The sequence below is a fragment of the Achromobacter sp. genome (assembly GCF_050285565.1).
Classification (GTDB): Bacteria; Pseudomonadota; Gammaproteobacteria; order Burkholderiales; family Burkholderiaceae_B; genus Achromobacter.
Genome location: NZ_JBLZXG010000013.1, coordinates 55,513 through 155,570 on the forward strand (window position 1 = coordinate 55,513; position 100,058 = coordinate 155,570).

Genomic DNA, 100,058 nt, shown 5'->3' on the forward strand with positions numbered 1-100,058 from the left:
TGAGCGCCCTGGCAATCGCCGCTTACAGGCGGGGCGCGCTGGCGCCGGGGGTCTATCATCTGACCGCTTCCGGGGAGACCAGTTGGTGCCGGCTGGCCAGGCATGTCGTGGTCCGGGCCCGCCGCAATGGCGCGGCATTGATAGCCGATGAGAAAGATATCGAGGCCATCGCCACGGAGGAATACCCGCTGCCCGCAATCCGGCCGCGAAACTCGCGGATGGATTGCCGCGCCCTGTCCCAGGCGCTGGGACTGCAGCTGCCTCATTGGACGATCCACGTCGATCGCGTCGTGGATCAACTCACCAGACAGGAAAATTGATCATGAAGCGCAAGGGCATCATTCTGGCCGGCGGTTCCGGCACCCGGTTGCATCCCGCGACATTGGCGCTGAGCAAGCAGTTGCTGCCGGTGTATGACAAGCCGATGATCTACTATCCGCTGACCACGCTGATGCTGGCCGGCATCCGCGAAATCCTGGTCATCTCGACCCCTCAGGACATTCCCAGGTTCCAGCAATTGCTGGGGACCGGAGAGCGCTGGGGGCTGGATCTCCAGTACGCGGTGCAACCCTCCCCGGATGGCCTGGCGCAGGCGTTCCTGATCGGGGAGTCGTTCATCGGCGACGATCTCTGCGCATTGGTGCTGGGCGACAACATCTTTTACGGCCATGACTTTCCGCAGCTGCTGGGCAGCGCGATGGGGCGTGACGAAGGGGCCAGCGTGTTCGCCTATCATGTGCTGGACCCGGAGCGCTACGGGGTGGCCGAGTTCAACCAGGCAGGCAAGGTGCTTTCCATCGAGGAAAAGCCGGCACGGCCCAAATCGAACTACGCCGTCACCGGCCTGTATTTCTACGACCGTCAGGTCGTGGAGCTGGCCAAGCGCATCCGCCCGTCGGCGCGTGGAGAACTCGAGATCACGGATCTGAACCGTCTGTATCTCGAACAGAATCAGCTCAATGTCGAGATCATGGGGCGCGGTTACGCATGGCTGGATACCGGCACCCATGATTCGCTGCTTGAAGCGGGGCAATTCATCGCCACACTGGAGAATCGCCAGGGTTTGAAGGTGGCCTGTCCGGAAGAGGTCGCCTATCGCAAGAAGTGGATCGACGGGGCGCAACTTGAGGCGCTGGCGCAGCCGCTGGCCAAGAATGGCTATGGCCAGTATCTTCTGCGCATCCTGAAGGAATCGGTGTTCTGATGAAAGCGACTCCGCTTGCCATTCCCGACGTGCTGCTGATCGAACCCAAGGTGTTTGGCGACGCGCGCGGCTATTTCTACGAGAGTTTCAACCAGGCCGCCTTCGACGCGGCAGTGGGCCGCAAGGTTGCTTTCGTGCAGGACAATCATTCACGTTCGGCACGCCATGTGTTGCGTGGCCTGCACTATCAGATCCAGCAGACGCAAGGCAAGCTTGTGCGGGTGATCGAAGGCGAGGTCTTCGATGTCGCCGTGGATCTGCGTCAATCATCGCCCACTTTCGGCAAGTGGGTCGGCGCGATCCTGTCGGCTGAAAACCGTCATCAGCTATGGGTGCCGGAAGGCTTTGCGCACGGCTTTGTCGTGCTGTCGGATTACGCCAGTTTTCTGTACAAGACCACGGACTATTACGCGCCCGAGCACGAACGCTGCATCAAGTGGGACGACCCCTCCATTGGTATCGAGTGGCCGTTCGAGGGCGAGCCTATGCTGTCCTCCAAGGATAGGGCCGGAGGCAGTTTGAAAGACGCGGATCTGTTCGATTAACGGTCCTGATCCGGCTTCCCGGCGCCCGCGGCGACGACCATGGCGATGATGGGCAGGTAGGCGAGCGCCGCGAATGCCCATTGCCAGTCACGCCACAAGACAGTGGCGTACGCCAGGGGAGCAAGCCAGAGCACATTCAGGACGAGCGCGGCACGGACGACATGGTAGTGCCCACGCTTGCGTGTACCCGTCCCGCGCCAACGGCGCGACAACCGTTGGTATGCATGGCTGCGATGTGCCTGCGTCCACTTTTCCCCGGCCCGCATCCGTTGTAATAGGGTAATGGTCGCATCCGAAATGAATAGCGCACCCAGCACAAGCCAGGTGGCATAGACGGTCCAGCCGGCGGCGATCGACATCAAAGCCAGCGTGAAAATCACGAAGGCCAGGAACGTGCTTCCCACATCTCCCATGAATATGCGTGCCGGTGGCCAATTGAAGGGCAGGAAGGCGAATACCGCAAAGAGCATTGCGACGCCCCACAGCCACGCGGGTTGAGTGCTGGCTGCCGGGTCCTGGCCGAAGGCCAGCAACGTGCCGGTCGCCAGCATGAACAGGGCCTGACTGCCGGCCAATCCATCGATGCCGTCCATGAAATTGAACAGATTTACCCACCAAATGCCGGCGAGCAGCAATGGGCCCGCCAACCAAGAGCTGGGAAGGACCATCCCGCCGGGAAGGGCAAGGCCAGGGATGACAGGCAGGGCGATCAGCAAAAGCGCACACACGCCAATCTGCACCATGAAACGCAGACGGGTCGGCAGGGGTTTGATATCGTCCCTGAAACCAATTGCAGCCAGGATTGCAGCCGCAATGACGATCAGCAGCCACGACACCGTTGGCACCGCATCGAAAGCCAGCAGCAACCCCGAAACCAGGCCGCCTAGAACCAGGCCGAGACCGCCGCCGCCAGGCGTTGGCACATCGTGCGACGAGCGATGATTGGGTTCCTGCACCAATCCCAGGCTGGTGGCGAATCTGATCGCCACGGCGGTCCCTAGCAGGGACAGGAAAAACGTGGCAGCAACGAGAACTGAGCCTGGCATCATGCTGGAATATCGTCGGTGGACAAGTGGAACTGCCGGGGTGAGAAGCCAAGGTCCCGGCTCGCGGGAGCGTGGTCGAATACCATGTCGAGATTCATGCGCTGTGCCATGGCGGGGGACCACTTCCGGAATCGCGGAAGGACTCTGCAGCAAGTCACGATGATCGTAATCGCAAAAAGCGGTACCCGGATAAACCGGGGTGACCGACCTAGCGCGACGAATATACGCGATACCATTTCGCGATAGGGAAGGGTTTCCCCGCCCGACAGGTTGTAGGCCTGATTGGCGGCAGCCGGGGCCTTCAACGCAGCAACGCTTGCCTGTGCGACGTCCTCCGCGTGGATCGGCTGCCGCAGCCCGGTCGCCTTGCCCAGCAAGGGAAAGAATCCCAGCCTCTTGATGACGCGAATGATCTCGGTGACATTCCTGTCCTGACCATAACCATATATAAGCGTGGGTCGCAGGATAACCCATTCCACCCCGTTGCTTTCTGCCCATGCTTGCAGGGCGGCTTCGGCGTCGTTCAGACGGCGAACCACTTCGCGTTCCGATGGATCGCCGGAATCGAGTTTGGTGTAGCGGCTGGTCGACGACAGAGCGACGATACGCCGGACCCCCCGTCGTTCGAGCAAAGGGAAGTAGTCGGGCAGTACCCAGATGGGAGCGACACACAGCCATTGCTCGATGGGAACGTCATGCTCCGCGGGCTTCGCGTTGGCGAGCTCCCAATGCACGCTCTCAGCGGAATCGGCCTGTGGCCGTCGCGAGAAGGCGATGACGCGGCGTTCCACGCCGAGCAACAGGGAAATGGCCGCCCTTCCGACGAGGCTGGTGGCGCCCAGCACGCCTACGCTGCCGCTAGCCATCGGCGCGACCGGAGCGGCGCAGCAGACGTCGCGCCGTATAGTAGGTGGCGACCAGGGAGAATCGCAGCCATACGCCGGCAGTCACCAGCCACATGAGCGCGCCGGGGTACTGGTGGCGAAAAAACTTGCGATAGAACCGCATCATGCCTCGATGCTTGTGCCATTCGACAAACACCGGACGTGAACGGCTGCTGACGCCTTTGTGATGGATCATTCGGGCGTCGGGAATGAACAGGATGCGCCACCGCTCGCGCCAGAAACGAACGCACCAGTCCAAGTCTTCGCAGTGCATGAAATAGGCTTCGTCGAGCAGTCCGACCTGTTGCATTGCCGGCCGACGCAGCAGCATGCAGGCGCCAGAAATGGCCTCGACCTCGACGGGATGGTCCGGTAGCGGCGTTTCATGCAGATGGAAGTCGGTGAAGAGCTTGGGCCACCGCGATGACAATCGCGCCAGTCCGAACGCTCTTACGAAAGACCGCCACGGTGTAGGTACCGCTCGGCGGCCTCCTGCCTGCTCAGTGCCATCGGGGTTCAAAAGCAATCCACCCACCATTCCCGCTGTCGGTTCCTGTTCCATCACTTCCATCATGCGATCGACAGCGCCCGGATCCAGTTCGCAGTCCGGATTCAGAAACAGCAGATAGTCTCCGACAGCTGCGTTGGCGCCACGGTTGCAGCCTTTGGCGAAGCCCAGGTTGGCATGGTTGCGCAAGACCTTGAGCTTGGGATCGGCGCCACAGGCTGTTTCCAAGGCTTCGGTGCTGCCATCCTTGGAGTCATTGTCGACCACCAGCACTTCCATCGCATCATGCAAGGCCGCGCGCACGGCCGGAATCAAGCCGGGGCCGGCGTTGTAGTTGACGATGATGACTGAGAGACTGTGGGTCATTTCCAGATTGCCTTCATGATGCGCTTGATTCCGGGGACCGGACGCTTGTCGAGGATGCGGAGGATGTCTCCAAGGCTCGCAGCCCTGCTCTTTTGTATGGATTTGCGCTTCTTCATCATTAACGGGATACCGAGCAGCGCATCACGCTTGGCGCGCAGGACCACACCCAGTCGGCCCAATAACGCATACCGCAAAATGCCCACGAGATTCAGCACGAAGTGAAAGGGGATCAACAACCAGAACAACACGCCCGGCATGTTCTTCACAAATGCCCAGATGATGTTGCGCTGGCCGTGATAGATGTAGAAGTCGCTGCGTATTCCGGTGACGGCAGAGCCGACATGGTGCACGCGCGCCATGGGAATGATCAAACATCGATGCCCCTTGAGCTGCAGGCGAAAGCCCAGGTCAACGTCTTCCAGGTAGCAGAAGAAATCCTCGTCCAGGCCTGCGATGCTCTCGATCGCTTGTTTGCGATACAGCGCGGCGGCGGCGCAGGGAGAGAAAGTCTGGAAAGGTTCGCTGGCCAGGGGATCATCGGCCTCGCCGATTCCCTGGCGCCAGGCATAGCCGCTGATGTGGTATGCGTCGCCCAAACCGTCCAGCAACGCCGGATTTTCGCTCTGCAGCAGCTTTGATCCGAACACCGCATATTCCGGGTGTCGATGGGCCGCCTGCATCAGCGTGGCAAACCAGTCTGGCTCTGCCAGCGTATCCGGGTTCAGCATGATCACCCAGGGGACATCACCCGCCAGTTCGATACCCCGGTTATTGCCCGCCGCGAAGCCAAGGTTGCCGGGCGCCTTCCAGTAATGCAGTCGTTCATAGGCATTAAGGCGCTCGAGCTGCGCGTCCGTGGCGTCACCGTTGTCGACGATGATGGTCTTGAATGTGCGCAGGGTCTGCGACTGCAACGCATCCAGACAGCGGTAGATGTGATCCCAGCAGTTGAAGGCGACGACGATGATCGCGCATTCAACGGTATTGTCCGGTGCGGGGGTCGGGCGGGGGGGGGGGAGTTCCATCGCGAACGCTCAGGATGTCAGGGAAACGACGCGCGTCGCGACATCGCGGGCGCGTGCCGCGATGAGCTCATCAAACAATTGCGCCTGGCGTTGCGCTGCGCGGCCGTCCAACAGCACCACCTCCGAAGATGTGCGCTGTTGAGCGGCCCGTAGCGATTCGTAGTGCGCATCAGATTCAATCAAACCGCGCAGCGTCTCCACATATTCGTTGCGGGTCTTCAGTTCCATGACCCCCGCCAGGCCCTTGTAGTCGTCATAGTCGTAGCGGTAAACATCGTAGTTGACCACTGGCACCGCCGACGTGATGGCCAGGCGGATGGTCGCGGAGGCGACGGCCACATACAGGTCCGCCAGTGGAACCAGGTCTTCGATCGGGGCGTTGATGATATGCGCGCCCAGATCGCTCAAGAAGCGCACACTGGCTGGTGCAATCCGGGGGTGCAGGTTGATGAGCAACGTGCATCGACCTTGCGTGCCGTTGGTAATAGCCTGCACCATGAAGCGCACCATGTCGGTGTATTCATCGAACTCGCAGCCGGGCCGTTGGCCAGCACCGAACTGGTCGGGAGGCAGTCCGAGCAGGATGATGCGGCCACGCAGCTCGATACCATGAGAGGCCGCCAGCGAGGCACGTAACGTGTCACGCTGGTTCAGGATCCGGTATAGCTTGTCATCCGAAATTGCGCCGGTCAGTCTTATTTTTTGCGAAGGTATGCCCGCCTTTAGATAATAGTCGCGCATGAAAGGGCTTTCCGCGGCGATGGCATCGCCGTGGCCGCTATTGATCAACCACGGGTTGGCGGGAGCCATGTTGAGGTATTCGGCGCCCAGAATATAAAGCGGAGGCAGGATAAGCCGGCGCCCCTTGTGCGTGATGACCCACTCGGGAAAAGCCCGAGCCAGGCTGCGCCGGATCCAGCCATGCACCTGATATGACGGGATGTCGTAGAACGCTTCCGCCCATTCCAGCGTATTGACGATGGTGAATGGCACAACGCAAGTGGCGGCTCCCGCCTCGTGCGCTGCGTGCACAGCCAGGTGGTGGTTATAGAACAGATTTTCCTCCGGCATCACCACCAACTCCGCGCCTGTGTTGCGTATCAGGGCGAGAAGGCCTTCATGGAACTGCTTTTGTTGCGCCAGGCCATTCAGAATGCCGTTGTTCAGAAATTGTCGAACCCGCATATGCGCACCCGATCGGGCAGTGCTGCGGGCAGTATCGACAGTGTTCCACTGGTAGGAAAAGAGCTTCAGATATTGCCGGGCAATACGGCCGTGCGAGCGTGCCGTCTCAGGCAGCGTCATGCCCTCCAACCCGCGGGCAACGATCTTGATCAGGATACCGATCAGGGCAATGGTCATCAATATCGATCGGACGAGATCGATCAGGCGCAACACGACGGTGCGCGCCAGAGACCACAACCAGGGCATGCGCCGTTTGAGTGGTTTGCAGAAACGGATAATTCGCTGCAATAGCCCGGCCGGCAATTGCTCGGTCATGGATCCCTGATGCTGCGCCTCGATGGTTGAAAGGTGTGCCGGACCGTCGAGAAAGCGGTCTCCATTCCAGATATAGCTGTCATTTTCCCGATTCTGGCAGTTCAGATGATTTTGGTCGAATACGGCCGAGGGATGAAATACCAATTTCGGTTCATATCTTCCCGTAGCCCGCAACGCGTCGGCGGCATCGAGCATGACCCGAAGATGCGTAGGGATGGTGACGATGAATAAGGCTACGTGCCGCTTATCAGTCATATTTCAGCTCTTCTCTAATTGGCCGGGTTCGACATCCAGGAGGCCAGCGCATCGGTCCCCGCGTCGGTCAAATGGCAAACGTCTGAAAAGAGTGCGTCCTTGCCTTCGAGCTTATCGAAATGGAGATTGGCGTCGCGAAAACCCAGGCCATGCTCCAGGCAGGCCTGTTGCATGAGCGTTGCCGCCTGGCGGTGAGTTGCAGCGTTGGTGTACAGCGCAAGCTGCGGTATGCGCAGCAGGTCTGCTTCGAAGCACTCGCGCTCGATCGCGTTCAGGGGTTTGGTGGTCCAACCGATAATAGGTTGAAGGATGACGTCCACGGGAATGCCCCTGCCTTTTGCCAGATCGCCCCAGTTGGTCAGGGTATTGGCCATTACGCGCAGCATCTTGGGCAGCGCGGCCGCGAAATCGGTCGCCGTAGCCGGCTTGGTGAACGCGGGGGTGGGCTCAGTTGCCGCCCGCTTCTCGAATTGGCGCTGCAGCCAGGGCCATTTCATGTAGCGTTCTTCGGCCCAGGTCAGGAACCTGCGCTTGGCCTGATGGGGGAGGTCACCGGCGGCGTCGATGCGGGCATAGTGCTGCTTGAAATAGACCTGGCTCGAATGCATGCCTCCCACGGCGTCGGACCATTGGTCTTCGGGCTGGGTGGCGATGGTGATATCGCAAATGCCGGTGACCAGAATGATGCGCTCCACAGGTGGTAGCAAATGTCGATGACTCAGATACAGCGCCTGTTCCTGTTGCATTGTGGCGCCGCGCACACTCAAATTGATGCAAGGAATGCCTGGGCGACTGAAATAATGCCCCAGCGTCTTGCGATCCGAGGTCAGGCCAACACCGAAAGAAGTGCTGTTGCCGAGTAGCAGCGTACATGCCGGATAGCGCTCGCGCGCACTAGCCAGGTCGATTTCCATCCCTTCGCTGTCGTACTGCACCCGAAAACCGAACGCGTCAATATTCAACGCGTTGGAGCGATAGCCCGGCTGCGCGATTGACATGACGTTCGGCCAGAACAGATTCGGCTGTGCCGAATAGTCCTTTTGCCAGGGGAAGTGAACGTAGCGGGGGTGGATGCTCATTGCGGGCCGTCACCGGTTCTTTCGATATTCCATTGCAGGCGCGGACGGATGGGATAGTCCGGCCATTCCCGTTCCCAGTCGCCACGCGTTTCGCGCGATCGACGATCATCGTTCACGCCGAAGGAAACGGCATCTGCCACCGCGATGTAATTGGGCGTGGTGGGGTTGGTGCAGATGATGACTTCCACGCGGAAAGTACCTTCGCCCAGGAAATGGCGTGGGATAGTGCAGGTTTCCCGATAGCGTCCAACGGGGCGCGGGCCCTCGCTGTCCATGCCCACCTGGTTGTCCATGGAGACAAACAGTCTCTGCCCAGTCAGCGTGAAGACATAAATATGCGCGTTCAGCCGGTGTTCCTGCCGCAGAACATCGAATTCGATGCTCACATGAATATCTTCCGATACGTCGAAATCCTCGGCCGGCCGGTCTTCTGCATCGGCAACCCAGACACGATGGATTCGCACGCCGCCATCCAGCATGGCTGGCGCAGATTCCACCGGCCATGTGATTTCGGACCTGCGGCCGCCTTCCAGAACGTAGTCCGAAATCGCCTTTTCCACGGCGCGCAATCCGTGCTGGTCCGGTGCCGGCGCGCCTTGGTCGGAGGATGGGTCCGCCACGACGATGCGGCCATGCGACATTTCCAGCGCCTTATTGCACAGCGATGAAATGGCGTTCATATCGTGGCTGACGAACAGCAAGGTTCTGCCGTGACCGGAGACCTCCAGCATCTTGTCTAGGCACTTTTTCTGGAACCCCGCATCACCCACGGCCAGCACTTCATCGACGATCAGAATCTCGGATTCCAGGTGCGCGGCAACAGAAAACGCCAAGCGCATGTACATGCCTGACGAGTAGCGCTTGATGGGCGTGTCGATTTGTCTGCCCAGCTCGGAGAAATCAACGATGTCGTTAAAAACCTGCCGAATACCGCGAGACGTCATGCCGTTGATCTTGGCATTGAGGATGATGTTCTCGCGGCCGGAGAGATCCGGGTGAAACCCAGTGCCCACTTCGAGCAGACTGACCAGGCGTCCGCGGAAGCGGAACTGGCCGGAGGTGGGGGTGGTGATACGCGACAGGATCTTCAGCAGTGTGCTCTTGCCCGAGCCGTTCTTGCCGACGATGCCGACGCGGTCGCCTTCCTCGATCTGGAAGGAGACATCCTTGAGCGCCCAAAAATGGCCCGGAGGGCAGTCCATCATCTGCTCCGGGGACAAAACGAGATGGCCGGGCGCCTTGGCCGGCTGCGCGTCGCGGTGTTGCTCGACCTCCGGTTTACCACGACCGGTCAACGACTGAGCCAGCGCACTGACGCGGCGCTCGATCGTCTGGTAAAGCGTGTCGACAGCGGGCTTGACGGCGGTGCCAAGTTTGTACCGCTTGGACACGGATTCTGCCTGGATGCTCCAACTCATAGCACGTCCACCATGTTCTTTTCCTTGCGGATGAAAACGACCGCGCCAACGGCAAGCACGCCCAATGAGATGGAGAGCGCCACGAGTACTGCCATCCAGTCGGTGGGGTGTCCGTTAAGCGCAGAACGGTACGTGTTGATCACGACGGCGAACGGATTCATCGTATATATCCATTGAGCCCAATGTGGCGCGACGGATACCGGGTACATGATGGGGTTGGCAAAGTAATAGAGCTGAATGAAGAGCGGAATGATGTGCTTGACGTCACGATAGCGAGCATTGAACGGCGCGAGCATCAAGCCCAATCCTACCGCCCATGACGTCTGGATCAAGAGCAGCAGCGGCATGACCATGAGGAACTTGATCGACCAAAGCCCGAAGTGGAGTGCAAACAACGATGCCACCACGTAGCCGACCAGAAAGTCCACGGTGCCGTTGACAGCATAGGACGCGCCGATGATCAGGCGCGGAAAGTAGATCTTACTGATCAGGGAGGCGTGCGCTTCCAATGAAGATATATTCTGGTTCAGAACAGCGATGAATGAATACCAGGGGACAATCGCCACCAGGTAGAACATCAGGTATGGCAAATCGTCCGACGGGATCTTCACCATGAGGCCAAAGACGAACGTCATGACGCCGACAGTGATCAATGGCGTCAGGACGACCCAGAGGGGGCCAAATACCGTCTGGAAATACTTGACTTTCAGGTCACGCGCGGAGAACGCCCATATCAAGCCCCGGTAGTGCCACAGTTCAGTCAGAACGTGCCATACCGAGTAAGACTTCTCGGCGCTTATTGTCGTTATTCTGGACATGGCAAACTCTCCGAATGCATGTTTAGCTTGGATGCGGCCATTAGTTGACCCAGGTAAAGCTCGTTGCTGTCCCGTATCCAATCGCGGGTCTTGGGTGGGAAATGTGAGTCGATGAGTTCATCCGTCATTACATGCTCGACATGTCGCGCGCCCAAGTACGTCATCGAGACTGAAACATAGGAAAAGGACAGAATGCGTAATTGCGCAGTCGCGTCCACCAGTGTTTCCACCGGCACTTCATCCATTTCCTCATCCACAATTCCGACGTGATAGCGGGCCCCCAGGCTTTGCGCGATCAGGACGACCTTTTCACGGCGAGAGGCGGGGTGGGGTTTCAAGATTAGTGTGCTGCCGGCGGGTACGTGGCGTTGCGCCGCGTCTACGTATAGCGCCACTTCGTTTTCGACCGCGCATAGCTTGGATTCCGCATAAGATCCCAGGATCATCAGACAGGTCTGTTCTTGCCCCGCGCAGGTCGGCAGTCGTCCCAACTTGTGGTTGCGCAGCCCGCTGGAGAGCGCTTGGAGCAGGTCTAGGACCAAGCGACGTTGGACCGGCAGCATGCTCTTGTTCCGCAGAAAATTCTGCCCTGGATCGCAGGGCAGAATGAGAGACGCATGGGTGGCTTCCAACTGGCGGGTTCGGCCAGGGCGAAGCCACCTTCGGCGCAATCTTGCTGCGATGTTGCGGGCATATCCCACGGGTTCTTTCAGCAACACCCGTAGATCGTTCAGAGGATACGTCACGGATTCGAAATAGGAATTCTCATACACGACACCCAAGGCGTCGCCATAGCAGACGCGCGTCGCCCGCGGGAAGGCCTGCATCGCCGACTGGGCAAGAAAGTCCGCGCTGATGTCATGCGCGTAGTGCATATCCGAAATTCCCGGCGACGCGAGCAATCCTCGCAGGTACGCCGCTTTGCGCATGACAGTCAGATGTTGCGACAGGTGGTTGCGGATCTCCTTGTCGGACGGCGCCAAGAGCTTCACCCACGGGAACTGGTCCAGCAATGCCGAGAAAGTCTTCAACCGGCGTTCGCGGATCTCCCGTGGCGTCCCGGGGGGCATCCAGATCAAGGCAATGGCCGGATTGTCTTCGGCCATTGCCTGAGCACGTCGGAGGCTGATCAACGAAGCCAGCGCCGGCAGCAACTGCTGAGGATAGTAAAGGCAGAGCAGCGAGATCGCGGAATCCGTATGTGATTCGACGTTCCGCAAGATCAGCCCCTGTCTCCCCGAATGCGCTGGTACCAATCCAGCATTTCGACTTGGTCCTGAATCGTAGGCAAACGGCCGGCCTCCCGGTTCAGGAAGGCGCGAGTCTGGTCATAGAGTCCGGGTTTATAGTCCTTGTCCAGTGTGTCGTCGATTTCGACCGGCTCGATCGCGACGCTGCCGATTTTTTGAATCTGCAGTTTCTCGACCGGACGGAAAATCAGGCGGTGCTTGTTGGTCAGCACTTCCAGGCCCCAACGGCCGGGGGCTGCCCAGTTGGCTTGATAAGAAAACAGGGCGCCATTCTCGCTGCGTCCCGCACCAGCGAAGACGGCCGCCAAAGGATGCCAAGCGAGTGCTCCGCTGGAGAATGCGGACAATTCTTGCGGCTTGCCACCGAGATAGAACGCCAGATCGATCAGGTGGGTGGAATTGGACAGGAACCACTCTTCCTTCACGCCTTCTTCCTTTGGAATATCGGCGATCACATGACCCCATTCGGTGAATTCGAAGTTGAAGGATGTGACCCCACCGTCTTCGGCAATAATGCGTTGGGCCTGTACGACCGAGGCGTAAAAGCGACGGTTGTAGCCCACCAGCACGTTCGCACCGGCTTTCTGGGCGGCGTTCGCGACGGCGCGGATCTCATCGGCATCGTGACCACCAGGCTTTTCGACCAGGATTTCCTTGAAACCGTGTTCGATCAGCTGCAGCGTGACGACGCCAAGCCATTTTTCACCGACCGTGACAATGGCGCGATCGGGATGATTGTCCTTGTGCTCGCGCAGCCAGGATTCGATGCCGCCCGTGCTGGCGGGCAGGCCGGTCTCGGTCGTGAATTTCTCGGCCGAAGCGGCGCCGCGCCCCACCGTTACCGGCGTGACTTTCAGTGCCTTGAGGGCCTTGGCGTATTCGACTGCCATCGGGCCGGAGCCGATCAGCAGTACGGTGTTGGTCTGGGTCATAGTCTGGATCCTTGTGAGACGCGTCGCGTCACGTGAACGGATACTGGTTCCTTTCGTCGGCGTGCGTGCGGACAAGCACGGCCAAGGGATCCAGTAGCGACAGATGCGTTTCCATGGAAGATGCGTACGGCGTGAGGCCGCACTGGTTCGTGGCGAGCAGGCGGTTGACGACTTCAGTGGTCAACTGACTCTGGAACGGGATCTGGGCTTCCTGTTCTTCCCAAGCCCACGACGTGGCATGGCTCGAGTACCAGAGCTTGCGCTCGGACTCGCGCACGATGAAACGGTGCTTTTGATTGAAGATCTCGACGATCACGGGCGCATCGCCATCGGGATAGCAGGTGACTTCGCACTGGCTGCCATTGGCGAAAGTGGCGCGCAACGTGCCGTTGAGTTCGAGGAAACCCGCGCGTTTGCTCGGAATAGGCGCATTGTCCAGGGCCGACGTGTCCAGTTTGAATGCGTTCTGCCCGGTCAGGTGGACGGCATGGTCGATGTAATGGATGGCATTGGTGACCAGCCCAAACTGGCTGCCGGTCACGCGATACGACAGGCTTGATCCGCCCACGATCGAACGGATGTGTTCGTAGACCGGCATCATGCGCATGGGGCAGTTCACCCACGTGTTGATGTTGCCGGCCTTGAGCAATTCGGCTGCCGCGGTGTACTCATCCTTGCGATTGAAGAGCAGCTTTTCCAACACCAGATTCTTGACTGGTGAAGCGTCCACCAGACGTTGCAGGGCGGCGAAACGCACGTTCGAGCTGGTTGCCACGATAGCCACGTCGGTATCGCCAGTTTTTTCGAACTCCGAGCTGAAGGAGATCTGATGTGGCGTATCAGACGCCACGGCGTTGTAGCGCTCTTCTGCCACGCGCAGGGAGTCGGCGGAGGGGTCGATGACAGTGATATCAAGCGGCGTTGCAACCGCTTTCAGCGCCTGCAAATGGCGGCTGCCCAGTTGGCCTGCACCTACGATCTTGACTCTGCGCATCTTAGAACTCCAAAAAACCACTGATGATCTTCAGACCGGTCGCGCCACTCTTTTCCGGGTGGAATTGGCAGCCGAAGACATTACCCTTACGGACCGCCGCGGAGATGCGGCAATCGCCATACTGTGCGTCGGCCAGGCGCGACGACTCTTCCGTTGGCACGGCGGTAAACGAATGCACGAAGTAGCAATACGGATCGGCGCCCAGATGCTTGAGAATCGAATCCTCCCAATGTGCCTCGGGATTAGGCCGATTGAGTTTGCTCCAACCGATATGGGGCACTTTCATGTCTCGCCCGGCGTCATCGTGCGGGGTGATCGGAGCGATGGTGCCGCTGATGATGTCCAGGCCTTGGTGGGAGCCGAATTCCTTACTTTCCGTAAACAGCATTTGCATTCCCAGGCAAATGCCGAGCAACGGCCTGCCGGAGGCCGAGTAGTCCTTGATCGGGGCGATCAGGTCTCGGGATTGCAGGCCCTGCATGCCGTTGGAAAACGCGCCGACGCCAGGCAGGACCAGGCGTTCGGCGGCCATGATTTCTTCGGCATTGCCGGATACGATGACCTTGGCGCCGCATTTCTCGAAAGCGCGTGTGACGCTGAATATGTTGCCGATGCCGTAGTCAACGACAGTAACGGTTTTCGACATGATTATTGCCCTTCTTCCAGGTGGCGAACCGAGACGCCACGATCCTGCAGTTGCTGACGGATATCGGGCAACTCCATCCGACGGTAATGCAGGATGTCGGCCATTGCCACGGCGTCAGCCTGCCCCTTCTCGCATACGTCGAGCGCGTGATCGACGTTGCCCATGCCACCGCTGGCGATGACAGGAATCGGGCAAACAGCGGTCACGGCCTTGACCAATTCGACGTCGAACCCCTTGCGCGTGCCTTCCTGGTCGACCGAGGTCAGCAGGATCTCACCCGCGCCCAGTTCGACGGCGCGTTGCACCCACTGCACCACATCACGACCGGTGCGTTCCCGGCCGTTGTCGGTGAACACTTCCCAGTGCCCCGGAGAGACGCGCTTGGCCTCAACGGAGAGCACCATGCATTGGGAGCCGAAGGTGCGGGAGACTTCGGTGATCAATTCGGGTCGATTCACCGCCGCCGTATTGATGGCAACCTTGTCCGCGCCCGCGCGCAGCAACTCGCGGACATCGTCCACCGAACGCACGCCTCCACCCACCGTGAGCGGAATGAAGACGTCCTGCGCAGTGCGGCTCACGATGTCACGCAAGCTATTGCGGCCGTAGAGGCTGGCGACGATATCGATGTAGATCAACTCGTCGGCGCCTTGTTCGTAGTACCGACGAGCGAACTCCTGCGGATCGCCGACGACCCGCAGTCCTTCGAGGTGAATTCCCTTGATGAGGTTAGGACCCTTGATGTCCAACCTCGGAATGAGACGAACGCCAGCCATGCCTTAGACCCCGTCTTCCCAGATGTGGTGACGCAGCTTCCATTCACCGTTCTCGAACTTCCACAGGTGCGGCGAGCGGAAGGTGTTGGCCAGATGCATGAAGTACTCGTAGTCCATGATCGGCTGTTCGAACATCTTGGAGGCCTGCGGGAACTCGTTGGCCGGGATGCTGAGGTAGCGATAGATCTCGTCGGCAAAGCGCTCCGGATACTCGCCGTCGAACCGCTTGGCCAGCGCGATGCCTTCTTCGCGCGTGATGTCGCCAGAACGGATTTCCTGTGCGGCGTCATAGGTGGCGCGGCCGATGCCGAACTTGATGAACGTCGTGTAGTAGTGGAAATCATCGATGCGGTCATCGATGCTGTTGTACTTGCTGTACGTGCCGGGAGTGCGCTCGGGCGAGGCTTGGAAGCCGCCATGTTCGACCGAATAGTAATAGCAGCTTTGCGGGTGCCACTTGAGGTAGTAGCCCAAGTAGTGCACCTCGACCTTTTCCTTCTCGATCTGGGCGGGATCGGCGGGCAGGTACGGTTGCAGCTCGTGAGCGTCGACGCCGAATTCCGTCTGCAGGTCGGAGACAGAGGTGCCGCCCAGGTAGATCTTGGACTTGTCGTCAGCGGTGAAGTACGACCAGTCGCGCTTGGCGGTCTGCGTGTCGGCGATGGGGTTGCCGTATTCGGCTTCGTTTTCGCCGTAGAACACCAGCGGGATCTTGTGCAACAGCGCCATCTTGGGCGCCAACGCTTTCTGGCCGAACATGAACGGTTGGAACGGGTGGAACAGGTTTTCCACCGCCAGGCGCGTGATGAGACGGTGCACGCGGCCATTCGGCGTACACAGGAAATTGTCGAAGCCGGCATGCAGCCAGCTCTGGAAGTTTTTCCAACCCCATTCGGTGTAGATGTGCGGAGCCCAGGTCACGGTAAGCGGATGCATACCGTACTTGGTCTTGAGCATGTGCGCAGCGTAGAAGCTGTCTTTGCCACCGGATCCGGGGACGATGCAGTCATACGAACCATCCTTGCTGCGATGGCGATCGCACAGTTCGCGCAATTCGCGCTCGCGTTCCGCCCAGTCGATTTTGCCGTGCTTCTGCTCTGCCAGGCGGCAAGCGTCGCAAATGCCATAGCCATCGAAGTGAATGGTCTTTTTCTTGCTGTCTTTAGTGTGCCCGTATTCAACGGCCGAATTGGGACGTTGATTGGAAATCACGCACTTCTGGCAGAAGGCGACTTCCTCGGGAAGGCCGTAAAGGGTTCCGTGAGGGGGCGACTCCTTCTTGAACGGTTCAATGTCAAATTCGCGACGGCGCGGGTAGCGAAACATGTTAGGAATCTCCCAGTAAAGTCTGCAATTGAACAAAGTCTGCTTCGGTGTCGATATCCAGCGACCGACCGAGCGGCATTTCGTATGAAACGGTTTCCGCGGACAGGAATTTTCTCTCCCGCTTCAACCATTCAATATTGGCAACGTAGACTGCGCCGTTGAGTGAATAAACTCGGGGCAGATCCTGTCGCCGTGTGGCACTGCAATCGGGCAGCAACGGCTGCAGCCGTTCACCATCCCGATTGACGTACATCCAATAGGGGCTCTCCTGCGCTTCGCACACTGACACACATGCGGGTGCTCCCGCGCTGACGCAGTTTCTGATCGCCTGATCTATGTCTGATGATGTCCTGAGTGGGGACGTGGGCTGCAGCACCACGACCCAATCAAATCCCTGGCAGCGTTGTACCGCGTCCAGGATGGCGTCGATGGTGGTGGCCGTGTCCGTCGCCAATTCGGCGTCGCGGATGAACGGCACGTCGCAGCCGTACTGTTTCGCGGCCGCGATGATAGCCGAGTCGTCCGAAGAAAGGATAACCCGATCCAGCAAGGTCGACTGGCGCGCGGCTTCGATGGTCCAGGCGATCAGAGGCTTGCCGCCCGCTGGCCGGATGTTCTTGCCCGGAACACCTTTGGAGCCACCACGCGCCGGGATGACGGCCAGGATGCGCTGGTTGTTAATCACTGCCATTGCCCCATTCGCGCTGGGCGCGCTCGAATTCTTCAAGGCGTCCGATATCCAACCAGTACTCCCGGACAGGATATGCCGAGGTCGTGTTGCCGCTGGCAAGGATCCTTTCGAACAATGTCGGCATATCGAAATATGTATTGCTTGGAATGTGCTCGAACACTTCGGGCGAAAGCGCGTAAATGCCTGCGTTCACAAAATAGCGCTGTACTGGTTTTTCCTCGATGGACGAGATGTGGATGCCGTCGGTACGCACCACGCCGTAGGGAATCTGGAAGTCATACTCGCGCACGGCCATTGTCGCCAGCGAAGAATGCTCGTTATGGAACTTCAGCATGTTGTCGAAACGAACACGCGTCAGCAGATCACCATTCATGACGAGAATCGGCGCATTCGGTCGATTTGGCAGCAAAGACAACGCGCCCGCCGTACCCAACCGCTTGTCTTCGTGCAGGTATTCGATCTGCACGCCCCATTTGCTGCCATCGCCGAAATATTCGCGGATCGATTCCGCCAGGTAATTGACCGACAGGAAGAACTTACGGAAGCCCTGTTCCGCAAAACTCTCCAGGATGCTCTCCAGGATCGGTTTACCGCCCACGGGCAGCATTGGCTTGGGGCAGGTTTCGGTCAGGGGCCGTAACCGGCTGCCGAGGCCACCGGCCATCAGGACGACCCAATTCGGGTGTTCCAGCACGCCGGTCAGGGCGTCCAGTGTTGCAAGGTCGACGACGCGGCCTTGTTCATCCACCAGCGGTACGTGATGAAGCACCTTCCGGCGCATCAGCGCCAGCAACTCCGAGCTCGTGGCGGAATGGGGCGCGGTGGTCGGATTGGGATTCATGACCTCTTGGGTCGGCGTTGCGAGATCACAGCCGCGCAGGACGGCCCGGCGGATGTCTCCATCGCTCAGAATGCCATTTAGGCGGCCTTGGGCATCCAGCACCAGGGCCAGTTGCAGACCGGTGCTGTCTATGAGGGCTATCGCGTCCCGCAGCGAAGTTTCCAGCGCAACCGCCACTTTTTTCCAGTCTTTCATGTTCAATCCATTCTTTTATAGATAGCGGGATTGCCTTTGGCCAAACCGCCTGCCGGGACATCTCGTGTAACCACGGCGCCCGCGCCGACGATCGCGCCTTCTCCGATTTGCACGCCGGGCAGCAGTGTGGCGCCGGCGCCAATGAAGCAACGCGCCTGCAGATGGACGTTGCCGCAAAGCGTTGCGCCCGGGCCCACGAACACGTGCGGGCCGACTTGACAGTCATGGTCAATGCTCGCGCGGGTATTGATCACCGAGTTCACGCCGATCGTTGTCCGATTCTGCACGACCGCGCCCGCCATGATCTGGCTGCCTTCGTGCAGCGCCACTTCGCGGCCGATGACGGCGCTGGGGTGCCGGATCGAGGCGAATGCAAAGTGGCGAGCCTTCCAGGTGTCAAAAATACGGATGCGCAAGTTGCTGCCGGGTATGCAGCCGAGCCCGTTGGCGAGTAGCACCTGGCCCGATCCCGTGCCCTCCAGCCAGCTGTCATCCCCCAGCACTTCGACGCCAAAGAGCTGGCTGCCTGGGGAGTGCCCGGCATCAAGAATGCCGGCAACGGAGGCGTGCGATGTCAGCAGCGTGTCCAACACGACGCGTCCATGGCCGCCTGCCGCCAGCAGGATCACTGGCACGTTATTCATCCAGCAGTTCGTCCGTCACGTAGTCGCGGCTGGCCGGCTTGCCGTTGATCCGCCAGAATTCATATGGCGACATACCCGAACCCGGGCGTTTGCACGTAACCGCCAAAGGCGCCCCCTTGCTGACTGGTTCTGCTGCGACCAGGCTCTTGCGAGCAATGGCGCGGTTTTTCCATTCGGTGGCGGTCGGGCGTTTGACGCCATTACCCAGGGCGCCTTCGATGTCGCGAATCGCCTGCATCATCGCTTTCAGTTCCATGGGCTCGAGCGACGCCTTGTGATCGGGGCCGGGGAGATTGCGGTCCAGCGTGAAGTGCTTTTCGATGACCTGAGCACCACGGGCGACCGCGGCGATCGGAATGTGAATGCCAGGCGTATGGTCCGAATAGCCGGTGCGCAGGCGGAATGCCGCGGCCAGGGTATCCATGGCGCGCAGATTGACTTCCGAAAAGGGGGCGGGATATTCGGTGGTGCAGTGCAGAACGGATACGCGCTCGCGCAGCGCGGCTTGGCCTGCATCCGATGCGAAGGCCTGCGAAAAACCGTCCAGTTCCGGCACGGCATTCGTGGGTTGGGTAAAACCGAATGCCAGGACGCCGAGCGCGAGTTCGACGTCGGTCAATGTACACATGCCCGTGGATATGATCACGTGCCGCGCCGCACGCGCTATTTCCAGCAGAAAGGGGGCGTTGGTAATGTCGCCTGACGATACCTTGATGGTCGAGATGCCGAAGCGCTCGGTCAATAGCAGCAGGCTCGACGAATCGAAAGGCGTGGAAAGAAACTCGATGCCTTTGGATCGGGCATAGGCGAGCAGTACATCGTGGTCTTTTTCCGACAGTTCCAGGCGCTTGATCATCTCGTACTGGCTTTCCTGCGCGTCGGTCGTGCGCTTCTGATAATCCGCTTTGGGCGCATGCTTGGCGACGAGCTTGGCTGCGCTGAAGGTCTGGAATTTGACCGCATCCACGCCGGCATCGGCGGCGGCGTCGATCAGGCGCTTGGCCATATCGAGCGAGCCGTTGTGATTCACACCGGCTTCGGCAATGACGTAAGTTGACATATCAATACTCGTGCGCGATGTCGAAGAAAGCTTTCTGGACAGAAAGTGTGGCCGAGCGGAGGATCGAAACGATGGCGGCTGCCGCGTCGCCCTGTCCGTAAAGAGAATGCGTGGCAGGCAGGCGCGAGACGAATTCGGCGGAAAGAGCCCGTTCGATAGCGTCGATGATGCTCGCTTGGTCGTCCGTTGCATCAATCACCGAGGACGCCTTGAGGCGGCCGTTTTGACGGTTACCGATATTTACCGTGGCCCGCTTCATTGCGGGCGCTTCGGTAAGTCCGCTGGAGGAGTTGCCGATCACCACATCGGCTTCTCGCATCAGGCTCAGATAGCGCAATTGCCCCAGCGAAACGAAAGCTTTCGCGCGTGAGCGATTACGGGCGACGAATTGATCAATGCAGTCGATCAGCACACGGCCACCGGTGTCGGCATTGGGGTAGGTAAACACGATGGTGGCCTGAGGAAAAGCCGCGAGCGCACCCAGCAATTGCATCATGGCGTCGCGTGGAGACCGACTTTCGAGCGTGACTGGGTGGTAGGTCACCACGAAGAGCGGCTTGCCCAACTCCATGTCGAGCGACGTCGCCAATTCGTCCCGGTTCATCCATTTTGCCGTGGCAAGGATATCCAGGCCGGGGGCTCCGACGTTGAAGACACGATCCGGCGCCTCGCCTAGCTGCACCACGCGTCGACGATAGGGCTCGGCCGCGACGAAGTGCCACTGGGCCATCTTGGTGATGGCGTGGCGGATGCCCTCGTCGAACGCGCCCTCAGACGTTTCTCCGCCGTGGATGTGAGCAATGGGGATGCATGCAAGCATGGCTGCCTGCGCGGCCGCCAGGATCTCGAAGCGATCTCCCAGGACGACGACGATATCCGGCGCGAGGCGATCGAATGCGTCGGCAAAACCTATCACGCCCAGTCCCAGGGATTTGGTGACTGCCACCGGGCTGTCAGCCGACAGCAACATTTCCACCTTGGCATCGATACGGAATCCGTCCTCTTCGATGCCGCGATAGGTCATACCGAATTCCGGCGAAAGATGCATGCCGGTAGCAACGATCTGCAATGTCAGCGCGGGATCGGCCGCGATGGCGCCCAGCAGGCTGCGCATCAGGCCGTATTCCGCCCGTGATCCGGTTACCGCGCAAATTTTGCGTGATGCAGTCATGCGAGGGATCCTGCCAGCTTTGCGCTGCTGGGAATATTGATCAGGCTTGCCTCGAGCGACTCGGCGATGGAAAGGTCGGCGCGCGGGCTGTGTGCGTACATCGGCAGGCGATGCAGCAGCATCCAGACCGGACGGCACTGGTAGCCGCGTTCGTTGGTGGCATCCAGCAGGGTGTTGCGCGCTTCCATGTCCGCCTTGTTGAGGCGGATGGCGTTGAGCCAGTAATTGCTTTTCCCTTCGCCCGACTCCCAGACTAGGCGGAGATCGGTCGCGCCTTCGAATGCGCGTTGGTAGGTCTCCGCCAGGCGGCGCTTGCGGCTCAAGAAATCTGGCAGGCTCTCCAGTTGTGCACAGCCTAGCGCCGCGTTGATGTTCGGCAGTCGATAGTTGTACGCGACTTCGTCATGGTAGAACTCCCAGCGGTGCGGGCGCTTGGCGGTCGTGGTCAGGTATTTCGCGCGTCGAGCCAGCTCGGGGTCGTCCGTCAGGATGGCACCACCGCCGCCGGTGGTGACGACCTTGTTGCCGTTGAAGCTGAGGATGCCCAGCCTGCCGAATGTACCGGTATGGCGCCCCTTGAAATAGCTGCCCAGCGATTCCGCGGCATCTTCCACGATGGGGACGCCGTATTGTTCGGATACCGCCAGCAGCGCTTCCATGTCGATCGGCAGGCCGAAAACGTGCATCGGCACGATCGCGGCAATGCGGCGGCCTGTTTCACGATTGCGCAAGCCTTCCGACGTCTTTTCAGCGATCTTGGCGAAATGGGCGGCCAGTGCTCCTGGGTCCAGTCCCAGGTTGATGTCGTTGCTGTCGACGAAGTGCGTGATCGCGCCACAGTGTGCGACGGCATTGGCGGTGCCGACAAAGGACAGTGTGGGAACGATCACCTCGTCACCAGGGCGAACGCCGGCGAGTTGCAGCGCGATATGCAGCGCCGCAGTGCCGTTGACGACAGCGACGGCGTGACGCGAACCGGTGAATTCGGCCAATCGGCGCTCGAATTCATCCACGTACTTGCCGACCGACGAAACCCAGCCCGTATCGATGCATTCTTTGACGTAGGCCCACTCATTACCGCGGAATTCAGGTTCATGCAGGGCCGTGAGCGGTTCGGGCTTGCCAAGGACCTGGTTCAGGCCGTGTAGCAGCTGATCTTGCAAGGACTGATATGGTGTGGACATGTCTACGACTCAGATGTTGTAGCGATCGGCTTTGTAAGCAGCGAGATTGGCGGGATCTTTGAACCATTGCGCCGTTTCTTCCAGTCCGCGCTTGAAACCGTCGCGACCCGCGTAAGTCGGTTCCCAGTTGAACAGCGCCTTGGCCTTGGCGTTGGCGGCCCAGAGGCGTTCCACCTCGGAATTCTCAGGACGCAGGCGCGCTTCGTCGGTGATGATCTGGATTTCCTCGCCCATTACCTCGGATATCAGCTTCGCCGTGTCGCCGATAGAAATCTCGAAGTTGCTGCCGAAGTTGACGACTTCGCCCTGGCCGCCATTGCCTTCCAGGGCGGCAATGAAGCCGGAAACGGTGTCCTTGACGAAGTTGAAATCGCGAGTCGGCGACACCGCGCCCAGTTTGATCTGGCGCTGGCCGTTGGCGATCTGGGTGATGATGGTCGGGATGACGGCGCGGGCCGACTGGCGCGGGCCATAGGTATTGAAAGGCCGGGCGATCACGACCGGCAAATCGAACGAGGCGTAGAACGAGTAGGCCAATTGGTCCGCCCCGATCTTGGAGGCGGAGTAGGGCGATTGGCCCTGCAATGGATGCTCTTCGGTAATGGGAACGAAACGTGCCGTGCCGTAGACTTCGCTGGTCGAGGTGTGAATGACGCGTTTCACACCCAATTCGCGTGCCGCCTGCAGCACGTTCAGCGTACCCTTCACGTTGGTGTCGACGTAAGTGTCCGGCGAATGGTAGGAAAACGGAATGGCAATCAGGGCTGCCAGATGCAGTACGGCGTCACAGCCTTGCATCGCCGCCTTGACGCCGTGCGGATCGCGGATGTCACCCGAAAAGACATCAAGCTTCTCGCGGATATGTCGCGGGCTTTGGTCCAGCCAACCCCAGGAGTTGAACGAGTTATACAGCGCGAAAGCACGGACATCGTATCCCCGAGCGATCAGGGTTTCAGTAAGGTGAGAGCCGATAAAACCGTCTGCGCCCGTGACGAGTACTTTCAAGATAACTCCCTGATGTCTTTATTTGAAATAGAAATAATTAACGGGTATCCGCAAGTTAAAACCAACCGGAACCCGCGCGATGATTCTCGATCCGCTTATCGTTAAGGATTCTCATTAATGCGATGCGGCTGGCCCGAGATATCAATAGCTATAGACTATTGAAAAGGAACTGCCATAGCGTAAAGTTTCGTAAGCTTTGCCGGCATACGAAATCTTTACCAGTTTTCACGGCGCTAGTTTAGCGGCTTTGGCCTCGGGCGGGCAGGGAGGAAGGTGCTGAGCTCTGTAGCCAGTTGAGTCAAAAGTTCGCTCGCGCAGCCTTTTTGGCAATAACTGGATGCTGTCGACAACTTTTAGTGTTGCGCGGGGGAATATTCCCTGACTATTTGGCGCAACAGCCGCAGGACGGCGATCTGGTCGCAAGCCGCCAGCGCGATATCGAGGGCGGCTAGTTGCGTCATGAGCTCGGCATGGGGCAGGCAACACTCGGTCGCCTGCATGATTCGGGGATGTGGCGTTTCCGTGACGTTGTCGCCAATTAGCAACTCTTCGTAGAGCTTTTCCCCGGGGCGCAGGCCCGTTACCCGGATTTCGATGTCGCCGTCGGGCTGGTCGGCGCTCTTCACGGTGAGGCCATAGAGCCGGACCATCCGTTCCGCCAATTCCTGGATGCGAACCGGGGCGCCCATGTCCAGCACCATGACGGTGCCGGAACCGCCCATGGCGCCCGCTTGCAGCACCAATTGCGCGGCTTCGGGAATGGTCATGAAGTAGCGGGTAATGTCGGGGTGGGTCAGGGTGATGGGGCCGCCCGCCAGGATCTGCTTGCGGAACAGTGGCACCACGCTGCCCGAGCTGCCCAATACGTTGCCGAAGCGGACCATTGAAAAGCGGGTGGCGCTCTGGATCTGCGCCTGGGCCTGCAGGACTAGTTCGGCCATGCGTTTGGAAGCGCCCATGACGTTGGTCGGCCGCACCGCCTTGTCGGTGGAAATCAGCACGAAATCCCTGACCCCGGCTTGGATGGCAGCCTGGGTAAGCATGAGCGTACCGAAGGTGTTAGTGCGCAGGCCTTCGACAATATTGTTTTCGACGAGGGGAACGTGCTTATATGCGGCGGCATGATAAATGGTTTCCACCGCGTGCCGTCGCATTAAATCGAGACAGTATTCCTTATCACGCACTGAACCCAGCGTCGCGACGATTTCGCATTCGTCGCTTTTGACCAGGCGCGAAATATCCTGCTCAATGTTATACAACGCCGCTTCGGAAACTTCGAAAAGAATCAGTTTGCGCGGTTGCAGGGCGACAATCTGGCGGCACAGTTCCGAACCGATGGAGCCGCCGGCTCCCGTGACCATGACGATGCGGTCCGAAACACAACGCCCCAGCAACTGCGCGATCGGCGCTACCGGGTCGCGACCCAGCAGGTCCTCCACCTGGACGTCACGCAGGCGCACGCCGTTGGACGGCTCAATCAGTTCCTTCATGCTGGGTACCAGGCGGATGCGCAGGTGATACGGTTCGGCCATCTCCACGATCGAGCGGATGCGAGGCCGCGAGGCCGAGGGCATGGCGATCAACAGTTGGCGCACGTTATGTTTGGTGATGAGACGGCCCAATTGCGAGGGGGCGTGCACGCGCAGACCCGCCACCACCAGGCGGTGCTTCTTGGGGTTGTCGTCCAGCATCGCGACCGGGTAGTAATGCGGGCCGGCGCGCAGCGTTATCGCCAATTGCGATCCTGCCCCGCCGGCGCCGTAGATCAGAACTGGCTCGCGTTCCGCGCTGACACGTGCGTCATTGGGAAAAAGCGCTCGCCGGGCCAGGTAACGCGTGGCCAGCAGGCCCGCCAGGGCCAACGAGGCATAAATGACGAGGACGCCGCGCGACAGACCGGTAGAGATATGCAGGAAGGTATTGGCCGCAGTGACCACCATCACCGACACGAGAACCCCGCCGACGATCGACAGGATCACGCGCTCGCTCATGTAGCGCAGGATGTAGTAATAGACGCCGAGGGCGCCCATCGCCATGACGCCGCCACCACAGGCGACGACAGATAGCAGCAGATATTGGGGCGTGAGGAAGAACAGTTCGAAACGCAGCCACAACGCCAGGTGGAACGCGGCCAGCAAGATGGCGGCGTCCACCGCCACGGACAGCAGCTGTTTCGCTGGCCGTGGCAGATTCACGAAAAGCCGCCTGAACGCGTAGGGAAGCACCATGGTATGCAATGAGTGACGGGAAGGGGTCTCGGCCTGGTTCCTGGCGGTTACGCCCGGCTATTGAAGTGATCGGGAACCTGGGGCAGGGTGGCGAGCACCACGCCCAGGAGGAACCAGAAGGGCTGGAAATATACCAGTGAACTCGGGGCGATGCCGGCCGTGCAAGTGACGATCAGTGCCAGGCGGCCGTGACCATCGGCGCGCCATAGCAACCAGCCGACAAAGGCGGCCCATGGCAGGCCGAAGAAAAAGAACATTTCCAGCCAGAAGAAATGCGGAGATGCCCAGGCGCGGTTGTCGAGCGGCCAGGTGACGTTCAACTGGCCTACCCCCAGGCCGGCGAGCCACTGCCACCAGTGCATGTGCCATGCGGTTTCGTACATTTCGTACAGGATTTTGCTGCGAATGGCGGAGGATACGTCGCCGCCATGCGCCACGACATCCGTGACGGCCGGGGGCGCCGCGGGGGCTTGGGTCAGTGCGGGCAGGGGAGGGGCGACGCCAGCCGCGGGCGGCGCGGGCTGGAGCGTTGGCGCAGGCGCTGCGGGTGCCGCAGGGGCGGCGGGCGTGACGGGCGAACCCGCGGGTGCCACCGAGGTGGCGGGGGTGACCAGGGGCGGGGCTGGCGTGGCGGGCACCGGCGGCGGCCAGGATGCGGATCCGGCCCCCGGCGGCGGGCGCACGCATTGCGCGGCGATCATGCCCAGGGGGACGGCGTCCTCGGACACGCTGGCGCATTGATGGATGGGTTGTTCCTGCACCAGCGAGGGCAGCGCCCCGATAAAGAAAGTGCCGCCGTGCAGCGTCATGCCAACGGCACTTGCAAGCATCCAGGTGAGCGCGAAGCGCAGCCGGGGCACGCCCGTTTTCAACCCGATCAGCAGGTAGCCCACCCCGAGGATTCCCAGGGCCAGCACGTCGGCACGCCGGTTAAGGCCCAGGGAATAGATCCAGGCGGCGGCGAACAGAAGCCATGGCAGGCGGCGCCGGCTCAATAGGCAGATCACGCAGGCAAATACCAGCGCCGTCGCCATGTCGTTGATGTTGTACCAGACGCCACCGGTGAGCGGCAGGCTGTCACGGAACAAGGTTGCGTTGGTCCAGGTGTCGAAAATCGGAAAAGCGGCGGTAACGAACCAAAATGCCGCGAGCGGCAGGAACCAACGGTCGAAAGCGATGCCGCGCCGTACCATCGTCTCCCCCAACACCATATAGAGCGCGCCGATGGCGCAGAAGAGAGCGTAGTGGACGTAACGGCCCGAATCGATCATCCAGAGGGATGAGGCCAGGATCAGACCGCCACCCACGGCGATGACAATGCGCGAGCGGGTGTGCGCCAATGTGCGACGCCACGCGGGCGCGAGCGCGAACAGCATCACGATCAGCCCGACGCCCCAATGGAACGGCCGCAGGGGAGAGACCAGGTAGATGGACGAGCCGGCAAAGCCCAGCACGAATGCCGCGGTTGCGATGGCGGTCGAATACCGGAATGGGCGCATGCTGTCAGGGTCAGGCAAAAGCATTGCTGATTCCGAGGAAAAGCACCGGGGCGATGAGTCCGACCGCGATCAGGCGACCCGCCAACATGGCCTGGATGGCCTGGTAGACGTCCGCTGTGGCATGGTCATCGACGATGCGCGCGACGCGCGGCTCCAGGATGAAAGTCAGCAGCACCGTAGCCGCGCCATTGATGATGCCGGACAGTTGCGAAATGGTGCTGCGATAGTCGTGGAACACCAGGGCGAAGAAGTACGACAGCAGTACCCCTAGGCTGTAACACAGGAATACCGCCGCGGCGAGCACAACGATCTTGCGCAGTTTCAGGTGGGTCGGGACATCCAGCTGCGCGCGTATCTCGGCTGCGCTCAAGACTGGCTGGCCGGCGCGTCGCAGCACGAAATTGGCCAGCAGGCGAATCCACACATGGCGCATGGCGCGGGCGGCCAGCGAAAGCAAGGCGGCGCAAATCAGCGCACCCAGGCCCATCTTGATATAGAGCGCGATCGGTACCTGACGATCCACCATGAAGCCGAGCAGGGGCATCAGGGCGAGATAGAAAAAGCGGGTGACTGTGGTGGTGGCATTCTGGATGGCGTAGCCCGTGACGGGCTTGCCGGCCACGCGGCCCGCCACGCGCGCATAGTAGCTGAGGTATTCCAGCAGATGGATGCTGGCGTAGCTGGCGATGACCAGGTAGGGAAGGAAAGTCATGGCGTGCCTGCTTGGATATCGCGGTATTGCCGCAACGTGTTTTGATAGGCGCCGAGCATGCTGTCGAGACTGGCCTGCCAAGAATAGTGCATCTGTACATGCGCGCGGCCGGCGGCCCCAAGCTGCCCGCAGAGCGTCGGATCCAGCACCAGTTGGCGCAGGCGCTCCGCGGCGGCGCCGGCATCCAGCCGCGGCACGATGAATCCGGTCATGCCGTCGACCACGATTTCGGCGGGGCCATCGGCGTCCGAGACCACCACGGGGATGCCGCAGGAGCAGGCTTCAAGAATTGCCACGCCAAAGCTGTCCATCCGGCTTAACGCCACGTAGACGTCCAGCTCTCGTAGCGCGCCGGGCACTTCGCTGTGGGCGATATGGCCAAGGAACTGGGTGCGGTCGGCAATGCCGAGGCGGGTGGCCATGGCCTGCAAGGCTTGTGCCTGGGACCCGGAGCCGTAGATCTTGAGCATCAGCCGGCTGGCGGTCGCCGGGGCCTGCGCCGCCAGCGTGACGACGAGCTGGGCGAACGCCTGCAACAGAATATCGATGCCATAGGTGGTCTCCAGGGCCTTCACGGTGCCAATGACGATTGGACGGTCATCGGTGGGCGTGGCTTGCGGCGCCGGCGAGAAACGCTCGGTATCGATTCCGAAAGGCGTGATATGCACCGGCCGGCCGGTGAACTGACTTACCTGGCGGGCCATGGCCTGGCCGGTGACGGCGACCGCGGTGGCTTGCTCCAGGTTGCCGCGCAGGATACGGCGATGCAAGCCACTCTTGTACGGAAATGCGTAGATATCGCTGCCCCAGGCGGAAAGCAGCGACGGAGTGAAGCCGGCGAGACGCGCGAGCGTGCCGTAGCCGGTGGCATAGTGGGTGTTCAGGAGGTCGGGGCCGATGGCGCGCAGGGCCCGGCGCAACGCCGGGGCCGCTAGGAGGTAGCCTTGCGGAGAGCCCCAAGGCAGTCGGTGCAAGGACACACGCGGGTCGTAGGCCCCATCATCGTGGGTCAGCGATAGCACATGCGTGTCCACCCCCCGATCCGCCAAGCCATTGGCCCATCTGATCATGTGGATGCTGTGCGCGGGGCCCAGGAGCGCGATTTTCATGAATTGTGTTCTCGCGATGTCGGCTCAACGCAGGATCGCTGCGACGGTCATGAACAGGATTTCAAGATCACCCGTGAAGCTGCGGGTGCGGACATATTCTTGCTGCAACTTGAGTTTCTCCGGCAGGATGACTTCCTGGTAGGTCCGCTCGGGGTCTGGCGCTTGGGCGAGAATCTCGCTTTCGTTGCGAAAGCGGATCGAGGCCAGGTCGGTGATGCCCGGCCTGACCGACAGGATCTCCTCGCGCATTGCGGCCGGATACATGGCCACGTAGCGCGGCACTTCCGGCCGGGGGCCGACGAGACTCATATTGCCGCTGAGCACATCGATCAATTGCACCAGCTCATCGAGTTTCCATTGGCGGATCAGCTTGCCGACGCGGGTGATGCGGGCGTCGTCGCCGACGGTGATCTGGCGGTCGGCTGCCGACTGCTGTATCCGCATGCTGCGCAGCTTGTGGATTCGGAACGGCACGCCGCGACGTCCGATGCGTTCCTGCCGGAAAAAGACGGGGCCGGGACTGTCCAGCTTGATGGCGATGGCGATCAGGACCAGGAATGGCAGCAGCGCCAGCAGGCCCAACGCCGAGCAGCAGATGTCGAAAAGACGCTTGAGCATCCAGCGTCCTATGACAATAGGGCTTTCACCGATTCAATGACTCGCGCGACGTCGTCATCGGCCATCTTCGAGTAGATCGGCAGGCTGACCATGCAGTTGAACGCCGCTTGCGATTGTGGATACATCTCGGGCGTCAAGCCGTAGCGGTCGCGCCAGTAGGGTTGCAGATGCAGCGGCACGTAGTGGACGCTACAGCCGATGCCCTTCTCGGCCATGCTGGCGATGAAGCGGTCGCGATGAGCCGGGTCCTGGTTGTGCAGGCGCACGACATACAGGTGCCATGCATGCAGATCGGTGGCGGCGTGCGGCATGTCGACATTGCCGGGACGTGGAGGCAGTGTCAGCGGCAGGTCGGCGAACGCCGTGTTGTATGCCTCGGCGATCTTCGTTCGCCGCGCCTGCATTTCGTGCAGCCTGCGAAGCTGCACCCGTCCCATGGCCGCCGCGGTGTCAGGCAGGTTGTACTTGAAGCCCGGAGCGACGATTTCGTAGTACCAACTGGGTTTGTTGGAGGTGTAGCGATCAAAGGCATCACGATCGATGCCGTGCAGTCGCATGACGCGGCAGCGCTTGGCGAGCGCGGGGTCGCGCGTGATCACCATGCCGCCTTCGCCGGTCGCTAGTGTCTTGGTGGCGTAGAAGCTGTAGACGGTCAGGTCGCTGCCCAATGTGCCAATCTTGGCGCCTTGCCAAGTCGTGGGCAGGGCGTGCGCGGCATCCTCTACCACTCGCAGATTATGCTCTTTCGCGATCGCCAGGATGCTGTCCATGTCGCAGGACAGGCCACCGTAGTGCACGGGGATGATGGCCCGGGTGCGCGGCGTGATTGCGCGTTCGATGGCGGCCGGCGAAATGCAGAGCGTTTCGGGATCGATGTCGACCAGGACCGGTTCGGCTCCCAGGTAGCGCGCGACCTCGGCCGTGGCGGTGAAGGTATGCGACGGCGTGATGACTTCATGCCCTTCGCCTACGCCGATGGCTTCCAGCGCCAGGTGCAGACCCGCAGTGGCGGAATTCACGGCCACTGCCTCGACATTGCCACCCAGGTAGCGGGCGAACTCGAGCTCGAATTCCCGCGCATTGGGGCCGGTGGTCAGCCAACCCGATTGCATGGCCTTGGTGACGGCTTCGATTTCCTCGTCCCCGATGTCGGGCAAGGCGAATGGGATAAATGAATTCATGGCTGGCCGGACACAATGCTGCGATGTAATGCTGGAGCGTTTTCGCACACGCAAGCCAGCTTATTGATTTTTGAAGAGCCACGTAGCTGCCGCAGGGACAGTGGTACACGGTCAAGAAATTTTCTCATGTTCATCTCCGCCCAAAAAGCGGATATTACGTGGAACAAGCTTTCAGTATTCTGGCCACATGTTTTCATGGCCTTTTATAACGAGTGTAAAAAACGAGCGGCGAGTGCGGGATAGGCATGGTGGGTTTGCACGAATTGGCGGCCCCTTTTCCCCAATTCATGCCGTGCCGCCGCCGTCATGGCGGTCAGTGTGCCCAACGCACCGGCGATGCCATCCACATCCTCTGCCGCGATGCTGATGCCGCAGCCTGCGTCTCGGACGATATCGTACGGGGAACTGGTGGAGTGAATGACGGGCAGCCCGGCCATCATGTAATCGAATAACTTGTTGGGGCTCATCCCGTGGGCGTAGAGAGGACTGTCGCGCCAGCCAATGTAGGCCATGTCTCCCAGCGCCAGAAGGTTGGGTACTGCGGTTTTGGGGATGGGATCCAGGAACAAGACATTGGCGAGATGCAGCCTTTCTGCTTTATATTGCAGTCTAGCCTTTTCAACGCCGCTGCCAACTAAGATAAGTCCGGTTTTTTGGGCGGCAGGACGGTTCGCGGCTTCGATCAGCGGATCCAATGCGTTGGAGACCGCGTGCCCTCCGGCGTAGATGCAAAGAGTTGCAAATTTTTCTCGGAATTGCTCAATCTGGAGGCGGATTTCTTCCGGCACGGGAGTCGGCGTCGCGCCGGGATCGATGCCATTGGGGATGTAAACAAATTTATCTCCCTTCAAGCCGTGCGCACGCATGTGCGCTTCGGTGCCCGGCAGCAATGAAACCGCCTTGTCGGCATGGGCATAGGCGTAGTTTTCGGCGCGCTGCATCGAGAAAATCATCGGATGCCATTTCGAGAACCCCCCGAGCAATTGAGGTGTCAGGGGCCAGACATCATGCAGTTCGTATACCAGTTTGGCCCCACTTCGGCGCGCGATGTGGCGGGCGGGCCAGATGTCGTAAGGGTAGGTGGACGAGGCGATAACGACATCCGGACGCTTGGCCGCCAGGGCCGTGGCGTAGCGGTAGAGCAGGCCGGTGAACTGGAACATGTTCAGCAGGCGAGCGGCGCCATTGCCTTGGTAGGGACGCGTACGCAACCAGAGATAGTCGACGCCGTCGAGAGTCTCCGCCAGTAAGGGGCCGTCGAATTGCGGCGCATGCTGCCTGATGTGCGACACGCTGCTCGCCACGATAGTGACTTGGTGCCCTTGGGCGACCCATTCTCGGGCCAGGTAATAAGGGCGGAACTCCATGCCGTGTCGTGGCGACCCGGCATAGTGGTTGATCAGAATGATGTTCATGGCGTGGCGGCGGGCGCTCTCGCGGGCTTTCGCGTCAAGGCCGCAGGGAACCCGTGCATCATGGTGTCAACGGGCGGCGGCGATGACGGTCCGCGCGATCTGCTCCTGCGTCGCATCGTCCAGGTCGGGGTGCATGGGCAGGCTGAGCACCTGCGCTGCCAGCATGTCCGAGACAGGCGTGGCGCCATTGGCATAACCGCTGTAGGCGGGCTGCGCATGGATCGGGCGGGGATAATGGATAGCGGTAGGGATGTCCGCGGCTTTCAGGGCGGCCATCATGGCTGGCCGATCCGGCACCATAATGGTGAACTGCGCCCAGACGCTGTCGCGGTCGGGGCGTACGGTGACGGTGCGCACATTGGCGGCGTCTGCCAGCAGCGCCTGATAGCGTGTCCCGAGGCGGATCCGCTGTTCAACCTCCCAGTCAAAGCGTCCCAGTTTCGCGAGCACCACCGCGCATTGCAGCGTGTCCATTCGGCCGCCCACGCCGACGCGGCTGTGATAGTAGCGGGCCGATTGTCCGTGGACGCGGATTTCCCGACAGGCCTGGGCCAGTTCGTCGTCGTTGGTGAAAATGGCGCCGCCGTCGCCATAGCAGCCCAGGGGCTTGCTGGGGAAGAAGCTGGTGCAGCCTATCGTGGACAGGTTGCAGCTCTTGGTGCCCTTGTAGGTGGCGCCGAAGCTCTGCGCCGCGTCCTCGATGACGGCTATGCCGTGACGCGCAGCGATGGCGTTGACCTCGTCCATATCGCCACACTGGCCATACAGCGATACAGGGATGATCGCTTTGGTGCGCGGAGTGATCCGGGCTTCGATTTCGGCGGCATTGATGTTGCAGGTGTCGGGCTCGACATCCACGAAAACCGGCGTGGCGCCCAGTAGCACGATGACCTCGGCAGTGGCGACAAAGGTGAACGAGGTGGTGATGACCTCGTCGCCCGCGCCGATGCCCAGCGCCATCAGGGACATCAGCAAGGCTTCCGTGCCGGACGCGACGGTGATGCAGTGTTTGGCGCCCGTGTAGGTTTGCAAGGCGGCTTCAAGTTCCTTGACCTCGGGCCCCATGATGTACTGGCCGTGATCCAGCACCTGCTGGATGCGGGCGTTGATGGGGTCGCGCAGGACCTGGTATTGCTTCTTGAGATCAATGAATTGCATGAGGCTCACGCTAGTTCGCAAACGCCGTTCTTCAATACATACTGCTCACCGGTCGCCGCGCAGAACGCCTGGCCGTCCCCCGTGAGCGGCAGGTCCAGTTGTTCGCCGTGGCGGCTCATCCAACCGATCTGACGGGCCGGGACACCCACCACCAGGGCGAAGTCCGGCACAGATTTGTTCACTACGGCTCCCGCGCCCACGAACGCGTGACGGCCGACCGTGACGCCACACACAATGGTGCAGTTGGCGCCCAATGTCGCGCCCTGGCGGATGAGCGTGTCGCGGTATTCGTTCTTGCGCTCGATCGCGGCCCGGGGGTTGTAGACGTTGGTGAATACCATGCTGGGACCGCAGAACACGTCGTCTTCCAGGGTGACGTTGTCGTAGACCGAGACGTTGTTCTGGATCTTGACCCGGTCGCCGATGCGGACGCGATTGCCGACATAGACGTTCTGTCCGAGTGAGCACCCCGCGCCGATCACGGCGCCCGGGCTGACATGGACCCAATGCCAGATGCGCGTTCCGGCCCCGATGGTGGCGCCTGCGTCGACAATGGCGGTGGCGTGGATAGTCATATGATTCAATCCAAAGGCAGGGGAACGCGGATGCCGTCGCGCGCCGAGCGGTAGATGGCGGTCAGGAGTGCCAGTGATTGCAAGCCTTCGCGGCCATCCGTCTCGGGTTCGCACTCGCCCCGCAAGGTTTTGATGACATTGTCGTAATAGAGCGGGTGGCCGAAGCCATACACCGAGGTGGTTTCGTAGTTTGCTTCGCGGATCTTGGCGTCATCAGGTTGTTCGTCGGCGAATTTCCATTCGTCGATTCGATTGACCGCCACGCCGCCGACACGCACTGTGCCTTTTTCACCCAGGATGGTGATGGAGCCTTCCAGGTTCTGCGGATAGGTCAGCATCGTGACATTGATAGAGCCCATGGCTCCGTGGCGCCAGCGTATCGCTGCGACGCCGGTATCCTCGGCCTCGATGCGCCGGGCCAGAGTGGCGGTATAGGCGTAGACGCTTTCCACCGGGCCGATCAGCCAGTCCAGCAGGTCGACGTAATGGCTGGCCTGGTTCATGAAGGCGCCACCGTCCCATTCCCACTTGCCGCGCCAGCGCGCCGCGTCGTAATAATCCTGTGGCCGCGTCCAGAAGACGTTGACCGTCACCATGAAAATGCGGCCGAAGCGACCACTGTCGATCGCCTTCTTGACTAACTGGAGGGTCGCATTGCGGCGGTTCTGCTTGACTATGAAAAGTCGCACACCGGCTTCGTCACACGCTTTCACCATGCGCTTGCCGTCTTCCCAGCGGGTTGCCATGGGTTTTTCGCTCACCACGTGGCGTCCGGCCTGGGCGGCTTCCACCGCCTGCCATGGGTGCAGGCCGGAGGGCGTGGCCAACACCACTGCGTCGGCATTGCCTTGCTGCAGTAGTTCCGTCAGCGAGGTAAAGCCCCGGGCGCCGGTCGTCTCGACTGCGTTGCGCAGCGATTCCGGATTCGTGTCGCAGACTTCAGTCAGTTCCGCACGGTCTGCGTGCTGGGCCAGCGCAGCAATATGATTCTTCGAAATGCGTCCGCAGCCGACCAGGGCAAAACGGATCTTTCGATCAGTAATCGGAGGAAGATTCATTGTGGTGAGTTTGTTGTAAATTGCCGGGATTCTTCGAATACACATCCCGGCACAGTCGGGAATGATACCGTGAACGTCCCCGGCTTCCGCCGGGTTCCGGTGGGAAACCTCTAGCCTTAGACTTGATGCCAACTCGCATTCTCATTGTCCGCACGTCGTCACTAGGCGATCTGGTGCACATGTTGCCCGCCATTTCCGACATCGCCCGCCATGTGCCGGACGCCGAAATCGACTGGATCGCCGAAGAGGCGTTCGCCGAGATTCCGGCATGGCATCCCGCGGTCAATGAGGTCATCAAGGTGGCGCACCGGCGTTGGCGCAAGGCCTGGTGGTCGGCCCAGGTGCGAGCCGAGCGCAAGGCGTTGCGCGAGCGTTTGCGGTCGAAGCAATATGACATCGTGCTGGACATGCAGGCGCTGCTGAAGTCGGCCTGGCTGGTGCGTCAGGCGCAGGGTGTGCGCCACGGGCTGGATTGGCGATCAGCCCGCGAACCCCTGGCTTCGCTTTTCTACAACGTGCGCCACCGTGTCGAATTCTGGCAGCCCGCCGTGATCCGTCAACGCAAACTGGCCTCGCTGACCTTTGGTTACCAATACGGCGGCCAGCCCGACTTCGGCCTGCAGGCGTTTTCTCGCCAGGTGACGCAGGGGGGCGCCGCCGATCCCGTGCACGAGGTATCCGCCGAGGGCCTGGACGTCACCGAACTGCCCCGCCTGCACCACCTGGATACCCACCGCGGTTATGCCGTGATCATGCCCTCGGCCAGCCGCGATGACAAACTCTGGCCCGAGGACGACTGGCGCGCGGTGTTCCGGCGCCTGCGCGACGCCGGCTGTGCGCTCAAGTTGCTGGCGGGCAATGAGCAGGAGGCCGAACGCGCCCGGTTGCTTGTCGCCGGCATGGAGGACGTCGAGGTGATGCCGCGCATGGATCTGACCTCGGTCGCGCGGCTGCTGGCCGGGGCGCGCCTGATGGTCGGTCTGGACAGCGGTCTGACCCATCTTTCGGCGGCGCTGGGACGCCCGACCATCGGCATCTACCGCGCTTCCACGCCGGTGCGCACGCCGCTGGTCGGCTCGAACTACACCGCCAGCCTGGGCGACCGCGGCGCCTCGCCGTCGCGCGAGGCCGTCATGGCTTCCGTGGAGCAGGCGCTGGCCGCGCACTGATGAACCGCGCCGTCTATACCCTCGGGTTGCGGGCGCTGGCGCCCCTGGTCTGGTTGTGGATGGCCCGCCGCGCCAAGCGCGCGGGCGGCGAATGGGGCATTTTTTCTCCGGAACGGTTCGGTCGTGCGGCGCCAGCGCGAGGCACGCCGGGCCGGATCGTGTCGGATCGGGACGCACCGCAAGCGTGGGACGCCGCTCCGGTCTGGGTCCACGCCGTCAGCCTGGGCGAGACGCGGGCCGCGCAGCCGTTGTTGCAGGCGCTGCTCGATCGCGGCCTGCCGGTGCTGCTGACGCACATTACCGCCACCGGCCGCGCCGAAGGGGCGCGCCTGTTCGCCGACGCCATCGCCCGCGGCCAATTGCGCCAGGCCTGGCTACCTTACGACTTTCCTGGCGCGACGCGCCGGTTCCTGGCCGCCGCCAAACCGCGCTGCGGCATCCTCATAGAACGCGAGATCTGGCCCAATCTGCTGGCGGCGGCGCGGCGCGCGCATGTGCCGATGGCGCTGGTGAGCGCCCGCTTTTCGGAGTCGTCGCTGCGGCAGGCGGGCCGCTTGGGCGCGGTCATGCGCGAGGCGTTGGCCGGGCTGGATCTGGTATTGGCCCAGACCGCCGCCGATGCCGAGCGCTTGGCCCGGGCCGGCGTGCCGCGTTCGAGCGTGTCGGGCAACTTGAAGTTCGATCTGTCGCTGCCCCAGGATCGGGTGCGGGAAGGACAGGCCTGGCGCACGCGTCTGGGCCGTCCGGTGGTCGCCCTGGCCAGCACCCGGGAAGGCGAGGACGGGCCCTTCATCGATGCGCTCAAGCGCCTCGCGGGCACGCCCGGCGGGCCTTTGTTCCTGCTGATTCCGCGCCATCCGCAACGTTTCGAGGAAGCCGCCGCGCTGCTGGAACAGGCCGGCCTGGCCTATGTGCGGCGGTCGACGGGGCAGGCGCCCGAGGCGCGCACGACGGTATTGCTGGGCGACACGCTGGGTGAGATGGCTTTCTATTACGCGGCGGCCGATGTGGCCGTGGTGGCCGGCAGTTTCGCGCCGCTGGGCGGGCAGAACCTGATCGAAGCCTGCGCCGCTGGCGTGCCGGTGATCGTCGGGCCGCACACGTTCAATTTCCAGCAGGCCGCCAACGATGCCATCGAAGCCGGCGCGGCGCAGCGCCAGGCGGATCCGGCGCAAGCCGTGGCGGCCGCGCTGGCGCTGTTGGCCGACCCGGGCGCGCGGCAGGCGGCCAGCGATGCGGCGCGAGCCTGGTTTGCCAGCCACGCGGGCGCCACCGCGCGAACCATGGAGGCGTTGGCGCCCTGGTTGCGCTGAGGCCCGCAGTACCTCAATCCCTCAGACGGGCTGGCGCGGTACCAGTGTCACGGCGCCCGGATTCAGTTCCTGGCTGAAGCGGCGCGTATCGCGTCCTTCGTCTTCCGGGCGCACGCCGAGCCAGCCCTGGCCGAGCGCGTAGACGCCCAGGTTGGCCAGCAGGATCAGGATGAAGAGCACTCGCATGACGCGGCCTTGGCGGAGTCAGGCGCCCGGTTCGGGGTTGGCGCGCGCCATGGCGGCCAGTCCGTCCAGGACGGGGTGGTTCAGGTAGACCGGCACCGGCGCGGCGCCGAACGCGCCGCCAGCGTCGGCCAGCAGGCGCTCGATTTCCTGGTGCACTTGCGGCCAGCCGCCGCCGGCGGCGAAGATCTGCGGCGTCTGGCCGTAGCGCTGGCGGCCGGCGAGCCACTGGCGCACCACCGCGCCGGCCTGGGCCGCGGCGATGCCGGAGGCGATGGCCTCATGGGTGTCGGTGGGGTAGGCCACGACCTGGCCGTCGGCGATCGGCAGGTTGGCCGTGCCGTGGGCCAGCGCGTTGCGCATCATCGCCGGTCCCGGCAGGATCAGGCCGCCGGCGAAGACGTTGTCCGGCCCGACCGTATCGATGGTGGTGGCGGTGCCGAAGCTGGCCAGCAGGAAGGGCGGATGGGCGCCGGGCAGGCGCGACAGCACGCCCAGCAGCGAAGCCCAGCGATCCGCGCCCAGTTGCGAAGGCGTCTTGTAGCGATTGGCCAGCCCGAGGGTGGTGGCCTGCGAGGTCGCCCAGGTCACCGCGCAGCCATGTCGTTGCAGGATCGCGGCGATGGCCGCGCCGCGCTCGGCGCCGGCCACGTTCACGCCCAGCGCGCGCGATGGCCGCTGCGGCAGGGCGCCGAGCCAGCGGTTCAGGGCCTCCAGGTCCAGGCCGTCGAAGGCGACCGCGGCGGGTTCGCGCGGCATTTCCGGGCTGGAGGGATCGAGCCAGCCCACTTTGAGGCGGCTGTTGCCGGAGTCGATGAGGATGATCATGCTTGGCGTCGAATCGAGATTTCACCGACCGAGATCGGCGTGGCGCCCTGGGGCGTTTGCACCAGCAGGCGGCCCTGGCCGTCGACGCCGCAGGCGGTACCGCTGAGGATCACGTCGCCCTTGTCGAGCACGTTGATGGCGCGGCCGGCCAGCGCATCGACCCGGTCGAAGCGCTGCCCGAACGCGTCGAAGCCGTCGCGTTCGAGGGTGCGCACGGCCTCGTGCCAGGCGGTCGCCGCGGCGCAGACCAGGTCGGCGGCGGTGGCAGCGGGGCCGGATGCATGACGTGTGACGCAGGTCCAGTCGGCGACTTGGCGGCCCAGTGCTTGCGACAGCGCGTCGGCGTCGACCAGGTTCACGCCCATGCCGATGACGACGGTGTAGCCGGTTTCGCGGCCGCCCGGATTGCGGGTGGTCTCGACCAGCACACCGGCCAGCTTGGCATCGTGCCATTGGACGTCATTGGGCCATTTCATGCAGAGGCCGTCGGCGCCGGGGCCGGCCACGGCGCGCAGCGCCTCGCAGGCGGCCAGGCCGGCCAGTGGTGACAGCGCCGGCAATTGCGCGGCGGGCAGGTGCACGTCGAAGGCGCACGAGAACATCAGCGCCGCGCCGACCCGGTTCTGCCAGGGGCGGCCGGCACGGCCGCGGCCGGTTTCCTGCAGGTGCGTGCCCAGCAGCCAGGGTTTGCCGGCGCCGGCGCCCGCGCGGGCGCGCGCCAGCAGGTCGGCGTTGGTCGAGCCGGTGCTGGCGGTCCAGGCGATGTCTTGGAAGGCGGGCAGGCGCGAACCCAGCATCCGGGCCAGTTCGTCTGGCGCGGGCAGGTCGATGGGGCGGACGTGAGCGGACATGGCGGCGATTGTAGGGCACGCGCGGGCCGCGTTCGCGGCCCGACGTTCGCAGCGTATATGATTGTGGATACATTTTGCATCGGTATCCGCTACATGCCGCATTCAGTTCCGTCCGCTTCCCGTGCCGCCGCGCCCTTCCGCCAGGAAGGGGGCGTCTGCCATGTCGGTGGCGACTGGAGCGTGCTGGCGCTGGCCGAACCGGGCGAGGTCGAGCGCCGCCGCGCGGCGATGGCCAAGGCCGCCGTTGCCGGTGCGCGTTGGGATCTGCAGGGCATCAGCCGGCTCGACACCATCGGCGCGCTGCTGATCTGGCAGGCCTGGGGCGAAAAGCTGCCCGAGCGGGTGCGCTGGTCCGCCGGCCAGCAGGACGTATTCACCACTCTGGCCACCAACAAGGGCGGCAAGCCGGCCCCGCCACGACCCGAACCGTCCTGGGGCTGGCTGCGCGCCCTCGGGGGCGGCGTGCTGCAGGCGGCCGAGAACGGCCGCGCCTTGCTGATCATGCTGGGGCAGTTGGTGCTGGATCTGTGCGGCATGCTGCGCCGGCCATCGCGCGGGCCGTGGCGCGAGATCTCGGCCCAGGTCTACCGTACGGGGGCGCAGGCGCTGGGCATCACGGCCCTGGTGGGCTTCCTGATCGGCGTGGTGCTGTCGTACCTGTCCGCGCAGCAGTTGCAGATGATTGGCGCGGATCGCTTCATCGTGCGGTTGCTGGGGGTGTCGATCGTGCGCGAGCTGGGGCCGGTGCTGGCGGCCATCCTGGTGGCTGGCCGTTCGGGCTCGGCCATCACGGCGCAGATCGGCGTCATGCGCGTCACGCAGGAGCTGGATGCGATGCTGGTGATGGGCATTTCGCATGGCCAGCGGCTGATCCTGCCGCGCGTGGTGGCGCTGGCCGTCACCATGCCGTTGCTGGTGCTGTGGACTGACGCCATGGCGATCCTGGGCGGGATGCTGGCCGCGCAGATGCAATTGGGGGTGTCGGCGCAATGGTTCCTGCAGTCGCTGCCGGACGCCATTTCCCTGACCAACTACTGGATCGGCATTCTGAAGGGCGTCACCTTCGGCATCCTGATTGCGCTGATCGCCTGCCATTTCGGCCTGCGCATTCAGCCCAACACGGAAAGCCTGGGACGCGGCACCACGACGTCCGTGGTGACCTCGATCACTGGCGTGATCCTGCTGGACGCGCTGTACGCAGTCATTTTCAGCTCGGTGGGCATCTGATGACCGGCGCCGAGCAGCACCGCCTGTTTGCCGAGGACCACGTCACGGTCGCGCCTGTGATCAGCGTGCGCGGCCTGCGCACGGCCTTCGGTGACCACGTGGTGCACGACAACCTGGATCTGACCGTCTTTCCGGGCGAGATCCTGGTGCTGGTCGGCGGTTCGGGCTCGGGCAAGACGGTGCTGCTGCGGCAGATCATCGGACTGAATCAGCCGGCGGCCGGCACCATCCAGGTGCTGGGCAACACCTTGTCGGCGCTGACGCCGAGCGAGCGCCGGCGCCTGTCCTATCGCTGGGGCATGCTGTTCCAGGCGGGAGCGCTGTTCTCGGCGCTGTCGGTTTACGACAACGTCGCGCTGCCGCTGCGCGAGCTGCGCACCGTGCCGGAAGATCTGGTGCGCGACGTGGTGATGTGCCGCCTGGCGATGGTCGGCCTGTCGGCGCAGGACGCGGACAAGCGACCGTCGGATCTTTCCGGCGGCATGATCAAGCGCGTGGCGCTGGCGCGCGCGTTGTCGCTGGACCCGGAACTGGTGTTCCTGGACGAGCCGACGGCGGGCCTGGATCCGCTGCGCTCGGACGAATTCGTCGACCTGGTGCGCAGCCTGCACCGGCAGTTGGGTTTCACCGTCGTGATGGTGACGCACGATCTGGACACGCTGCTCGCGTTGGCCACCCGTGTCGCCGTGCTGGCGGACAAGCGGGTGATTGTGTGCGACACGGTGCCGGAAGTGCTGAAGGTCGATCATCCGTTCATTCATACATTCTTCCTGGGTGAGCGCGGCCTGCGCGCGCTCGGGGACATGGCGCCGAAGGGAACGCATCATGGAAAACCGTAGTCACGCGCTCATGGCCGGCATCTTCACGCTGGTCCTGCTGGCCGCCGCTGCGCTGGTGGCCGTCTGGATCGGCCGCGACCGGACCAAACTGCAAACCTATGAAATCGTCTCGGCCACCGCCGTCAGCGGGCTCAACCCGCAGTCGACCGTGCGCTACCAGGGCGTGCCGGTGGGCAAGGTGCAGTCGCTGGCGCTGAACCCCGACAAGCCGGGCCAGGTGCGCATCCGCATCGGCGTGGCGCCGACCACGCCGATCACCGAATCGACGTGGGCCGAACTGGGCGTGCAGGGCGTGACGGGCATGGCCAATGTCGAACTGCGCGACGATGGCAGTTCGTTCAAGCGGTTGGTGTCCACCGAGGCCAATCCGGCGGCGATTCCGCTGCGCCCGGGTTTCCTGGATCGCATCGAGCAGCGCGGCGGGCGGCTCATCTCCAACGTTGAAGACGCCACCGAGCAGTTGCGGCGCCTGCTGAGCGAGCAGAACGTGCAGGCCCTGACCGCCAGCCTGCAGAATGCCACCGACATCACCCAGTCGCTGAAAGACGCCAGCCGCGACCTGGCGCCGACGCTGGCCAAGCTGGGGCCGCTGGTCGATTCGCTGGGCAGCACCTCGCGCCAGGCCGACCGCGCCGCGCGCGAGGTTGCCGATCTGGCGCAGCAGGCGCGGCAGTCGCTGGCCCGCCTGAACGCGCCCGACGGCGCGCTGGCCGCCGCCACACGCAGCCTGAACGACATCGCTTTTGCCGCGTCGCGCCTGGATGGCGAGACGCTGCCGGCCGTCACCAGCATGGCGGCCAGCGTTAGCGAGGCGGCGCGCGGCGCCGCCTTCACGCTGCGGCGCGTGGACAACACGCCGCAATCGTTATTGTTCGGGCCGCCGCCGGCCGTTCCCGGCCCCGGCGAGGCCGGTTTCGCCGGATTTGGGAGACAGCAGAAATGAAGATGCGTAGCGCGATCCTGGTTCTGACCCTGGCGCTGGCCGGCTGCGGCGTGGGCCGCGTGGGGGCGCCGCCCGCCGTGTTCGACCTGGGGTTGGACGCCCGGCCGGCGCCGCAGTTGCCGGCGCGCGAGCCGATGGCGTTGGTGTTTTCGGCGGTGCCGGCGTTGTCCAGTACCGGCGTCATCTGGCGGGTGGGCGACAGCGCCGCGCCGCAGTCCTATGCCACCTACCGCTGGGCCTCGCCGCCGGCGGATCTGGTGCGCCAGCGCCTGTTCGAGCGTCTGTCGCGCCAGGGGCCGGTGCTGGCCGAACGCGCCAGCGGCCAGACGCCGCAGTTGCAGGTGTACCTGTCGCAGTTCGAGCAGGTGTTCACCCCCGATGGATCGGCCAGCGAGGGCCGGGTGCTGCTGCAGGCGGTTCTGCTCAACGGCCGCAGCGTGGTGGGCCAGGTGCGCATTGCGACGCAGGCGCCGGCGCCCACGCAGGACGCCGCCGGCGGCGTGGCCGCGTTGCGCCAGGCCACCGACGATGCCGCCGACCAACTGGCGCAATGGCTGGCCGCCCAGCCGAAGGCCGCGGCCCGGCCTGGCGGTTAACATCCCCCCTTTTTTCAAGCCGCACGAGTCTCCTATGCCCGCAAGCACTGAAACCCACGCCTTTACCGGCGCCGCCGGCCGCATCGATTGCGCGGTGGATTGGCCTGACGGCACACCGCGGGGCTGGGCCCTGGTACTGCACCCCCATCCGTTGCAGGGTGGCGCGCGCGAGAACAAGGTGGTGACCACGGTGTCGCGCGCCTGTGTCCAGCACGGCCTGGTGGCGGTGCGCCCCAATTTCCGCGGCGTCGGGCTGTCCGAAGGCAAGTTCGACAAATCCGTGGGCGAGACCCAGGACATGCTGGCGGTGGTCGCGCAGATGCGCGAGCGCCATCCCGAGCTGGCGGCCGCGCCGTGGGTGCTGGCCGGCTTTTCCTTCGGTACCGCGGTCGCCGCGCAGACCTATGCCGCGCTGGCCGACCAGGGGGATACGGCGTTGCCCAGCGCGCTGATGCTGATGGGGCCCGCCGTCAACCGCTTCCAGTCGCACGAGGTCCAGGTGCCGGGCGACACGCTGATGGTGCATGGCGAAGAGGATGAGGTGGTGCCGCTGTCCGAGGCCATGGACTGGGCGCGGCCGCGCTCGATCCCGGTGGTGGTGATCCCCGGCGCCTCGCATTTTTTCCACGGCAAGCTGCTGGTGCTGCGCCAGCTGGTGCAGGCGCACCTGAAGGTCAAGCTCGACTGAATGGGGCGCGCCGCAAGGCGCCGAGTTGCATCAGGTTGCATGTTTTAAATGCGCGAGGAACCCATCCCGGGCCGGACGGGTCTCATCGACTGCCTATAATTGTCAGCCACTTGCCCCGCGCCGGCGGGCGTCTTTCCTGGACCCACGTTGCCGATGAAGAATTTGTCTCACTCCACCTCTTTCCCCGTTGTCTTTGCCCGTCGCGCCCTGGCCGGCGCGGTGCTGTCGGCGATGCTCGCGACCTCGCTGCCGGCCTGGGCCCAGCAGGCGCCGGCGGCCGCGGGCGCCACGGCCCCCGCGCCGACGGCGACGGGCGTGGTGCCGGTGGGGGACGTGTCGGCGGTGCCCGCGCCGACCATCGCGGCCAAGGCCTGGATCGTGCTGGACGTGAACAGCGGCCAGACCCTGGCGGCGTCCAACCCGGACATGAAGGTCGAGCCCGCGTCGCTCACCAAGATCATGACGGCTTACGTCGTGTTCAACGCGCTCGAGGAAAAGCGCCTGACGCTGGAGCAGACCGTGCCTGTGTCCGAGCACGCCTGGCGCACCGGCGGGTCGCGTATGTTCATCGAGCCGCGCAAGCCGGTCACTGTCGACGAGCTGAACCAGGGCATGATCGTGCAGTCGGGCAACGACGCCTCGGTGGCGCTGGCCGAAGCGGTCGGCGGCAGCGAAGCCGCCTTCGCCACGCTCATGAACCAGGAAGCCGAGCGCCTGGGCATGCGCAACACCCATTTCATGAACGCCACCGGGCTGCCCGATCCGCAGCACATGACGTCCACGCGCGACCTGGCCACGCTGTCGGCGCACCTGATCACCGACCACCCCCAGTTCTTCCACTACTACAAGCAGAAGAGCTTCACCTACAACAAGATCACCCAGCCCAACCGCAACCGCCTGCTGTGGGCCGATCCCTCGGTCGACGGCATGAAGACCGGTCACACCGATTCGGCCGGCTACTGCCTGGTGTCGACCGCGGTGCGCGGCGACCGCCGCATCCTGGTGGTGGTGGTGGGTACCGACAGCGAAGCCACCCGTGCCGAGGAAAGCCTGAAGCTGCTGAACTGGAGCTTCCAGAACTTCGACACGGTCAAGCTGTTCGACAAGAGCCAGCCCGGCATCGACGCCCGCGTCTGGGAAGGCACCGCCGAGAACGTCAAGCTCGGCCCGCCCAACCCGGTCTCGATCGCGGTGCCGCGTGGCAAGGCCGGCGATCTCAAGCCCGTGGCACAGCGCACCGATCCGCTGATCGCGCCGCTGGCCAAGGGCCAGCAGGTCGGCACGTTGCAGTTCACGCTGGACGGCAAGGTGTTGCGCACCGAGCCGCTGGTGGTGCAGGACGCCGTGGAACGCGCCGGCTTCTTCGGCCGCATGGTCGACACCGTCAAGCGCTGGTTCCAGTAAGCGGGCGCGCCACGGGCGCGGCCGCGGGTGTAAGCTAGCAGCGGGCGTTTCGTGCGCGAAACGCCCGTTTTGCATTCTTCCAGGGGCGGGCCGCACGGCCCGTCCCTATTCCATTTCACATTCAGGAGTGCCTCATGATTCCGGGCGTGCCGGGCGAAAGCCAGGTGTATCTCAACGGTGAGTTCCTGCGCGTGGACGAGGCCAAGGTCTCCGTCCTGGATCGCGGCTTCATTTTCGGCGATGGCATCTACGAAGTCGTCCCCGTCTACCAAGGCAATGCCTTTCGCATGGCCGAACACCTCGACCGCCTCGACCGCAGCCTGGCCGCCCTGCGTATCGCGCAACCGTTCGACCGCGGCGGCTGGATCAACCTGATCCAGCAATTGCTGGATCGCACCAACCTGGACACCTGCATCGTCTATCTCCAGGTGACTCGCGGCGTGGCCAAGCGCGATCATGCGTTCCCCTCGCCGGCCGTGGCGCCTACGGTATTCGGCATGGTTTCGGCCTGGGCGCCGCCTGCGGCCGCTGCCCGCGCCCAGGGCCTGTCGGCGATCAGCATTCCCGATGAGCGTTGGCTGCACTGCGAGATCAAGTCGGTCTCGCTGCTGGGCAATGTGCTGGCCCGGCAGCAGGCGGTGGACGCCCACGTCGACGAGGTGCTGCAATTTCGCGATGGCTTTCTCACCGAAGGGTCGTCCACCAACATCTGGGTGGTCGCCGGCGGCAAGCTGCTGGCGCCGCCCAAGAACAACCTGATCCTGGAGGGCATCCGCTACGGCTTGATGGGCGAGCTGGCGGCCGAGGCCGGTATCCCGTTCGAGGCGCGGCGCCTGAGCCAGGATGAGGTGGTCCAGGCCGATGAATTGATGCTGTCCTCGGCGACCAAGGAAGTGCTGCCGATCGTCTCGCTGGACGGCCGGCCGGTCGGCTCGGGCAAGCCCGGCCCCGTTTATGAGCAATTGCGCGCGGGTTATGATGCCCGCATCGCCGCGCTCTAGGCCCCGCGGGGCGGCCCGGGTGGCCGCCCGCGCCGCGCGCCCTGGCGGCGGGCCTTGCCTGCACGATGCCTGCCCCCATATAGACGTATTGACGCCCCAGGCCATCCATCATGCATATTCCGCCCGAAGAATCCCTCATCGAGTACCCCAGTGACTTTCCCATCAAGGTCATGGGCAAGCATCATCCCGAGTTCGCTCAGACGCTGACCGAAGTCGTGCTGCGCTTCGATCCGGGCTTCGATGCCGCCACGGTCGAGATGCGGCCCAGCAAGGGCGGCAACTACCTCGGCCTGACCTTCACCGTGCGCGCCACGTCGCGCGAGCAACTCGACGAGCTCTACCGCGCCTTGCACGGCCACCCCATGGTGTCGATCGTCCTCTAAGGCCAGCGGTTGTGATCAAGTGGCTCGCCCGGCCCGCGGACTACCTTTCCGTATGGCGGGACATGCAGGCCTACACCGACCAGCGCTCGGCCGGGACGCCCGATGAAATCTGGCTGTGCGAGCATGCGCCCGTCTACACCCTGGGGCAGGCGGGCCTGCCCGAGCACGTGCTGAACCCCGGCGCCATTCCCCTCGTCCAGTGTGACCGTGGCGGTCAGGTCACCTACCATGGCCCCGGGCAGGTGATGGCCTATGCGCTGTTCGACCTGCGTCGCGTCGACATGTACGTGAAGGAATACGTGGCGTTGCTGGAAACCGCGGTGATCGACACGCTCGACGCGATGGGCGTGGCCGGCGCCTGCCGCAAGCCGGGCGCGCCGGGTGTCTACGTGCCCGACCCCGATGGCGGCCATGAGTTGGCCAAGATCGCCGCGCTGGGCATCAAGATCCGCAATGGCCGCGCCTATCATGGCGTGTCGCTGAACGTGGCGATGGATCTGACGCCGTTCCTGGGCATCAACCCTTGTGGCTACGCCGGCCTGCGCACGGTCGACATGGCATCCTGTAGCGTGCGGCGCGACCCCACCGAGGTGGGCGACGCGCTGGCCCGCAACCTGGCCCGCTTGTGGCGCCAGGCAAGGACGCCCATATGAAGACAACTTACACCCCGGCCGAGGTGGCCGCGACCACGCCCGAACAACTGGCCGGCCTGCGTGCCGGCCCCGCACCGCAGTATGCCGCCTGGATCCGCACGGCGGCCGGGATGGGCATGGTCGAGGCGCAGACCATCTTCGGCCAGATGCTGCTCGATGGCGTCGGCGTGCCGCGCGACCCGGACGAAGGGCTGGCCTGGTTCAAGCGCGCCGCCAACGCCGATCACCTCATGGCCATCAACATGATCGGCCGCTGTTATGAGAACGGCTGGGGCGTGCCGGCGGACGATACCGTGGCGGCGTACTGGTTCCGGCTGGCCGCCGATCGTGGCTTGGACTGGGGCATGTACAACTACGCCCACATGCTCAAGAGCGGCCGCGGCGGCGTGGCGCGGAACCGCGCGGCGGCGCTGGCCCTGTACCAGCAGGCGGCGCAGGCCGGCCACGTCAAATCCATCGGCGTGGTCGGCCGTTTCTACGAAGCCGGCGACGTGGTGGAGCGGGATCTGGAGCGCGCGTTCGATTGCTACCGGCGTTGCGCGGAGGGCGGCGATTTTCGCGGCATGTTCCACCTGGGCCGCATGCTGTTGCTGCGGGGGCGCAAGCAAGAGGCGGTGCAGTGGCTGGCGCGCGTGCCCGAGACCTCCACCCCCGCCTTTCTGCGCGAAGCCGACGCCATGCTGCGCGAGTGCGGCTTTCCCGCGCTCTACGAAACCGACGCCTAAGTACTCAGGCGCGCTTCGAGCACGACATCGAGCGTCAGACGCGTGCCGGCCGGTTGTTCGCCGTCGAGCCGGTCCAGCAGCAGTTGTCCCGCGCGCCGGCCCAGTTCGGCCGCGTCCACGCCCAGCGTCGTCAGCCCCTGGGCCCACTGCGCCGCGCTGCCGTCCTCGGTGAACCCCAGCACCGCCAGGTCCTGCGGTACGTGCAGGTCGCGGTTGTGGGCCTCCGATACCGTGGCGGCGGCCAGCAGGTCCGAGGTGCAGAACACCGCGTCGAAAATCGTATTGGTGGCCAGCAGGCGCAGGAACGCCATGCGGCCATCGTTCAGTTGCAGGGCCTCGGGTTGCACGATGTCGGCGACCAGGTCGCGCCCCAGCGCGGCCGCGCTGGCGATGAACCCCTCGCGGCGGGCGCGTTCCCAGGGGGTGTCGGCGCTGATGCAGGCCAACCGGGCATGACCTTTTTCGGCGAGGTGGCGGGCCGCCTGGCGGCCCGCCTCGGTATTGTCGAGCGTGACCAGGCTGTCCAGCAGGTTGGCCGGCGCACTCCAGGTTTCGACCACCGGGATTTCCAGCGCGGCCACGGCGGCGCGCAGTTGCGGGTCGTCGAGCGGCCCGATCGCCAGCGCCGCGGCCGGCGCCAACTGGGCCAGCCGCGGCAGCAGGCAGGCATCACGCCACGGGCCGGCGGCCAGGTAGTAGCCGGCGGGCGCCAGTCGTTCGGCGCATGCTTGCACGGCGCGGGCTGCCGGGGCGTAATCGAGCCGGGGGGCGCACAGGACGATGGGGCGGGGCGGAGACAGGGCGGGCATGAGGGCAGGTGGCGTGGATTCGTCAGGCGTGACGATAACCCGAGGCGTCCCGGCGTCGGGCCATCCGGGGCAGATGCGGGCGCAAGGGGTAAAATGTCTTCTTTTGTCTCAGACCGGGGCGTGCGCGTGCCGGTCGTGAAGGTGCCCCATGTCCACGCTTGCCGAGTCGTCTGTGCCCTCGAACGAACCCGCCGCCGCCGCTGCGGCGGAAACGGCGTACGATCCGACGCAGAAACAGAAATCCCAGGCCAAGACGGCGCGCATTCCGATCAAGATCATTCCCGCCGAGCGGCTGAAGAAGCCGGAGTGGATCCGCGTCAAGGCGGCCCAGCCGGGTTCGCGCTTCTACGACATCAAGCGTATCCTGCGCGAGCACAACCTGCACACGGTGTGCGAGGAAGCGTCCTGCCCGAACATCGGCGAGTGCTTCGGCAAGGGCACCGCCACGTTCATGATCATGGGCGACAAGTGCACCCGCCGCTGTCCGTTCTGTGACGTGGGCCATGGCCGCCCCGACCCCCTCGATGCCAAAGAACCGGAAAACCTCGCGCGCACCATCGCCGCGATGAAGCTGTCGTACGTGGTGATCACCTCGGTCGACCGGGATGACCTGCGCGACGGCGGCGCCGGCCACTTCGTCGACTGCATCACCCACATCCGCGAGCTGTCGCCCACCACCCGCATCGAGGTGCTGGTGCCTGACTTCCGCGGCCGCCTGGATCGCGCGCTGACCATCCTGAACGCCGGTCCCCCGGACGTGATGAATCACAACCTGGAAACCGTGCCGCGCCTGTACAAGCAGGCCCGCCCGGGTTCGGACTACATGCACTCGCTCAAGCTGCTGGCCGAGTTCAAGAAGCTGCATCCGAACGTGCCGACCAAGTCGGGCCTGATGCTCGGCCTGGGCGAGACCGACGAGGAAATCCTGCAGGTGATGCGCGACATGCGCGAGCACAATGTCGACATGCTCACTATCGGCCAGTACCTGCAGCCGTCGGAGCACCACCTGCCGGTGCTGCGCTACGTGCATCCCGACACCTTTGCCATGTTCGAGCGCGAGGCCTATGCGATGGGGTTTTCGCACGCGGCGGTGGGCGCCATGGTGCGTTCGTCGTACCACGCTGATGAACAGGCGCACGCGGCGGGGGTGCCGAACTGAGCGTTGCGCCGTTGGCGCGCGATAAGAATGCCCCGCGAGGGGCATTTTTCATTCCGTGGCCTGGCGCGACACCTGGCTGGTCCAGAACACGTCGGGGCGGCCCGCTTCGCGGTTCAGATAGCGCGCCAGCACGAACATCAGGTCAGACAGCCGGTTCAGGTATTGGCGCACGGGCGCGTTGACGGTCTCGTCGCGTGCCAGCGCCACCACCGCGCGTTCGGCGCGGCGGCAGACGGTGCGCGCCAGGTGGGCGTGCGCCGCCGCCCGCGAGCCGCCTGGCAGGATGAATTCGCGCAGGGGCGGCAGCACTGCGTTGTAGTGCGCCAGCCGCGTATCCAGGTGCGCTACCTGCGCGTCCGCCAGCGCGACGTGGCCGGGAATGCACAACTCGGCGCCCATATCGAACAAATCGTGTTGGATCGTCAGCAGATCGTCCGCGACGTCGGCGGGCAGCGGCTCGGTCAATAGCAGGCCAATCACGCTGTTCAACTCGTCCACGTCGCCCAGCGCCGCGATGCGGGCTGCGTCCTTGGGCACGCGCGACCCGTCCCCCAGCCCGGTGCTGCCGTCGTCTCCGGTGCGGGTGGCGATGACTGAAAGGCGATTGGCCATGAGATGTCCTTTGCAAACAACCGTCAGAATTGTTGCGTTATTACGGGGAAACTATTGCACGAGGGCGGTATCCTAGCATTGTGGAAAACGCGCGCGGGCCTGCTGGCCGGCGCGGCGCTTTCGTCGCAATCGGAGGATAAAGCATGGCTTTCAACCGCAAGTACGCAATGCCCATGGCCGTCGCCACCGCGATGGCCGTCGTGTCGCTGGCGACGCCACAGGCGTTCGCGCAGCAGGCCGAGGCCAGTGGCGAGGTGCGGCGTGTGGATCCGGGCGCGGGCAAGGTCACTATCAAGCACGACGCCATCAAGGCGCTGGATCTGCCCGCCATGACCCTGGTGTATGACGCCGATCCGGCCTTGCTGGCCAAGATCAAGGCCGGCGACAAGGTGCGCTTCACCGCCGAGCGCAAGGATGGCAAGTACGTGGTGACGGCGATCACCAACTGATCGGCGGCGGTGCCGCCGGGCCGTGTGCGCGGGATGCCGGCCTCGACGAAAAAGGCCCGCCGCAAGCGCTTGCGGCGGGCCTTTGCGCTGCTGCCGCCCGCCAAGGGCGGCACCGGGTTCACAGCACGTAGCGAGCCAGGTCCTGGCTGCTGGCGGCTTCGGCCAGTTGCGCGTTGACGTAGGCGGCGTCGATCTTGACCGTCTTGTTGCTGGAGGCCGTGGCGTCGAACGACAGCTCATCCAGCAGCTTTTCCATCACGGTGTAGAGGCGGCGGGCGCCGATGTTCTCGGTGGTCTCGTTGACCTCGTAGGCCAGTTCGGCCAGGCGGCGCACGCCTTCGTCGGTGAATTCGAGCTGCACGTCCTCGGTGGCCATCAGCGCCGTGTACTGCTTGGTCAGCGAGGCGTCGGTGTCGCCCAGGATGCGCACGAAGTCCTCGGCGGTCAGCGATTCGAGTTCGACGCGGATCGGGAAACGGCCTTGCAGCTCGGGGATGAGGTCGGACGGACGGGCCAGGTGGAACGCGCCCGAGGCGATGAACAGGATGTGGTCGGTGCGGACCATGCCGTAGCGCGTGTTGACGGTGGTGCCTTCGACCAGCGGCAGCAGGTCGCGCTGCACGCCCTGGCGCGAGACGTCGGCGCCGCCGCTTTCCTGACGCGCCGCGATCTTGTCGATTTCGTCCAGGAACACGATGCCGTTCTGCTCGACGTTGGTGATGGCGGCGGCGCGCAGGTCTTCCTCGTTGATGCGCTTGGCGGCTTCCTCATCGACGATCAGCTTGAAGGCGTCGCGCACCTTCATTTTCTTGGATTTCTTCTTGTCGCGCGCCAGGCCGGCGAACATGCCGCGCAACTGCTCGGCCATTTCCTCCATGCCGGGCGGCGTCATGACGTCCATTTGCGGCACGGCCTGGGCCACTTCGATCTCGATTTCGAGATCATCGATCTTGCCTTCGCGCAGGCGCTTGCGGAAGGTCTGGCGGGCGCTGTTGTCCTCGCCGCGCTCGGGTTCGCCGGAGGCGCCGCGTGGCGGCGGCACCAGCGCGTCGAGGATGCGGTCTTCGGCGGCGTCCTCGGCCTGGGTGCGCACGCGGCGCATTTCCAGTTCGCGGGTCTGTTTGATGGAGTATTCGGTCAGGTCGCGGATGATGGTGTCGACGTCGCGGCCGACGTAGCCCACCTCGGTGAACTTGGTGGCCTCAATCTTGATGAACGGGGCGTTGGCCAGTTTGGCCAGGCGGCGCGCGATCTCGGTCTTGCCCACTCCGGTGGGGCCGATCATGAGGATGTTCTTGGGGTGGATCTCGTGGCGCAGCGGCTCGGCCACCTGCTGGCGGCGCCAGCGGTTGCGCAGGGCCACCGCCACCGCGCGCTTGGCGCGGTTCTGGCCGACGATGTACTTGTCGAGTTCGGAGACGATCTCTCCGGGCGTCATGTTGGAGGCGGACATGAGGGCGGATCCTTGAAGCGGGGGCTGGGGACGGGCGCGGCGCCGTCGGGGCGCCGCGCGGCGGGCGTCAGTCGCCCAGCGTCTCGATGACGTGGTTCTGGTTGGTGTAGATGCAGAGATCGCCGGCGATCTCGAGCGATTGCTTGACGATGGTCTCGGGCGCCAGCTCGGTGTTGCGCAGCAACGCCAGCGCGGCGGACTGGGCGTAGGCCCCGCCCGAGCCGATGGCGGCCAGCCCATGTTCGGGTTCGAGCACGTCGCCGTTGCCGGTCAGCACCAGCGTGTGCTCGGTGTCGGCCACGATCAGCATGGCTTCGAGCCGGCGCAGGACGCGGTCGGTGCGCCAGTCGCGGGTCAGTTCGACCGCCGCGCGCATCAGGTTGCCCTGGTGCTTTTCGAGCTTGGCCTCGAAGCGTTCCTGCAGGGTGAACGCGTCGGCGGTGGCGCCGGCGAAGCCGGCCAGGATTTTGTCGTGGTACAGGCGGCGGATCTTGCGGGCGGTACCCTTGACGACGATGTTGCCCAGGGTGACTTGGCCATCGCCGCCGAGCGCGACGCGGTTGCCGCGGCGCACACACACGATGGTGGTGGCGTGAAATTGTTCCATGCGTTCCTTCCTATGAAAGGACTAGCTGGGGGCAGTGCGAACGAAATCAAGGCTTGCGGGCCAATGAAAAATGACCGGCGCTGGCCGCAGGGCCGGGTGAGGCGCAGCGGCGATGAAAAAAAGGCCATGCTGTTACCAGCATAGCCTTTCAGTGTGGCGCCAGAATAACGGGACGGATCAGTCGCCGTACAGTTTCTGCCGCATTTCACGCCGTTCCTGCGCTTCCAGCGACAGGGTGGCGGTGGGGCGGGCCAGCAGGCGCGGAATGCCGATGGGTTCGCCGGTTTCCTCGCACCAGCCGTATTCGCCGCTGTCGATGCGGGCGATGGACTGTTGCACCTTCTTGAGCAGCTTGCGCTCGCGGTCGCGGGTGCGCAGCTCGAGGGCGTGTTCTTCCTCGATGGTGGCGCGGTCGGCGGGATCGGGCACGAACTGCGTTTCACGCAGATGCTCGGTGGTTTCGCCGGCGTTGGCCAGGATGTCCTGTTCGAGTTGTTTGAGCCGTTCCTTGAAGAACGCCAGCTGGCGCTCGTTCATGTAGTCGGACTCGGGCATGGCCAGCAATTCCTTTTCGCTGGGCAGATCAATCGCCGTATCGCTCGTCGACTTGCTTGATTTTTTGGTTGCTGCCTTGGTAGCCATGAAAACACTCCACTATGAATCGATCCTGGCGCGGGTTGGTCTTCCCGGTCCGTGTTTGCTGCCTACGTTATTCGTACCTCACAGTACTGCCTTCGTCGCGCCGCGTCACGTATCAAAAAAGGGGATTACCCCGCCAGGCACTGCTCCAAGCCCCGGGTGAAAATCTCCTGGGGCAGCTTGCGGCCGATGAAGACCATCTTGGTGGATGGCTTTTCGGCCGCGGTCCACGGTTTGCCGGGCTCCGCGCCCATCATCATGTGCACACCCTGGAACAACATGCGGCGGTTGATGCCCTTCATGTACAGGATGCCCTTGTAACGCAGCAGGTCCGGGCCATAGACCTGCACCACGCCGCCCAGGAATTCCTCGAGCCGCGCGGGATCGAACGGCTTGTTGGAGCGGAACACGAACGCGCCGATCTCGTCGTCGTGCTTGGGGTGGTGATGGTGCGCGTGATTGCAGTGCGCCCCGCATTCGCCGTCGTGGTCATGATCGTGGTCATGGTCGTGACCGTGGTGGTCGTGGCCATGATCGTGGCCGTGAGCATGGCTGTGGGCGGCGTCGGGGTGCTCATCGGCCAGGAAGTCCGGGTCGATGTCCAGAATGGAATTCAGGTTGAAGCCACTGATGTCGATGATCGACTTCAGGTCGGCGTCGCCGAAGTTGACCGGGGTGATGGGCGCGCGCGGGTTCATCCGCAGCAGGCGGGTGCGCAGCGCTTCGTAGTCGACGTCGTTGACCAGGTCTTTCTTGGAGATCAGGATGCGGTCCGCGAAGCCGACCTGCTTCTGGGCTTCGGGTTGCTCGTCCAGCGTCGCCATGCCGTGCTTGGCGTCGACCACCGTGACCACCGCGTCCAGGCGGTAGTACTCGGCGATGTCGTCGTCCATGAAGAACGTCTGGCACACCGGGCCGGGGTTGGCCATGCCGGTGGTTTCCAGGATGACGCGTTCGAAATTCAGGGTGCCGGCCTCGCGCTTGGCGCGCAGGTCGGACAGGGTGCGCATCAGGTCGCCGCGCACCGTGCAGCAGACGCAGCCGTTGGACAGCTCGATGATTTCCTCGTCGCTGTCCTGCACCAGCAGGTCGTTGTCGATGCTTTCCGGTCCGAATTCGTTTTCGATGACGGCGACGCGGCGGCCATGGAACTCGGTCAGGATGCGCTTGAGCAGGGTGGTCTTGCCCGCACCGAGAAAGCCGGTGAGGATGGTGACGGGAACCATTTTGTCCAAACTGCGCGGGGTGTTCATGGCGAAGCGGCTTGCGTGAAGTAAAGGCGGTTAAACACGGCGGTCAAATGCAGGATTCTGGCGGCCGGCAGCAGGTGCCGATTGCCTGCCGGACATCGTTCGACCGATGTTACTGCCACAGGCTGCGAGGGCCGCCGATCGCGGCCGGACGCAGGATTACAGCACAGTCGGGGGCGGGGGGCAAACCCCGGGCCAACCCGGGGGCGGTAGCCGCCCAGATCGCGGCTGTACGCCGTCAAGTATCGGGCGATATCACTATTTTGGGGCAAATTTCCGGATTTCAAGAGTCCGGGTGGCGCGACCGGCCTGACGGCCGGTTCCGGGGCGCGCCCGCGGCGCGCGGGCCGGCGGCCTCAGTGGTGGTGAGCGTGCCCGGCGTCGGCGGGCTGCTGCTTCTGGCACTGCGGGCACAGGGCCCGGATTTCGGTTTCGTGCGTGGCCAGGACGTAGCCGGTACGGGCCACGCGCTCGGCCAGCTGGCGGCTCATGGCGGGGTCGGAGATCTCGGCCACCGCGCCGCAGCCGGTACAGACCACCAGCAGGTCGTGGGGCGCGCCGCCGACGTCGTGGCAGGCGCTCCAGGCATTGACGGCATCCAGGCGGTGGATCAGGCCTTCGTCCATGAGGAAGTCGAGGGCGCGGTACACGGTGGGGGGCGCCGCGCCGGGGTGCACTTCGCGCATGGCGTCGAGCAGTTCGTAGGCCTTCAGGCTGCGGCCGTGGCGCAGCAGCAGTTCCAGCACCTTGCGGCGGATGGGAGTCAGGCGGCGGCCGCGCTGTTCGCACAGCGCCTCGGCGACGCTGAGTTGGGCGCCTACGGAGTCACTGCGGGGAGCACGGGGCGGAGCGGGCATGGCGGGCTTCATCTGAATAAGGAACGCGCGCGACGCGCGCGAGATGCCAGGAAGGTAGCAGAAAACACCCAGCTGCGGGCGAACGCCCGCAATTCAAGTTCTTTTAGTTATGATATAACATAATAATGTCTTGCCGTTTTGCGTTGTTCCGCCGTCCCCTTGTTTCCATGTCCCAGCATTCGCTCCAGCCTGCGCGGCATGCCGCCGCGCCCAGCGCGGGCCTTTCCCTGCGTTCCGCGTTTCTCGTGTCCGCCTGGCGCCGCATGGCCTATGCATTGGCCGCGGCCGCCGCGCTGTGGGCCTTGACCGCCTGGGCGCTGGATTGGTGGCCGCGATGAGGCGCGCGCCGGTAGCCGTCGCGCTGCGCAACGCGGCCTTCGGCTGGCACGGGCACGCCGTCCTGCGCGGCGTCTGCGGCCGATTCGAGCCCGGCACGATGACGGCGGTGGTCGGCCCCAATGGCGCTGGCAAGTCGACCCTGATCAAAGGCATCATGGGCGTGCTGCGGCCGCTGTCCGGCACCGTCGCCATCGGTGGCGCCGGCCGCGCCGAACTGGCCTGGCTGCCGCAGGCCGCCGAACTGGATCGCGCCTTTCCCGCCAAGGTGCTGGATCTGGTGGCGATGGGGGCGTGGCGCCGGGTCGGCGCCTGGGGCCGCTATGGCGACGATGAGCTCGACCGCTGCATGCACGCGCTGGAAACCGTAGGTCTGGCGGACATGGCCGGCCGTGGCATCGACACGCTGTCCGGCGGCCAGATGCAGCGCATGCTGTTTGCCCGCATGTTGGTGCAGGACGCACCGGTGCTGGTGCTGGACGAGCCCTTTACCGCCGTCGACAGCGATACCGCCGATGCGCTGATGGCCCTGCTGTGCGACCTGCATGGGCAGGGCCGCTCGGTCATCGCCGTGCTGCACGATCTGGATCTGGTGCGCGCCCGCTTCCCGCGAACCCTGTTGCTGTCCGGCGCGGTGGTGGCCTGGGGCGAGACCGGAACGGTGCTGAGCGATACGCACCTGAGCACTGCCCGTCAATGGCACGCGAGGGCCTTCGCATGACGGCGCTGCATTGGGCGGTGTCGCCCTTTCTGGACTACGGCTTCATGCGGCGCGCGCTGGCCGGCGCCTGCGCCCTGTCGCTGGGCGCCGCGCCGCTCGGCGTGTTCCTGGTATTGCGGCGCATGAGTCTGATGGGCGACGCCATGTCGCATGCCATCCTGCCTGGCGTGGCGGCAGGCTTTCTGCTGTCCGGCCTGTCGCTGGGCGCGATGATGCTGGGCGGCATTGCCACCGGCCTGGCGGTGGCGTTGCTGGCGGGGCTGGTGGCGCGCCTGACCCCGCTGCGTGAAGACGCCAGTTTTGCCGCGTTCTACCTGATCTCGCTGGGCCTGGGCGTGCTGCTGGTATCGCTGCGCGGCTCCAACATGGATCTGCTGCATGTGCTGTTCGGCACGGTGCTGGGGTTGGACGACGACGCGCTGCTGCTGGTGACGGCGACCGCCAGCGTCACGCTGCTGGCGCTGGCCGCGCTCTACCGGCTGCTGGTGGCCGAATGCCTGGATCCTGGCTTCCTGCGCGCCAGCGGCGGCCGCGGCGGCTGGGCGCACATGTGTTTCCTGGTGCTGGTGGTGGTGAACCTGGTCGCCGGATTCCAGGTGCTGGGCACGCTGATGGTGGTCGGCATCATGATGCTGCCGGCCGCCGCCGCCCGCTTCTGGCTGCGCTCCGCGGCCGGCCAGATTCCGCTGGCCGCCGGGATCGGCGTGGTGGCCAGCGTCACGGGCCTGCTGGTGTCGTACCACTTCAACGTGCCGGCCTCGCCCGCCATCATCCTGGCGGCCGGCGTCTGCTATCTGTTTTCCATCTTTGGCGGTCCGCACGGCGGGCTGCTGCGGGCGTCGCGCGCAGCGCGTCGCGTCTGAACCTCAAGGAGATTCGCCATGCGTTCCATTCTGCCGCCGCTTTCGCGCCGCCGCGCCTTGCTGGCCGCCGCCGGCTTGTGGTTATCCGCCACCTTGGGCGCCGCCCATGCCGCCGAGCCGTTGCCGGTCGTGGCCAGCTTCTCGATCCTGGGCGATATCGTGCGCGAAGTCGGGGGCGACGACGTCAAGCTGGCAACCCTGGTCGGCCCGGACGGCGATGCCCACGAATACGAGCCCACGCCCGGCGACGCAAAAAAACTGGCGGCGGCCAAGGTGCTGTTCGTCAACGGGCTCGACTTTGAAGCCTGGCTGCCGCGGTTGGTGCAGGCCTCCGGGTTTTCCGGCGCGACCGTGGTCGCGTCCCAGGGTGTGACGCCGCGCAAGTTCGCCGGCCATGGCGACGGGCACGAGCATGGCGACCACGACCATCATCACGACCACGATCATGACCATGACGAGGGCCATCACCATCACGGCGACGCCGACCCGCACGCCTGGCAGAATCTGGCCAACGGCGTGCGCTACGCGCGCAACGTGGCCGATGGCCTGGCCGCGGCCGACCCGGCCCACGCCGCCGGCTACCGCAAGCGCGCCGATGCCTACATCGCCCGGCTGCAGGCCGCCGACGCCGCCGCGCGCAAGACCTTCGCCGCGATCGCGGCCGAGCGCCGCAAGGTGGTGACTTCGCACGACGCCTTCGGCTATTTCGGCGATGCCTATGGCGTGACCTTCATCGCGGCGATGGGCATCTCGACCGCGGCCGAGCCGTCCGCCGGCGATGTCGCGCGCATCATCGAACAGGTCAAGCGCGACAAGGTGCCGGCCGTGTTCGTCGAGAACATCACCAGCCCGCGCCTGGTGCAGCAGATCGCGCGCGAAACCGGCGCCAAGGTGGGTGGTACGCTGTACTCCGATGCCCTGTCCAAACCCGGACAGCCCGGCGCCACCTACCTGGAAATGTTTGAATGGAACGTACGTCAGCTCGCCGCGGCCTTGCAGCCCTGAGCGCCGTGGCGGGCGCGCTGGCGGCCACCGCCGCCGGCGCGCATCCGCATATGTGGATCGATGCCCGCGCGGTGATCGACCTGGACGAACAGCATCGGATCACCGCCGTGCGGCAGGTCTGGCTGTTCGATGAGATGTTCGGCGCCTACGCCACCCAAGGGCTCAAGAAGGGCAAGGGCGGCACGTTGCCCGAGGACACTCTCAAGGGCATGGCGCGGGATTGGATGACGGCCCTGGGCGAGCCGGTGTCGCACTACTTCACGCGCGTTACCGTGGCGGGCAAGAGCCTGGCGTTCGCTGCGCCGCGCGATGCGCGCGTGACCTGGAATCCGAAAACCAGCCGGCTGGCGCTGAGCTTCACGCTGCCGCTGGCCGAGCCCGTCGCGCCAGACGCCGGGGGCGCCCAGATCGATATCTACGACCCGACATATTTCGTGGCCTATGCCTTCGATGAAAAGGGGGCGGTCGCGCTGGGAGGACCCGGCGCGGCGGCCTGCAAGCAGGCTTACCGCAAGCCCAAGGAACTGGATTGGAACACCATGCAGCAACTGGCCGCGATCCCGGCCGATCCGGATGCGTTGCCCGAGGAACTCTTCGCCATCACCAAGGGGCTGACCCATCGCATCGAGGTGCAATGCCCCTAGCGCGAGGCCGTCGGGCGTGCGCTGCGTGCGCGTGGCTGTTGGCGCTGGTCGCGTTGACCGGCGGCGGTGTGGCGGCGGCGCAGGGCGCGCATCCCTTCGGTGTCCCCGAAAGCGGCGGCGCGGGTCTTGGCGGTCCTGGCTGGCTGGCGGGGTTTTTTGGCCAGGTGTCGGTGTGGCAGACCCATTTCTACCGTCAGCTCACGGCGGCGGTGCGAGCCTGGCAGGCCGATGGCGGTGGCTGGCTGCTGATCGGCCTGTCGTTCGCCTACGGCGTGTTCCACGCGCTGGGCCCCGGCCATGGCAAGGCGGTGATTTCCTCGTATGTGCTGGCCAATCGCCAGACCGCGCGCAACGGCGCCTTGCTGGCGTTGTTGTCGTCGCTGGTGCAGGCCCTGGTGGCGATCGCGATGGTGGCGCTGCTGGCGCTGGTGTTCAACGCCACGGCGACGGCCATGAACCAGGCGACACGGTGGCTGGAACTGGCGTCGTATGCGCTGGTGACGCTGCTGGGCGCGTGGCTGGTGTGGGTCAAGGCCATCCGGCCGTTGTTGCGGCGACGAGCTTCCCGCACGGTGGCCGCGCCCGGCCCGGCCATGCCCGTCGCAACAGCGGTCGCCGGCATGCCGGCATTGAAGGGCGCGGCGGCGCTGCGCGCGATCACGGTGCGGGCCGCGCCGCGCGATCCGCTGGCACCCCTGGCCCATGATCACGCGCACACCCATGGCCAACACCCCCATCCTCATGACCCTGACGATGGCTGCGGTTGCGGTCATGCCCACGTGCCGCCGGCGGCGCAGATGGCCGGGCCGCTGAACTGGCGCCGCGCCTGGTCCGCCATTCTGGCGGTGGGCCTGCGCCCATGCAGCGGCGCGCTGATCGTGCTGGTGTTCGCGCTGTCGCAGGGATTCTTCCTGGCGGGCGTGGCGTCGGCGCTGGCGATGGGTCTGGGCACGGGCCTGACGGTGGCGGCGCTGGCCTGCCTGGCGGTCGCGGCGGGGGGCGCGGCCAACGCGCTGGGCGCGCGTTTGTCGAGCGTGGCGGCGGCGCGTCTGCGCTATGCGGTGGAAGCGCTGGCCGCTTTGGCCGTGCTGGCCTTGGGCGTGCTGCTGTTGGGCGGCATGCTGGCTGGCGGCGGCTGAGCGCCCGGCTCAGGACTTGCGGCCGGCGCGCGGATGCGCCTGGTCGTAGGCGCGCGCCAGGTGCTGGAAGTCGAGCCGGGTATAGATCTGGGTGGTGGAGATGTTGGCGTGGCCCAGCATTTCCTGCACGGCGCGCAGGTCCTGGGCCGATTGCAGCACGTGGCTGGCAAAGCTGTGGCGCAGTACGTGCGGATGCACGTGGGTCGGCAGGCCGGCCGCCTGCGCGATGCGCGCCAGTTGCAGTTGCACCACGCGCGGCGAGATGCGCCGTCCGCGCGCGCCCAGGAACAGCGCGGCGGCATCGTCGGCCGACGCCGCCGGCGGCGCCAGTTGCGGCCGCGCTTCGATCCAGCGCCGCAGCGCCGCCAGCGCGGCCTGGCCGACCGGCACCGAGCGGCGCTTGCCGCCCTTGCCCAGCACGATGACCTCGGCTTCGTCCAGGTTGAGCCAGCCGCGCGATTCATGATCGCCCGAGCGGGTGTAGCGCAGGTCCAGCCCGACCAGCTCCGACAGGCGCAGGCCGCTGGAATAGAACAATTCAAGCATGGCCTGGTCGCGCAGCGCGGCCGGCTCGGTCGCCACCCGGGCCGGTGCGCGGTCCAGCAGCGCCTGGGTCTGCTCCACTGACAGGGCCTTGGGCAGGCCGCGCGGTGCCTTGGGGGCGCGCACGCCGGCCGCCGGATTGCCGGCCAGGCCGGCGGCAGGGGCCCACCATTGATAAAAGCCGCGCCAGGCCGCCAGCGTGCGGGCCAGGCTGCGCGGGCCGCGGCCCTGGGCATGCAGCCGCGCGACGAACTGGCGGATATGGCCGTTGCCGAGCTGGTCGAGGGGCAGCCCGGCGCGTTCGGCCAGCGCCTGCAGGAAGCGCAGTTCGCGCTGGTAGCCGTCCAGCGTGTGGGGGGAATAGCGGCGGTGGCTTTCCAGATGGCGCAGCCAGGCGGCCATCGGGTCGGGCAGGGGAGCGTCCGGCGCCGGGGCCTGCGTGGCGGGGTCCGGGGCTCCCGTGCTCATGGCGCGATCACGCCTTGGGCGCGGCGGGGTTCAGCCGGTGCAGCGCGGCCGAGGCCAGTTGGCCGATCGATTCGAGGAACGCGGTGCCCATCTCGGGCGTGAAGCGCTCGGCGTCGTCGGAACCCAGCACCAGCAGGCCGACGCTGGCGCCATCGGCCTCCAGGCGCAGCGGCACCAGTGCCAGCGACTTGGGCGTGGCGTCCAGCCAGCCGGCGGCCTCGAAGGCCGTGTCGGTACCGCAATACGGCGCCTTCAGGCTGTCGGTGAAGGTGCGCACGTCCTGGCTGACGGGTTCGCCGTAGCCGGCCTCGGGCAGCGCGGGCAGGTTCCACAGGCGCAGCGCCACGTGGTTCAGTTCGAATTGCTCGGCCAGGCCCAGCGCGATCTCGCCGGGCACGCGCTGCGGATCCGGTTCGGACAGCAGGCGGCAGCACCATTTCGAGATGCGGCCGCCGATGGTTTCGTTGGCGTTGGCGTTGCGCACCAGCTCGCTCAGGCGCCATTCGAGTTCACGGGTGCGTTCGCGCAGCGTGAGGATCTGGCGTTCGCCCAGCGAAATGGCGCGCGAGCCGTGCGGGTGCGGCACCTGCAGCGTGGCGAAGACGTCGGCGTGTTCGTCGAAGAAGCCGGGGTGTTCCTGCAGGAAGGTGGCGATGTCCTGGGCGGTGAAAGCGGTATCGGTCATGGGGTTATCGGTTCAGCGCCATGGAAAAGACGAGCTTGTCGATGTCGACCTGGCCCGTGAAGACGGATTCGGCCGGTCCGGTCATGCGCAGTTGCTCGCCATTCCAGGCGATGGTCAGCACGCCGCCGCGCGTCTGCACGCGCACCGGGGAATCGAGCAGGCCGCGGCGGATGCCGGCTGCCACGGCGGCGCAGGCGCCGGTGCCGCAGGCCAGCGTCTCGCCGGCGCCGCGCTCGTGCACGCGCAGGCGGATGTGGTGGCGGTCGACGATCTGCATGAAACCGGCGTTGACGCGGCGGGCGAAGCGCGGGTGGGTTTCGATCAGCGGCCCGATGAGGGCGACTGGCGCGGTGTCGACGTTGTCCACCACCTGCACGGCGTGCGGGTTGGAGATGGCCACGGCCGACAGGGCCACGCTGCGCGGCAGGCCGGCGGGCACGTCGAGTTCCAGTTCCCACAGGGTGTCCTGGCCTTCGGTGCGCGCGGCCAGGCCGGCGGTGTCGAACGGCAGCGCGGCCGGGTCGAAGCGGGTGCTGCCCATGTCGACGGTGACCTGTTCGTCGTCGCCCTCGTTCAGCAGCAGGATGCCGGTGGCGATCTCGGCACGCAACGGGTTGCGGTCGGACAGGCCCTGCTCGTGCACGAAGCGCACGAAGCAGCGCGCGCCGTTGCCGCAGTGTTCGACTTCGCTGCCGTCGGAATTGAAGATGCGGTAGCGGAAGTCGGCGTCGGGCCGGGTGGCGGGTTCGACCAGCAGGATCTGGTCGGCGCCGATGCCGAAGTGACGATCGCCCAGGGCGCGGGCGCGCTCGGGCGTCATCTCGATGGCCTGGCGGACCCCGTCCAGGACGACGAAATCGTTGCCCGCGCCATGCATTTTGGTGAAGTTCCAGTTCATGCGGGGATTATCGCCCATTCTGGCCGGGGAAACCGCTTTCGCGCCGCCCCGGGGCGCAACCCGGATGCGCTGTCAGTAGATCTTGGGCTCGCCTGGCGGGCGCGTCTTGAAGCGGCGGTGCACCCAGTAGTACTGGCTGGGGCAGCGGCGCACCCAGGTTTCGAGTTCGCGGTTCAGGCGCGCGGTGGCCGCTTCCAGCGAGTCGTCGCCGGGGAAGTTCTCCAGCGGCGGCAGCACTTCCGCGTGATAGCGGCCGGTTTGCGGGTTCCAGAAATCCAGGATCGGCAACACCGCCGCGTCCCATTTCTTGGCCAGTTGGGCGGTCGCCAGCAGCGTCGCCGCCGGGATGCCGAAGAACGGCACGAACACCGCGCCCTGGCGGCCGAAGTCCATGTCGGGCAGGTAGTACACCGGCCGGGGCGCGCGCAGGTGGCGGATCAGTTCGCGCACGCCGTCCTTGCGGCTGACCAGGAACACCTCGTTGAAGCGGGCGCGGCCGGCGGCCACCACCGCGTCGATGTGTGGATCGCTTTGCGGCGTGTACATGGTGGCCGCGCTCGGCACTTCCATGGTGAGGCGGGTGGCGGCCGCGTCCAGGCCGATGAAGTGCGGCGCCAGCAGGATCACCGCGCGGCCTTGGGCGGTCAGTTCATTGATGCGTTCGGCGCCGCTCTGCGTGACCATGTCCTTGATGGCCTCGGGCGTGCCGTACCACAGCACGCCACGGTCGACGATGGATTGCGCCAGCGCCCGGAAGTGCTCGCGCACCCAGCGTTCGCGCACGGCTTCGGGCTGATCCGGGAAGCACAGTTCGAGATTGCGGCGCACGATGCGGGTGCGTGACTTGGCCAGGTGCATGGCCAGCCAGCCGAGCGCGGCGCCGATACGCAGACGCGTGGACGGCCGCATGCGGCCGAACCATTTCAGCAGGTTGACCAGCGTGCGCGTTTTCGATTCATTCATGGGCAGAGGGGCGACAGAAGACCAGGGAGGGGGGCAGGGGCGTGGAGCGGCGGTGTCAGCCGGACGCGGCGGCCGTGTCCTCGGCGGGTGCGGGCGGGGCGCCGCGCGGGGTCTTGTAGCGGTTGTAGCTCCAGAGATATTGCTGCGGGCAGCGGCGGATCAGCGTTTCCATCGCGGCGTTGAGCAGCGCGGCCTGGGCCTGGGGATCGGCCGGCAGGGGCTCGGGTACCCGCACATAATGGATGCGCCAGCCGCGGCCCCGCGGCAGGCGTTCGCCGGCCGTCAGGATGATCGGCACGCCGGTCTGGGTGGCCAGCTTGCCGGGCAGGGTCATGGTGTAGGCCATTCGTCCGAAAAATGGCGCCCAGACGCCATCGCCGACGCCCGGCGCCTGATCCGGCAGCATGCCGACCGATTCGCCGCGCCGCAGGGCGCGCACGAATTCCCGTACCCCCTGCATGGTCGCCGGAACGGCGTTGACGGCCGAACTGTTGCGCGCGGTTTCCAGCAGCGGCGCCAGGATGTCCTTGCGCGGCGGGCGGAACATCACCGTCATGGGCATCAGGCGGGCCAGGTAGCGCGCGGTGATCTCGAAACAGCCCAGGTGGGGCGTCAGGAACAGGATGCCGCGGTTTTCGGCGCGGGCGGCTTCCACTACCGCGTTGTCGTCCGAGATGACTCGGGCCAGGCTTTGCTCATTGCGGAACCAGACCCGGGGCATTTCCAGAATCATGGCGCCGGCCTCGCCGGCCGCGCGGCGCGCGAAGGCCGCGTCCGGGTAGCCGGCCTGCGTCGCGTTGGCCCGCAGGCGGCGCCGGTACTTGCCCGGAAACGCATAGGCGATGCGGCCGAGCAGGCGCCCCAGCGCGTGCGCGACGGGCAGGGGCAGAGAGGCAAACAAGCGAAATAGGACGAGCAGCATGCGGGCAAATGAGCGATATCGGGCATGGTAATGCTGGTGCTCGGGGGAAAGACCCCACCCGTGGCGCAAGCATAAGACCCGCATTTTCGCTTAAAATCGACCCGTCGCCGAGTTAACCGACAACTTGCGGGGCGACGGCAAGGTTCCGGCGCGGCTGCGTCGCTTGCCAAATCCGCTAAAGCGTCGCGCCCAGATCAGCGTATTCCATGCAGTCCGGGGTGCAACGCGCCTCGTGAACCTATGTTCCGGCTGTGCCGGACACGAAAGGACGCATCTGTGGCCAACAACGACTTTCTCTTCACTTCCGAATCCGTCTCCGAAGGGCACCCCGACAAGGTCGCCGACCAGATTTCCGACGCGATTCTGGACGCCATCTTCACCCAGGACCCCAACGCCCGCGTAGCGGCTGAAACCCTGTGCAACACGGGTCTGGTCGTGCTGGCCGGTGAAATCACCACCACCGCCAACGTCGACTACATCCAGGTAGCGCGCGACACGATCCGCCGCATCGGTTACGACAATACCGAATACGGCATCGACTACAAGGGCTGCGCGGTGCTGGTCGCCTACGACAAGCAGTCGCCCGACATCGCCCAGGGCGTGGACCGCAGCTCGGAAGACTACCTGAACCAGGGCGCCGGCGATCAGGGCCTGATGTTCGGCTACGCCTGCGACGAAACGCCCGACCTGATGCCGGCCCCGATCTGGTACGCGCACCGCCTGGTGCAGCGCCAGAGCGAGCTGCGCAAGGACGGCCGTCTGCCGTGGCTGCGTCCCGACGCCAAGTCGCAAGTGACCTTCCGCTACATCGACGGCCGCCCGGCGGAAGTCGACACGGTGGTGCTGTCGACCCAGCACGCGCCGGAAGTCACGCAAGCGACCATCCGCGAAGCGGTCATCGAAGACATCATCAAGCCCAGCTTCCCCGAAGGCCTGATCACGCCCAAGACCAAGTTCCTGGTCAACCCGACCGGCCGCTTCGTCATCGGCGGCCCGCAAGGCGATTGCGGCCTGACCGGCCGCAAGATCATCGTCGACACCTACGGCGGCGCATGCCCGCACGGTGGCGGCGCGTTCTCGGGCAAGGATCCGTCCAAGGTTGACCGTTCGGCCGCTTACGCGGCCCGCTACGTGGCCAAGAACATCGTGGCCGCCGGCCTGGCGCGCCAGTGCCAGGTGCAGGTCAGCTACGCCATCGGCGTGGCCGAGCCCATCAACATCACCGTCTACACCGAAGGCACCGGCGTCATCCCCGACGACCAGATCGCCAAGCTGGTGCGCGAGCACTTCGACCTGCGTCCGAAGGGCATCGTCAACATGCTGGACCTGCTGCGCCCGATCTACACCAAGACTGCCGCGTATGGTCACTTCGGCCGTTCCGAGCCGGAGTTCTCCTGGGAAGCCACGGACAAGGTCCAGGAACTGAAGAAGGCGCTGTAAGCCGCCTGCCTTCCCGGCCGACGCCTCTGCATGCAGGGGCGTTTTCTTTTGGGCGGCGGCCGCCGGCGGGTCAGAGACCCCAAGCCGTCAGGTCGGGCGTGCGCGGCACGGGGGCCAGGATACGCTCCAGCGCCGCGGCACAGTCCAGCAAGGCCGCGTCGCCGCCGGCGGGCGCCAGCAGTTGTACCGCCATCGGCATGCTGTCGGCATCGAAGCCGGCCGGCAGCGCGATGGCGGCGGCGCCCAGGAAATTGGCCGGACGCAGCAGCCTGCCCAGGCCTGCGTGGCGCACATCGGCGGGGTCCAGGGCCTGGGCGGCCTGGTCGCAGGCCGGCATCAGCAAGGCATCGATGCCCCGCATGGCGGCGGCGAAGGCGGCCATATCGGCCTGCCGCCGTTGCAGCGCGGCGGCATAGTCGGCCGGGGCGATGCGGCCGCCGGCGGCGATGCGCGCGCGCACCACTTCCCACAGGGGTTGCGCCGGGTCCTCGGCCAGCGGGCCGAAATGGCGGTAGGCCTCGTAGGCCAGCACCAGCGAGTTGTCGTCCGCCATGCGCGCGAAGGACAGCGAGGCGGGGGGATGCCAGGTTTCGGGCGTGACGCCGGCCTGATCCAGCCGCTCCTGCGCGACGTGCCAGCTCCGCAGGGCTTCGTCGGTCAACGTCGCGGGCCAGGCCTGCGGCGCCAGCACGGCCACGGCGCCGGCCTGGCGCGCGGCCGGACGCCGCAGGGCGGCGATATCGGCCGCCCGGACGTCCAGCGTGGCGGCGTCGTCGACGTCCGGGCCGGCCAGCAACTGCGTCAGCAGGCGGGCGTCGGCCACGCTGCGGGCGATCGGGCCCAGTACATCCAGCGTTTCCGACAGCGGCAGGCAGCCGGCGCGGCTGATGAGGCCCGACGACGGCTTGTAGCCGACCACGCCGTTGAGCGCCGCGGGCGCGCGCACCGAGCCGCCGGTGTCGCCGCCTAGCGCCAGCGGCGCCAGGCCGGCCGCCACCGCGACGCCGGCGCCGCTGGACGAGCCGCCGGGCGCGCGCGCGATAGCCGCATCCCAGGGGTTGCGGGCCGTGCCCTGGGTCGGGTTCTGGCCCGACAGGCCGAAGGCGAATTCGGTCATGCGGGTCTTGCCCAGGATCACCATGCCCTGCGCCGCCAGGCCGCGCACGGCGGTGGCGGTTTCATCGCTGATGATGCCGCGTCGGGTTTGCGAGCCGCCGCTGGCGCTGGTGCCGGCCCATTGCACGCTGTCCTTCACCGCCACCGGCACGCCGTGCAAGGGGCCCATCGAAATACCGGCCGCCAGCAGGCGATCGGCGGCCTCGGCCTGGGCCAGCGCGCGTTCCGCCGTGACCTCGCTGTACGCGCACAGGTCGGGCGCGCGGGTGATGCGGTCCAGGAAATGGGTGGTGACCTGGCGCGAACTCAGTTCGCCCGCGCGGATGGCGCGGGCCAGTTCGCGGGCTTCCCGGAAATGCAGGGCGGTGTCTTGGTCTGGCATGGCTCTCACGAAAAAGGAAAAGCTTTCCGGTCCTGGCGGAGCCGGAAAGCGTTGAGATGGGGCGTCAGGGGCCTGGATCGGTCTTACTTGAGAGACTGGCCGCGGGTCTCGGGCATGCGGATGAAGGTGATCAGCGTGATGACGGCGCCCGCCAGCACGTAATAGAAGAACCAGCGCTCCATGCCCTTGCTTTGCAGCCAGGTCAGCAGGTAGGGGGTGGTGCCGCCCAGCAGCGCCACGACCAGGTTGTAGGGCGTGCCGATGCCGACGGCGCGCACGCTGGTGGGGAATTGCTCGGACATGATGGCCGGCGCGATCGAGGTGTACATGGCGTACAGGACCAGGCCGAACAGTTCCACGGCCAGGATCGAGCCGAACGACGGGCCCAGCGTGGTCATCAACGGGTAGAAGAACACCAGGTAGCCGGCGGCGAAGAAGATCAGCTGCGGCTTGCGGCCGATGCGGTCGGACAGCATGCCGAACACGGGCTGCACCAGCATGAAGACGATCAGCGCAACGGTGTTGGCGGCAAACGCGACCTGCGGGTCGGCCTTGACCTGGCGGATGGCGTAGGTCGGCACGTAGGCCACGAAGATGTAGAACGCGAAGGTGGTCAGGATCGAGAAGCCGACGATGCGCAGCACTTCGCGCGGGTGTTCGCGCAAAAGGGTGCGCAGCGGCTGCTTTTCCACGCCGGCCTTCTTGGCGTGCGAGAACGCCTCGGTTTCCGGGACCGCGCGGCGGATCCACATGCCCGCCAGCCCGCCCAGCGCGCCCAGGAAGAATGGAATGCGCCAGCCCCAGTCGGCCATCTCGGCCTTGGTCAGGGTCGAGGTCAGCAGCCAGCCCACGGCCGAAGCCGCCAGGATGCCTACCGCGGCGCTGAAGAAGACGAAGCTGGAGTAGAAGCCGCGTTTGTTGGGCGGCGCCATTTCCGCCAGGAAGGTCGTGGCCGAGGCATACTCTCCGCCCAGCGACAGGCCTTGCAGCAGGCGCGCGGCGGTCAGCAGCAGCGGCGCGGCCAGGCCGATGGTGGCGTAGGTCGGGGTGACGGCGATGATCAGCGAGCCGCCGGCCATCATCAGGATGGTCAGGCCCAGCGCGGCCTTGCGGCCATAGCGGTCGGAGAAGATGCCGAGCACCCAGCCGCCGACCGGGCGCATGAAGAAGCCGACGGCGAAAATGCCGAAGGTGGCCAGCAGCGCGGCGGTCTCGTTGCCCTCGGGGAAGAACTGCTTCGAGAAGAAGATGGCGAACGACGCGTAGATGGTCCAATCGAACCATTCCACCGCATTGCCTACACTACCGGCCAGAATCGTGCGGGCGCGCGACACGGGCGCGGCGTTTGCCCCCTGCGTGGCGCGCAGGGTTGCGGAAGGGGTACTCATAACGTCCTCGATTTTATTTTTGGTCAAACAGACCGTTAAATTTTGTGTTTTTATCAATGCGCGAACGTTAGATTAATGAATATAGTCACGTCAAGTAAGGGTAAGCCCCTAATGCCGGCGCTCGATGACACCGATCTCGCCTGCCTGATCGCCCTGCAGGCCGACCCGCGCGCCTCCTGGCGCGAGCTGGGCGCGGCCACGGGTATCGCCGAGCGCACCGTGGCGCGGCGCATCAAGCGGTTGATGGATGCCGACGCCCTGCGCGTCATCGCCGAAGCCGATCCGCTCGCCACCGGCCGCGGCGTGGTGCTGCACGCCTGGGTGCGCTGCCGTTCGGGCCGCGTGGCCGAGGCGGCCGAGGCGCTGGCGCGGCTCGGTCTCACCCAACTGGTGGTGACGCTGGCCGGCACGGCCGACGTGATGGCCGAATTGACGCTGGCGGACGCGGCCGACATGCCCGACGTGGTGACGCGCGTGCTGCCCTCGATCGAGGGCGTCGAGCATGTGGAAGCGCGGCTGGTGCTGCGGCCGTTTCGGCGCGCCGGCCAGTGGCGCATCCAGACCGGCGACAGCGCGCCCGAGGAGCCGCTGTCCGCCACGGCGCAGCCCCCGGCGGCGCTGACCGAGTCCGAGCAGCGCATCGTCGCCCACCTGATGCGCGATGGCCGCGCCAGCCTGGCCGAACTGGCCGCGCACGCCGACGTCAGCGAGCCCACCGCCCATCGCCTGTTGCAACACCTGGTCGAGCGTCGCGCGCTGAGCTTTCGGGTGGAAGTCGAGCCGGCCCTGGTGGGCTTTCCGGTCGAGGCGGTGATCTCGGTGCAGGTGCGGCCGCAGGCGGTCGACGCGCTGGCCGCGCACCTGGCGCTGGACCCGAACACGCGCTGCCTGTTCGGCACCAGCGGCGCCTCGCAGTTGTTCTGGCACGTGCTCTGCCGCGACAGCCTGCATTTGTGGGACGTGGTCACGCGCAGGCTTGGCGAACTCGATGGCGTGCTGGCCAGTGAAGTGGGCGTGGTGATGCGCGCCTACAAGCGCTGCGGCATCGTGCGCGCGGGCGCGCGGTTGGGCGCCGAGACGGCCTGAGCCGCCCCGGCGGCGGGCCGTCCGGCGCAAGCGGCGCGTCAGGGGCTGACGTTCAGGCGCCGAGGTAGGCGCGTGCCAGCGCTCCGTCCGCGGCGATCTCCCGCGCCGTGCCGTGCGCCGCCACGCGGCCGGATTCCAGCACGTAGGCGCGGTCGGCCAGCGACAGGGCCAGCGCGGCCATTTGGTCCACCAGCAGGATCGTCATCGATTCGGCCCGCAGCTTGTCCAGCGCGTCGAACAATTCGTCGATGATCTTCGGCGCCAGGCCCAGCGAAGGCTCGTCCAGCAGCAGGATGACCGGCTTGGACATCAACCCGCGCGCGATTGCCAGCATCTGCTGTTCGCCGCCGGACAGCAGGCCGGCGCGCTGATGCAGCCGTTCACGCAGGCGCGGAAAGCGCGCCAGCATCTGCTGCACCCGCGCTTCGCGGTCGGCCGGATGCAGGAAGGCGCCCAGCCGGATGTTGTCGAGCACGCTCAGATCCGGAAACACCTGCCGTCCCTCGGGCACCAGCACCAGCCCTCGCGCCACGATGCGGTCCGCGCTCAACCCTTGCAGCTCCTGTCCTTGCAGGTGCATGCCGCCCTGGGCGGGCCGGTGCAGGCCGGCGAGCGTGCGCATCAGCGTCGACTTGCCGGCGCCGTTGGCGCCCAGCAGCGCCACCATTTCGCCCTCGCGGACCTGCAAGTCGATGCCATGCAGCACTGGGTTGGCGCCGTAGCCGGTGGTGAGATTGCCCACGCCCAGCACCTCCGGCGCGACCCCGCCCGTGGCCGGGCACGCGCGTGCCGCGGGCGCTCGCCGCGCCGCGTCGTCGCCCAGATAGGCCTGCCGCACCGCGTCGGAGCGCTGGATCTCGCTGGCCGAACCCTGTGCCAGTTCGCGTCCCGCGTCGATGGCGACGATGTGATCGGACACGCCCATCACCAATGCCATGTCGTGCTCGACCAGCAACACGCCGGCGCCGGCCTCGGCAATGCGCCGCAGCAATGTCGCCAGCCGTGTCTTGTCCTCGCGCGACAGACCCGCCGCGGGTTCGTCCATCAACAGAATGTCGGCGTCGGTGGCGAGCGCGCGGGCGATCTCCACCAGCCTGCGGTCCACATGCGCCAGCCCGGCGGCCGGCGTGTCGAGCGCGCCTTCGTAGCCGCAGAAGGCGAGCAGGGCGCGGGCCCGCTCGCGCGCGTCGGACGCCTGATAACGGCGCGCGGCCAACAGGCCGCCCAGCCGGCCGCGCAACAGCCCCAGCGCGACGTTGTCCTCGACGCTCAGGGTGTCGAACAATTGCGAGGTCTGATAGGTGCGCGCGACGCCCTCGCGCGCCACGCGGTAGGCGGGCAGGCCGGCCAGTGGCGCGGCGCCCAGCGCGACCTTGCCGCCGGTTGGCTGGTAGTAGCCGCTGAGCATGTTGATGACGGTGGATTTGCCCGCGCCGTTGGGGCCGATCAGGGCGGTGATGGCGGCGGGCGCAACGGTGAACGACACGCGCTGCACCGCGCGCACGCCGCCGAATGTCATGGTCAGCGTGTCGGCGCGCAGGGCGCGGCGCGCCTGGCCGGTGGTGGCCAGCCCCCCCTGGCGCGGCGTCAAGCGCGGCATCGCGCCGCGCCTTTGCCAACGCGCCAGCAGGCCCGCCGCACCGTCGGGCGCCGCCCACAGCACCACCAGCAGGAAAGCGCCGAAGAACAGCAGGCGGTACTCCTCCAGGCTCGACAGCAGTTCGGGCAGCAGCCCGACCACCACCGCGCCCAGCAGCGGCCCCGCCAGCGAGCCGGCGCCACCGATGGTCACGGCCAGCACGAACAGGATCGACTGCATGAAGTTGAAATTGTGCGGCGTGATCATGCCGGCCTGCGGTGCATATAGGCCGCCGGCCAGTCCCACCAGCGCCGCCGATACCATGAAGGCCACGGCCTTCACCACCAGCGGGTTGATGCCGATGGATTCGCTGGCCGTCTCGCTGTCCTTGACCGCGCGCATCGCCGCGCCCCAGGTGCCGCGCGCCAGCAGCGCATAGCCGGCCAGGGCGGCGAACACCGTCACGATCGCGAGCATCGCCACGCCGCGGTCGCCGCCCAGGCCGCCGAGCGCGGGTTGGGCGATGCCCATCAACCCGTTCTGGCCGCCGGTGAGATCGCCGCCTTCGATGAGGGCGTGTTCCACGATGAAGCCGAAGGCGATGGTGATCATCGCCAGGTAGGGGCCCTGCACGCGCAGCGCCGGCACCGCCAGCAGCAACCCGAAGGCGCCGGCCACCAGCGCGGCGACAGGCCACGCCAGCCAGAAGCTCCAGCCGGCCTGGCCGGTCAGGATTGCGACCGTGTAGGCGCCGATGGCGTAGAACGCCGCATGGCCGAACGACATCTGGCCGGTCAGGCCCAGCAGCACGTTCAGGCCGATACCGGCGAGCGCCAGCAGGGCCACGTTGCCGATCACGAAAACGTAGTACCCATTGACGCTGGCCGCCAGCGCCAGGCTGGCGCTGGCCAGTAGGGCGTAGACGAGCAGCGCCGGCCGCAGGAACGCAGGTTGCTTGGACATCAGACTTTCCTCGCGGCGGCACGGCCGAACAATCCGTTGGGCCGCATGGCCAGGATGGCGATGACCAGCGCGAAGCTGATGATCTGGGTATAGCCCGAGCCCAGCGCGACGGTGATCAACCCTTCGGCCACGCCGAACAGCAGGCCGGCGAGCATCACGCCCCAGGCGCTGGTGATGCCGCCCAGGATGGCGACCACGAAAGCCTTCAGCCCGAACAGCGTACCCATGTCGGCCTGTACGTTGAACAGCGGCGCGACCAGGGCGCCCGCCACGCCCGCGAACAGCGTCGATACGGCAAAGGCCGCCATGATGGCGCGCCTTACCGGAATGCCCATCAGCCGCGCCGCATTCGGGTTCTGCACCACGGCCAGCAGCGCCACGCCCCAGCGCGTGCGGCGCGACAGGGCATGCAGCGCGCCGGCCAGCGCCAGCCCCACCAGCGGGATCAGCACGTGCAGCGGATACACGCCCAGGCCCACGCCGCCGATTTCGAGCGGGGCTTGCGCCAGCGGGGACGGCAGGCTGCGCGGCTCCTTGCCGAAGGTGAACATCACCAGGTTGTCCAGCACGATGCCCAAGGCCACCGTCGACATGAGCCAGGCATTCGAACCGCGGCTGGCGAATGGCCGCACCGCCAGCCGCTCGACCACCAGGCCATACAGCGCGCACAAGGCCAGCGCCGGCGGCAGGGCGGCCAGCAGCGGCCAGCCCAGCGTCTGCGCGAAGGTATAGGTCAGCACCGCGCCCAGCATCATGGAGCTGCCCTGGGCGAAGTTGACCGTGCCGGACACGGCGTAGGTCAGGTAGAAGCCCAGGGCCATCAGCCCGTACATGCTACCCAGGCCCAGGCCGCTGACGATGGCGGACATCCACAGCATACGTGTCTCCCCTGGCGCTTACTGCGCGCCCTTGACGGGCAGGATGCGGTTGTCGACGAAGTGCGTCCACACGTAGTCGTCCTCGCGCAAGGCGTCGTGCGAGGCCGGCGTGAAGGGCTGCTCGTAGGTCTTGATCAGGCCTTCGTACTTGCCGATCTTGTAGAAGCCCTGGCGCACCGCGTCGCCGTCGGTGGAACCGGCCTGCGCGATCGCCAGCGCCGCCAGTTGCATGCCGTCATAGGCATTGGCCACGCCCACGGCCGGGGTGATGTCCTGCGGGCCCTTGATGTCGGAATACTTGGCCTTGAGCGCCTGCATCACTTTCTCGCCCACCGGGCCCTGCTGGCCGAAGAAACTGTAGGTCTGCACGAAGTGCACGTTCTTGGCGTTGGGGCCGGCCAACTCGGTGAAGCGGCCGCCGGCCGGGCCCCAGTGCGACACCACCGGCACCTTCCAGCCCATGCGGTCCAGCGATTTCACCACCTGCGCGGATGGCCCTACGTTGCCCACCAGGAACAGCGTGTCGGCCCCGGCCGCCTTCAGGCGGCTCAGTTGCGGCGTGACGTCCAGATCGCCGGGCTGGAATTTCTCGACGCCCGCCGGCGTGATCCTGGCGGCCGCCAGCGCGGCGTCCAGCCCCTTCTCGTTCGATTCGCCCCATGGGTTGTTCACCAGGATCATGCCCGGTTTGGCGCTCTGGAAGGTCTTGCGGGCGTACTGCACCATGGCGCTGTCGACGATCTCATCCATCGCCGAGACGCGGAACACGAAGTTGGGATTGCCCTTGTTGTGCGTGATTGCCGTGCCGGCGGCCCAAGGGCCCACGAACGGCACCTTCTCCTGGTTGACGATGGGCACGATCGCCATCGACACCGGGGTATCGAGGCCGCCGAACAGCACGGCCACCTTTTCCTTGTAGATCAGCTCGCGCGCCGCGGCCATGCCCTTGGCCGGATTGCCTTCGTCGTCGCGCCGCACCAGTACGATCTGGCGCCCGCCCAGCAGGCCGCCCTTGGCGTTGATTTCGTCGATGGCGATGGTCATGCCGCGCGTCAGGGCCTCGCCGGCGCGCGCCGATTCCCCCGACAGGGCGGTGATCAGGCCGATCTTGATCGGGTCGGCGGCCAGCGCGGGTTGCGCGGCCAGGCCGGCCGCGAACAGGGCGGCGGCGGTGGCGCGGAGCATGAATGAACGGCGGGTCGGGCGCATCGGGCACTCCTGGAAAAGTGGAATGGATCTTGCATGGAGAAGGTGCTGCTGCCGTTCCCGATGCAAGATCCATGCCACCTGACCCAGGGGGGCCGATCACAGAGGGAAGCCGGTGGTTTGTCGACTTTCCATCCTGTTTTTGTTTCCAAAAAAGCAGGGTTTTTGTTCACAATCATGCATCAGGATTTGCACCAAAATGAATCCATCGCTGCTTCAAGGCACTAATGCGGGGCGTGCCGCTTCCTGGGCGCCCGCGCCGCTGGCGGGCCATGACCGTTTCGCTTACCAGCCCATCACCGGCCGCGCGGATTACACCTGGCCCAATGGCGCGCGGCTGGCCGTCTATCTGGGGTTCAACATCGAGCACTTCGCCTTCGGCGAAGGGCTGGGCGCCGAGCTGGGCCCGGCCTCGCCCCAGCCGGACGTGCTCAATTACGCCTGGCGCGAGTACGGCAACCGGGTAGGGGCATGGCGCTGCCTGGAACTGTTCGACGCGCTGGGGCTGCCGGCGGGGGCGCTGATCAATACCGCGCTGTATGACCATTGCCCCGAGCTGGTCGATGCCTGCCTGGCGCGCGGCGATGAGCTGATCGGCCACGGCTACAGCAACGCCCATCGCCAGGGCGGGTTGGGCGAGGCCGACGAACGGGCGTTGCTGGAACACTGCCGCGACCGTATCGGCCGCCACGCCGGCGCGGCGCCGGCAGGCTGGTTGTCGCCATGGATCTCGGAAAGCCGCGCCACGCCCGACCTGCTGGCCGAAACCGGCTACCGCTACACCTTGAACTGGTGCCACGACGATCAGCCCACACGCTTGCGCACGCGCGCCGGCGACCTGTGGGCGATTCCCTATCCGCAGGAACTGAATGACATCCCCATGATCATGGGTCGCAAAATGGACGCGCGCGACTTTGCCGATATGATTCTCGACCAGTTCCAGGAAATGCGGACGCAGGCGCTGCGCCAGCCCCTGGTGATGGGCATCGCGCTGCATCCCTATATCGTCGGCCAGCCCTACCGTCTGCGACACTTGCGCCGGGCGCTGGCGCCGCTGGCGGCCGCGCGCGACCGGGGCGAGATCTGGTTCGCCACGCCGGGCGAGATCTACCGCCATGTCGATGGCCTGTCGCCGGCGCCCGGCCTGCCTGCCCGTTGATCGACTTTTTTCCTTCGTTGCCACCGAGCCCGCCATGCCCACCCGCGATCCCGCTAAATCCCGTTCCAAGGCGACGCCCGCGCGTCGCGCCGCCGCCGCTGTCGCCGAGCACCTGGACGACGCGGCTCCCGATGCCGACATGGAGCGCCGCATCTGCGAGGCGGTCTACGAAAGCGTCATGAGCCAGCGGCTCACCCCCGGCACCAAGCTGCCCGAGGCGGCGCTGTGTGACATCTTCGGCGTGTCGCGCTCGGTCGCGCGCAAGGCGCTGCAACGCCTGGCGCACGAGCACGTGGTTGACCTGCACCACAATCGCGGCGCCGTGGTGGCCGAGCCCACTCCCGAGGACACGCGCCAGATCTTCGAGGCGCGGCGCGCACTGGAGGCGGCGCTTTTGCCGCTGGCGGCCGCGCGCGCCACCAAAGCCGACTATGCCTCGCTGCGCAAGCAGTTGCGTGACGAGCACGCCTTGCTGCACCGCGCCGGCCAGCCCGCCTGGGCGCGCCAGGCCAGCGCCTTCCACGTGCGCCTGGGCGAACTGTCCGGCAACCGCATCCTGCACGGCTACCTGGCCGAGCTGGTGTCGCGCTGCTCGCTGATCGTGGCGCTGTATGAACCGCCGGGCAACGCGGCCTGCGAACACGGTGAACACGTGCTGATCGTCGATCTGATGGAGCGCGGGCAGGTGGCCGAGGCGGTCAAGATCAACGACAACCATCTCGCGGACCTGGAGCGGCGCATCAGTCTGGAGCGCCCGCAGCCCGCGCAAACCCTGGCCCAGATGCTGGGAATGGCCTGACATGGACATCGACTTCGATTCAATCACCGGATACCAGCGCTACAAGCTGATGGCGAGCCTGATCGTGCCGCGGCCGATCGCGCTGATCACCACGCTGTCCGAGACCGGCGTGGTCAACGCCGCGCCTTTCAGCATGTTCAACATGCTGGGCGAGGACCCGCCCATCGTCATGGTCAGCATCAACCGGCTCGACGACGGCAACCTGAAGGACACGGCGCGCAACATCGCGCGCGACCGCGAATTCGTGGTGCACCTGACCGACGAGGCCATGGCCGAGAAAATGCACCGCTGCGGCGATCGCCTGCCGGCCGACGTCAGCGAGCTGGCGCACGCCGGCCTGGACGCCGCGCCCAGCCAGCGGGTGGCGCCGCCGCGCATCGTGCAGGCGCCGGTGGCCTTCGAATGCACGCTGTTCGAAACCCTGGAAACCGCCAGCCGCCAGATCTTCATCGGCCAGGTGCGCTGGCTGCACGCGCGCGACGGCCTGATCGACACCGACTCCTGGCGCGTGCGCCTGCAGGATTACTTTCCGGTGGGCCGCTTCGGCGCCAGCTTTTACGTCACCACGCGCGACCGCTATGCCATCGGCGACATGCCGGCCAGCACCGCCATCGACGAGATCTGAGCCTGCGCGAAGCGCCCGACACCGCACGGCGGCCTGCGAACCCGGTGCGCGCCGCGCTGCAGCAACTGCCGGATGTGAAACACTTCGAGGCCGGCCGCTGCGCCCGCCACCCCTGGATGAAAGACGTGGCGTGCCGCGTGCGCGACCGGCTCGACAACTGAAGCACCACCGACAGAGAGGCACAGACCGCAATGACCGCTTTCTTCGATCTGCCCGTGCGCCGCCACGAGGTCAATGGCATCCATATCGCCGCCCGCGTCGACGGCGCCGGGCCGCCCTTGCTGCTGTTGCATGGCCATCCGCAGACCCATGCCATCTGGCACCGGGTCTGGCCGCAACTGACGCGCCACCACACTTGCGTGGCGGCCGACCTGCGCGGCTATGGCGACAGTGACAAGCCGGCCGCCACGCCTGACCATGCCGCGCATTCCAAGCGCGCCATGGCCGCCGACATGGTGGCGCTGATGCGCGCCCTGGGGCATGAACGCTTCGACGTGCTGGCGCACGACCGCGGCGCCCGCGTCGCGCACCGGCTGGGCCTGGATCACGCGGCCGCGGTCGGCCGCATGATGCTGCTGGATATCGCGCCGACGCTGGACATGTACGAGAACACCACCCGCGCCTTCGCCCAGGCCTATTACCACTGGTTCTGGCTGATCCAGCCCGCGCCCATGCCCGAAACCATGATCGAACGCGATCCGGTTTTTTACCTGCGCTCGGTGATGGGCGGCCGCCCCGGCGGGCTGGCGCATTTTTCCGACGAGGCGATGGCCGAGTACGAACGCGCCGCGCGCCTGCCGGGCTGGGCCACCGGTATCTGCGAGGACTACCGCGCCTCCGCCACCCTGGATCTGGAGCACGACCGCCAGGGCCGCGCGGCCGGCGAACGCCTGCGCCTGCCGCTGCGCGTGTTGTGGGGCGAGCGCGGCGCGGTGGGGCGCAATTTCGACGTGCTGGGATTGTGGCGGGCGGTGGCCGACGAGGTGTCGGGCGGAGCGCTGCCGGGCGCCCACTACCTGGCCGAGGAAACGCCGGACGCGCTGCTGCGCGAGGTCGCGCAATTCTTCGGCTGGGCCGAGGGGAGGCGCTCGGCCTGAGCGCGCGGGCCGGCGGCCCGCGTGCTCAGGGCGGCCCTTTCGCCACCTGTCAATCAAGTCAAGACAGGGGATAGGGCTATCCAAAAAGGGACGCACCCCGGGTGGTAACCTTCGCCCATGAATGCCACCTTTGCCGATCTGACCGAATTGCCCGAGCCCGGGGATGCGCAACGCGCCTTCCGGGCCTCGGACTCGCCCTGCGTTGCCGTGTGTTCCACGCTGTTCGACGATATCTGCCGGGGCTGCGGCCGCACGGCCATGGAAGTGGCCAACTGGGTCTTCATGACGGAAGAGGAAAAGCGCGAGGTCTGGATCCGCATCAAGGCCCAGGGGTACCCGCGCCGCAACAGCTAAGCAAGCCGGCCACGCGCGCCGTGGTCTTGAGGGTGTCACATGGCGCGGGCTAAATCGCGCTATCGCCCACTTCCGGCCCCATCATGCGCATCGTCCTGGTTACGGATGCCTGGCATCCGCAAGTCAACGGCGTCGTCCGCACCTGGACGACCATGCAGCAGATTCTCACCGAATGGGGCCACGAACTGATCGTGGTCAATCCCCAGGGCAGCCGCACCGTGCCGGCCCCGTCAGAGCCGGACCTGCGGCTGTGTCTGCAACCCGGACGGCAATTGCGCCGTATCCTGGGCGACACCGTGCCCGACGCGCTTCATATCGCCACCGAAGGCCCGTTGGGCCTGGCGGCGCGGCGCATGGCGCTGGCGCGCGGATGGCGCTTCACCACTTCGTTTCACACGATGTTTCCCGACTACCTGCGGGCGCGCATGGGCATTCCCGCGGCGTTGCCGTGGCGCTTTTTGCGCTGGTTCCACCGGCCGTCGCAATGCGTGCTGGTGCCCACGCCGACCGTGCGCGACATCCTGGTGCGGCGCGGTTTCGCCAACCTGCGCCTCTGGTCGCGCGGGGTCGACCCGCGCAAGTTCCGGCCCACTCCCGGCCAGGCGTTCCACGACCTGCCGCGCCCCGTTTTCCTCTCGGTCGGCCGGGTGGCGCGCGAGAAGAACCTGGACGCTTTCCTGTCGCTGGAGCTGCCCGGCAGCAAGGTGGTGGTGGGCGCCGGTCCCGACGAGGTTCGCCTGAAAAAGCGTTTTCCCCGGGCGGTGTTCCTGGGCATGCAGAACGATGATGCCCTGCCGGCGTTCTACGGCGCGGCGGACGTCTTCGTGTTCCCCAGCCTGACGGATACGTTCGGCCTGGTGATGCTGGAGGCCATGGCCTGCGGCACGCCGGTGGCGGCGTTCCGCAGCGAGGCGCCGCTGGCGGTGGTGACGCCTGGCGTCACCGGCTTCCTGGACGATGACCTGGCCCACGCCTGCCGCGCGGCGCTGCCGCTGGACCGGCATGCCGTGCGCGAACATGCCCTGACGCGCAGTTGGGACGCCGTCGCCTCGGATCTGCTGGCATCGCTGGTGCCGCTGACCCCCGGCGCGGAACCGGCGCGGTCCCTGGCCCAGGCGGGCTGACCGCCACTGATCCGACATTGCACGCCGAGCTTTCCTCTGCCCCGGCCAAACCGGTACAATGCCCGTCAATCCTGAGGAGCGTTGCGACGACCCTGTGGTTCCCGTCATGCCCCATGGCTCGCGGAACCCGGTTCGCCAGGCTCAGGAATCCCTGTTCAAGCGCCGTGCCCAGCACGGCGTTACAGCAACGGCGCTCACCTTTGTCGCGTATGGCGGAAAAGGCGAGCACTCGATTGTCGTGGTGGTTTCGCGTTGTCCGGCCGTATCGTGCGCCGTTCGTCATTCACGTGGAGCCTACACACCATGAACGCTGTAACCGATAAATCCTTCTCCGACTACATCGTCGCCGACCTGTCGCTGGCAGGCTGGGGCCGTCGCGAGCTGGCCATCGCCGAAACCGAAATGCCCGGCCTGATGGCCATCCGCGAAGAGTTCGCCGCCAAGCAGCCGCTCAAGGGCGCCCGCATCGCCGGCAGCCTGCACATGACCATCCAGACCGGCGTGCTGATCGAAACGCTGGTGGCCCTGGGCGCCGAAGTGCGCTGGGCCTCGTGCAACATCTTCTCGACCCAGGACCACGCCGCCGCCGCCATCGCCGCGTCGGGCACGCCGGTCTTCGCCGTCAAGGGCGAAACGCTGGAAGAGTACTGGCAGTACACCCACAAGATCTTCGAATGGCCCAATGGCCAGAACGCCAACATGATCCTCGACGACGGCGGCGACGCCACGTTGATGCTGCACCTGGGCACCAAGGCCGAGAAGGACATCTCGGTGCTGGCCAACCCCGGCAGCGAGGAAGAGCGCGTGCTGTTCGCCGCCATCAAGAAAACGCTCGAGCGTGATCCGAAGTGGTACTCGACCCGCCTGGCCCTGATCAAGGGCGTGACCGAGGAAACCACCACCGGCGTGCATCGCCTGTACCAGATGTCGCAGAAGGGCGAGCTGGCCTTTGCCGCCATCAACGTCAACGACTCGGTCACCAAGTCCAAGTTCGACAACCTGTACGGCTGCCGCGAATCGCTGGTCGACGGCATCAAGCGCGCCACCGACGTGATGATCGCCGGCAAGATCGCCGTGGTCGCCGGCTACGGCGACGTGGGCAAGGGTTGCGCCCAGGCGCTGGTCGCCCTGCGCGCCCAGGTGTGGGTCACCGAAATCGATCCGATCTGCGCCCTGCAGGCCGCCATGGAAGGCTTCAAGGTCGTGACCATGGAAGAAGCCGCCGCCCACGGCGATATCTTCGTCACCGCCACCGGCAACTACCACGTCATCACCCGCGAACACATGAACGCCATGAAAGACCAGGCGATCGTGTGCAACATCGGCCACTTCGACAACGAAATCGACGTTGCCAGCCTGGCCGACTGCAAGTGGGAAGAGATCAAGCCGCAAGTCGACCACGTCATCTTCCCGGACGGCAAGCGCATCATCCTGCTGGCCCAGGGCCGCCTGGTGAACCTGGGTTGCGCCACCGGCCACCCCTCGTTCGTGATGTCGTCGTCGTTCGCCAACCAGACCATCGCCCAGATCGAACTGTTCACGCGCAACGAGGCCTACAAGTCGGGCGAAGTCTACGTGCTGCCCAAGCACCTGGACGAGAAGGTCGCGCGCCTGCACCTGAAGAAGCTGGGCGCGAACCTGACGACGCTGCGCAAGGACCAGGCCGACTACATCAGCGTGCCGGTCGAAGGCCCTTACAAGCCGAATCACTACCGCTACTGATGCTTGTAGCAAAATAGGGAAATGCCGCGCCATGTCGGCGCGGGTTTTCCGATCCGCGGGGTTCCCCCGTATCGCTTGGCGATGACGGGGCCGCGGAGCGTCAATACAGGAGGTCGAACATGGAATTGATACTCGTCTGGATCCTGAATGCGGTGGCCCTGCTGGCCGTTGCCTACCTGCTGCCCGGCATTACCGTCGCCAGTTTCGGGTCGGCGCTCATCGCCGCGCTGGTGCTCGGCTTGGTGAACATGCTGGTCAAGCCGGTGCTGGTGCTGCTCACGCTGCCCATCACCATCGTCACGCTCGGTCTGTTCCTCATCGTCATCAACGCCTTGTTGTTCTGGTTCGTCGGCTCCGTGCTGAAAGGCTTCCAGGTCAACGGCTTCTGGTGGGCCGTGGGCGGTGCGATCCTGTACAGCATCATCTCTGGCCTGCTGACCAAACTGATTCCCTGATCGCCCCCGCCCCGCGAGCGCCAGGCGTCCCCTCGCAGGGGCATGCCAGCGGACCGGCAAGGCCGGCTCCGCGGCGCCCCGCCGGGGCGGCACCTGTTTCATGCGATGCGCGTAGCGCTATGGATAACTGATCCGATATGTCCGACTCGATTTCCCCCGCATTCAGCCTGGAGTTCTTTCCGCCGCGCGACCTCGCCGGCCAGGAACGTCTGGTCCGCGCGGCCAAGCAGATGCTGGCGATCCAGCCCAAGTACGTCAGCGTGACCTTCGGCGCGGGCGGTTCCACCCGCGCTGGCACGGCCGACGCCGTGCGCACGCTGCGCAACCTGGGCTGCGAGGCGGCGCCGCACCTGTCATGCGTCGGCGCCTCGCGCCAGGACCTGCGGGACATCCTCCAGGCCTACAAGACCGAAGGCGTGCGGCGCGTCGTCGCCCTGCGCGGCGACCTGCCTTCGGGCATGGGCGGCGACGCCGGCGAGCTGCGCTACGCCAACGAACTCGTGTCCTTCATCCGCGAGGAAACGGGCGATTGGTTCCACATCGAGGTGGCGGCCTATCCCGAAATGCATCCCCAGGCCGCCAATCCCTCGGCCGACCTGGATCACTTCGTGGCCAAGGTCAAGGCCGGCGCCGATGCCGCCATCACCCAGTACTTCTTCAACGCCGACGCCTACTTCGACTTCGTCGACCGGGCCCAGGCCAAGGGCGTGCGGGTGCCGATCGTGCCGGGCATCATGCCCATCACCAACCACACCCAGCTGCTGCGTTTCTCGGAAATGTGCGGCGCCGAAGTGCCGCGCTGGATCCGCCTGCGCCTGGCCGAGTTCGGCGACGACAAGGCCTCGATCCGCGCCTTCGGCGTCGACGTGGTCACCGAACTGTGCCAGAACCTGCTGGACAACGGCGCGCCGGGACTGCATTTCTACACCCTCAACCACGCCGAAGCGCCATTGGCGGTGTGGAAGGAACTGAGCGTATAGCCTCGCGCCGCGCATCACGTGGCCACGAGAAGGCCGGCAATCGTTGCCGGCCTTTTTTCCGCTGCAGTCGTTGCCGCGGCGGGCGGCTCGCGCCCCCCATGGGATGTCTTGCCGCCGCCGGCCGGCAAGGTCGTGGCGACCGGCGCCGGCTCGGCAGATGCCGGGGACATCAGTCCGCGTAAACGCCCGCCTTGCGGATGATCGGCCCCCACTTGTCCACTTCCGACTGCAGCCAGCTTTGCAGGCCGGCCGGCGTCTGCTTGGCCTCGGGCACGATCTCGGCGCCCAGCTCGGCCATCTTCTGGCTGAAGGCGGGATCGTTCAGCGCGTTGCGCAGCGCCTCGTTGAACTTGGCCACCACTTCCGGCGGCGTGCCCTTGGGCGCATAGACGCCGTGCCAGACCTTGACCTCGAAGCCCTGCAACCCGTTCTCCTGCAGCGTCGGTGAATCGGGCAATGTCTTGATGCGTTCCAGGGTAGTCACGCCATAAAGCTTGACCCGCTGCGCCTTGATATGCGGCAGGGTCTGGGTGGTCTGGTCGCACAGGACGTCCACCTGGCCGCCCAGCAACGCCGTCAGCGCGGGCGCGGTGCCGGCGTAGGGGATGGTGGTGAACTGCACGCCCAGCGATTCCTGCAGCAGCATGCCGCACAGTTGCGAGACCGCGCCCAGCCCGGCATTGGCCAGGTTGATCTTGTTGCCGTTGGCGCGCGCGTACTTGATGAATTCCACCATGTCACCCGGCGGCAAGTCCTTGCGGCCCAGCAGTGTCATGGGCACGTCCGCCACCTGGCCGACGTAGGCGAAGTCGGTCAGTGGGTTGAACGGCAGCTTGCGGTACAGCGCCGTCGCCGTCGCCATGCCGTTGTGATGGATCAGGAAGGTGTAGCCATCGGGCGCGGCGCGCGCCACGTGGGTGGCGGCCAGCGTGCCGCCCGCGCCGGGGCGGTTCTCGATGATGATGCTCTGGCCCAGGGTCTTGGACATGGCCGCGCCCAGGCTGCGGGCCACCACGTCGGTGGGGCCGCCGGCCGCGAATGGCACGACCAGCGAAATGGCGTGATTCGGATAACTGCTCTGGGCCGCGGCCGGGCCGCCCGCCAGGCAGCCCAGCGCCAGCAATGGCGCGGCCAGGCGCCCCAGGGCGCGCGGAAGTATTGGGGTCATGTCTCGTCCTTGTCGGTGTTATCGCAACCCGCAAGGCAAGGCATGGCGGGCTGACGCCAGTGTGGCGCGCCAGCCGCAAGATGAGAATTTGCGGTTTTACAAGCCGGGTTTAGGGAAGCGGAAAGGGGAGGCGGAAAGCCAGGTTTGTACGGTCTGCTACTAGCAGCTTGGTAGCACTTCGTCCGCTTTCAATTTGTCCCTTACTCGCGTTCCTTTCCAGCGATGCTAGTTTCTGATCCATTGCACGGCAAATCTGAAGTGCCGTGTCGCTCACCGAGATTAGAGGCATGACCAAGACTTTTGTCCATACCCCGCCACTTGTCATCGCTCCGCAGGCGCCGGCGGTCGGTGTGTCTCGCGTCACCGCCGTCAACCGCGGCCCCGACATCCCCGCCTCCACCTCCGTGACGCTGGGCCAGCAGGCGGCCAACGTGCTGACCTACTCCCCCGGCACGGTCGCGGCCAATGCCACCGGCCAAGTGGCGGAACCCGACGCGCTGTCGTCGCTGATGTCCGACAACGTCCGCGCGGCGTCGCTGACCGGGCAGTTCAAGGGCCTGGCGGCGGCGCTGCTGGGCCGCTTGCAGGCCGATGGCGGCAACTATTCGCTGTCGATCCCCTCGGCCCGCGCCGCCGCCGTCGATGGCATTGCCGCGCCGCAGGGCCCGGCGCGGGCCGACAACGCGATCTCGCTGCGCATCACCACCGCCAGCGGCGCCCAGGTCACCGTCACGCTGGAAAGCAATGAAAAGGGCCTGGGCGTGCAGATCGACGTGGGCGACGCCAAGCTCTCCGAAGCCGAACGCAATGCCATCGCCGGCCTGTCCAAGTCGTTCCAGGAGGCCGTCGACGGCTTGGCCGCGGTGCCGCCCAAGCTGGCGCTGGGCGCGCTGGCCAAGTTCGACAGCGGCGTGCTGGCGGCGGTGTCGCTGCAAGCCTCGGTGGGCGCCGAAGGCCCCGACCGCGTCAGCTTCAATTTCCAGGCCGATGCCGGCCAGCGTTCGCTGACCGTCAAGACGGTCGCCGGTTCCGCGCAGATCAGCGTCGATGCCAGCAATCCCGCCCAATTCGGCAGCGCCCAGCAACAATCAGCCGCCATCGCCAACTACCTGTCCCGCTTCGACAGCGCGCAAAAGCGCGGCGAAGGCGATGCCAACCTGATGGCTCTGTTCAAGTCGGGCTTTGCCGACCTGCACAAGAGCTACGGCGACTGGGCGCCGCAAGGCAAGACCACCACGCGCCTGGGCCTGCCCGCCGACGTGCATCGCACGCTGCTGTCCGGCCTGGCCGATTTCTCGGCCTCGATCAACCAGACGCCGATCGCCTCCAATCCGCTGCAGCCGCGCGAGCTCGACAGCTTCTCGTACGAGACCTCGCAGAACACCCGCGCCAGCGGCAGCCCGCGCCTGGACCTGGCGATCTCGCAGCAACAGCAGTCGTCGCTGGCGGCCAGCTACCACCGCGCCCTCACGCCCGGCCAGCAGTTGAACCTGACCACCGATCCCGAGACGCAGAACTACGCCTTCCACCAGATCCGCGACAACAGCCACAACCAGACCGACATCGCCTACGCAGACGGCGAACTGGCCAAGGCCTCGTTCACCGAATCGAGCACGATGTCGACCCGGGTGAGCAAGTTCATCAAGGGCAAGCTGGTCGACCAGAGCAGCATCACGCCCACGACCCAGACGCGCACGCAAGACCTGATGACCCTGCTGCGCGCCGCCGACCTGAAGGCGCCGCTGGAGGACACCCGCACGCCGCGCGACCAGATCGAAGCCGCGCTGATCCGCAAGCAGGAAGACCTGGCCCAGGCCGTGGCGCGCCTGCGCGGCGAATAGCGCGCGAATCTCAAGGGCTGCATTTAGCAGCATTTAGTCTTCCGATGAGGGAAGCAACCATTATGTCGAATTGAGCGTTTTCGACGTCCGGACTAAACACCTATTCTGTTATTAATGCGTCTTCGGACTACTTGGGTGTAATCAATGAAAAGAATCGCCGCTTTATATTTCATGACTATTCTAGCCGGGACTTCCGTTCCCGCTGTTGCCGGAAATTGGGTCGTGATTAATCCCGCGCCCCTCATAAATGCTGGGAATGTTTACGTAGATACTTCGAAGTTCTTTCCACCTTCTCCGCCGCCAGCCAATGCTGTTATCAAGTCGCTTTCATGGGATTTGAGCGTCTACGATAATAGTAATATAAGTGCAAAGTATGAGATTTGCATGCTGCCGGGAGTTTCAAGGTGCTTTGATGTTTCTAATAATCTGCAGTCTCGAACCAGTTTCTTTAATTATTTCAAAGCATCAAGTTCTTTCATCGTTCGCGTGAAACTCAATGGTGGGAGCTATCCCGCCAAAGCAGGCTTCACTGGCAGCCACATGATCTATGTAGAGTGGGAGTGACACTTCTGCGGGCTGCCGAAATGGAATTTACCAAAGCCTAGATTGATTACGGCGCGCTAGTGATCCATCCTTCGATGACGCTGATTGGGTCGTCGAGCAGGCGTGGATATTGAATCTCTAGTTCAGCTGATCTTTGCCCGGATCCTCCGCCAGCACCTGCGGCGCCGGATACATCACGGGCACCACGTCCACCACCGGCTCGGCCCGCAGCGGTTGGTGCACGCGGCTGGCGGGCACCAGCGAGCCGGGATCTTCCGGGCGGGTCCAAAGCGGATCCGGGATTTCGGCGAACACCTGACGCAGCCGCTCGCCCCAGGTGCCGCGGATCATGCGGAAATACTCGTTGTGCTCGTCGATGCAGGCGAAATGCGTCACGCGCAGCGTGTCGGCGTCGTAGACCAGCAGATCCAGCGGCAGCCCCACCGAAATATTCGAGCGCAGCGTCGAATCCATCGAGATCAGCGCGCATTTGGCGGCCTCGTCCAGCGACGTGTCGGGACGCAGCACGCGGTCCAGGATGGGCTTGCCGTACTTGGCTTCGCCGATCTGGAAGTACGGGCATTCGGAGCCGGCCTCAATGAAGTTGCCGGCCGAATACACCTGGAACAGGCGGCAACGCTCGGCGCCGATCTGGCCGCCGAAGATCAGGCTGACGTTGAAGTCCACGCCCTGTTCATGCAGGGCCGCGGCCTCGCGGTGGTAGACCGCCCGAACCGCGGCGCCGACCCGGCGGGTGGCTTCGAACATGTCGGGCGCGTTCCAGACGGTTTCGCCGCCCTCGTCTTGCTGGCGCGCCAACGCGTTCAGCACGGCCTGGCTGACGGCCAGGTTGCCCGACGTCATCAGCACCATCATGCGCTCGCCGGGACGCTCGAAGACGGTCATCTTGCGGAACACGCTGATCTGGTCGACCCCGGCATTGGTGCGGGAATCGGACAGGAAAACCAGGCCGGCATCGAGGCGGGCGGCTACGCAGTAGGTCATGATCGAAAAATGGGAAAAGCCACACCGCATTGTATTGCGGTGTGGCCGGACGGGGTTATTGCTGCGCGGCGGTCTGGACCTGCACGCTGACCTCCATGGATTCCTCGCCGCCGCCGCTGCGCACGCCGCGCACCGGCGAGGCCGAGTCATAGTCCCGGCCCACCGCCAGGCGGCAGTGGCAATCGGAGGCGAATTGGCGGTTGGTCACGTCCACGCTGGTCCAGCCCGTGCCGGCCAGCCAGACGTCGGCCCAGGCGTGGCTGGCGGCGTGCTCGGCGGTGGTGTACAGATAGCCGCTGACATAGCGCGCCGGCACCCCCAGGCCGCGCACGCAGGCCAGGAACAGATGGGCGTGATCCTGGCACACGCCGTGGCCCAGCGCCAATACCTGGCCGGCGGCGGTGGTGACGTCGGTGGTGCCGGGTTCGTAGGCGACCCGGTCGTAGATGGCGGCAGCCAGGGTCAGCACGTCGGCGGGCGTGTTCAGGCCGTCGGGCAGCACATTGCGGGCGAACGCGATGATGGTGTCGTCGGCCTGCGTCAGCGGCGTCTGCACGCAATAGGCGTGAACCGGCAGGCGGCTGTCCTCGCCGCCCAGCGCGCCCTGCGTCAGCGAGCCGACCATGACCTGTCCGACCACCCGCAGTTCGATCTCCGTGTGCGGGCGGTTCAAGGTCAGGGTGTGGGTGATGTTGCCGTAGGCGTCCACCTGTTGCTCAAGCGCGCCGGGCGCCTCGATGTGCCAGCGCAGCACGCGCTGATGCTCATCGTCGCGCGGGGTCAGCCGCAGGGTCTGGATGCTGTAGGTGACGGGCGCGGTATAGCGGTAGTGCGTGACGTGCGTGATGATCTGTTTCATGCCTGTCTCCTTGTCATGCCGACAACGGCACCAGGAAGTCCTGGCTGATCCGGTTGCCCAGGTCGTTGATACGATCCAGGAAGTGCTCCAGGTACTGATGCAGCCCGTTGCGCAGAATGTCCTCGACGCGGCCGAACTGCAGTTCGGCGCACAGCATGCCGGCGCGCCGCTCGGTTTCGGTCGAACGCTGGTTCGAGACCCGGGCCAGGTCGTCGGCCACCGCGCGCATCGCCGCCAGCAGCGAACGCGGCATGTCCGGATGCAGAATGAGCAGTTCGGCCACCCGGTCGGGCGTGATCACATCGCGGTAGACCTTGCGGTAGACCTCCAGCCCCGACACCGAACTGAGCAACGCCGACCAGCGATAGAACTCGCTTTGCAGCGCGCCCGCGGCATGGCCTTCGCCGCGGCCGTCCTGCGGTTGCTGCGGCGTGCCATTGCCGTCGCGTTCGTGGAACTTCACGTCGAGCATGCGCGCGGTGTTGTCGGCGCGTTCCAGGTGCATGCCGATGCGCATGAAGTAGAGCGCTTCGTCCTCAAGCATGGTGCCGATGGTGACGCCGCGCGCCAGGTGCGAGCGGAACTTGACCCATTCGAAGAACTCGCCCGGGTTGCGTTCCAGCAACCCGGTGTGCAGATGCTTGAGCAGCTCCAGCCAGGTGGTGTTGTAGGTCTCCCAGACTTCGGTGGTGAGGCTGCCGCGCACGGCGCGCGCGTTCTCGCGGGCGGCGCGCATGCAGCTGTAAATGGACGAGGGATTCTCGGCGTCGCGCACCATGTACTGCAACACGTCGTGCGGCGACACCGCGGCGTGCTTGGCGTGGTAAAGCCGGTGCAATTCGGAGATGCGCAGCACGGCGTTCCACGAGCCCTCGCGCGTTTGCGCATCCTGCGGCAGCAACGACATCTGCAGGTTCACGTCCAGCATGCGGGCGGTGTTCTCGGCGCGCTCGGTGTAGCGGCACATCCAGAACAGGTTGTCGGCGGTTCGGCTCAGCATCGTTATTCCTCCAGAACCCAGGTGTCCTTGGTGCCGCCGCCCTGGCTGCTGTTGACCACCAGCGAGCCCTCGGTCAGCGCCACGCGGCACAGGCCGCCAGGCACGGTGCGGATGTCCTTGCCGCACAGCACGTAGGGGCGCAGGTCGACATGGCGCGGCGCCACGCCCGACTCGACATAGGTCGGCACCGTCGACAGCGCCAGCGTCGGTTGCGCGATGTAGTTGGCGGGGTTGGCGCGCACGCGCTCCTTGAACGATTCGACCTCGGCATGGGTGGCCGACGGGCCCACCAGCATGCCGTAGCCGCCGGCGCCATGCACCTCCTTGACCACCAGCTCGTGCATGTTGGCCAGCACGTGCGACAGTTCCTCCGGACGGCCGCAACGCCAGGTGGGCACGTTCGACAGGATCGGCTCTTCGCTCAGGTAGAAGCGGATCATGTCGGGTACGTAGAGATAGGTCGATTTGTCGTCGGCGATGCCGGTGCCGATGGCATTGGCCAGCGTCACGCGGCCGGCGCGGTACACCGACAGCAGGCCGGGCACGCCCAGCGCCGAATCGGCGCGAAACGATAGCGGGTCGAGAAAGTCGTCATCCAGCCGGCGGTAGATCACGTCGACCTTGCGCGGCCCTTGCGTGGTGCGCATGTACACGGTGTTCTGCTCGACGAACAGGTCCTGGCCTTCCACCAGCTCCACGCCCATCTGCTGCGCCAGGAAAGCGTGCTCGAAGTACGCCGAGTTGTACATGCCGGGTGTCAGCACCACCACGGTGGGATCGTCGCCGCCGTGCGGCGCCACTTCGCGCAGGTTGTCCAGCAGCAGGTCGGGATAGTGCGCCACCGGCTCGACCTTGATGCGGCTGAAGGCATCGGGCATCAGCCGCATCGACATCTTGCGGTTCTCCAGCATGTACGAGACGCCGGAGGGCACGCGCAGGTTGTCCTCCAGCACGTAGAACTCGCCGGCGCCGGCGCGCACGATGTCGACCCCGGCGATGTGGCAATAGATGTCCTCGGCCACATCCACGTCCTGCATCTCGGGGCGGTACTGGGCGTTCAGGAACACCTGCTCGGCCGGCACCACGCCGGCGCGCACGATGTCATGGCCGTGGTAGATGTCGTGGATGAACATGTTCAGCGCCCGCACGCGCTGCTTCAGGCCGGCCTCCAGGCGGCGCCATTCGTCGGCGGGGATGATGCGCGGGATCATATCGAACGGGATCAGCCGTTCGGTGCCGGCGGCGTCGCCGGCCACCGAAAAGGTGATGCCGACCCGCCGGAAACTCAGGTCGGCCTCCAGGCGGCGCGCGGCCATGGCTTCCGCCGATTGCTCCTGGTGCCAGCGCTCGAAGGCCTGGTAATGGGAGCGTATGCCGCCGGCGCTGTCGCGCATTTCGTCATAGGCGGCGGGACGGGATGATCTGTCCTTCATGGCTCCTCCGTTGCAGATGCTGACGGCTCGCTTGGGACGCGGCCGTTGTCCGGCCCCTGCGGGGCCGGTCTGAATGAATAAGCAACCCGTGTGCCAGCTTGGCCGGCGCGCACGAGGGGCCGCCCTGGAGGTCAATATCCTCTTGTCGGCGGCGGCTGGCTACCTCCGGCCGCAAGGAGGCAGCGACGGGACGGGCGGCCCCCAGGGGCCGTGGCGTGGCGCCATGGGCCCGAATCGGGGCCGCGCGGTGGGACGAATCGGGGCGCGGCCGGGCCGCGGCGAAAGGGGCGTAAAGGCGGGGTGACGAACGGCCCGCAAGGGCTTGCCGCGGCACGCGGCTAAGGGGAATATCAGGGGCGGATCATGGGGGAGGTTGCACCATTATGGTGCAAGCCCTCCGGGCAAAACTAGTGCGTCAGCGCAGCGTATGACGGTGCAGTGTGACGCCGCCCTGGCCGGGGTTTTCCTGCGGGGCATGCGGCACCCAGCCGTCCGGCGTGATGACGGCGTCCAGGCGGAAGTCATGGGCGGCCGGTTGATAGCCGGGATCCAGCTCGCCGCAACTCCAGGCCACGCCGATGGTGACGAAAGCGTGGCCGCGGTCGCGCAGCGCCGCCAGGGTGCGGTCGTAGTAGCCGCCACCATAGCCGAGGCGATCGGCGGATTCGGTGTAACCCAGCGTCGGGATCAGCAACACGTCGGGCAACACTTCGGCGCCTTGTGCCGGTTCCTGGATGCCGTAAGGGCCGGCGCGCAGTTCCGCGTCCGGCGTCCAGGGCAGGAAGACCAGCGGCGCGTTGCGTTCGCGCACCACCGGCAGGGCCACCGTGACACCATTTTCGGCCCATTGCTCCAGCAACGGCCGCAGGTCGGGTTCGTCTGCCATGGGCCAGAAGGCGGCGACCACGGTGGGCGCGCGGCGGCCGGCCCGCAACGCTTCGTCGCGCGCCACGTTGAGCCAGGTGAACAGGCGCGCCCGCATCAGCAGACCGCCGCGGCTGCGTTGGTCTTCCGGCAGTTCGGCGCGCAATTTCCGCAATCGCGTGCGTAGCTGGCTTGCGGTATCCTCTGGAGTATTTTGCGTAGTCATGCGGTAGCTGTAACAGGGGTGGAAAATGAAGGCGACACTGCGGGTCAGCGATAACACGAGTCATGGTGCGAATTTGCGCGCGAACCTGCGCGCGAATTTCCTCGCCAACGATCGCGCGGACCGCCGCGGGGACCAGCCCGCGCCTTGCCGCGCCTGTCTCTGCGCCCATCACTGCGCGGACCCGCAAGCCGCTGGCAAGGTTGGCGCATGAAGCCCGCGCGCAACGCCATGGCCAGCGTCCTGGCCCCGCAATCCGGACGGTATCAGAAAACCGGCGGGAAATCCCCGCGCGCGGCCGACGCCCGCGCCGGCCTGCGCCGCTGGCTGCCGCTGCTGGCGCTGTTCACCGCCGCCTGCGCGCCGGTCGACGCGCAGCAGCGCACCGCCGCCGTCAGTCCCCAGCCGCAACCGGCCGCGCAGGCCCCGCAGCCGGCCATAGCCGTGCCGCCGGCCGTGCTGGCCGGCCTGCCGCCCACCGCCGACACGCCCGCCCTGGCGGCCGTGGTCGCCGCGCGCGAGGCCATGAACCGCAAGCAGTGGTCGATCCTGGGCGCCCTGGTGCCGCAGGCCAAGTCCGATCCCCTGGGGATGTACCCGGAATACTGGCTGTTGCGCTATCAGCTCTGGAGCCCGCCCGCTGGCGGGCGACCGACCGCCGAATTGCAGAAGTTCATCAACAACAACGATGATGCCTACCTGGCCGACAGGCTGCGCGCCGATTGGCTGCTGGCCGCCGCGCGCAGCGGCGACTTCGACACCGTGCGCAAGCTGGCGCCCGTCAAGAACAGCAATGCCCAGGTCGAGTGCGCCATCCTCAACGCCAAGCACATGACCGGCCAGCGCGCCACCGCCGCGCAGGCCATGGCGGTGTTTTCGCCGGGCGGCGCCTGCTGGGCGCTGTACGACCAGTTGGTCGCCGACAAAGTGCTGGGCTGGGAGCACCTCGAACCGCAGTTGCGCGACGCCATCGAGGCCAACAAGACCGCCGACGCGCGCAAGTTCGTGCAATACATGTTCGAGCCGCGCGACCAGAAGACCTACGACGTCCTCATCAAGGATCCGATGCGCTGGCTGACGCGGCAGGACCGCCTGCCGGTGGGCCGCAACGAAAAAGAGCTGGTCACCATCGCGCTGGCGCGTCTGGCTCGATCCGACATCAACGTGGCCGATTCCTACCTGCGGCGCGAATGGGCCAAGTCCATGGCCAAGTCGAACCTGGCCTGGATCCGTGGCCAGTACGCGCTGGTGGCCGCGCTCAACCTGGACAGCCGCGCCGACGATTGGTACCACGAGGCCGGCCACATCCGCATGACGGAATACAACGCCGGCTGGAAGGTGCGGGCCGCGCTGCGCCAGCCCAAGATCGACTGGAAGTGGGTGATCGAATCCATCGACCAGATGCCGCCGGCGCAGCAGCAGGATCCCTCGTGGGTCTACTGGAAGGCGCGCGGCCTGGCCGCCACCGGCCATCGTGAGCAGGCCAACGCGGCCTATGCCTCGATCGCCGACCGCTTCGATTTCTACGGCCAACTGGCCGCCGAGGAGCTGGGCCGGCGCATCACCGTGCCGCCGCGTCCGGCGCCCATCACCGATCGTGAGATCGCCGAGGCCCGCGCCAATCCCGGTCTGCGCCGCGCGGTGCAGTTGTTCCGCCTGGGCTGGCGCCAGGAGGCCGTGCCCGAATGGAACTTCGCGTTGCGCGGCATGACCGACCGCCAATTGCTCGCCGCGGCCGAACTCGCGCGCGCCGAGAACATCTACGATCGTGTAGTCAACACGTCCGATCGCACCGAAAAGGAATTCGACTTCAGCCAGCGCTTCATCGCGCCGTTCGAGGGCCGCGTCACCGCCAAGGCCAACGCCATCGCGTTGGATCCGGCCTGGGTCTATGGCCTGATCCGCCAGGAATCGCGCTTCATCATGGACGCGCGTTCGCACGTCGGCGCCTCCGGCCTGATGCAGTTGATGCCGGCCACCGCCAAGTGGGTCGCGGGCAAGATCGGCATGAGCAACTTCACGCCCGACAGCGTCAACGACTTCGATACCAACACGGAGCTGGGCACCAACTACCTGAACATGGTGTTGCGCGACCTGAACGGCTCGCAGATGCTGGCCAGCGCCGGCTACAACGCCGGACCGCGGCGCCCGCACAACTGGCGCTCGACCTTCAGCCATCCGGTCGAAGGCGCGATCTTCGCCGAGACCATCCCGTTCAACGAGACGCGCACCTACGTCAAGAACGTGATGTCCAACTCGGTCTATTACGCCGCCATGTTCAGCGGCCAACCGCAGTCGCTCAAGGAACGCCTGGGCAACGTGGTGCCGCTGGGCGCGGAAAGCACCACCCTGCCATGACGGGGGATGTGGCGACGCAGGGCCTGCGGGTCTACATTGTGGGCGGGGCGGTGCGCGATGCGCTGCTCGGTCTGGCGCCGGGCGACCACGACTGGGTGGTGGTCGGCGCCACGCCCGAAGACATGGCGCGGCGCGGTTTCATTCCGGTGGGCGGCGATTTCCCGGTGTTCCTGCATCCGGTGACCAAAGAGGAATACGCGCTGGCGCGCACCGAGCGCAAGTCGGGGCGCGGCTACAAGGGCTTCACCTTCTACACTGGCGCCGACGTCACGCTCGAGGAAGACCTGCGCCGCCGCGACCTGACCGTCAATGCCATCGCGCAGACGCAGGATGGCGAGCTGGTCGACCCGCTCGGCGGCGGCGCCGACGTGCGGGCGCGCGTGTTCCGTCACGTGGGCGAGGCCTTCGAGGAAGACCCCGTGCGCATCCTGCGCCTGGCCCGCTTCGCCGCGCGCTTGCCCGATTTCAGCGTGGCGCCCGAGACCCTGGCGCTATGCCGCCGCATGGTCGAGGCCGGCGAGGCCGATGCCCTGGTGCCCGAGCGCGTCTGGAAAGAAGTGTCGCGCGGTCTCATGGCCGCGGCGCCGTCGCGCATGTTGAATGTGTTGCGGCAGTCGGGTGCGTTGGATCGCGTCATGCCCGAACTGCGGGAGTCCGAGGAGACCGGCGGCGACGTCGATCGCGCGGCCGCGCGCAAGCTGTCCCTGCCGGGGCGTTATGCGTTGCTGTGCCGCCTGTCGCCCGAACGCGAGGCCCTGGGCCGGCGCCTGCGCGTGCCCACCGAGTGCAACGACTATGCTCGCCTGCTGCCCGAGATGCTATCGGGCTTGGATGCCACGCAGGCGGCCAGCGCTGATGTCGCCGAAGCGCAGCTCGCGTTGCTGGAGCGCGTCGACGCGCTGCGCAAGCCCGAGCGCTTTTTCGACCTGCTGGAAACGGCGGCGGTGTTGCGGCCGGTGGCCATCGATGCCTGGCGCGGGCGCGCCGAGGCGGTGCGTGACGTGGATGCTGGCGCCATCGCCCGTGCCTGCGCCGGGGATCCCGCGCGGATCAAGCAGAGCGTGCGTCAAGCGCGCCTGCAGCGGCTGCGCGCCGCCTGAGGGCGCGTTTCCTACAGCTTGCCGAGGCGGTCGCCGCGTGCAAAGCCGATCAGGGGTTGCGTGATGCCGCGGCCCACGGCCAGCACTTTGAACAGTTCGCCCATCTCGGCTTCCGACAGCAGCTTCTGCACCGGCGCCACCGCCTGCGCATAGGCGCGCGCGTCGCTCGGATCCAACTGCGCCAGCAATTCCATCAGGCCGGCGTTCATCAGGAAGCGCGCCTGCGAGGTATAGCCCAGCACCTGCAATCCGGCCGCTTGCGCCGCGTCCGCCATGGCGGTGAAGTCGACGTGGGCGGTGATGTCCTGCAGCCCGGGCGCGGTGAACGGGTCGCCATGCGCGTGATGGCGCAGATGGCACATCAACGTGCCGGCGGCGCGTTGCGGATGGTAGTACTCGCCTTGCGGAAAACCGTAGTCGAGCAGCAGCGCCGCGCCTTGTTCCAGCCAGCCGCCCATGCCCTCGATCCAGGCTTCGGCCTGCAGATTGATTTCGGACACATAGCCCGGCAGCGCGGGCATGCGCGCCGTCACCGCCTCGGCCAGCCGCGGCGGGGCCGGCCGGTCTTCCCAGACAAAGCCCTGGGCCGCATCCCAGGCGACGCCGCGTTCCAGCACCGCGCCATCGTCGCTCCAGCGGAACAGCGTCACCGGCATGGCGTCCAGCACTTCGTTGGCCAGCACGCACCCGCGAAAACCCGTGGGCAGCGCCTCCAGCCAGCGCACGCGCTCGCCGCACGGCGCCAGCCGCTCGGCCTGGCGCGCGCGCAGGTCGGCCGATACTTCAAGAATCAGGTACTGCGCGCCCGCCAGTCCGAGCGCGTCCAGTTCGCGCAGCACGCCTTCGGCCAGCGCGCCGGTGCCAGCGCCGAACTCCAGCACCGTCTGGGTATCTGTCTGCCGCAGCACCTGGGCCACCTGGCGCGCCAGGGTGCGGGCGAACAGGGGCGTCAGTTGCGGGGCGGTGACGAAATCGCCCGCGGGCGCGCGCTCATCGGCCTCGGCCAGCTTGACGTTACCCGCCGCGTAATAGCCCAACCCCGGCGCATACAGCGCTTCGGCCATCCAGTGATCGAATGGCAGCCAGCCGCAAGCGGCGCTGATCGCGGCGCGCAAGTGCGCGGCGGCGGCATCGCTGTGGGCCAGGGCGGCGGGAGAGAGCGGGGGCAGGTTGGCGGGGGCGGGGCGTTGCATGGCGGAAAATCAGGACGTCGTGAATACGGCATTTTCCCAAAAAACAAACCCCGCGACAGGCGCGGGGTTTGTTGGGAGCCTTTCAGGGCTTAGCCGCGGCGGGCGCCGGCAGGCTTGCTGAAGCGCTTGGCGGGGCCGCCGGGACGCTTGTCGAAGCTGGGGCGGTCAGCGCCACGGAAGCCGCCTTCGCGCTGCGGACGGTCGCCGAAGCTGGGACGATCGCTGAAGCTCGGGCGCGAATCGCGGTCGCCGCCACGGAAGCCGCCTTCGCGCGGGCCGCGCTCGTTGAACGGACGCGGGTCGCGCTGGGGGCGGTCGCCGAAGCTGGGGCGATCGCTGAAGCTCGGACGGGCGTCGCGGTCGCCGCCGCGAAAGCCGCCTTCACGTTGCGGACGGTCGCCGAAGGGACGATTGCCCTGGTAGCCGCCTTCGCGCTGGGGACGATCACCGAAGCTGGGGCGATCACCGAACGAACGGGCCGGGCGGTCGCCGAACGGGCGGTTGCCTTGATAGCCAGCGCCGCCTTCGCGGGCGCCCTGGTAACCGCCCTCGCGCGGCTTGAATTCGCCACGCGGGCCGCCGAACGAACGGCCTTCGCGCGAACCGCCTTCACGGTGACCTTGATAGCCACCGCCAAAGCCGCCCGGACGCTTGCCAAACGGCTTGCCGCCGCGCGGCGCGGCGCCGGCCGACGGGCGCGGGGTGCGCTTGGGCTCCAGGCCGGCGATTACTTCGGGCGTGATGGACTGGCCGATGTAGTGCTCGATGCGGCGCACCTTGTGACGCTCCGAATGCGTGGCCAGCGTGAACGCCAGGCCGTTGCGACCGGCGCGGCCGGTGCGGCCGATGCGGTGCACGTAGTCTTCGGCCTGCATCGGCAGGTCGAAGTTGACGGCGTGGCTGATGCCTTGCACGTCGATGCCACGGGCGGCCACGTCGGTGGCCACCAGGATGCGCAGCTGGCCGCGTTGCAGTTGCGACAGCGTGCGGGTGCGTTGGCGCTGATTCATGTCGCCATGCAGGGCGGCGGCGGCAAAGCCCTGGTCGGCCAGGCGGTCGGCCAGGTCGTCGGCGCCGCGCTTGGTGGACGTGAAGACGATGGCCTGATCCAGCGTGGCGTCGCGCAGGACGTGATCCAGCAGCTGCATCTTGTGGCTGGCGTCGTCCGCGTACAGCAGGCTTTGCGTGATGTTGGTGTGCTTTTCCTTGGAGCCGGCCATCTCGATGCGTTGCGGATCGCGCATCATGCGCGCCGCCAGCTTGGCGATGGTGCCATCCAGGGTGGCCGAGAACAACAGCGTCTGGCGTTCCGCCGGCAGGCGGCCGACGATAGTTTCGATATCCTCGATGAAGCCCATGTCCAGCATGCGATCGGCTTCGTCCAGCACCAGCGTGTGCACGGTGTTGAGCTTGACGCGGCCGGCCTGGAGATGGTCGATCAGGCGGCCGGGCGTCGCGACCAGCACGTCGACGCGGCGCGACAGCGCCTTCAGTTGGGCGCCGTAGGGCATGCCGCCGACGACGGTGGCGGTGCGCAGATCGGCCAGCTTGCGGCCATAAGTGGCGGTGGCTTCGGTGACTTGCAGGGCCAGTTCGCGGGTCGGGGTCAGCACCAGCACTTGCACGCCGACGCCCTTGTTGGCGGGCATCTGGGCGATGCGGTGCAGCGCGGGCAGCATGAAGGCGGCAGTCTTGCCGCTACCGGTCTGCGAGGACACCATCAGGTCGTGGCCGGCCAGCGCCTGGGGGATGGCCGAGGCTTGCACGGGGGTGGGGGTGGTGAAGCCGGCATCTTGCAGGGCCGACAACAGGGCGGGCGCGAGACCCAGGGTTTCGAAAGACATAACTTTCCCTTGCCGCGATAAAAGCGGCGCAGTGCTTGGTCGGGCCAGGGGATTAGGCGGCCGGATCCAGGCGACGGTTGATGGAGCATCGTGCCGACCGAATCAACCGTGCGCGTGGCGCGTTCCCGTGATACTGCTTGGAACGCAGGGCGAAAGGAAAGGAGGTCAGGAATCGATGATGTTCGGCATGGGCCTGGGCTTGGTTGCCCGGCAGACTGCTGGAATTTCCGCTAAATCAAGGCGGTAAATGCCGAACTCGTTTTGTGCAGTGCGGCGATCATAACCCGAATTCGCCTTGCTTGGGAATTAATTTTTGGCTCAGCTTCCAATCAATAGGGTTTTTCCCTTGGTCGGCTAGCCACTGGTTGGTCTTGAGGAAATGGCCGCAGCCCAGGAACGGCACGGGCGGGCGCCGCGCGGACAGGGGCGACGGGTGGTTGGCCATCAGCACCAAGTGGCCGCTGTTGTCGGGAAGCAACGCCCGCTTGGCCTGGGCGTGCGCGCCCCACAGCATGAATACCTTGGGTGACGGGTCCTCGGCCACCCGCGCGATCAATGCATCCGTCACTGTTTCCCAGCCGCGCTTGGCGTGCGACGCGGGCTGGCCATCTTCCACCGTCAGCGCGGTGTTCAGCAGCAGCACGCCCTGTTCGGTCCACGCAGTGAGGTCGTTGCCAGCCGGCAGCGGCGTGCCCGGATATTCCTGCGCGATCTCGTTGAAGATGTTGCGCAGGCTGGGCGGGCGCTTGCAATCGTCCGGCACGGAAAACGCCAGCCCCTGCGCCTGGCCGGGGCCGTGATACGGATCCTGTCCCAGGATCACCACCCGCACGTCCGATGGCGCCAGCCCATGCAGGGCGCGAAACGGCTCGGCCGGATAGACCACCGCGCCTTCGGCCAGACGCTTTTCCACATGGGCGGTCACGGCCGCCAGCGCCGCGGCGACGCGCGGGGCCTGCAGGGCGGTCTGCCAGGCGGCGGGCAATTGCGCCGTCTGGGCGGCGAGGGCGGAGGGAATCAGGCGGTTGTCGATCGGCATGGGCGCGATTTTGGCACAGCGCGAGCCGCGCGAGCGTTGCCGGCAAGGCGTGGTTCCCCAAGCGATTTCAGATTGTTCCCATCGCCAGCGGCGGCGTGGTCCGCTAATTTATCGACGTAATTATATGTAACTTTATGGGCGCTGTTCCGCTTCTGCATATTCTCGATTGTCGCCAGAAGATCTGTGAAAAATAGGGCATAAATTGAAATGCGCGCTTAATTAATTCGATTCCGCTCCGTTATGGAAGGAAACCGAGAATTTCAATAAGAAACAAGTGCATACCATCGTATCGCGAAGCCGCCTCCGGCAGAGGCTGCTTCCCTGCCTGGCGCTGTGCGTTTCATCCATCGCCTCCCTGACCTTCCCGCCTCGCCTGGCCGCGCAATCCTTGCCCGCGGAGGCCGCCACTCGCGCCAACGACATCCAGCGCCGCCAGGAGCAGGAACTGGACGCCCAGCGCGCCCGCGCCGCCGAGCGGCCGGACGTGCTGTCGC

At 65.5% G+C, this 100,058-nt stretch carries 98 protein-coding genes and 1 riboswitch (1 of these 99 running past the window's edge); of the genes, 38 read left to right on the plus strand and 60 right to left on the minus strand.

The window, feature by feature from the left end; genetic code table 11:
- The 3 genes in view from rfbD to rfbC are tightly spaced (at most 2 nt apart) and all read left to right on the plus strand, a layout consistent with a single transcriptional unit that may run on beyond the window.
- Positions 1-320, plus strand: the end of a protein-coding gene (rfbD, locus tag ACN6O8_RS23815; protein ID WP_427993444.1) for a dTDP-4-dehydrorhamnose reductase. Its footprint begins 571 nt before the window's first position; only the last 320 of its 891 coding nucleotides appear in the window; the start codon falls outside the window, past its left edge; its stop codon occupies positions 318-320.
- A gap of 2 nt (positions 321-322) precedes the next feature.
- Positions 323-1,204 carry a glucose-1-phosphate thymidylyltransferase RfbA gene (rfbA, locus tag ACN6O8_RS23820; RefSeq protein WP_427993445.1) on the plus strand — a complete coding sequence of 294 codons (882 nt, stop codon included), beginning with the start codon at positions 323-325 and terminating at the stop codon, positions 1,202-1,204.
- Entirely contained in the window at positions 1,204-1,749 is a 546-nt protein-coding gene (gene rfbC, locus ACN6O8_RS23825) for a dTDP-4-dehydrorhamnose 3,5-epimerase (RefSeq protein ID WP_427993446.1), read from the plus strand. Before rfbA ends, rfbC begins: the two co-directional genes overlap by 1 nt.
- Here rfbC and ACN6O8_RS23830 read toward each other — a convergent pair.
- From ACN6O8_RS23830 to ACN6O8_RS23980, 31 genes are all read right to left on the minus strand, one after another.
- Complete coding sequence (locus ACN6O8_RS23830; protein ID WP_427993447.1) at positions 1,746-2,798, minus strand: MraY family glycosyltransferase; 1,053 nt, start codon at positions 2,796-2,798, stop codon at positions 1,746-1,748. The two genes, rfbC and ACN6O8_RS23830, sit on opposite strands and share 4 nt — an antisense overlap.
- Positions 2,795-3,640: an NAD-dependent epimerase/dehydratase family protein gene (locus tag ACN6O8_RS23835; RefSeq protein WP_427993448.1), complete on the minus strand. Its 846-nt coding sequence runs from the start codon at positions 3,638-3,640 to the stop codon at positions 2,795-2,797. Before ACN6O8_RS23835 ends, ACN6O8_RS23830 begins: the two co-directional genes overlap by 4 nt.
- Positions 3,641-3,653: 13 nt before the next feature.
- Positions 3,654-4,553, minus strand: a complete 900-nt coding sequence (locus ACN6O8_RS23840) for a glycosyltransferase family 2 protein (RefSeq protein WP_427993449.1) — start codon at positions 4,551-4,553, stop codon at positions 3,654-3,656.
- Positions 4,550-5,578, minus strand: coding sequence for a glycosyltransferase family 2 protein (locus tag ACN6O8_RS23845; protein WP_427993450.1), 1,029 nt, complete (start codon positions 5,576-5,578; stop codon positions 4,550-4,552). The genes ACN6O8_RS23840 and ACN6O8_RS23845 overlap by 4 nt, the downstream gene beginning before the upstream one ends.
- A gap of 9 nt (positions 5,579-5,587) precedes the next feature.
- The gene (locus ACN6O8_RS23850) at positions 5,588-7,333 is read right to left on the minus strand and encodes a hypothetical protein (RefSeq protein WP_427993451.1); all 1,746 of its coding nucleotides are present in this window, start codon (positions 7,331-7,333) and stop codon (positions 5,588-5,590) included.
- A gap of 14 nt (positions 7,334-7,347) precedes the next feature.
- The gene (locus tag ACN6O8_RS23855) at positions 7,348-8,412 is read right to left on the minus strand and encodes a hypothetical protein (protein ID WP_427993452.1); all 1,065 of its coding nucleotides are present in this window, start codon (positions 8,410-8,412) and stop codon (positions 7,348-7,350) included.
- Positions 8,409-9,830 (minus strand): ABC transporter ATP-binding protein, encoded by a 1,422-nt coding sequence (locus ACN6O8_RS23860; protein WP_427993453.1) that lies wholly within the window; start codon positions 9,828-9,830, stop codon positions 8,409-8,411. Before ACN6O8_RS23860 ends, ACN6O8_RS23855 begins: the two co-directional genes overlap by 4 nt.
- Entirely contained in the window at positions 9,827-10,648 is an 822-nt protein-coding gene (locus ACN6O8_RS23865; protein ID WP_081335530.1) for an ABC transporter permease, read from the minus strand. The genes ACN6O8_RS23860 and ACN6O8_RS23865 overlap by 4 nt, the downstream gene beginning before the upstream one ends.
- Positions 10,636-11,868, minus strand: a complete 1,233-nt coding sequence (locus tag ACN6O8_RS23870; RefSeq protein WP_427993454.1) for a hypothetical protein — start codon at positions 11,866-11,868, stop codon at positions 10,636-10,638. The genes ACN6O8_RS23865 and ACN6O8_RS23870 overlap by 13 nt, the downstream gene beginning before the upstream one ends.
- 2 nt (positions 11,869-11,870) lie before the next feature.
- Positions 11,871-12,830: a Gfo/Idh/MocA family protein gene (locus tag ACN6O8_RS23875; RefSeq protein ID WP_427993455.1), complete on the minus strand. Its 960-nt coding sequence runs from the start codon at positions 12,828-12,830 to the stop codon at positions 11,871-11,873.
- Positions 12,831-12,858: 28 nt separating this feature from the next.
- Positions 12,859-13,824, minus strand: coding sequence for a hypothetical protein (locus ACN6O8_RS23880; RefSeq protein ID WP_427993456.1), 966 nt, complete (start codon positions 13,822-13,824; stop codon positions 12,859-12,861).
- A gap of 1 nt (position 13,825) precedes the next feature.
- Complete coding sequence (gene hisH / locus ACN6O8_RS23885; protein WP_427993457.1) at positions 13,826-14,470, minus strand: imidazole glycerol phosphate synthase subunit HisH; 645 nt, start codon at positions 14,468-14,470, stop codon at positions 13,826-13,828.
- 2 nt (positions 14,471-14,472) lie between these two features.
- The gene (gene hisF, locus ACN6O8_RS23890) at positions 14,473-15,246 is read right to left on the minus strand and encodes an imidazole glycerol phosphate synthase subunit HisF (RefSeq protein ID WP_427993458.1); all 774 of its coding nucleotides are present in this window, start codon (positions 15,244-15,246) and stop codon (positions 14,473-14,475) included.
- A gap of 3 nt (positions 15,247-15,249) precedes the next feature.
- A complete protein-coding gene (locus ACN6O8_RS23895; RefSeq protein WP_427993459.1) occupies positions 15,250-16,572 on the minus strand; it encodes an N-acetyl sugar amidotransferase in 1,323 nt (440 codons plus the stop codon).
- Position 16,573: 1 nt separating this feature from the next.
- The gene (locus ACN6O8_RS23900) at positions 16,574-17,263 is read right to left on the minus strand and encodes a cytidylyltransferase domain-containing protein (protein WP_427993460.1); all 690 of its coding nucleotides are present in this window, start codon (positions 17,261-17,263) and stop codon (positions 16,574-16,576) included.
- Entirely contained in the window at positions 17,250-18,299 is a 1,050-nt protein-coding gene (locus ACN6O8_RS23905; protein WP_427993461.1) for a nucleotidyltransferase family protein, read from the minus strand. The genes ACN6O8_RS23900 and ACN6O8_RS23905 overlap by 14 nt, the downstream gene beginning before the upstream one ends.
- A 2-nt stretch (positions 18,300-18,301) precedes the next feature.
- Positions 18,302-18,943 carry an acetyltransferase gene (locus tag ACN6O8_RS23910; RefSeq protein WP_427993462.1) on the minus strand — a complete coding sequence of 214 codons (642 nt, stop codon included), beginning with the start codon at positions 18,941-18,943 and terminating at the stop codon, positions 18,302-18,304.
- Positions 18,936-20,003 carry an N-acetylneuraminate synthase gene (gene neuB / locus ACN6O8_RS23915; protein WP_427993463.1) on the minus strand — a complete coding sequence of 356 codons (1,068 nt, stop codon included), beginning with the start codon at positions 20,001-20,003 and terminating at the stop codon, positions 18,936-18,938. Before neuB ends, ACN6O8_RS23910 begins: the two co-directional genes overlap by 8 nt.
- A gap of 1 nt (position 20,004) precedes the next feature.
- Complete coding sequence (neuC, locus tag ACN6O8_RS23920) at positions 20,005-21,174, minus strand: UDP-N-acetylglucosamine 2-epimerase (RefSeq protein WP_427993464.1); 1,170 nt, start codon at positions 21,172-21,174, stop codon at positions 20,005-20,007.
- Positions 21,171-22,358: a LegC family aminotransferase gene (locus ACN6O8_RS23925; RefSeq protein ID WP_427993465.1), complete on the minus strand. Its 1,188-nt coding sequence runs from the start codon at positions 22,356-22,358 to the stop codon at positions 21,171-21,173. The genes neuC and ACN6O8_RS23925 overlap by 4 nt, the downstream gene beginning before the upstream one ends.
- A 9-nt stretch (positions 22,359-22,367) precedes the next feature.
- Positions 22,368-23,363: an NAD-dependent 4,6-dehydratase LegB gene (locus tag ACN6O8_RS23930; RefSeq protein ID WP_427993466.1), complete on the minus strand. Its 996-nt coding sequence runs from the start codon at positions 23,361-23,363 to the stop codon at positions 22,368-22,370.
- A gap of 353 nt (positions 23,364-23,716) precedes the next feature.
- On the minus strand, positions 23,717-25,591 hold the full coding sequence (locus tag ACN6O8_RS23935; RefSeq protein WP_427993467.1) for a polysaccharide biosynthesis protein: 1,875 nt from the start codon (positions 25,589-25,591) through the stop codon (positions 23,717-23,719).
- A 47-nt stretch (positions 25,592-25,638) separates the two neighbouring features.
- A complete protein-coding gene (locus ACN6O8_RS23940; RefSeq protein ID WP_427993468.1) occupies positions 25,639-27,114 on the minus strand; it encodes a hypothetical protein in 1,476 nt (491 codons plus the stop codon).
- Positions 27,101-27,802 carry a lipid II flippase family protein gene (locus ACN6O8_RS23945; RefSeq protein WP_427993469.1) on the minus strand — a complete coding sequence of 234 codons (702 nt, stop codon included), beginning with the start codon at positions 27,800-27,802 and terminating at the stop codon, positions 27,101-27,103. Before ACN6O8_RS23945 ends, ACN6O8_RS23940 begins: the two co-directional genes overlap by 14 nt.
- On the minus strand, positions 27,799-28,911 hold the full coding sequence (locus ACN6O8_RS23950) for a glycosyltransferase family 4 protein (RefSeq protein ID WP_427993470.1): 1,113 nt from the start codon (positions 28,909-28,911) through the stop codon (positions 27,799-27,801). The genes ACN6O8_RS23945 and ACN6O8_RS23950 overlap by 4 nt, the downstream gene beginning before the upstream one ends.
- A gap of 24 nt (positions 28,912-28,935) precedes the next feature.
- Entirely contained in the window at positions 28,936-29,529 is a 594-nt protein-coding gene (locus tag ACN6O8_RS23955; protein ID WP_427993471.1) for a sugar transferase, read from the minus strand.
- An 8-nt stretch (positions 29,530-29,537) separates the two neighbouring features.
- On the minus strand, positions 29,538-30,710 hold the full coding sequence (locus ACN6O8_RS23960; protein WP_427993472.1) for a DegT/DnrJ/EryC1/StrS family aminotransferase: 1,173 nt from the start codon (positions 30,708-30,710) through the stop codon (positions 29,538-29,540).
- Between the two features lie 203 nt (positions 30,711-30,913).
- On the minus strand, positions 30,914-32,125 hold the full coding sequence (locus ACN6O8_RS23965) for a glycosyltransferase family 4 protein (protein WP_427993473.1): 1,212 nt from the start codon (positions 32,123-32,125) through the stop codon (positions 30,914-30,916).
- 66 nt (positions 32,126-32,191) lie between these two features.
- The gene (locus ACN6O8_RS23970) at positions 32,192-33,283 is read right to left on the minus strand and encodes a DegT/DnrJ/EryC1/StrS family aminotransferase (RefSeq protein WP_427993474.1); all 1,092 of its coding nucleotides are present in this window, start codon (positions 33,281-33,283) and stop codon (positions 32,192-32,194) included.
- A gap of 5 nt (positions 33,284-33,288) precedes the next feature.
- Entirely contained in the window at positions 33,289-33,858 is a 570-nt protein-coding gene (locus ACN6O8_RS23975; RefSeq protein ID WP_427993475.1) for an acyltransferase, read from the minus strand.
- 5 nt (positions 33,859-33,863) lie between these two features.
- Complete coding sequence (locus ACN6O8_RS23980) at positions 33,864-34,916, minus strand: Gfo/Idh/MocA family protein (protein WP_427993476.1); 1,053 nt, start codon at positions 34,914-34,916, stop codon at positions 33,864-33,866.
- 125 nt (positions 34,917-35,041) lie between these two features.
- On the opposite strand from ACN6O8_RS23980, the gene waaC reads away from it, so the two are divergent.
- The gene (waaC, locus tag ACN6O8_RS23985) at positions 35,042-36,085 is read left to right on the plus strand and encodes a lipopolysaccharide heptosyltransferase I (protein ID WP_427993477.1); all 1,044 of its coding nucleotides are present in this window, start codon (positions 35,042-35,044) and stop codon (positions 36,083-36,085) included.
- On the plus strand, positions 36,085-37,398 hold the full coding sequence (locus ACN6O8_RS23990; RefSeq protein WP_427993478.1) for a 3-deoxy-D-manno-octulosonic acid transferase: 1,314 nt from the start codon (positions 36,085-36,087) through the stop codon (positions 37,396-37,398). The genes waaC and ACN6O8_RS23990 overlap by 1 nt, the downstream gene beginning before the upstream one ends.
- 21 nt (positions 37,399-37,419) lie before the next feature.
- On the opposite strand, the gene ACN6O8_RS23995 is transcribed toward ACN6O8_RS23990, so the two are convergent.
- From ACN6O8_RS23995 to ACN6O8_RS24005, 3 genes are read right to left on the minus strand one after another with little or no spacing between them, the layout of a single operon-like run.
- Entirely contained in the window at positions 37,420-37,584 is a 165-nt protein-coding gene (locus tag ACN6O8_RS23995) for a hypothetical protein (RefSeq protein ID WP_427993479.1), read from the minus strand.
- A gap of 18 nt (positions 37,585-37,602) precedes the next feature.
- Positions 37,603-38,409, minus strand: a complete 807-nt coding sequence (locus ACN6O8_RS24000) for a type III pantothenate kinase (RefSeq protein WP_427993480.1) — start codon at positions 38,407-38,409, stop codon at positions 37,603-37,605.
- Entirely contained in the window at positions 38,406-39,260 is an 855-nt protein-coding gene (locus ACN6O8_RS24005; RefSeq protein ID WP_427993481.1) for a biotin--[acetyl-CoA-carboxylase] ligase, read from the minus strand. Before ACN6O8_RS24005 ends, ACN6O8_RS24000 begins: the two co-directional genes overlap by 4 nt.
- Positions 39,261-39,353: 93 nt before the next feature.
- On the opposite strand from ACN6O8_RS24005, the gene ACN6O8_RS24010 reads away from it, so the two are divergent.
- From ACN6O8_RS24010 to ACN6O8_RS24055, 10 genes are all read left to right on the plus strand, one after another.
- Entirely contained in the window at positions 39,354-40,487 is a 1,134-nt protein-coding gene (locus tag ACN6O8_RS24010; protein ID WP_427993482.1) for an MlaE family ABC transporter permease, read from the plus strand.
- On the plus strand, positions 40,487-41,326 hold the full coding sequence (locus ACN6O8_RS24015) for an ABC transporter ATP-binding protein (protein WP_427993483.1): 840 nt from the start codon (positions 40,487-40,489) through the stop codon (positions 41,324-41,326). The genes ACN6O8_RS24010 and ACN6O8_RS24015 overlap by 1 nt, the downstream gene beginning before the upstream one ends.
- Entirely contained in the window at positions 41,313-42,269 is a 957-nt protein-coding gene (locus tag ACN6O8_RS24020) for an MlaD family protein (protein ID WP_427993484.1), read from the plus strand. The genes ACN6O8_RS24015 and ACN6O8_RS24020 overlap by 14 nt, the downstream gene beginning before the upstream one ends.
- Positions 42,266-42,865, plus strand: a complete 600-nt coding sequence (locus tag ACN6O8_RS24025) for an ABC-type transport auxiliary lipoprotein family protein (protein ID WP_427993485.1) — start codon at positions 42,266-42,268, stop codon at positions 42,863-42,865. The genes ACN6O8_RS24020 and ACN6O8_RS24025 overlap by 4 nt, the downstream gene beginning before the upstream one ends.
- A gap of 34 nt (positions 42,866-42,899) precedes the next feature.
- A complete protein-coding gene (locus ACN6O8_RS24030) occupies positions 42,900-43,553 on the plus strand; it encodes an alpha/beta hydrolase (protein ID WP_427993486.1) in 654 nt (217 codons plus the stop codon).
- A 153-nt stretch (positions 43,554-43,706) separates the two neighbouring features.
- On the plus strand, positions 43,707-44,957 hold the full coding sequence (locus ACN6O8_RS24035; RefSeq protein ID WP_427993487.1) for a D-alanyl-D-alanine carboxypeptidase family protein: 1,251 nt from the start codon (positions 43,707-43,709) through the stop codon (positions 44,955-44,957).
- A gap of 134 nt (positions 44,958-45,091) precedes the next feature.
- Positions 45,092-45,958 (plus strand): D-amino acid aminotransferase, encoded by an 867-nt coding sequence (locus tag ACN6O8_RS24040; RefSeq protein WP_427993488.1) that lies wholly within the window; start codon positions 45,092-45,094, stop codon positions 45,956-45,958.
- A 110-nt stretch (positions 45,959-46,068) separates the two neighbouring features.
- Positions 46,069-46,341 (plus strand): YbeD family protein, encoded by a 273-nt coding sequence (locus ACN6O8_RS24045; RefSeq protein WP_427993489.1) that lies wholly within the window; start codon positions 46,069-46,071, stop codon positions 46,339-46,341.
- 11 nt (positions 46,342-46,352) lie between these two features.
- On the plus strand, positions 46,353-46,994 hold the full coding sequence (lipB, locus tag ACN6O8_RS24050; protein ID WP_427993490.1) for a lipoyl(octanoyl) transferase LipB: 642 nt from the start codon (positions 46,353-46,355) through the stop codon (positions 46,992-46,994).
- The gene (locus ACN6O8_RS24055; protein WP_427993491.1) at positions 46,991-47,719 is read left to right on the plus strand and encodes a tetratricopeptide repeat protein; all 729 of its coding nucleotides are present in this window, start codon (positions 46,991-46,993) and stop codon (positions 47,717-47,719) included. Before lipB ends, ACN6O8_RS24055 begins: the two co-directional genes overlap by 4 nt.
- Here ACN6O8_RS24055 and ACN6O8_RS24060 read toward each other — a convergent pair.
- Positions 47,716-48,528: a substrate-binding domain-containing protein gene (locus tag ACN6O8_RS24060; protein WP_427993492.1), complete on the minus strand. Its 813-nt coding sequence runs from the start codon at positions 48,526-48,528 to the stop codon at positions 47,716-47,718. The genes ACN6O8_RS24055 and ACN6O8_RS24060 overlap by 4 nt on opposite strands.
- Positions 48,529-48,676: 148 nt before the next feature.
- On the opposite strand from ACN6O8_RS24060, the gene lipA reads away from it, so the two are divergent.
- A complete protein-coding gene (gene lipA, locus ACN6O8_RS24065) occupies positions 48,677-49,687 on the plus strand; it encodes a lipoyl synthase (RefSeq protein WP_427993493.1) in 1,011 nt (336 codons plus the stop codon).
- Between the two features lie 48 nt (positions 49,688-49,735).
- Here the strand turns inward: lipA and ACN6O8_RS24070 are convergent, their stop codons facing one another.
- Positions 49,736-50,299 (minus strand): cob(I)yrinic acid a,c-diamide adenosyltransferase, encoded by a 564-nt coding sequence (locus ACN6O8_RS24070; RefSeq protein ID WP_427993494.1) that lies wholly within the window; start codon positions 50,297-50,299, stop codon positions 49,736-49,738.
- Between the two features lie 143 nt (positions 50,300-50,442).
- Between ACN6O8_RS24070 and ACN6O8_RS24075 the strand changes: the two genes are divergently transcribed.
- The gene (locus ACN6O8_RS24075) at positions 50,443-50,748 is read left to right on the plus strand and encodes a copper-binding protein (protein ID WP_427993495.1); all 306 of its coding nucleotides are present in this window, start codon (positions 50,443-50,445) and stop codon (positions 50,746-50,748) included.
- Positions 50,749-50,866: 118 nt separating this feature from the next.
- Here the strand turns inward: ACN6O8_RS24075 and hslU are convergent, their stop codons facing one another.
- The 5 genes from hslU to ACN6O8_RS24100 form a co-directional block, all read right to left on the minus strand.
- Positions 50,867-52,201 (minus strand): ATP-dependent protease ATPase subunit HslU, encoded by a 1,335-nt coding sequence (gene hslU, locus ACN6O8_RS24080; RefSeq protein ID WP_427993496.1) that lies wholly within the window; start codon positions 52,199-52,201, stop codon positions 50,867-50,869.
- A 67-nt stretch (positions 52,202-52,268) separates the two neighbouring features.
- Positions 52,269-52,808, minus strand: coding sequence for an ATP-dependent protease subunit HslV (gene hslV / locus ACN6O8_RS24085; RefSeq protein ID WP_427993497.1), 540 nt, complete (start codon positions 52,806-52,808; stop codon positions 52,269-52,271).
- A gap of 177 nt (positions 52,809-52,985) precedes the next feature.
- Entirely contained in the window at positions 52,986-53,450 is a 465-nt protein-coding gene (dksA, locus tag ACN6O8_RS24090; protein ID WP_006389752.1) for an RNA polymerase-binding protein DksA, read from the minus strand.
- 125 nt (positions 53,451-53,575) lie between these two features.
- The gene (locus ACN6O8_RS24095) at positions 53,576-54,700 is read right to left on the minus strand and encodes a CobW family GTP-binding protein (RefSeq protein ID WP_427993498.1); all 1,125 of its coding nucleotides are present in this window, start codon (positions 54,698-54,700) and stop codon (positions 53,576-53,578) included.
- A gap of 353 nt (positions 54,701-55,053) precedes the next feature.
- Positions 55,054-55,554: a Fur family transcriptional regulator gene (locus tag ACN6O8_RS24100; RefSeq protein ID WP_427993499.1), complete on the minus strand. Its 501-nt coding sequence runs from the start codon at positions 55,552-55,554 to the stop codon at positions 55,054-55,056.
- A gap of 334 nt (positions 55,555-55,888) precedes the next feature.
- Here ACN6O8_RS24100 and ACN6O8_RS24105 point away from each other — a divergent pair, with 334 nt between their 5' ends.
- Genes ACN6O8_RS24105 through ACN6O8_RS24125 form a run of 5 tightly spaced genes read left to right on the plus strand, consistent with a single transcriptional unit; the run spans position 55,889 to position 60,262 of the window.
- Positions 55,889-56,611 carry a metal ABC transporter ATP-binding protein gene (locus tag ACN6O8_RS24105; protein WP_427993500.1) on the plus strand — a complete coding sequence of 241 codons (723 nt, stop codon included), beginning with the start codon at positions 55,889-55,891 and terminating at the stop codon, positions 56,609-56,611.
- Positions 56,608-57,474 (plus strand): metal ABC transporter permease, encoded by an 867-nt coding sequence (locus tag ACN6O8_RS24110; protein ID WP_427993501.1) that lies wholly within the window; start codon positions 56,608-56,610, stop codon positions 57,472-57,474. The genes ACN6O8_RS24105 and ACN6O8_RS24110 overlap by 4 nt, the downstream gene beginning before the upstream one ends.
- Before the next feature lie 18 nt (positions 57,475-57,492).
- The gene (locus tag ACN6O8_RS24115) at positions 57,493-58,479 is read left to right on the plus strand and encodes a metal ABC transporter substrate-binding protein (RefSeq protein WP_427993502.1); all 987 of its coding nucleotides are present in this window, start codon (positions 57,493-57,495) and stop codon (positions 58,477-58,479) included.
- Positions 58,440-59,123 carry a DUF1007 family protein gene (locus tag ACN6O8_RS24120; RefSeq protein ID WP_427993503.1) on the plus strand — a complete coding sequence of 228 codons (684 nt, stop codon included), beginning with the start codon at positions 58,440-58,442 and terminating at the stop codon, positions 59,121-59,123. The genes ACN6O8_RS24115 and ACN6O8_RS24120 overlap by 40 nt, the downstream gene beginning before the upstream one ends.
- A complete protein-coding gene (locus ACN6O8_RS24125; RefSeq protein WP_427993504.1) occupies positions 59,114-60,262 on the plus strand; it encodes a nickel/cobalt transporter in 1,149 nt (382 codons plus the stop codon). Before ACN6O8_RS24120 ends, ACN6O8_RS24125 begins: the two co-directional genes overlap by 10 nt.
- A 9-nt stretch (positions 60,263-60,271) precedes the next feature.
- Here ACN6O8_RS24125 and xerC read toward each other — a convergent pair whose 3' ends face one another.
- From xerC to ACN6O8_RS24150, 5 genes are read right to left on the minus strand one after another with little or no spacing between them, the layout of a single operon-like run.
- Positions 60,272-61,273, minus strand: coding sequence for a tyrosine recombinase XerC (gene xerC, locus ACN6O8_RS24130; RefSeq protein ID WP_427993505.1), 1,002 nt, complete (start codon positions 61,271-61,273; stop codon positions 60,272-60,274).
- 7 nt (positions 61,274-61,280) lie between these two features.
- A complete protein-coding gene (locus ACN6O8_RS24135) occupies positions 61,281-61,958 on the minus strand; it encodes a DUF484 family protein (protein WP_427993506.1) in 678 nt (225 codons plus the stop codon).
- A gap of 4 nt (positions 61,959-61,962) precedes the next feature.
- The gene (gene dapF / locus ACN6O8_RS24140) at positions 61,963-62,874 is read right to left on the minus strand and encodes a diaminopimelate epimerase (RefSeq protein ID WP_427993507.1); all 912 of its coding nucleotides are present in this window, start codon (positions 62,872-62,874) and stop codon (positions 61,963-61,965) included.
- 54 nt (positions 62,875-62,928) lie between these two features.
- Positions 62,929-63,819: a lysophospholipid acyltransferase family protein gene (locus tag ACN6O8_RS24145; protein WP_427993508.1), complete on the minus strand. Its 891-nt coding sequence runs from the start codon at positions 63,817-63,819 to the stop codon at positions 62,929-62,931.
- Between the two features lie 55 nt (positions 63,820-63,874).
- Positions 63,875-64,741: a lysophospholipid acyltransferase family protein gene (locus tag ACN6O8_RS24150; protein ID WP_427993509.1), complete on the minus strand. Its 867-nt coding sequence runs from the start codon at positions 64,739-64,741 to the stop codon at positions 63,875-63,877.
- A gap of 276 nt (positions 64,742-65,017) precedes the next feature.
- Here ACN6O8_RS24150 and metK point away from each other — a divergent pair, with 276 nt between their 5' ends.
- Entirely contained in the window at positions 65,018-66,181 is a 1,164-nt protein-coding gene (metK, locus tag ACN6O8_RS24155) for a methionine adenosyltransferase (protein WP_427993510.1), read from the plus strand.
- A gap of 70 nt (positions 66,182-66,251) precedes the next feature.
- Here metK and ACN6O8_RS24160 read toward each other — a convergent pair whose 3' ends face one another.
- Both ACN6O8_RS24160 and ACN6O8_RS24165 read right to left on the minus strand, forming a co-directional pair.
- Complete coding sequence (locus ACN6O8_RS24160) at positions 66,252-67,679, minus strand: amidase (protein WP_427993511.1); 1,428 nt, start codon at positions 67,677-67,679, stop codon at positions 66,252-66,254.
- 83 nt (positions 67,680-67,762) lie between these two features.
- Entirely contained in the window at positions 67,763-69,067 is a 1,305-nt protein-coding gene (locus ACN6O8_RS24165; protein WP_026382075.1) for an MFS transporter, read from the minus strand.
- A 111-nt stretch (positions 69,068-69,178) separates the two neighbouring features.
- Here ACN6O8_RS24165 and ACN6O8_RS24170 point away from each other — a divergent pair, with 111 nt between their 5' ends.
- Positions 69,179-70,153, plus strand: a complete 975-nt coding sequence (locus ACN6O8_RS24170) for an Lrp/AsnC family transcriptional regulator (protein WP_427993512.1) — start codon at positions 69,179-69,181, stop codon at positions 70,151-70,153.
- 52 nt (positions 70,154-70,205) lie between these two features.
- Here ACN6O8_RS24170 and ACN6O8_RS24175 read toward each other — a convergent pair whose 3' ends face one another.
- Genes ACN6O8_RS24175 through ACN6O8_RS24185 form a run of 3 tightly spaced genes read right to left on the minus strand, consistent with a single transcriptional unit; the run spans position 70,206 to position 74,782 of the window.
- The gene (locus ACN6O8_RS24175) at positions 70,206-72,695 is read right to left on the minus strand and encodes an ATP-binding cassette domain-containing protein (RefSeq protein WP_427993513.1); all 2,490 of its coding nucleotides are present in this window, start codon (positions 72,693-72,695) and stop codon (positions 70,206-70,208) included.
- Positions 72,695-73,573, minus strand: a complete 879-nt coding sequence (locus ACN6O8_RS24180) for a branched-chain amino acid ABC transporter permease (protein ID WP_427993514.1) — start codon at positions 73,571-73,573, stop codon at positions 72,695-72,697. Before ACN6O8_RS24180 ends, ACN6O8_RS24175 begins: the two co-directional genes overlap by 1 nt.
- An 18-nt stretch (positions 73,574-73,591) precedes the next feature.
- On the minus strand, positions 73,592-74,782 hold the full coding sequence (locus ACN6O8_RS24185) for an ABC transporter substrate-binding protein (protein ID WP_427993515.1): 1,191 nt from the start codon (positions 74,780-74,782) through the stop codon (positions 73,592-73,594).
- A 33-nt stretch (positions 74,783-74,815) separates the two neighbouring features.
- On the opposite strand from ACN6O8_RS24185, the gene ACN6O8_RS24190 reads away from it, so the two are divergent.
- The 10 genes from ACN6O8_RS24190 to metF all read left to right on the plus strand — a co-directional run bounded on the left by ACN6O8_RS24190 (position 74,816) and on the right by metF (position 83,094).
- Positions 74,816-75,007, plus strand: a complete 192-nt coding sequence (locus ACN6O8_RS24190; RefSeq protein WP_427993516.1) for a hypothetical protein — start codon at positions 74,816-74,818, stop codon at positions 75,005-75,007.
- Entirely contained in the window at positions 74,979-75,938 is a 960-nt protein-coding gene (locus tag ACN6O8_RS24195) for a polysaccharide deacetylase family protein (RefSeq protein WP_427993517.1), read from the plus strand. Before ACN6O8_RS24190 ends, ACN6O8_RS24195 begins: the two co-directional genes overlap by 29 nt.
- Before the next feature lie 34 nt (positions 75,939-75,972).
- Complete coding sequence (locus ACN6O8_RS24200; RefSeq protein ID WP_427993518.1) at positions 75,973-76,737, plus strand: GntR family transcriptional regulator; 765 nt, start codon at positions 75,973-75,975, stop codon at positions 76,735-76,737.
- 1 nt (position 76,738) lies between these two features.
- Positions 76,739-77,362, plus strand: a complete 624-nt coding sequence (locus tag ACN6O8_RS24205) for a flavin reductase family protein (protein ID WP_427993519.1) — start codon at positions 76,739-76,741, stop codon at positions 77,360-77,362.
- Positions 77,363-77,553: 191 nt separating this feature from the next.
- The gene (locus tag ACN6O8_RS24210; protein ID WP_427993520.1) at positions 77,554-78,459 is read left to right on the plus strand and encodes an alpha/beta fold hydrolase; all 906 of its coding nucleotides are present in this window, start codon (positions 77,554-77,556) and stop codon (positions 78,457-78,459) included.
- Positions 78,460-78,576: 117 nt separating this feature from the next.
- Positions 78,577-78,813 (plus strand): DUF1289 domain-containing protein, encoded by a 237-nt coding sequence (locus tag ACN6O8_RS24215; protein WP_427993521.1) that lies wholly within the window; start codon positions 78,577-78,579, stop codon positions 78,811-78,813.
- 83 nt (positions 78,814-78,896) lie between these two features.
- The gene (locus ACN6O8_RS24220; RefSeq protein WP_427993522.1) at positions 78,897-79,937 is read left to right on the plus strand and encodes a glycosyltransferase family 4 protein; all 1,041 of its coding nucleotides are present in this window, start codon (positions 78,897-78,899) and stop codon (positions 79,935-79,937) included.
- 67 nt (positions 79,938-80,004) lie between these two features.
- A riboswitch (S-adenosyl-L-homocysteine riboswitch) is annotated at positions 80,005-80,140 on the plus strand.
- A 100-nt stretch (positions 80,141-80,240) separates the two neighbouring features.
- Positions 80,241-81,659 (plus strand): adenosylhomocysteinase, encoded by a 1,419-nt coding sequence (ahcY, locus tag ACN6O8_RS24225; protein WP_427993523.1) that lies wholly within the window; start codon positions 80,241-80,243, stop codon positions 81,657-81,659.
- Between the two features lie 119 nt (positions 81,660-81,778).
- Complete coding sequence (locus ACN6O8_RS24230; RefSeq protein WP_427993524.1) at positions 81,779-82,114, plus strand: phage holin family protein; 336 nt, start codon at positions 81,779-81,781, stop codon at positions 82,112-82,114.
- A gap of 137 nt (positions 82,115-82,251) precedes the next feature.
- Positions 82,252-83,094, plus strand: coding sequence for a methylenetetrahydrofolate reductase [NAD(P)H] (gene metF, locus ACN6O8_RS24235; protein WP_427993525.1), 843 nt, complete (start codon positions 82,252-82,254; stop codon positions 83,092-83,094).
- 169 nt (positions 83,095-83,263) lie between these two features.
- Here the strand turns inward: metF and ACN6O8_RS24240 are convergent, their stop codons facing one another.
- Positions 83,264-84,262 (minus strand): tripartite tricarboxylate transporter substrate-binding protein, encoded by a 999-nt coding sequence (locus ACN6O8_RS24240; RefSeq protein ID WP_427993526.1) that lies wholly within the window; start codon positions 84,260-84,262, stop codon positions 83,264-83,266.
- 287 nt (positions 84,263-84,549) lie between these two features.
- Here ACN6O8_RS24240 and ACN6O8_RS24245 point away from each other — a divergent pair, with 287 nt between their 5' ends.
- Positions 84,550-86,103: a hypothetical protein gene (locus ACN6O8_RS24245; RefSeq protein ID WP_427993527.1), complete on the plus strand. Its 1,554-nt coding sequence runs from the start codon at positions 84,550-84,552 to the stop codon at positions 86,101-86,103.
- Positions 86,104-86,247: 144 nt separating this feature from the next.
- On the plus strand, positions 86,248-86,667 hold the full coding sequence (locus tag ACN6O8_RS24250; RefSeq protein ID WP_427993528.1) for a hypothetical protein: 420 nt from the start codon (positions 86,248-86,250) through the stop codon (positions 86,665-86,667).
- A gap of 117 nt (positions 86,668-86,784) precedes the next feature.
- Here the strand turns inward: ACN6O8_RS24250 and ACN6O8_RS24255 are convergent, their stop codons facing one another.
- From ACN6O8_RS24255 to ACN6O8_RS24275, 5 genes are all read right to left on the minus strand, one after another.
- The gene (locus ACN6O8_RS24255) at positions 86,785-87,651 is read right to left on the minus strand and encodes a peptidase (protein WP_427993529.1); all 867 of its coding nucleotides are present in this window, start codon (positions 87,649-87,651) and stop codon (positions 86,785-86,787) included.
- Positions 87,652-87,706: 55 nt separating this feature from the next.
- Positions 87,707-88,510 carry a transglutaminase family protein gene (locus ACN6O8_RS24260; protein ID WP_427993530.1) on the minus strand — a complete coding sequence of 268 codons (804 nt, stop codon included), beginning with the start codon at positions 88,508-88,510 and terminating at the stop codon, positions 87,707-87,709.
- Positions 88,511-88,523: 13 nt separating this feature from the next.
- Complete coding sequence (locus tag ACN6O8_RS24265) at positions 88,524-89,510, minus strand: alpha-E domain-containing protein (RefSeq protein ID WP_427993531.1); 987 nt, start codon at positions 89,508-89,510, stop codon at positions 88,524-88,526.
- 2 nt (positions 89,511-89,512) lie between these two features.
- Positions 89,513-90,943, minus strand: a complete 1,431-nt coding sequence (locus ACN6O8_RS24270; RefSeq protein WP_427993532.1) for a circularly permuted type 2 ATP-grasp protein — start codon at positions 90,941-90,943, stop codon at positions 89,513-89,515.
- A gap of 415 nt (positions 90,944-91,358) precedes the next feature.
- A complete protein-coding gene (locus ACN6O8_RS24275; RefSeq protein WP_427993533.1) occupies positions 91,359-92,033 on the minus strand; it encodes a 5-formyltetrahydrofolate cyclo-ligase in 675 nt (224 codons plus the stop codon).
- 228 nt (positions 92,034-92,261) lie between these two features.
- Here ACN6O8_RS24275 and ACN6O8_RS24280 point away from each other — a divergent pair, with 228 nt between their 5' ends.
- Together ACN6O8_RS24280 and ACN6O8_RS24285 are read left to right on the plus strand one after the other, a co-directional pair.
- Positions 92,262-94,388, plus strand: coding sequence for a transglycosylase SLT domain-containing protein (locus tag ACN6O8_RS24280; RefSeq protein WP_427993544.1), 2,127 nt, complete (start codon positions 92,262-92,264; stop codon positions 94,386-94,388).
- Positions 94,385-95,488, plus strand: a complete 1,104-nt coding sequence (locus tag ACN6O8_RS24285) for a CCA tRNA nucleotidyltransferase (protein ID WP_427993534.1) — start codon at positions 94,385-94,387, stop codon at positions 95,486-95,488. Before ACN6O8_RS24280 ends, ACN6O8_RS24285 begins: the two co-directional genes overlap by 4 nt.
- A gap of 11 nt (positions 95,489-95,499) precedes the next feature.
- On the opposite strand, the gene ACN6O8_RS24290 is transcribed toward ACN6O8_RS24285, so the two are convergent.
- From ACN6O8_RS24290 to ACN6O8_RS24300, 3 genes are all read right to left on the minus strand, one after another.
- Positions 95,500-96,681: a class I SAM-dependent methyltransferase gene (locus tag ACN6O8_RS24290; RefSeq protein WP_427993535.1), complete on the minus strand. Its 1,182-nt coding sequence runs from the start codon at positions 96,679-96,681 to the stop codon at positions 95,500-95,502.
- Positions 96,682-96,770: 89 nt separating this feature from the next.
- Positions 96,771-98,525, minus strand: coding sequence for a DEAD/DEAH box helicase (locus ACN6O8_RS24295; RefSeq protein WP_427993536.1), 1,755 nt, complete (start codon positions 98,523-98,525; stop codon positions 96,771-96,773).
- 277 nt (positions 98,526-98,802) lie between these two features.
- Positions 98,803-99,564, minus strand: a complete 762-nt coding sequence (locus tag ACN6O8_RS24300) for a uracil-DNA glycosylase (RefSeq protein ID WP_427993537.1) — start codon at positions 99,562-99,564, stop codon at positions 98,803-98,805.
- Positions 99,565-100,058 lie beyond the last annotated feature (494 nt).

Excerpts from the sequence above, each read along its gene's own strand:
- rfbA (WP_427993445.1), top strand. The coding sequence starts at position 323 with ATGAAGCGCAAGGGCATCATTCTGGCCGGCGGTTCCGGCACCCGGTTG.
- rfbC (WP_427993446.1), top strand. The coding sequence starts at position 1,204 with ATGAAAGCGACTCCGCTTGCCATTCCCGACGTGCTGCTGATCGAACCC.
- ACN6O8_RS23830 (WP_427993447.1), bottom strand. The coding sequence starts at position 2,798 with ATGATGCCAGGCTCAGTTCTCGTTGCTGCCACGTTTTTCCTGTCCCTG.
- ACN6O8_RS23840 (WP_427993449.1), bottom strand. The coding sequence starts at position 4,553 with ATGACCCACAGTCTCTCAGTCATCATCGTCAACTACAACGCCGGCCCC.
- ACN6O8_RS23845 (WP_427993450.1), bottom strand. The coding sequence starts at position 5,578 with ATGGAACTCCCCCCCCCCCGCCCGACCCCCGCACCGGACAATACCGTT.
- ACN6O8_RS23850 (WP_427993451.1), bottom strand. The coding sequence starts at position 7,333 with ATGACTGATAAGCGGCACGTAGCCTTATTCATCGTCACCATCCCTACG.
- ACN6O8_RS23855 (WP_427993452.1), bottom strand. The coding sequence starts at position 8,412 with ATGAGCATCCACCCCCGCTACGTTCACTTCCCCTGGCAAAAGGACTAT.
- ACN6O8_RS23860 (WP_427993453.1), bottom strand. The coding sequence starts at position 9,830 with ATGAGTTGGAGCATCCAGGCAGAATCCGTGTCCAAGCGGTACAAACTT.
- ACN6O8_RS23865 (WP_081335530.1), bottom strand. The coding sequence starts at position 10,648 with ATGTCCAGAATAACGACAATAAGCGCCGAGAAGTCTTACTCGGTATGG.
- ACN6O8_RS23875 (WP_427993455.1), bottom strand. The coding sequence starts at position 12,830 with ATGACCCAGACCAACACCGTACTGCTGATCGGCTCCGGCCCGATGGCA.
- ACN6O8_RS23880 (WP_427993456.1), bottom strand. The coding sequence starts at position 13,824 with ATGCGCAGAGTCAAGATCGTAGGTGCAGGCCAACTGGGCAGCCGCCAT.
- hisH (WP_427993457.1), bottom strand. The coding sequence starts at position 14,470 with ATGTCGAAAACCGTTACTGTCGTTGACTACGGCATCGGCAACATATTC.
- hisF (WP_427993458.1), bottom strand. The coding sequence starts at position 15,246 with ATGGCTGGCGTTCGTCTCATTCCGAGGTTGGACATCAAGGGTCCTAAC.
- ACN6O8_RS23895 (WP_427993459.1), bottom strand. The coding sequence starts at position 16,572 with ATGTTTCGCTACCCGCGCCGTCGCGAATTTGACATTGAACCGTTCAAG.
- ACN6O8_RS23900 (WP_427993460.1), bottom strand. The coding sequence starts at position 17,263 with ATGGCAGTGATTAACAACCAGCGCATCCTGGCCGTCATCCCGGCGCGT.
- ACN6O8_RS23905 (WP_427993461.1), bottom strand. The coding sequence starts at position 18,299 with ATGAAAGACTGGAAAAAAGTGGCGGTTGCGCTGGAAACTTCGCTGCGG.
- ACN6O8_RS23910 (WP_427993462.1), bottom strand. The coding sequence starts at position 18,943 with ATGAATAACGTGCCAGTGATCCTGCTGGCGGCAGGCGGCCATGGACGC.
- neuB (WP_427993463.1), bottom strand. The coding sequence starts at position 20,003 with ATGTCAACTTACGTCATTGCCGAAGCCGGTGTGAATCACAACGGCTCG.
- neuC (WP_427993464.1), bottom strand. The coding sequence starts at position 21,174 with ATGACTGCATCACGCAAAATTTGCGCGGTAACCGGATCACGGGCGGAA.
- ACN6O8_RS23925 (WP_427993465.1), bottom strand. The coding sequence starts at position 22,358 with ATGTCCACACCATATCAGTCCTTGCAAGATCAGCTGCTACACGGCCTG.
- ACN6O8_RS23935 (WP_427993467.1), bottom strand. The coding sequence starts at position 25,591 with ATGGTGCTTCCCTACGCGTTCAGGCGGCTTTTCGTGAATCTGCCACGG.
- ACN6O8_RS23940 (WP_427993468.1), bottom strand. The coding sequence starts at position 27,114 with ATGCTTTTGCCTGACCCTGACAGCATGCGCCCATTCCGGTATTCGACC.
- ACN6O8_RS23945 (WP_427993469.1), bottom strand. The coding sequence starts at position 27,802 with ATGACTTTCCTTCCCTACCTGGTCATCGCCAGCTACGCCAGCATCCAT.
- ACN6O8_RS23950 (WP_427993470.1), bottom strand. The coding sequence starts at position 28,911 with ATGAAAATCGCGCTCCTGGGCCCCGCGCACAGCATCCACATGATCAGA.
- ACN6O8_RS23955 (WP_427993471.1), bottom strand. The coding sequence starts at position 29,529 with ATGCTCAAGCGTCTTTTCGACATCTGCTGCTCGGCGTTGGGCCTGCTG.
- ACN6O8_RS23960 (WP_427993472.1), bottom strand. The coding sequence starts at position 30,710 with ATGAATTCATTTATCCCATTCGCCTTGCCCGACATCGGGGACGAGGAA.
- ACN6O8_RS23965 (WP_427993473.1), bottom strand. The coding sequence starts at position 32,125 with ATGAACATCATTCTGATCAACCACTATGCCGGGTCGCCACGACACGGC.
- ACN6O8_RS23970 (WP_427993474.1), bottom strand. The coding sequence starts at position 33,283 with ATGCAATTCATTGATCTCAAGAAGCAATACCAGGTCCTGCGCGACCCC.
- ACN6O8_RS23975 (WP_427993475.1), bottom strand. The coding sequence starts at position 33,858 with ATGACTATCCACGCCACCGCCATTGTCGACGCAGGCGCCACCATCGGG.
- ACN6O8_RS23980 (WP_427993476.1), bottom strand. The coding sequence starts at position 34,916 with ATGAATCTTCCTCCGATTACTGATCGAAAGATCCGTTTTGCCCTGGTC.
- waaC (WP_427993477.1), top strand. The coding sequence starts at position 35,042 with ATGCCAACTCGCATTCTCATTGTCCGCACGTCGTCACTAGGCGATCTG.
- ACN6O8_RS23990 (WP_427993478.1), top strand. The coding sequence starts at position 36,085 with ATGAACCGCGCCGTCTATACCCTCGGGTTGCGGGCGCTGGCGCCCCTG.
- ACN6O8_RS23995 (WP_427993479.1), bottom strand. The coding sequence starts at position 37,584 with ATGCGAGTGCTCTTCATCCTGATCCTGCTGGCCAACCTGGGCGTCTAC.
- ACN6O8_RS24000 (WP_427993480.1), bottom strand. The coding sequence starts at position 38,409 with ATGATCATCCTCATCGACTCCGGCAACAGCCGCCTCAAAGTGGGCTGG.
- ACN6O8_RS24005 (WP_427993481.1), bottom strand. The coding sequence starts at position 39,260 with ATGTCCGCTCACGTCCGCCCCATCGACCTGCCCGCGCCAGACGAACTG.
- ACN6O8_RS24010 (WP_427993482.1), top strand. The coding sequence starts at position 39,354 with ATGCCGCATTCAGTTCCGTCCGCTTCCCGTGCCGCCGCGCCCTTCCGC.
- ACN6O8_RS24015 (WP_427993483.1), top strand. The coding sequence starts at position 40,487 with ATGACCGGCGCCGAGCAGCACCGCCTGTTTGCCGAGGACCACGTCACG.
- ACN6O8_RS24020 (WP_427993484.1), top strand. The coding sequence starts at position 41,313 with ATGGAAAACCGTAGTCACGCGCTCATGGCCGGCATCTTCACGCTGGTC.
- ACN6O8_RS24025 (WP_427993485.1), top strand. The coding sequence starts at position 42,266 with ATGAAGATGCGTAGCGCGATCCTGGTTCTGACCCTGGCGCTGGCCGGC.
- ACN6O8_RS24030 (WP_427993486.1), top strand. The coding sequence starts at position 42,900 with ATGCCCGCAAGCACTGAAACCCACGCCTTTACCGGCGCCGCCGGCCGC.
- ACN6O8_RS24035 (WP_427993487.1), top strand. The coding sequence starts at position 43,707 with ATGAAGAATTTGTCTCACTCCACCTCTTTCCCCGTTGTCTTTGCCCGT.
- ACN6O8_RS24040 (WP_427993488.1), top strand. The coding sequence starts at position 45,092 with ATGATTCCGGGCGTGCCGGGCGAAAGCCAGGTGTATCTCAACGGTGAG.
- ACN6O8_RS24045 (WP_427993489.1), top strand. The coding sequence starts at position 46,069 with ATGCATATTCCGCCCGAAGAATCCCTCATCGAGTACCCCAGTGACTTT.
- ACN6O8_RS24055 (WP_427993491.1), top strand. The coding sequence starts at position 46,991 with ATGAAGACAACTTACACCCCGGCCGAGGTGGCCGCGACCACGCCCGAA.
- ACN6O8_RS24060 (WP_427993492.1), bottom strand. The coding sequence starts at position 48,528 with ATGCCCGCCCTGTCTCCGCCCCGCCCCATCGTCCTGTGCGCCCCCCGG.
- lipA (WP_427993493.1), top strand. The coding sequence starts at position 48,677 with ATGTCCACGCTTGCCGAGTCGTCTGTGCCCTCGAACGAACCCGCCGCC.
- ACN6O8_RS24070 (WP_427993494.1), bottom strand. The coding sequence starts at position 50,299 with ATGGCCAATCGCCTTTCAGTCATCGCCACCCGCACCGGAGACGACGGC.
- ACN6O8_RS24075 (WP_427993495.1), top strand. The coding sequence starts at position 50,443 with ATGGCTTTCAACCGCAAGTACGCAATGCCCATGGCCGTCGCCACCGCG.
- hslU (WP_427993496.1), bottom strand. The coding sequence starts at position 52,201 with ATGTCCGCCTCCAACATGACGCCCGGAGAGATCGTCTCCGAACTCGAC.
- hslV (WP_427993497.1), bottom strand. The coding sequence starts at position 52,808 with ATGGAACAATTTCACGCCACCACCATCGTGTGTGTGCGCCGCGGCAAC.
- dksA (WP_006389752.1), bottom strand. The coding sequence starts at position 53,450 with ATGGCTACCAAGGCAGCAACCAAAAAATCAAGCAAGTCGACGAGCGAT.
- ACN6O8_RS24095 (WP_427993498.1), bottom strand. The coding sequence starts at position 54,700 with ATGAACACCCCGCGCAGTTTGGACAAAATGGTTCCCGTCACCATCCTC.
- ACN6O8_RS24100 (WP_427993499.1), bottom strand. The coding sequence starts at position 55,554 with ATGCCCGCTCCGCCCCGTGCTCCCCGCAGTGACTCCGTAGGCGCCCAA.
- ACN6O8_RS24105 (WP_427993500.1), top strand. The coding sequence starts at position 55,889 with ATGAGGCGCGCGCCGGTAGCCGTCGCGCTGCGCAACGCGGCCTTCGGC.
- ACN6O8_RS24110 (WP_427993501.1), top strand. The coding sequence starts at position 56,608 with ATGACGGCGCTGCATTGGGCGGTGTCGCCCTTTCTGGACTACGGCTTC.
- ACN6O8_RS24115 (WP_427993502.1), top strand. The coding sequence starts at position 57,493 with ATGCGTTCCATTCTGCCGCCGCTTTCGCGCCGCCGCGCCTTGCTGGCC.
- ACN6O8_RS24120 (WP_427993503.1), top strand. The coding sequence starts at position 58,440 with ATGGAACGTACGTCAGCTCGCCGCGGCCTTGCAGCCCTGAGCGCCGTG.
- ACN6O8_RS24125 (WP_427993504.1), top strand. The coding sequence starts at position 59,114 with ATGCCCCTAGCGCGAGGCCGTCGGGCGTGCGCTGCGTGCGCGTGGCTG.
- xerC (WP_427993505.1), bottom strand. The coding sequence starts at position 61,273 with ATGAGCACGGGAGCCCCGGACCCCGCCACGCAGGCCCCGGCGCCGGAC.
- ACN6O8_RS24135 (WP_427993506.1), bottom strand. The coding sequence starts at position 61,958 with ATGACCGATACCGCTTTCACCGCCCAGGACATCGCCACCTTCCTGCAG.
- dapF (WP_427993507.1), bottom strand. The coding sequence starts at position 62,874 with ATGGGCGATAATCCCCGCATGAACTGGAACTTCACCAAAATGCATGGC.
- ACN6O8_RS24145 (WP_427993508.1), bottom strand. The coding sequence starts at position 63,819 with ATGAATGAATCGAAAACGCGCACGCTGGTCAACCTGCTGAAATGGTTC.
- ACN6O8_RS24150 (WP_427993509.1), bottom strand. The coding sequence starts at position 64,741 with ATGCTGCTCGTCCTATTTCGCTTGTTTGCCTCTCTGCCCCTGCCCGTC.
- ACN6O8_RS24160 (WP_427993511.1), bottom strand. The coding sequence starts at position 67,679 with ATGCCAGACCAAGACACCGCCCTGCATTTCCGGGAAGCCCGCGAACTG.
- ACN6O8_RS24165 (WP_026382075.1), bottom strand. The coding sequence starts at position 69,067 with ATGAGTACCCCTTCCGCAACCCTGCGCGCCACGCAGGGGGCAAACGCC.
- ACN6O8_RS24170 (WP_427993512.1), top strand. The coding sequence starts at position 69,179 with ATGCCGGCGCTCGATGACACCGATCTCGCCTGCCTGATCGCCCTGCAG.
- ACN6O8_RS24175 (WP_427993513.1), bottom strand. The coding sequence starts at position 72,695 with ATGTCCAAGCAACCTGCGTTCCTGCGGCCGGCGCTGCTCGTCTACGCC.
- ACN6O8_RS24180 (WP_427993514.1), bottom strand. The coding sequence starts at position 73,573 with ATGCTGTGGATGTCCGCCATCGTCAGCGGCCTGGGCCTGGGTAGCATG.
- ACN6O8_RS24185 (WP_427993515.1), bottom strand. The coding sequence starts at position 74,782 with ATGCGCCCGACCCGCCGTTCATTCATGCTCCGCGCCACCGCCGCCGCC.
- ACN6O8_RS24190 (WP_427993516.1), top strand. The coding sequence starts at position 74,816 with ATGGAGAAGGTGCTGCTGCCGTTCCCGATGCAAGATCCATGCCACCTG.
- ACN6O8_RS24195 (WP_427993517.1), top strand. The coding sequence starts at position 74,979 with ATGAATCCATCGCTGCTTCAAGGCACTAATGCGGGGCGTGCCGCTTCC.
- ACN6O8_RS24200 (WP_427993518.1), top strand. The coding sequence starts at position 75,973 with ATGCCCACCCGCGATCCCGCTAAATCCCGTTCCAAGGCGACGCCCGCG.
- ACN6O8_RS24205 (WP_427993519.1), top strand. The coding sequence starts at position 76,739 with ATGGACATCGACTTCGATTCAATCACCGGATACCAGCGCTACAAGCTG.
- ACN6O8_RS24210 (WP_427993520.1), top strand. The coding sequence starts at position 77,554 with ATGACCGCTTTCTTCGATCTGCCCGTGCGCCGCCACGAGGTCAATGGC.
- ACN6O8_RS24215 (WP_427993521.1), top strand. The coding sequence starts at position 78,577 with ATGAATGCCACCTTTGCCGATCTGACCGAATTGCCCGAGCCCGGGGAT.
- ACN6O8_RS24220 (WP_427993522.1), top strand. The coding sequence starts at position 78,897 with ATGCGCATCGTCCTGGTTACGGATGCCTGGCATCCGCAAGTCAACGGC.
- ahcY (WP_427993523.1), top strand. The coding sequence starts at position 80,241 with ATGAACGCTGTAACCGATAAATCCTTCTCCGACTACATCGTCGCCGAC.
- ACN6O8_RS24230 (WP_427993524.1), top strand. The coding sequence starts at position 81,779 with ATGGAATTGATACTCGTCTGGATCCTGAATGCGGTGGCCCTGCTGGCC.
- metF (WP_427993525.1), top strand. The coding sequence starts at position 82,252 with ATGTCCGACTCGATTTCCCCCGCATTCAGCCTGGAGTTCTTTCCGCCG.
- ACN6O8_RS24240 (WP_427993526.1), bottom strand. The coding sequence starts at position 84,262 with ATGACCCCAATACTTCCGCGCGCCCTGGGGCGCCTGGCCGCGCCATTG.
- ACN6O8_RS24245 (WP_427993527.1), top strand. The coding sequence starts at position 84,550 with ATGACCAAGACTTTTGTCCATACCCCGCCACTTGTCATCGCTCCGCAG.
- ACN6O8_RS24250 (WP_427993528.1), top strand. The coding sequence starts at position 86,248 with ATGAAAAGAATCGCCGCTTTATATTTCATGACTATTCTAGCCGGGACT.
- ACN6O8_RS24255 (WP_427993529.1), bottom strand. The coding sequence starts at position 87,651 with ATGACCTACTGCGTAGCCGCCCGCCTCGATGCCGGCCTGGTTTTCCTG.
- ACN6O8_RS24260 (WP_427993530.1), bottom strand. The coding sequence starts at position 88,510 with ATGAAACAGATCATCACGCACGTCACGCACTACCGCTATACCGCGCCC.
- ACN6O8_RS24265 (WP_427993531.1), bottom strand. The coding sequence starts at position 89,510 with ATGCTGAGCCGAACCGCCGACAACCTGTTCTGGATGTGCCGCTACACC.
- ACN6O8_RS24270 (WP_427993532.1), bottom strand. The coding sequence starts at position 90,943 with ATGAAGGACAGATCATCCCGTCCCGCCGCCTATGACGAAATGCGCGAC.
- ACN6O8_RS24275 (WP_427993533.1), bottom strand. The coding sequence starts at position 92,033 with ATGACTACGCAAAATACTCCAGAGGATACCGCAAGCCAGCTACGCACG.
- ACN6O8_RS24280 (WP_427993544.1), top strand. The coding sequence starts at position 92,262 with ATGGCCAGCGTCCTGGCCCCGCAATCCGGACGGTATCAGAAAACCGGC.
- ACN6O8_RS24285 (WP_427993534.1), top strand. The coding sequence starts at position 94,385 with ATGACGGGGGATGTGGCGACGCAGGGCCTGCGGGTCTACATTGTGGGC.
- ACN6O8_RS24290 (WP_427993535.1), bottom strand. The coding sequence starts at position 96,681 with ATGCAACGCCCCGCCCCCGCCAACCTGCCCCCGCTCTCTCCCGCCGCC.
- ACN6O8_RS24295 (WP_427993536.1), bottom strand. The coding sequence starts at position 98,525 with ATGTCTTTCGAAACCCTGGGTCTCGCGCCCGCCCTGTTGTCGGCCCTG.
- ACN6O8_RS24300 (WP_427993537.1), bottom strand. The coding sequence starts at position 99,564 with ATGCCGATCGACAACCGCCTGATTCCCTCCGCCCTCGCCGCCCAGACG.